72 protein-coding genes and 2 tRNA genes (1 of these 74 running past the window's edge) are annotated in these 115,343 nt (G+C 56.5%); 39 read left to right on the top strand and 35 right to left on the bottom strand.

Annotated elements, in window-relative coordinates:
- A protein-coding gene (locus NB063_RS23195; protein WP_250931284.1) for an O-antigen ligase family protein crosses the window boundary here: on the top strand, positions 1 to 813 show its end. The gene continues 2,007 nt to the left of window position 1, outside the view; 813 of the gene's 2,820 nt are visible here — the last part of the coding sequence; its start codon lies beyond the left edge, outside the window; the stop codon is at positions 811 to 813.
- Positions 814 to 832: 19 nt separating this feature from the next.
- Complete coding sequence (locus tag NB063_RS23190) at positions 833 to 2,179, top strand: nucleotide sugar dehydrogenase (protein ID WP_250931283.1); 1,347 nt, start codon at positions 833 to 835, stop codon at positions 2,177 to 2,179.
- A 117-nt stretch (positions 2,180 to 2,296) separates the two neighbouring features.
- Here NB063_RS23190 and NB063_RS23185 read toward each other — a convergent pair whose 3' ends face one another.
- The 3 genes from NB063_RS23185 to NB063_RS23175 all read right to left on the bottom strand — a co-directional run bounded on the left by NB063_RS23185 (position 2,297) and on the right by NB063_RS23175 (position 6,997).
- Positions 2,297 to 3,577, bottom strand: a complete 1,281-nt coding sequence (locus tag NB063_RS23185; RefSeq protein ID WP_250931282.1) for a TlpA family protein disulfide reductase — start codon at positions 3,575 to 3,577, stop codon at positions 2,297 to 2,299.
- A 282-nt stretch (positions 3,578 to 3,859) separates the two neighbouring features.
- A complete protein-coding gene (locus NB063_RS23180) occupies positions 3,860 to 6,052 on the bottom strand; it encodes a protein kinase domain-containing protein (RefSeq protein ID WP_250931281.1) in 2,193 nt (730 codons plus the stop codon).
- A 228-nt stretch (positions 6,053 to 6,280) separates the two neighbouring features.
- Complete coding sequence (locus NB063_RS23175; RefSeq protein WP_250931280.1) at positions 6,281 to 6,997, bottom strand: pathogenesis-related transcriptional factor and ERF protein; 717 nt, start codon at positions 6,995 to 6,997, stop codon at positions 6,281 to 6,283.
- 282 nt (positions 6,998 to 7,279) lie between these two features.
- Between NB063_RS23175 and NB063_RS23170 the strand changes: the two genes are divergently transcribed.
- The 4 genes from NB063_RS23170 (at position 7,280) to NB063_RS23155 (ending at position 13,730) form a co-directional block, all read left to right on the top strand.
- Positions 7,280 to 9,481: a dockerin type I domain-containing protein gene (locus NB063_RS23170; protein WP_250931279.1), complete on the top strand. Its 2,202-nt coding sequence runs from the start codon at positions 7,280 to 7,282 to the stop codon at positions 9,479 to 9,481.
- Between the two features lie 238 nt (positions 9,482 to 9,719).
- Positions 9,720 to 10,481, top strand: coding sequence for a hypothetical protein (locus tag NB063_RS23165; RefSeq protein WP_250931278.1), 762 nt, complete (start codon positions 9,720 to 9,722; stop codon positions 10,479 to 10,481).
- A gap of 224 nt (positions 10,482 to 10,705) precedes the next feature.
- Entirely contained in the window at positions 10,706 to 11,761 is a 1,056-nt protein-coding gene (locus tag NB063_RS23160) for an alpha/beta hydrolase family protein (RefSeq protein ID WP_250931277.1), read from the top strand.
- A gap of 172 nt (positions 11,762 to 11,933) precedes the next feature.
- The gene (locus NB063_RS23155) at positions 11,934 to 13,730 is read left to right on the top strand and encodes an apolipoprotein N-acyltransferase (protein WP_250931276.1); all 1,797 of its coding nucleotides are present in this window, start codon (positions 11,934 to 11,936) and stop codon (positions 13,728 to 13,730) included.
- On the opposite strand, the gene proS is transcribed toward NB063_RS23155, so the two are convergent.
- Together proS and carA are read right to left on the bottom strand one after the other, a co-directional pair.
- Positions 13,681 to 15,180 carry a proline--tRNA ligase gene (gene proS / locus NB063_RS23150; RefSeq protein WP_250931275.1) on the bottom strand — a complete coding sequence of 500 codons (1,500 nt, stop codon included), beginning with the start codon at positions 15,178 to 15,180 and terminating at the stop codon, positions 13,681 to 13,683. The two genes, NB063_RS23155 and proS, sit on opposite strands and share 50 nt — an antisense overlap.
- A gap of 168 nt (positions 15,181 to 15,348) precedes the next feature.
- Positions 15,349 to 16,530: a glutamine-hydrolyzing carbamoyl-phosphate synthase small subunit gene (gene carA, locus NB063_RS23145; RefSeq protein ID WP_250931274.1), complete on the bottom strand. Its 1,182-nt coding sequence runs from the start codon at positions 16,528 to 16,530 to the stop codon at positions 15,349 to 15,351.
- 508 nt (positions 16,531 to 17,038) lie between these two features.
- Between carA and NB063_RS23140 the strand changes: the two genes are divergently transcribed.
- From NB063_RS23140 to uvrA, 4 genes are all read left to right on the top strand, one after another.
- Positions 17,039 to 18,244 (top strand): prenyltransferase/squalene oxidase repeat-containing protein, encoded by a 1,206-nt coding sequence (locus NB063_RS23140; protein WP_250931273.1) that lies wholly within the window; start codon positions 17,039 to 17,041, stop codon positions 18,242 to 18,244.
- 178 nt (positions 18,245 to 18,422) lie between these two features.
- On the top strand, positions 18,423 to 19,103 hold the full coding sequence (pgsA, locus tag NB063_RS23135; RefSeq protein ID WP_250931272.1) for a CDP-diacylglycerol--glycerol-3-phosphate 3-phosphatidyltransferase: 681 nt from the start codon (positions 18,423 to 18,425) through the stop codon (positions 19,101 to 19,103).
- A 5-nt stretch (positions 19,104 to 19,108) separates the two neighbouring features.
- Positions 19,109 to 20,332: a CPBP family intramembrane glutamic endopeptidase gene (locus NB063_RS23130; protein ID WP_250931271.1), complete on the top strand. Its 1,224-nt coding sequence runs from the start codon at positions 19,109 to 19,111 to the stop codon at positions 20,330 to 20,332.
- A 29-nt stretch (positions 20,333 to 20,361) separates the two neighbouring features.
- Entirely contained in the window at positions 20,362 to 22,953 is a 2,592-nt protein-coding gene (gene uvrA, locus NB063_RS23125) for an excinuclease ABC subunit UvrA (RefSeq protein WP_250931270.1), read from the top strand.
- A gap of 10 nt (positions 22,954 to 22,963) precedes the next feature.
- Here uvrA and NB063_RS23120 read toward each other — a convergent pair whose 3' ends face one another.
- The gene (locus NB063_RS23120; protein WP_250931269.1) at positions 22,964 to 23,962 is read right to left on the bottom strand and encodes an esterase/lipase family protein; all 999 of its coding nucleotides are present in this window, start codon (positions 23,960 to 23,962) and stop codon (positions 22,964 to 22,966) included.
- Positions 23,963 to 24,149: 187 nt separating this feature from the next.
- Between NB063_RS23120 and NB063_RS23115 the strand changes: the two genes are divergently transcribed.
- Positions 24,150 to 25,517: a DEAD/DEAH box helicase gene (locus NB063_RS23115; RefSeq protein WP_250931268.1), complete on the top strand. Its 1,368-nt coding sequence runs from the start codon at positions 24,150 to 24,152 to the stop codon at positions 25,515 to 25,517.
- A gap of 155 nt (positions 25,518 to 25,672) precedes the next feature.
- On the opposite strand, the gene NB063_RS23110 is transcribed toward NB063_RS23115, so the two are convergent.
- Positions 25,673 to 27,040 (bottom strand): PP2C family protein-serine/threonine phosphatase, encoded by a 1,368-nt coding sequence (locus tag NB063_RS23110; RefSeq protein ID WP_250931267.1) that lies wholly within the window; start codon positions 27,038 to 27,040, stop codon positions 25,673 to 25,675.
- A gap of 115 nt (positions 27,041 to 27,155) precedes the next feature.
- Positions 27,156 to 28,379, bottom strand: coding sequence for a M20/M25/M40 family metallo-hydrolase (locus NB063_RS23105; RefSeq protein WP_250931266.1), 1,224 nt, complete (start codon positions 28,377 to 28,379; stop codon positions 27,156 to 27,158).
- A gap of 247 nt (positions 28,380 to 28,626) precedes the next feature.
- On the opposite strand from NB063_RS23105, the gene NB063_RS23100 reads away from it, so the two are divergent.
- The 3 genes from NB063_RS23100 (at position 28,627) to NB063_RS23090 (ending at position 32,386) form a co-directional block, all read left to right on the top strand.
- Positions 28,627 to 30,831, top strand: coding sequence for a heavy metal translocating P-type ATPase (locus tag NB063_RS23100; protein ID WP_250931265.1), 2,205 nt, complete (start codon positions 28,627 to 28,629; stop codon positions 30,829 to 30,831).
- A 39-nt stretch (positions 30,832 to 30,870) separates the two neighbouring features.
- Positions 30,871 to 31,164 carry a DUF167 domain-containing protein gene (locus NB063_RS23095; RefSeq protein WP_250931264.1) on the top strand — a complete coding sequence of 98 codons (294 nt, stop codon included), beginning with the start codon at positions 30,871 to 30,873 and terminating at the stop codon, positions 31,162 to 31,164.
- A 178-nt stretch (positions 31,165 to 31,342) separates the two neighbouring features.
- Entirely contained in the window at positions 31,343 to 32,386 is a 1,044-nt protein-coding gene (locus tag NB063_RS23090) for a ThuA domain-containing protein (protein WP_250931263.1), read from the top strand.
- A 126-nt stretch (positions 32,387 to 32,512) separates the two neighbouring features.
- On the opposite strand, the gene galE is transcribed toward NB063_RS23090, so the two are convergent.
- A complete protein-coding gene (gene galE, locus NB063_RS23085) occupies positions 32,513 to 33,496 on the bottom strand; it encodes a UDP-glucose 4-epimerase GalE (RefSeq protein ID WP_250931262.1) in 984 nt (327 codons plus the stop codon).
- A 118-nt stretch (positions 33,497 to 33,614) separates the two neighbouring features.
- Between galE and xerD the strand changes: the two genes are divergently transcribed.
- Positions 33,615 to 34,568, top strand: a complete 954-nt coding sequence (gene xerD / locus NB063_RS23080) for a site-specific tyrosine recombinase XerD (RefSeq protein WP_250931261.1) — start codon at positions 33,615 to 33,617, stop codon at positions 34,566 to 34,568.
- On the opposite strand, the gene mnmD is transcribed toward xerD, so the two are convergent.
- The 4 genes from mnmD to NB063_RS23060 all read right to left on the bottom strand — a co-directional run bounded on the left by mnmD (position 34,553) and on the right by NB063_RS23060 (position 37,829).
- A complete protein-coding gene (gene mnmD, locus NB063_RS23075) occupies positions 34,553 to 35,353 on the bottom strand; it encodes a tRNA (5-methylaminomethyl-2-thiouridine)(34)-methyltransferase MnmD (RefSeq protein ID WP_250931260.1) in 801 nt (266 codons plus the stop codon). The genes xerD and mnmD overlap by 16 nt on opposite strands.
- Before the next feature lie 50 nt (positions 35,354 to 35,403).
- Positions 35,404 to 36,408, bottom strand: a complete 1,005-nt coding sequence (locus NB063_RS23070; RefSeq protein ID WP_250931259.1) for a GGDEF domain-containing response regulator — start codon at positions 36,406 to 36,408, stop codon at positions 35,404 to 35,406.
- Positions 36,409 to 36,620: 212 nt separating this feature from the next.
- Positions 36,621 to 37,544 carry an RluA family pseudouridine synthase gene (locus tag NB063_RS23065; RefSeq protein ID WP_250931258.1) on the bottom strand — a complete coding sequence of 308 codons (924 nt, stop codon included), beginning with the start codon at positions 37,542 to 37,544 and terminating at the stop codon, positions 36,621 to 36,623.
- Positions 37,545 to 37,634: 90 nt separating this feature from the next.
- Positions 37,635 to 37,829, bottom strand: coding sequence for a hypothetical protein (locus NB063_RS23060; protein WP_250931257.1), 195 nt, complete (start codon positions 37,827 to 37,829; stop codon positions 37,635 to 37,637).
- 60 nt (positions 37,830 to 37,889) lie between these two features.
- Between NB063_RS23060 and NB063_RS23055 the strand changes: the two genes are divergently transcribed.
- The 5 genes from NB063_RS23055 (at position 37,890) to NB063_RS23035 (ending at position 41,487) form a co-directional block, all read left to right on the top strand.
- On the top strand, positions 37,890 to 38,330 hold the full coding sequence (locus tag NB063_RS23055) for a hypothetical protein (protein ID WP_250931256.1): 441 nt from the start codon (positions 37,890 to 37,892) through the stop codon (positions 38,328 to 38,330).
- A gap of 25 nt (positions 38,331 to 38,355) precedes the next feature.
- On the top strand, positions 38,356 to 38,850 hold the full coding sequence (locus tag NB063_RS23050; protein WP_250931255.1) for a TadE family protein: 495 nt from the start codon (positions 38,356 to 38,358) through the stop codon (positions 38,848 to 38,850).
- Between the two features lie 49 nt (positions 38,851 to 38,899).
- Positions 38,900 to 39,961 (top strand): vWA domain-containing protein, encoded by a 1,062-nt coding sequence (locus tag NB063_RS23045; RefSeq protein ID WP_250931254.1) that lies wholly within the window; start codon positions 38,900 to 38,902, stop codon positions 39,959 to 39,961.
- Positions 39,962 to 40,052: 91 nt separating this feature from the next.
- Entirely contained in the window at positions 40,053 to 40,502 is a 450-nt protein-coding gene (locus NB063_RS23040) for a TadE/TadG family type IV pilus assembly protein (RefSeq protein ID WP_250931253.1), read from the top strand.
- Positions 40,503 to 40,617: 115 nt separating this feature from the next.
- Complete coding sequence (locus NB063_RS23035) at positions 40,618 to 41,487, top strand: PIN domain-containing protein (RefSeq protein WP_250931252.1); 870 nt, start codon at positions 40,618 to 40,620, stop codon at positions 41,485 to 41,487.
- A 60-nt stretch (positions 41,488 to 41,547) separates the two neighbouring features.
- Here NB063_RS23035 and fliG read toward each other — a convergent pair whose 3' ends face one another.
- The 3 genes from fliG to NB063_RS23020 all read right to left on the bottom strand — a co-directional run bounded on the left by fliG (position 41,548) and on the right by NB063_RS23020 (position 45,646).
- Positions 41,548 to 42,573 carry a flagellar motor switch protein FliG gene (fliG, locus tag NB063_RS23030; protein WP_250931251.1) on the bottom strand — a complete coding sequence of 342 codons (1,026 nt, stop codon included), beginning with the start codon at positions 42,571 to 42,573 and terminating at the stop codon, positions 41,548 to 41,550.
- A 146-nt stretch (positions 42,574 to 42,719) separates the two neighbouring features.
- Positions 42,720 to 43,901 carry a tRNA lysidine(34) synthetase TilS gene (tilS, locus tag NB063_RS23025; protein ID WP_250931250.1) on the bottom strand — a complete coding sequence of 394 codons (1,182 nt, stop codon included), beginning with the start codon at positions 43,899 to 43,901 and terminating at the stop codon, positions 42,720 to 42,722.
- A gap of 86 nt (positions 43,902 to 43,987) precedes the next feature.
- Positions 43,988 to 45,646 carry a hypothetical protein gene (locus NB063_RS23020; protein WP_250931249.1) on the bottom strand — a complete coding sequence of 553 codons (1,659 nt, stop codon included), beginning with the start codon at positions 45,644 to 45,646 and terminating at the stop codon, positions 43,988 to 43,990.
- A gap of 942 nt (positions 45,647 to 46,588) precedes the next feature.
- Here NB063_RS23020 and NB063_RS23015 point away from each other — a divergent pair.
- Positions 46,589 to 47,686, top strand: a complete 1,098-nt coding sequence (locus NB063_RS23015; RefSeq protein WP_250931248.1) for a hypothetical protein — start codon at positions 46,589 to 46,591, stop codon at positions 47,684 to 47,686.
- A 1-nt stretch (position 47,687) separates the two neighbouring features.
- Here NB063_RS23015 and NB063_RS23010 read toward each other — a convergent pair whose 3' ends face one another.
- Positions 47,688 to 49,475, bottom strand: a complete 1,788-nt coding sequence (locus NB063_RS23010) for an aspartate kinase (protein WP_250931247.1) — start codon at positions 49,473 to 49,475, stop codon at positions 47,688 to 47,690.
- A gap of 194 nt (positions 49,476 to 49,669) precedes the next feature.
- Here NB063_RS23010 and NB063_RS23005 point away from each other — a divergent pair, with 194 nt between their 5' ends.
- Positions 49,670 to 50,920 carry a hypothetical protein gene (locus tag NB063_RS23005; protein ID WP_250931246.1) on the top strand — a complete coding sequence of 417 codons (1,251 nt, stop codon included), beginning with the start codon at positions 49,670 to 49,672 and terminating at the stop codon, positions 50,918 to 50,920.
- 1 nt (position 50,921) lies between these two features.
- Here NB063_RS23005 and coaE read toward each other — a convergent pair whose 3' ends face one another.
- The 6 genes from coaE to NB063_RS22975 form a co-directional block, all read right to left on the bottom strand.
- A complete protein-coding gene (gene coaE / locus NB063_RS23000; protein ID WP_250931245.1) occupies positions 50,922 to 51,548 on the bottom strand; it encodes a dephospho-CoA kinase in 627 nt (208 codons plus the stop codon).
- On the bottom strand, positions 51,527 to 55,771 hold the full coding sequence (gene hrpA / locus NB063_RS22995) for an ATP-dependent RNA helicase HrpA (protein WP_261367541.1): 4,245 nt from the start codon (positions 55,769 to 55,771) through the stop codon (positions 51,527 to 51,529). The genes coaE and hrpA overlap by 22 nt, the downstream gene beginning before the upstream one ends.
- A 42-nt stretch (positions 55,772 to 55,813) precedes the next feature.
- Positions 55,814 to 56,290 (bottom strand): PH domain-containing protein, encoded by a 477-nt coding sequence (locus NB063_RS22990; protein ID WP_250931244.1) that lies wholly within the window; start codon positions 56,288 to 56,290, stop codon positions 55,814 to 55,816.
- Between the two features lie 119 nt (positions 56,291 to 56,409).
- Positions 56,410 to 59,061 carry an ABC transporter permease gene (locus NB063_RS22985; protein WP_250931243.1) on the bottom strand — a complete coding sequence of 884 codons (2,652 nt, stop codon included), beginning with the start codon at positions 59,059 to 59,061 and terminating at the stop codon, positions 56,410 to 56,412.
- Entirely contained in the window at positions 59,058 to 60,107 is a 1,050-nt protein-coding gene (locus NB063_RS22980) for an ABC transporter ATP-binding protein (protein WP_250931242.1), read from the bottom strand. Before NB063_RS22980 ends, NB063_RS22985 begins: the two co-directional genes overlap by 4 nt.
- A complete protein-coding gene (locus NB063_RS22975; RefSeq protein ID WP_250931241.1) occupies positions 60,104 to 60,550 on the bottom strand; it encodes a hypothetical protein in 447 nt (148 codons plus the stop codon). Before NB063_RS22975 ends, NB063_RS22980 begins: the two co-directional genes overlap by 4 nt.
- 206 nt (positions 60,551 to 60,756) lie before the next feature.
- Between NB063_RS22975 and NB063_RS22970 the strand changes: the two genes are divergently transcribed.
- The 3 genes from NB063_RS22970 to NB063_RS22960 all read left to right on the top strand — a co-directional run bounded on the left by NB063_RS22970 (position 60,757) and on the right by NB063_RS22960 (position 62,845).
- A complete protein-coding gene (locus NB063_RS22970) occupies positions 60,757 to 61,881 on the top strand; it encodes a sensor histidine kinase (RefSeq protein ID WP_250931240.1) in 1,125 nt (374 codons plus the stop codon).
- A 246-nt stretch (positions 61,882 to 62,127) separates the two neighbouring features.
- The gene (locus NB063_RS22965) at positions 62,128 to 62,592 is read left to right on the top strand and encodes a hypothetical protein (protein WP_250931239.1); all 465 of its coding nucleotides are present in this window, start codon (positions 62,128 to 62,130) and stop codon (positions 62,590 to 62,592) included.
- Positions 62,593 to 62,771: 179 nt separating this feature from the next.
- Positions 62,772 to 62,845, top strand: a tRNA-Pro gene (locus tag NB063_RS22960).
- A gap of 492 nt (positions 62,846 to 63,337) precedes the next feature.
- On the opposite strand, the gene NB063_RS22955 is transcribed toward NB063_RS22960, so the two are convergent.
- The 3 genes from NB063_RS22955 to NB063_RS22945 all read right to left on the bottom strand — a co-directional run bounded on the left by NB063_RS22955 (position 63,338) and on the right by NB063_RS22945 (position 69,573).
- A complete protein-coding gene (locus NB063_RS22955) occupies positions 63,338 to 64,255 on the bottom strand; it encodes a metallophosphoesterase (RefSeq protein ID WP_250931238.1) in 918 nt (305 codons plus the stop codon).
- 373 nt (positions 64,256 to 64,628) lie between these two features.
- Complete coding sequence (locus tag NB063_RS22950) at positions 64,629 to 69,137, bottom strand: CheR family methyltransferase (protein WP_250931237.1); 4,509 nt, start codon at positions 69,135 to 69,137, stop codon at positions 64,629 to 64,631.
- A gap of 256 nt (positions 69,138 to 69,393) precedes the next feature.
- Positions 69,394 to 69,573, bottom strand: a complete 180-nt coding sequence (locus tag NB063_RS22945) for a hypothetical protein (protein ID WP_250931236.1) — start codon at positions 69,571 to 69,573, stop codon at positions 69,394 to 69,396.
- Positions 69,574 to 69,775: 202 nt separating this feature from the next.
- Between NB063_RS22945 and NB063_RS22940 the strand changes: the two genes are divergently transcribed.
- The 5 genes from NB063_RS22940 (at position 69,776) to NB063_RS22920 (ending at position 82,460) form a co-directional block, all read left to right on the top strand.
- The gene (locus NB063_RS22940) at positions 69,776 to 73,939 is read left to right on the top strand and encodes a chemotaxis protein CheB (RefSeq protein WP_250931235.1); all 4,164 of its coding nucleotides are present in this window, start codon (positions 69,776 to 69,778) and stop codon (positions 73,937 to 73,939) included.
- Between the two features lie 542 nt (positions 73,940 to 74,481).
- Entirely contained in the window at positions 74,482 to 75,915 is a 1,434-nt protein-coding gene (locus NB063_RS22935; RefSeq protein WP_250931234.1) for an alpha-L-fucosidase, read from the top strand.
- A 135-nt stretch (positions 75,916 to 76,050) separates the two neighbouring features.
- Positions 76,051 to 78,681, top strand: a complete 2,631-nt coding sequence (locus tag NB063_RS22930) for a CHAT domain-containing protein (protein WP_250931233.1) — start codon at positions 76,051 to 76,053, stop codon at positions 78,679 to 78,681.
- A gap of 218 nt (positions 78,682 to 78,899) precedes the next feature.
- Entirely contained in the window at positions 78,900 to 81,089 is a 2,190-nt protein-coding gene (locus NB063_RS22925) for an FdhF/YdeP family oxidoreductase (RefSeq protein WP_250931348.1), read from the top strand.
- A gap of 102 nt (positions 81,090 to 81,191) precedes the next feature.
- On the top strand, positions 81,192 to 82,460 hold the full coding sequence (locus tag NB063_RS22920; RefSeq protein WP_250931232.1) for an adenosylmethionine--8-amino-7-oxononanoate transaminase: 1,269 nt from the start codon (positions 81,192 to 81,194) through the stop codon (positions 82,458 to 82,460).
- 27 nt (positions 82,461 to 82,487) lie between these two features.
- Here the strand turns inward: NB063_RS22920 and NB063_RS22915 are convergent, their stop codons facing one another.
- The 5 genes from NB063_RS22915 to NB063_RS22895 all read right to left on the bottom strand — a co-directional run bounded on the left by NB063_RS22915 (position 82,488) and on the right by NB063_RS22895 (position 91,269).
- A complete protein-coding gene (locus tag NB063_RS22915; RefSeq protein ID WP_250931231.1) occupies positions 82,488 to 84,389 on the bottom strand; it encodes a sporulation stage II, protein E in 1,902 nt (633 codons plus the stop codon).
- Between the two features lie 78 nt (positions 84,390 to 84,467).
- Entirely contained in the window at positions 84,468 to 87,545 is a 3,078-nt protein-coding gene (locus tag NB063_RS22910; protein WP_250931347.1) for an efflux RND transporter permease subunit, read from the bottom strand.
- 56 nt (positions 87,546 to 87,601) lie between these two features.
- Positions 87,602 to 89,188: an efflux RND transporter periplasmic adaptor subunit gene (locus tag NB063_RS22905; protein ID WP_250931230.1), complete on the bottom strand. Its 1,587-nt coding sequence runs from the start codon at positions 89,186 to 89,188 to the stop codon at positions 87,602 to 87,604.
- An 8-nt stretch (positions 89,189 to 89,196) separates the two neighbouring features.
- The gene (locus NB063_RS22900; protein WP_250931229.1) at positions 89,197 to 90,006 is read right to left on the bottom strand and encodes a TetR/AcrR family transcriptional regulator; all 810 of its coding nucleotides are present in this window, start codon (positions 90,004 to 90,006) and stop codon (positions 89,197 to 89,199) included.
- 393 nt (positions 90,007 to 90,399) lie between these two features.
- A complete protein-coding gene (locus NB063_RS22895; RefSeq protein ID WP_250931228.1) occupies positions 90,400 to 91,269 on the bottom strand; it encodes a hypothetical protein in 870 nt (289 codons plus the stop codon).
- 118 nt (positions 91,270 to 91,387) lie between these two features.
- Here NB063_RS22895 and NB063_RS22890 point away from each other — a divergent pair, with 118 nt between their 5' ends.
- The 4 genes from NB063_RS22890 (at position 91,388) to NB063_RS22880 (ending at position 94,144) form a co-directional block, all read left to right on the top strand.
- Complete coding sequence (locus NB063_RS22890; RefSeq protein ID WP_250931227.1) at positions 91,388 to 92,083, top strand: phosphoribosylanthranilate isomerase; 696 nt, start codon at positions 91,388 to 91,390, stop codon at positions 92,081 to 92,083.
- A 49-nt stretch (positions 92,084 to 92,132) separates the two neighbouring features.
- Positions 92,133 to 92,217 (top strand) — tRNA-Leu (locus NB063_RS22885).
- Positions 92,218 to 92,546: 329 nt separating this feature from the next.
- A complete protein-coding gene (locus NB063_RS32675; RefSeq protein WP_407652693.1) occupies positions 92,547 to 92,891 on the top strand; it encodes an integrase core domain-containing protein in 345 nt (114 codons plus the stop codon).
- A 92-nt stretch (positions 92,892 to 92,983) separates the two neighbouring features.
- Positions 92,984 to 94,144, top strand: a complete 1,161-nt coding sequence (locus NB063_RS22880; protein WP_250931226.1) for a transposase — start codon at positions 92,984 to 92,986, stop codon at positions 94,142 to 94,144.
- A gap of 312 nt (positions 94,145 to 94,456) precedes the next feature.
- Here the strand turns inward: NB063_RS22880 and NB063_RS22875 are convergent, their stop codons facing one another.
- On the bottom strand, positions 94,457 to 96,598 hold the full coding sequence (locus NB063_RS22875; protein WP_250931225.1) for a calcium-binding protein: 2,142 nt from the start codon (positions 96,596 to 96,598) through the stop codon (positions 94,457 to 94,459).
- Between the two features lie 403 nt (positions 96,599 to 97,001).
- The gene (locus NB063_RS22870) at positions 97,002 to 98,492 is read right to left on the bottom strand and encodes a hypothetical protein (RefSeq protein ID WP_250931224.1); all 1,491 of its coding nucleotides are present in this window, start codon (positions 98,490 to 98,492) and stop codon (positions 97,002 to 97,004) included.
- Between the two features lie 293 nt (positions 98,493 to 98,785).
- Here NB063_RS22870 and NB063_RS22865 point away from each other — a divergent pair, with 293 nt between their 5' ends.
- Entirely contained in the window at positions 98,786 to 101,206 is a 2,421-nt protein-coding gene (locus NB063_RS22865; RefSeq protein ID WP_250931223.1) for an alpha-amylase family protein, read from the top strand.
- Positions 101,207 to 101,494: 288 nt separating this feature from the next.
- On the opposite strand, the gene NB063_RS22860 is transcribed toward NB063_RS22865, so the two are convergent.
- Together NB063_RS22860 and NB063_RS22855 are read right to left on the bottom strand one after the other, a co-directional pair.
- Positions 101,495 to 103,798, bottom strand: a complete 2,304-nt coding sequence (locus NB063_RS22860) for a caspase family protein (RefSeq protein ID WP_250931222.1) — start codon at positions 103,796 to 103,798, stop codon at positions 101,495 to 101,497.
- Entirely contained in the window at positions 103,795 to 107,826 is a 4,032-nt protein-coding gene (locus tag NB063_RS22855; protein WP_250931221.1) for a CHAT domain-containing protein, read from the bottom strand. Before NB063_RS22855 ends, NB063_RS22860 begins: the two co-directional genes overlap by 4 nt.
- Positions 107,827 to 108,365: 539 nt before the next feature.
- Here NB063_RS22855 and NB063_RS22850 point away from each other — a divergent pair.
- The 4 genes from NB063_RS22850 (at position 108,366) to NB063_RS22835 (ending at position 113,812) form a co-directional block, all read left to right on the top strand.
- The gene (locus NB063_RS22850; protein WP_250931220.1) at positions 108,366 to 108,554 is read left to right on the top strand and encodes a hypothetical protein; all 189 of its coding nucleotides are present in this window, start codon (positions 108,366 to 108,368) and stop codon (positions 108,552 to 108,554) included.
- A gap of 194 nt (positions 108,555 to 108,748) precedes the next feature.
- Entirely contained in the window at positions 108,749 to 111,184 is a 2,436-nt protein-coding gene (locus NB063_RS22845) for a DUF1592 domain-containing protein (protein WP_250931219.1), read from the top strand.
- Between the two features lie 31 nt (positions 111,185 to 111,215).
- Positions 111,216 to 112,580, top strand: a complete 1,365-nt coding sequence (locus tag NB063_RS22840; RefSeq protein ID WP_250931218.1) for a DUF1552 domain-containing protein — start codon at positions 111,216 to 111,218, stop codon at positions 112,578 to 112,580.
- Complete coding sequence (locus NB063_RS22835) at positions 112,577 to 113,812, top strand: hypothetical protein (protein WP_250931217.1); 1,236 nt, start codon at positions 112,577 to 112,579, stop codon at positions 113,810 to 113,812. Before NB063_RS22840 ends, NB063_RS22835 begins: the two co-directional genes overlap by 4 nt.
- Positions 113,813 to 115,343 lie beyond the last annotated feature (1,531 nt).

The raw sequence follows: 115,343 nt of genomic DNA, 5'->3' as shown, positions 1-115,343 counted from the left end.
TATTCCGAGGCGTGGCAAACATGTCTCGAAACGCTGGTGGTTTGCCCCCTCGCCCAGGAACCTCGCGGCAGTTTGCTGCGGCTGAAACCGGTTGTAATGGACACGGCAAAACAAACGGGCGCGCCGATCACTTCACCGGAGAAAGTGGCCGACGTGGCGGCGAAACACTTGCTCACTTTCTACGCTGGCGACGCGGTCCGTTTGCTCGCACTGGGGAAAGACGCACTCTCGCGCGGTGACCTGGATCAGGCGACCGAAGCGTTGCACGTTTCGCTGCAAAGCAATCCGGGGTACACCTCCCAAGTCATGAGATTGCTTCGTGAGAATCCCGAGTTGTCGATCAGTGATGTGATCCCGAGTGAATCGCAGGCGATGCGATTAGCTGCCGCAGATTATTTAAAATGGGAGGATCCCGAGCGTGATTTCCTTGTCCGTGCCACCGAAATCATCCGGTGCGGCGAAGGCGACACCATGGTGCAACGGGCCACCTGCCACGCTCTCGTTGGCAAGCTCCACTTCTATCTCGGCGACACCGAAAAGGGACAGGACTATTTCCAACGTGCAATTCGACTGGCGCCCGATCAAGCCAACTTCCGGGTGGAATTGATCGAGAACCTGCTAGCGAACGACATGACTTCCGAGGCGCTTTCGCAGGCGCGTTTGGGTCGTCAAAGCATTTCGGCGGACGCCCGTTTCCAACGTTTTATCGATCGGATCGCCGAAGAGAATCGAAAACAACTGACACAACCCGATGACGCCCCCCAAGTCGATCGCAAAAAAATTGACGCGATCTTGAATCTTCCCGGTCGGTGATGAAATAGACTGTTCGATTATGAAAACATCTTCTGCCGTCACCGACACGTTGACCAAACGAATTCGCAGCAAGGAAGCCTCGATCGGAATCGTGGGCTTGGGATACGTCGGCCTACCACTCGCGATCTCGTACGCTGACGGAGGTTTCAACACCATCGGTTTTGACATCGACGCGGAAAAGACCAAACAGATCAATGCGGGTCAAAGTTACATCAAACACATTCCCGCCGACACGATAGGGCGAGGCGTGCGGGCAGGAAAATTGGCCGCGACAACCGACTTCAGCCAGATCCGCGAAGTCGACGCGATTATCCTGTGCGTCCCGACACCGTTGGACGAACACTTCGAACCAGACTTGTCCTATGTCGTGAAAACGATCGAAGCGATCGTGCCCTATATGAGGGCAAACCAGGCGATCAGTCTTGAGAGCACGACGTACCCGGGCACCACCGAGGAAGAACTCGTCTCACGTGTCGAAGCGGCTGGCCTGCGAGTGGGTATCGATGCGTTTGTGATCTATTCGCCCGAACGCGAAGATCCCGGTAACCCAGAATTTGCGGCGACCAATATCCCCAAAGTTGTCGGTGGTCACACGCCCGCTTGCCTCGCGGCGGGAACTGAACTCTACGGCAGCGTCTTCCAAAAGATCGTGCCGGTCAGCAGCACGGCCGTTGCCGAACTGACCAAATTGCTCGAGAACATCTACCGCAGCGTGAACATCGGCTTGGTCAATGAACTCAAGCTCGTTGCGGACTCGATGGGCATCGATATTTGGGAAGTGATTGCCGCCGCCAGCACCAAACCGTTTGGATTCAAACCGTTTTACCCCGGGCCTGGCCTCGGTGGTCACTGCATCCCGATCGATCCATTCTATTTGACGTGGAAGGCACGAGAATTTGGGATCCACACGCGTTTCATCGAACTCGCCGGTGAAATCAATCGCTCAATGCCCGCACATGTCGTCCGGCGATGTGCCGACGCGCTGAACACGCAAAAGAAACCACTCAACGGCAGCCGGGTGTTGTTGATCGGATTAGCGTACAAACCGAATGTCGACGACGACCGCGAATCACCCTCCTACGAACTGCTCGATCGTTTCCAAGCGGCGGGATCCGAAATCGATTACCACGACCCGTACGTCCCTATTATTCGGCCCTCCCGCGAACACGCACACTGGGCCGGAAAAGAAAGCGTTTACTGGGACCAAAACACGATCGCCGGTTACGACCTCGTGGTGATCTCAACTTGGCACGAGTGCCTGAACATCGATGAGCTGGCACAATGGTCACAGTTCATCGTCGACACGCGTAACGCAACCGCCACGCTGTCGGCGGACATCCGGTTGGCCAAAACACTCAAGGCGTAATCGTCTTTCGACGCCGCCTCCCAAGCCAACGACTTCTCGCCGATGGATCAGAAACAGGGCGACGACGAAGCACAGCCTCGTCATCGCCCGATATCTTTCGACACCCTCCGTCGTTGACTACTCGTCTTCTTCCTCGGCTGGCTCGGAATCGGCTTCCGCTTCGGGTTCCACTTCCTTGGGCGGACCGAGCAGTTCGGCAAGTGAAGCATCGAGTCGTTTACCACGCGCCGAAAGCGAAACCACCTTGCCTTCTTGGTCGACAAGGATAGCGGTCGGGATGCCTGATACGCCGTAGTATCTCGCAATCGGATGGTCCCAACCCATGCCATTGTCTTCATCGCCGACGATGTTTACCCATGCGATTTCTTCTTCTTCGATGCACTTCTGCATCGCTTCCACGGTTCGGTCCATGTTGATACCGACGACCGCAAAGTCATCGCCGTAGGCTTCCAGGTTGCGTTTCATGTTCGGGATTTCACCGCGACATGGTCCACACCATGAAGCCCAGAAATCGACCAGAACCACCCTGCCGCGATAGGCCGACCAGTCAAACGGTTCGCCATCTCCGGTGGTACCTTCGAGTTCTATTTCGTTGCCCATCAATCCCAGCCGGCGAGCCGACCCGCGTGCTCGGGATGCCAAATCCTGAATTTGTTTGTCGTCGGATTGCTCCATCCGATCGGCGATATTGTTGTACAGCGAAACCGCCATGTCCGTCTTATCAACAGCCGCCAGACCGCTGGCGAGCCGAGAGGCGAGCGAATACAGCTGCGAACTGATACCGCTCTCTTCAGCGATTTGAAGAACTTGTGCGACGAGAGCTTGTTGACCTTCTTCGTCCATACTGCGAACCGACAGGATTTTGCCCGTGAGTTGTTCCATCACGGCGAAGTTTCGAATCTCGGCCCGCTCATCATCCGCAAATGATTCCATCAGCGTTTCCAATTCGGTAGCGGCGTCCTTGTCAAAACGGGCCAGGAACTTGAGTGCGGGAACTTGCAAGCCGATGGCCTTCAGTTCCGTTTCCAGCGTCACGTCGTCGAGGGTGCGAATTTTTGCCGCCGTATCGATGACCGTTCGCGCCGAACGAACCACCTCCTCACGGGTACGCCCACGGTTGCGCATCGCGTCACTCGCAAACTTAAAGAGTTCTTCTGGAGTCCCGTCCGGGATCACGATGGGAGCATCCTCTTCGGCTTCTTCAGCCTCTTCGGACTTTTCAGCCACCTCATCGGCAGGCGTTTCTTCCGCAGCCGCTTTGGTCTCGGTGTCCGCCGGTGCGTCCGCCCAAGCGAGATGACTGACTGCGGTTCCACCCGTCAGGAGCACACCGCAGACGGCGGGCAATATCAGACGACGCAACGAAATGACATTCGCGGGATTGAAGCGACGGTTCATCTAGATCTCTCGGTAAGTTTTGAGTCGAAGTGGAAAAGGAGTCAACCTTCACCGCTCATCATATCGAACCTAATCTTTCACGTGTGGTCCTCAAATTCGATTCCCACCGGAGTTTCCGCTAGCACCCGAGATTGAACCCATTGGGCGCAGGCAATGTAGGGGTCGGTGCCCATTTAACGCAGCAATCCACACGCGTGCACCTGCGGCGGCGTGATGACATGCCCCCCTGGATCGAATGGGTGCAGACATCAACGCCCCCATACCTGCGTCCCACCTCGACGCTCAGTTGCCCGGCATCACAATCCCATAAACTTCGATCGTTTTGCCATCATCGTCGATCACCGGCCGACCCCGCGTGAGGAGCGAGCGGTAGTTTCCTTCGTCATCACGTTGACGAATATGGAGCTGATAGGAGGTGCCGGTTTTGAGTGCCTGGTCCAAAACGAGGTTCAAACGCTCGCGATCGTCTGGATGAATTTGATCAAAGAATTCATCGAAGCTTGGCACGCCTTTCTCAGGATCGCGACCGGATAAACGAAACGTCTCTTCGGACCACTGAATCACTTCGGTGCGTGGATCGAACGACCAGGTGCCCAACCCGGCGAGCCGCTGGAGATCTCGCAATCGCCGACGACTCTGTTCGAGATTGCGTTCCGCGTCGCGCCGTTGGGTGATGTCGCGGATCGTCGACAGCAACATCTCGTTCCCGTTGACGCTTACCGTTCGCGAGCTAATCAAAACGTCGATCAATCGATCCTGAGTGTCCGATTTGCGTAGAAACTGCGTTTCGAAATTCTCCACATGTCCTTCGCGGGTGAGCGTCTCGACAAAGTTTTTGCGGTGTTTGGGACAGGCCCAAATTTCAAGCTCTGCGATTTTGCCGCCTACCAACTCTCCTTCTTCATACCCCAGCATTGTCAGACACGCGTTGTTGGCCTCGAGCACGACACCATCGTCCCAACGGATCAGCAACCCGGCTTCGGGTGACTGAGTGAACAGCGCGGAGTATTTCGCATGGCTTTCGCGCACCTTGTCTCGCCGATCGCGATCCCGCCGCACGCGAACCGCCGCCTCGCAGTCTGCTTCGCCCGCCGCCGCATAGAGACGCAGTGATAGGTCCAGGTCACCCCGCCCCGCGGTGAATCTCGCGAATTCAAGTTGCACCTGTTTGAGCGTGTCGGTCGCGCGAATGTTCTCCGGCCACAATTCGATCGCTTCATGCAGCAGCGCCTGCCCGACGCGGAACCGTTCGTAGGTTTCCTCCGTCGTCGGATCGGCATCCTGCGTGCCCGATGCATCACTTTGTTGCGGCCAGACACGTCGTCGGGCACGGCGCACCAAACGCTCGCTCTCTTGATGCGTCCGGTGATCGGTAATCGCCGAGATGAATTCTTCGACACTTTGATAACGCTGTTTCGGATCCGTCGCCATCGCTTTCATCGCCGCATCCATCAACTCACCGACCACCTCCGTGGGCTGGATCACGTTGTTGGCGGCTGAGTGGATGCAATCCAACAAACTTGTGCCGCGATGCGGCGGCCGTCCGGTCAGTATTTGAAACAGAATCGCACCGAGCAGGTAGACATCAGTCAGCATGCTGATTTCTTCGAGCATGCCGGACGCTTGCTCCGGTGCCATGTAGGCGGGCGTTCCACCGATGGCACTGCCACCAGAGGACCATTCAGATGTCGCTGCGGTGCCTTTCGGGCGGTGCAATTGTATCGCGAGTCCCCAGTCGGCTACCAACGCCTCACCGAAACGCCCGAGCATGACGTTTTCGGGTTTGATATCACGATGGATTAGACCGCGTGAATGGGCGTAACGAATCGCGTCGGCAACTCGCAAGAGAATCGTCAGGTTCTCTTCTACGCTGAACTGATCGATCTGTTGGTCCCAACTCGTCCCATCGATACGTTTCATCGCATAGAACAAGTGCCCTTCGGAATCGATGCAGAGGTCATGCAATGCGATCACGTTGGGATGATCGAGGGAACCGATTACGCGAGCTTCGGTCAAGAAGCGATGTCGGGATTGACGATCTCCGGCGAGTTCATGACGCAACACTTTGACGGCGACCTCGCGGTCGATGGCCCGTTGGTGTGCCTGATAAACGATGCCCGTGCCCCCACTGCCGAGTTTGCCGATCAAACGATACTCGATATCGTCGATGCCTCCTCCAGCCCCCTGTCCGGCAGCTGCTCCGCCTTCCGCCGTTGACGTCAGTTGGCCCAGCGAGATGACTTTGCGAGGCGGCACAAACCCTTCATCGGCCCGCAGCGCGGCCAAGTCCGTCTGCTCATCAACGGTTTGCTGAAGCAGCGGAGGTATGGGACCAGAGTCTGTCCACTCCGGATGTTCCAAAGTGAGGCGGGCTTCCGTCAAAGATAACGTGATCGTTTTGGCGTCCGATGGCATTTCAGCCAAACGCTGCGACAAGTTCTTGTCGCCGAAGATCGTATCGAGCAGTGTCGCCATCACAGATTCCTTGATTCGCCCGGCCAACACCACCTATTAAAAGGAAATTCGTTGCCTTACCCGATTCGAGATTTACAATCTGCGATCGCGCGGGACGTTGATTGTTTTAGTGCTTTTTTAGCGGAACGGCGCGAGCCGTCCGGTCCCGAGTCACCGGACGGCTCGCGCCGTTCCGCTACATTGGAAGTCCCGCAGTAATTAAATCAATGTCCCCCGCGAGTTTGCTCACTAACGCCGTTTCGTCGTTCGCTTCTTTGAGACTTTCTTCGCAGCCTTCTTCGCCGTTTTCTTGCTTGCGGCCTTCTTAACTGATTTCTTCGCCGTCTTTCTAGCGGACTTCTTCACCGATTTCTTAGCGACCTTGCGAGCCGACTTTTTGACCGATTTCTTAACGCTCTTTTTTGCCGACGCTTTCTTGCTGGCTCGTTTCGTCACCGGCTTCGCAGCCTTCTTAGAGACTTTGCGTTTCGCCTTTTTACCAGCAGCCGAGCGTTCATAGATCGCGACGACTTGATCCCGGTCGGTAATCTGTCGTTCTCGAGCCAAGACCGCAAGTTCGAACGCCCGATCTTCGCCGTACTTGTTCCAGGCAAAACTCGCCTTTTCGCGTCGTCCATCTTCGGTGACCCAGGAGGCGCAGTATGCCGAGTACGCACACCCTGGATAACGATTGTCTTGCGAGTAGGCGACGTGAACGCCCACGACACCCGTAGTATTCCGCGACGTCAAACGGTTCCGCGTGGAGTTTTCCGGAGGGCCCATCTCGGCGAGCAAGTCATCATACGCCTTCTTGGCGGCGGCAAACGCTTTTCGTTTACCCCCATTCTTGCTGTCGGAGAAATACTTGTTAACTCGCGTCCCACCTCGGGAGATCCGCACCATATACCCGCTGCGATTTTCCATTTCGAATCGGGTGATGCCTTTGGCGACAGTCGTGGTGGACATGCGAGAATGGTCTGGGTGTGAAGAAAGAGAAACGGGCCAAAATCATAAACGAAAAACCAGGGGACATTAAAATCACCGCCCCGTCGGATTACAAGCCGTTGAACCTGAGCGAACGCTCCATTGCGACCGCCACTCACGCGAAGTGCACAAAAGACCACCACCCGTTTATGGGGATTTAGAATTTTAGCCCTAACGTCTGGATCCAACCGTCGAATATGATGACCTCCGAATCAAAAGTGTTCACCGCTGAACATTCCACATACGGGTAATCGGCACGTTTCCATGAAACCTCTTTTGCGCTACCGTCCCCATCACGACACGTTGACGGGAAAAAGTCGCCACCGATTCCTGCGATCGGAAGCTCTCGAACGGCGAGCAATGCTGGCCGGCGATGTTTTGGTGGCGGTCCCTTCAAGTGATGTCGCCGCTGAAATTTCCGTGCCGACGGACACGCTGGAGCAGCCGATCTCGACGGAGCGAGCCGCCGAGGGGGAAACCACCAGCACCGTGCATTTCCGGTTCGATTACACCCACGACACCGGTTTCTTCAAAAACAACCCGCAACGTCAAGCGTTGCTGGAACAGGCCGGCCGGTTCCTCACCGACCGTCTCACCGACACGCTCGAGGCAATTCCGGCATCCAACTCCAGTTACAGTTGGCAGGCGCACTACACCAACCCGTCAACGGGCGTGAACACGAAATTGCCGAGCAATTTTTCAGCCGCCGCCAATGAGATCGTTGTGTACGTGGGAACGCGCAACCTTCAAAGCCTCGATGCTTCGGCGACCGACAAGACCCGCGCCCACGCCGACGGCATCAACCAACCATTTAGTTATTCCTGCACCACCGGCACCCAGGCCGCGTGCGACGCCTTCGGCAGGACGCTGCTGACCCGCGGGGAAGGCACGACGTCGGGTGCGGGTGCGACCGACTTTGCGCCATTCGTGGCATCGATCAGCTTTGATAGCCGTAGCGAAACCGTCAACGCATGGAACTTCGAGGATGGGCCGATCGAAGAGAATCAATTGCGTTTTCTGACGTTTGCCCAGCACGAACTCGCTCACGTTCTCGGCCACGGAATCTCGGACTCGTTCATCATCCGCGCCGGGGGCGGTCAGTTCAACGGTCCCAAAACCGATGCTGTTTACGTCGGATCTGGGCACGTGCCGCTCAATGGACAACACATCGCTCAATCGGTCGTCGCCCTGCAACCAACGATCATGACGGCGAGCATCGACACGAGCGAACTGTTCTCGGAACTCGATTTTGCCGTGCTCGACGACATCGGCTGGCAATTGACCGGCGACACGCGGCCGACCATCACGATGACGACTCAATCTGCCGTTGTCACCGAAGGCGTGGGCTCCGTAGAAGTCACCGCGACGTTATCGGCTAACTCGGCAACCGCGATCACGTTGCCGGTCACCGTCACGGGAGCCGCGTCGACGACTTCGGATGTGCAATTGTCGTCCACGAGTTTCGTGTTCGCTCCCAACCAACGGACGGCCACCATCACCATCAATGTTGTCGACGATGCCGTCGACGAAACGACCGAGGCGGTCACGGTTTCACTCAACGACGTGATCACCGTGAAGCAAGGTTCGACCACCGATTTCCGTCTCACGATTTTTGACGACGATGGCGTGGACTGGAAAAAAGTCCCGCAGCTTGATCTCGCGACCCTCACCAACCCCTTGGCAATTCCCGGTGACAACCAAGCTCGTGCGATCGTATTCCGCGCCGGCTCGACGCAAACGCTCAGTGTGACGGCGTCCAATGTCGACCAAATCAGTGAAGCGGTGCTGTTGCTTGACAAAAACCAAAACGTCATCGGCCAATACGGTTCCACGGGCATTGCCGCCGCGTCGCTGGTCAAAGGCGAAGCCTATGCGATCGTTTTCTTCCCTCGTCTGACCGCGAGAAACTTTGTCATCAATCTTCCCGGGGGGGTCGCCGCCGTCCCACCGCGAACGAACGTCTTGTTCCCGCAAGATGTGAATGGATCAGGTGGGGTCACCGAAGTCGACGCGCTCCAAATCATCAACCAGCTCAATCTCTCCACCGGCGACTCGTCCATCGACGCCGCCACCGTCACTGGCAAAGGCTACTACGACGTATCCGGCGACAAATTCATCACCGCCGTCGATGCGCTGCAGGTCATCAATTTTCTCAATAGAAACTCGCCCGGCGGCAGCGAACCCGGCGGCGAGACCCTCGTGAGATCGACACAGGTCAACGCTACTGTCGCGGCGGCGCCCACCACGACAGTATTCGAATCGACTACGGCTGCCGACGATGCCCCGATCGACGAGCTTTTGCCGTCCACACAACCTGACGGCAAATGGGTCGATCAATCAGCGGCTGACACCGGTGCGGCGGCGAAACCGTCGACAGACGAGATAGATCGTTTCTTCGAGGAAGCATTCCTCGACAACGAGCCTTCCACGATGTCTCTCGAGTTACCCGCGTTCACGGTTCTCTGAGCGTAAGACCAGGAGAGGCCCCTTGCCCCCCCACAGATATTCGAAATCACTCGAGAGAGCGTCCGGTCGGCGATGAAAACCCGCGACCTCCCAAAATAGGCAAACCGGGCAAAAGGTACGACGATTGCTTGCTCGCTGCTCGGCAGATGCCTCAGATTCAGTTCAGACGCTTCCACGACCGAACCGATCCGACGAAGAACACCTATTCTTCGACCGCGAATTCCTCGGCCGTTTACTTATGTCTGCAAACTCATCCCCACTCCGGTCCGTCCCTGTCCGCCGCCGTTTGGCATCGGCCGCATTCGCTGCGGTTACCTGCCTCGGTTTCATCGTCGGATCGGGAACTTTCGAACACGTGCCCGCGTCCGCCATTGAAGGTTCACCCATCGACGGCAGCATCGGAATCTGGGCCCCGCTGCTGCCGGAGCTCTCCGACGCCGGTGGCGCCTCGGACTCGGGCGACTCGATCGGAACGACCCTCGAACTGTCGGGGCATCATCGTTTTGAAGGGTTTCTCACAAGCGTCGAGGGTGGCGTCGAATACGGGGTCACCGACTCGGTCGAGATGTTTGCCTACGAGTTCCTGCTGCGGGACACGTGGTCGTTCGCAATCGGAGAACTGTCAGCGGGAACCGGCTTCAGCCAAATGCAGTGGGACCGAGATTGGGGCAACCGCGAGATCAGCAGCGACTACATCGGGGCCAAAATCATCGGCGGGTGGGAAACGACCTTCGGCCGACAGCCGATTTGGATCGACTTGAAGATCGGACTTTATGACTTCGACGGTCGCTACGATGATGCGGTCAATCACGAGACGATTTCCAAATTCACAACCACGTGGGGAGTCGATGTGAAAGCGGACTGTGACCGATTCGGCATTCCGATGCGATTCGTCGCTGGCGTTGATTACTTGCGAGACATGACCACATGGGAGGCCGGGCAAATCGGCACCGAGGATGCCGTTGCCCTCACCGGCGCGGTTGAGTTTCGGTTGAAGTAACCCGGCATATCGCGGGAACATCGGCCTGCCTGGATCTCGTACTTCAGGCTGTGGGTGCCAGATAATCGCTTCAAAATTGGCGCGTTCGGCCCCAGTTCTTGACCTAAGATTAGACTGCGTAGTTCCCCCACACCGCGAGTCTTTTCATGCCGTTTCGCTGCCCGCTTCTTCTCCGTCTCGCAATTTGCTGCGTCATATCGGGAACGACCGTTGCAAATGGGCAGGTGATTTTCGCCGAACCGAGCGAATATTCGGAAACCGCACGCAACGGCGAATCGATCCTTCAGCAAGACGGCATCCCCGCCACTGAAGACGACCTGGAAGTACAACCTGCCGTCTCGCCACACCTACCCGAAGAGGTCATCGAGCAACGCCTCGAGGCGACTCCAACGGCAGCGTTCGATTCGCGAGCGAGCGATGAGATTTGGTTAATCAGCAGCCGAAACCTGGGATCGCGAAACGCCCCCACCGAATCGCTCGACGTTCGACTTCGGATCCAGGGTAACCACTGGCAATCAGGATCTACCGCGAATTTCTTCGGTCCTGATCCGAGCGGCATGAATCGTCCCGTGGTGATCTTTATTCACGGAAATCGCTGGTCCATTGACAAAACGATTCGACGTGGATTGCAGACCTATGACCGGACCATCTTGCCCTGGAAAGACGCTCCCCCGGTCCGTTTTGTCATCTGGACGTGGCCCTCGGACGCCATTCCCGGCCCTATCCGCGACGTGCGAATCAAAGCCGGGAAAGCCGACCAGCACGCGTTTCATTTGGCCCGCTTCTTACAGCGAATCGACCCAAATTGCCAAGTATCGCTGATCGGCTTCAGCTTCGGCGGACGCCTCACTCTCGGTGCATTGCACTTGGTCGGAGGCGGAAGTGTGGACGGATGCGGCCTCGGTCATTCAGTGGCGGGATACCAACCGGAAATGTCGAGGAATCGCTTCAATGTGGCGTTGGTGGTGCCGGCCATTCGCAACGACTGCATGATCAGTGTCCGTTCGCAGGCCTATCACCAAATCAACGATCTGTTTCTGCTCTACAACAGCCGGGACACCTATCTGGGGCTGTATAAGTTCACGCGTTTCGACGGCAAAAACCCAGCTCTGGGATACACCGGGATTTGTGGCTTGAATCATTTTCCCGATCACTCGTATCGTGTGCAGCAATTCAACTCGTCCCGTGCGGTGGGTTCCGAACACGACTTTTTGGAATACATTTCCGATCGTCGGATCGAGGCCAATCTTCGAAAACACATTCTCACGCCGCCGCAATAGTTCGAGTGCGGGGTGAATTCGGCGTTTCTAGGATAAAGCAAGCTCGATCGTATTGGTGATCGCATGACGGGCGCGGCCGCTGCGGGTCGCTCCACCAAACGGCGAGCACGTCCGAATGGCCCGCGTGGGATCCGCCCAGTCCACAATGACAGAAACACATGGAAGTGCAGCGATGAAATCACAGTCAAAGAGCATTTGGGCCGGAGCATTGATTTCGGTAACGCTGCTCTATCTGACGGGGCCAACGACCAACCTTTGGCTTCTCGCACTCATCGCGTTGGCACCGTTGTTTTGGATCGCAAAACAAGAGCGGGCGAGATGGAAGGCAGCCATTTACTTTGCGTTTTTTGGCTATTACTTCGTCTCGCTCCAAGGACTTCGCTACGCCCACCCGTTGATGGTCCTACCGCTGATCGCGTTGGCGGGATATCTCGCAGTTTATCCGTTGTTGTTCCTGGCGATGATCCGGCAATGGTTGCGCATTGACCGTGACACCAACTCCATCGCTCGGATCACCCGTGGCATCCCTTTCGCATTGGTTGCCGCCGTCATCTGGGTCGGCGGTGAATGTTTGCGGAACTATTTTGCGACCGGGATTTCGGTCTTGATGCTGGGCCATTCACTCGCGGGAATGTCCCACCCCACTTTGATCCAAATCGCAGATTGCTTTGGGAGCTACGGCGTTAGCTTTCTGATCGTTGTGGTCAACGTTGCGGTTGCCGATCTGGCGTTTGCCCGATGGTCCAAACGGCATACGCCTGAACCAGCGGATGAACTGACAACAAGTCCATTGCCAACAAGTGAACCGTCCTCGCGATGGAAGGTTGCCTGCGTGGGCTGGCAATCGTCCTTGCCGATTGCGATCGTTGCTCTCGTATCGGCCCATGTTTATGGGTCGGGGGCACTGCAACACGAAACCACGGACTCAGACGTGACGTTCCTATTGGTGGGGCGGGACGAGCAGACCGAATACCAGCAGGATCAGCAGCGGGAGCTGGATATTTTTTCCGCCTACGCGCGACAATCAATCACCGCGGTCCGCCGCAGCGAACGTCCGATCGATGCGGTCGTGTGGCCTGAGTCGATGTTGTCCGGCGGTCAGCCCTGGTACATCGCTGAAGATGACCTGGTCGTGCCCGCCGAGATGCGAGGTGGTGGATATGGCGAAGAGATGAGCGCAGAACAAATGCGTCAAATCATCTCGCAAACCCGCGACGATTTCACACGCCGCTCGGTAGACCTCGTTTCGGCAATGGCCAGCGGCGATCCGCCTCGATCACCATCCATCATCGGTGGATGCGGTGTTGTCAGATACGGCAAAACGGCAAAGCAATTCAGCGGCGTGATCCACATTGGTCCCGACGGGCAAGTTCGAAACACCTATGCAAAGAATCACTTGGTGATGTTCGGTGAATACATTCCACTGATCAAATCGATCCCCGTACTCAAAGCATACGTCCCACCGGGGCTCGGCCTCGACGCAGGGACGGGACCGGCGGTGTTCCGAGTCGCGTCGCTCAACGTGCTCCCTAATTTGTGCATCGAAACCGCGGTCGAACGCGTATCGGTCAATCACATGCGAGCGATTTTGCAAGACGATCCTGATTCACTGCCGGACGTGATCGTGACATTGACCAACGACGCTTGGTTCGACCACTCCGCCGTCGTCGCGCACCATCTCCGGTGCGCTCAAATGGTATCCGTGGGATGCCGCCGACCGATTCTATCCGCGGCCAACGGCGGTCCGACGGCGTGGATCGACAGCAGCGGCCGGGTTGTTGAAAAACTGAGTTTCGACACCGCCGGAGAGATCCTGGCAGAGCCAAAACTCGACGATCGCGTTAGCACTTACGTGCGATACGGCGCCACGCCGGTATTGCCAATGGCAGCGGCGTGGCTCGTCGGATTGGCCGTCGTGCTTAATAAGCTTTGGCGAAGACGCCCATTTTTTCGGCGGGACGACCGCTAAAGAAACAGGTTCCCGGTTCGGCGTTACCGTCGCGTGGCACACAGCGAATCGTGACCTTGAGTTCCTTCAACAACTGCTCGATCGCATCTTCGTCGGCGAAGTGGCAGTGTGCGAACCCGCCGTGAATCTTGTTCTCGTCTGTGGTCGTGAAGAAGTCCCGGAACTCGGCTTCGTTCGTGATGGTGACGGTGTTCGATTCACGTAACTCGAGTGCCGCTGCAAATAGTTCACTTTGCAGCGTCTCCAGCATTGTCGAAATCGTGCTGACGAGTTCCTTTCGTGACACACCAAAGCTCTTCGGTTGGTTGCGGACACCACAGAAGACGCTGTCTTTCGCGATGTCTTTGGGGCCAATTTCCAAACGGATCGGCACACCACGTTTGACGTGATACCACTTTTTCTCACCGCCGCGGATATCGCGATCGTCAATGACGACTCGGATCGGGGCACCGGCATAAGTTTGGGCCGCGATTTCGTCACGCAGCGATTTGACGTATTCCATCACCTCGGTACGCGAGTCGTCTTTGTAGATCGGCTGAATAACGACTTGCGAAGGTGCCAAACGCGGCGGCAAAACGAGGCCATCGTCATCGCTGTGCGTCATGATCAGCGCTCCGATCAACCGGGTGCTAACACCCCACGAAGTCGTCCACGCGTATTCAATGCCACCCGTTTCACTCTGGAATTTGATCTCTTGCGCCTTGGCGAAGTTCTGCCCGAGGAAGTGGCTCGTTCCGGCCTGAAGTGCCTTACGGTCTTGCATCATCGCTTCGATCGATAACGTTTCCACGGCACCGGGGAATCGCTCTTTCGGCGTCTTGCTTCCGACGATCACCGGCATCGCCATCCAATCCTGGGCGAAATCGCGATAGACGTCGACCATCTGCTCAGTCTCCGCGATCGCTTCTTCAGCCGTTGCATGAACGGTATGGCCTTCTTGCCAAAGAAACTCGGCGGTTCGCAAGAACATGCGTGTCCGCATTTCCCAACGGACCACGTTGGCCCACTGGTTGATAAGGATCGGCAGATCACGGTAGCTCTGCACCCATTTTGCATAGGTGGCACCGATGATCGTTTCGCTGGTCGGACGGACGATCAGGGGCTCTTCGAGTTTACCGGCAGGCCGCAACCCGCCGTCCGGATCGGGCTCAAGTCGATGGTGAGTGACGACGGCACATTCCTTGGCAAAACCTTCGACGTGCTCGGCCTCTTTTTCGAGAAAGCTCATCGGGATGAACAGCGGGAAGTACGCGTTTTGGTGCCCGGTCGCTTTGAACTTGTCGTCAAGTGCGCGTTGAATGTTTTCCCAAAGCTGATACCCCCATGGCTTGATCACCATGCATCCACGCACTGGTGAGTTCTCGGCCAAATCAGCGGCACGGATCACCTGTTGATACCACTCGGGATAATCCGCCTCACGGGTCGGGCTGATCGCGGTCTTGGGGGCCATAGGAAGAGGACTGAGGAGTAAGAACGAACGGAAAATGGGAAACGGCGGCTACCAAGCAGCGCCTCAATGAAGTTCTCAAGCGAACACCAGACGCAGGCTCAATCACCAAATGCAAGTCTTCGCTGATGCGTCTTTTGGCAGGGCAGCGGAAGGATCACTCACCAAGACCTAGCCGGTGGGCTGCGCCGCGGTGAGGCTTTCTTGGAACTGCTGGAACAGATAGTGACTGTCGTGAGGACCGGCAGCGGCTTCAGGGTGGTACTGCACGGCGAACGCATCTGCTTCGCGGTGACGAACTCCCGCAACGGTGTCGTCGTTGAGGTGGCGGTGTGTTACCTCCAAACAATCCGGAAGATCTTTGTCATCAACAGCGAAACCGTGGTTTTGTGTCGTGATCTCGACCTTCTCCGTCTTGAGGTTCAACACGGGCTGGTTGGCTCCCCGGTGTCCAAACTTCAGCTTGAAGGTCTTCGCGCCGCAAGCGAGCGAGAGCAGTTGATGCCCTAAGCAAATTCCGAATACGGGCACTTTGCCGATCAGTTTCGAAATCGATTCATGGGCATACGTCAACGGTTCCGGGTCGCCGGGGCCGTTCGACAAAAACACACCCGTCGGTTCCAGGCGGAGGATTTCATCGGCGGACAGATTGCCCGGAACGATCGTGACGCGGTTTCCACGTGATCGCAGGTGGCGAGGGATGTTCCATTTCATTCCGAAGTCCATGCAGACGACGTGCGGCCGGTCGGAATCTCCGACGGCATCGTTTGTGACGATGGTCGCGCCCCGAGCGACTTCGATCGCGGTCCACTCATCGAGTTCGTGGGTCCACTTTTCCGTTTGGCTGGGCATGACTTCCTTAACCAAATCGCGTCCGACAAGGCTCGGCGCGGCTTTGGCTTTCGCAACCAGCGACGCGTCATCGAGATCTTCGGTCGACAACACGCCTTGCATGGCACCGACGCTGCGGATCCGTCGGACGAGGGCGCGGGTATCGATCCCCATCAATCCCAACACGTTGTTCTTACTCAAGTAATCTGCCAGCGTTCCTTCCGCACGGTAGTTGCTGTGAATTCGACTTTCGTTGCGAATCACGAATCCCGAAAGCGACGTGCCTTGACGTTCGACGTCGATCGAGTTGACGCCGTAGTTGCCGATTTCCGGATAGGTCATCGTGACGATTTGGCCGCAGTAACTCGGGTCGGTCAGGATTTCCTGATAGCCCGTCATCGACGTGTTGAAAACGACTTCGCCAGTGACCTCGCCGGTCGCGCCGAGTGAGCGGCCTAAATAAACCGTGCCATCTTGAAGTGCGAGTTTTGCCGGCTTGGATATGTTTTGTGAATCAGTCATTGACGAAAGTTTTCAGTGCGGGAGGCACACTCGCGATTACTCGAGAGTAAACGGAAATCGCGGGTGGCGAATTTGTTTTACGGAGTATCGCTTCGGTAAACGATCTCTTCCAGGGGTAGCCGGCGTATTCTTAAGATGAAAGGCACGTTCTTTGCATCTCGTTCTGAGCATCTAAGGTATGCGAATTGCGGTTTGCTGCGACACCTAAGGCCAGGAGAGTCGACAATCCATGCGGACATCTGCCATGGGTTGCCACTCATCAAACCTGATTTGCCGCGTGTCACGAATACGATGTCAGCAAGAAAACGTGGGGTGGGATCGGTCGGATCTCGCCGTTCCGCTAGGCTTTTTAGCGGCAGGGCGAGTCCCCTCCGGTTCGAGCCACCCTCAAGTCGAAGACAACGGGCAGGTTTTAAATCACGAATCTGCCCCGCAATTCCCCGACATTCCCTCACCCATTACAAACGCCCCCCTATAACGCCCCCCCCCTGTGGAGAAATTGCACGAGATGACTAATCACCTGCGACTGACCGGCCTGCCAATGATGATCGCCCTCGCGGTCAGCCTCGTTTCGTTCGCGGATATCGGTGAAATTCGAGCAGAATCGCCCAGCGAAGCCACCGAAGCCCCCCCGGCGAACTCGAACCTAAACAGCCGGATCGACCGACTCGCTGACCGTGGGATCGAATTCCTGAGGACCCGCGGGCAAAGCGATGACGGGGCGTTCAGCGGCGAAACCGGCGCCGCCGTCACCGGATTGTGCGTGCGTGCGATCCTCGAACATCGCCCCACCGCGATCAACACCGACCCCGTGGTCAAGAAATCGCTGGAATTTTTAGAAAGCAAAATTCAGCCCGACGGGGGGATCTACCAAACCGGATCGCTGTACCGAAACTACGAGACGTCGACCGCCGTCCTGGCCCTGATCGCCGCCAACCAGGCCCAATCAGGCGACGACTCCCACCGGAAATATGACAGCATTCTGCGCCGCGCAGAGATGTTTCTGAAGGAAATCCAGTGGGACGAGGGGGAAGGCATCACGCCGAAAGACACCGAGTACGGAGGCGCCGGATACGGCAGCCACTCCCGCCCCGACCTCTCCAACACCTCGTTCCTGATCGAAGCCTTACATGAACTCGGTAACGATGCCGATGACGAGGCGATTCAAAAGGCTTTGAAGTTTGTCGCCCGGACCCAAAACCTCGCTCCCCCGGAAGGCACGAGCGACGGAAATGACACCGTCCATGGCGAAAAAATCGGCGACGGCGGCTTCTACTACACGCCCGCCGCCGGCGGACAAAGTAAAGCGGGCGAAGAAGCCAACGGTGGACTCCGCAGCTACGGTTCGATGACCTACGCGGGCCTCAAAAGCATGATCTACGCAGGTTTGAGCCAGGACGATCCGCGTGTCGAAGCGGCACTCGGCTTCATTCGCGAAAACTACTCGCTCGAAAAAAATCCCGGCATGGGTGCCCAGGGCCTGTTCTACTACTACCACACTTTTGCCAAAGCTCTCGACGTGGCTGGCCTCGAAGTCGTCGACGCGGAGGGGGGTTCGGTTCACGATTGGCGTGAAGAACTCGTCGCAACCCTCGAGGCCAACCAGCAGGCAGACGGCTCGTGGGTGAACCGAGAGAGCGACCGTTGGATGGAAGGCGACCGTCAACTGGTCACGGCGTACTGCCTCCTCGCGTTGTCACACGCCAAAAAGTAGAACCGGCTCCGTCGCCTGCCTTTGCTCGGTTGGTTGGCGAGAGCGTGGTGGTGAGATAAGTTAACGGGGAACAGCTTCCAAGCCATCTCCGATTTGTTGAGCTCGCACACCCCACCAGGATGGAGCGTCAACAACGAGGTCCCCGGCTGACCGCTCACCTCCCCACCCGGACACTTCTATGGCGAGTACATCGATCTACAACGTGCCGAACGCGCTGACGACAGTGCGGTTCGCGTTGGCGATCGCCGTGGTCGTTTTGATCCCAATGGGTGAATCCTGGCCGGCCCTGATTGTTTTCTTGATCGCCGTCTCAACCGATTGGATGGACGGCTACTGGGCGAGGAAGTATGGCCAAGTCACCAAGCTGGGCCGGATCTTCGACCCTTTCGTCGACAAGATCATCATCTGCGGTTCGTTCATCGCATTGGTTGAAGTCGACGATAGCCCGGTGAAATCTTGGATGGCCACGATCGTCGTTGCGCGGGAGCTTTTAGTAACGAGTTTACGTGGCATTATCGAAGGCGCCGGCGGTGACTTCTCAGCCAGCTGGCTCGGCAAGTGGAAAATGGTGGTGCAATGTGCGGCCGTGGTCGCTGCGTTGTTGACGTTCGTGATCCTGCCGGTTCCAGGATGGCTGGAGATCACGACGCTCATTCTGCTATGGGGAGCCATCTTCATCACAGTCTATTCGGGCGTGGACTACACGCTGATCGCCGCCCGAGTGATGCAGTCCGATCCTCAAACGCTGACCCAAGTCGACGTTCCCACGACCGCATCCATCCCCGCGGAACCAAATGACGAAACGCTTGGCGAATCCGCTCGCGATGAAAAAGCCGGTTCGGTTGCCGAACGAGACTGATTTTCATGCAAACCCAAACGCCGCCCTCTGACGCCCCCGCTCCCGCGTCAGACCTCGATTCCACTGCCGTGATGGAAGTCGCCGAGCTCTCCAACTACGAATGGATTCTGACCGCGGTAACGCTCCTGATCCTGTTCGCGTTCGTGTCGTCGATCACGAAATGGATCTCGCTGCTCCGACGAGGCGTGCGTTTTTTTGGCGAACATGCGATCCTCCCCGAACGCCCTCGAGCGAGACCTTATTGGAACCCGCTGTACTTCCTGTTTTTTTTCGCGGTCCTGATTGTCGCTAACCTGCAGTTCAATCAGTTGGCGGCAGACTACCTGCCGACCGCCCCCGACGTTGAAGTCGACGTCGAAGCGGAGGTGCAACCGGAAAGCGCGCCGCCCATTTCGGTGATCCAGCTCCTGCTTAGTTCCGCGTCGATGGTGACGGCGACCATCGTCACGATGTGGCTCGCCCGAACGTTCCGACCGCGACTCCGACCGGGTCTATTGGAGGGCCACGAGCGTCCCAAGATTGGATGGCTACCTGCCCGCGGGGATTTTGCCTTGGGCTTCAAAGCCGCGTGGTTAATCTTGCCGCCGACGATGCTGCTGATGGGGCTCGTATCGGTCTTGCAAAAGTACTCCCACCCCGTGCTTGACGCCTTAAAACCTGACGGGCCCGACTCTTCGCCGGACTTTGCCGTCTTCGCCGCACTTTTTTTCACGACCGCGATCGTCACGCCGATGGTGGAGGAATTCTGGTTCCGCGGCATCCTGCAAGGCGGGCTGCAACGACTCGCGGACGCGATGAGCGACGTGCGCAGGTGGACGACCAACGCGGCACCGGCCTACGCAGGCAATGTTGGACTGGAGCCGCAACCTTCCGCTCAAGATCCGTACGCGCCGCCATGGCCCGCCAACGCCCTGCCTGCCAACACCCAGCCGAACCCGGCGGACGGCCCCGGGGATGCGTCGATCAGTCAACCGGCGACGACCGCCGAAGCGGATTTTGCGACGCGGTCGGATTGGACGCCGACAGCAATTTGGCCGATCGTTGTAGCCAGTCTGCTGTTCGCGATCATGCACTGGGGGCAAGGACTCGCACCGATCCCGCTGTTCTTCCTTTCCATGGGTCTAGGATATCTGTACCGACAGACCGGCTCACTCGTGCCGTCAATCGTCGTGCATTTCGTACTCAACGGCTTCACGATGAGTGCGACGTTACTCGAGCTGCTGCGTTAGCCGCCGTCACCCTTGCCGAGCCCATTCGTTTGAGCCCACCGATTCGCATCCGCGGCGCACGCGTTCACAACCTCAAGAACCTCAACGTTGACATCCCCCGCGATGCGCTCACCGTGATCACGGGAGTGTCGGGCAGCGGCAAGAGTTCACTGGCGTTCGACACCCTGTTCGCCGAAGGGCAGCGGCAATACATCGACACGCTTTCAACGTACGCGCGGCAATATCTCGATGCGATCCCACGCCCCGACGTTGACCTAATCGATGGCCTCGCGCCGACGTTGTCGATCGATCAAAAGAGCGGCACGCAATCGGCGCGCAGCACCGTGGCGACGGTCACGGAAATCTACGATTACCTGCGACTGCTCTACGCCCGCATCGGGACTCCACATTGCACGCACTGTGGGAGCACCATTAGCACCCAAACGCCCGACGCGATCATTCAAACTCTCGCGTCGTATCCGCCCCGCACCAAACTGACTTTGATGAGCCCGATGGTGCGCGGCAGAAAGGGGGCACACAGCGATGTTTTTGAAAAAATCGCTTCGCAGGGACTGGTTCGTGCACGCGTCGACGGTGAAGTCTACCTGCTCGAAGAAGTCCCCCCGCTGGCCGTCCGAAAAAACCACACCATCGAAGCCGTTGTCGATCGCATTGTCTTGAAAGAGGGAATCGAACCTCGACTCGATGAATCCACACGATTAGCGATCCGACTCTCCGACGGCATGTGTTCCGCATTGATCGAACCGCCTGGCGGCGATGCCGAACAAAAACTCTTCAGCACCGCGATGGCCTGTATCGAGTGCGGAACGAGCTTCGAGGAACTCGAACCGAGAACTTTCAGCTTCAACAGCCCCTACGGCGCATGCCAAACATGCGACGGGCTAGGCGTGATTTCTGACTCGACGCGTTCCAGGTCAAAAGGGGCCAAGAAATCAGGAAGGCCAACGGCGAAATCCAGGAAGCTCCCAAAAGCGACCGCGAATGACGACGCCCAAACGGTTCGCATTTGCTCGGACTGCGAAGGCGGACGACTGCGGCCGGAAGCACTCGCGGTGACCATCGCCGGAGAATCGATCGCCGCTGTCGTGGCCATTCCGATGGTCGAAACCAAGAACTGGATTGCCGGAATCACTGACTCGCTTTCTGAGATCAATCGCCGGGTGGCGGCTCCTATCCAAGACGAAGTCATTCGGAGGATCGACTTCCTTCGCCGCGTCGGGGTCGACTACCTCACGCTCGATCGATCCGCCGACACGCTGAGCGGCGGCGAGCTGCAACGCATTCGCTTAGCAACTTGTATCGGTAGCGGACTCGTCAGCGTCTGCTACGTACTCGACGAACCGTCGATCGGTTTGCACCCCGCTGACCACGACCGCTTGCTCGGTGCCATCGGCGAACTAAAAAGCCAAGGCAATACCATCGTGATCGTCGAACACGATGAAGACACGATGCGAGCCGCTGATCACCTGATCGACATCGGGCCCGGCGCCGGAGTCCATGGCGGCCACATGGTCAGCCAGGGCACTCCCGATGAGGTCGCCGCAGACCAATCCAGCCCAACGGGGAGGTTCCTGTCAGGCGAGCATCTCATCGGCCTCGAACGCCAGCGTCGCGTTCCCCGGCGAAACGATTGGTTAACACTTCACGGCGCACAACTGCATAACCTGCAAAACGTCACGCTCAAGCTGCCACTCGGGTTGCTTGTCGGTATCAGCGGCGTCTCGGGAAGCGGCAAGAGTTCACTCATTGTCGACACGCTCTACCCCGCCGTGGCCGCGCAGCTTGGATTGGTCGCCAAAGAACCCGGCCCCTACAAGCGGCTCACCGGAGCGGACAAGCTCGACAAACTGATCGCCATCGATCAGTCACCGATTGGCCGAACGACCCGCTCCTGCCCCGCCACCTACGCGGGCGTGCTCGATCCGATTCGAAACGTCTTTGCGACCACGCGTGCGGCGAAGACACTCGGTTTCTCAGCCTCGCGTTTTAGTTTCAACTCCCCCGCCGGCCGATGCGACGTCTGTAAGGGAAACGGGTTCGAGAGAATCGAGATGAATTTTCTCAGCGACCTGTTGATCGAATGCTCACGCTGCGGCGGCAAACGGTTCAATCGCCAAACATTGCAGGTTCGCTTCAAGGGTGCAACGATCGCCGACGTGCTCGACATGACGATCGAAGCGGCGATGGAATTTTTCGAAAACGTGCCCAAGGTCCACACGCTACTGTCATCACTATTCGACGTCGGATTGGGCTACGTCACGCTGGGGCAATCCAGCACCACGCTGAGTGGCGGCGAAGCCCAGCGGATCAAACTTGCAACCGAATTGGCTCGACCCGGCACCGGCCAAACGCTCTACCTGCTCGATGAACCGACGACAGGGCTACACTTTTCCGACGTCCAACGGTTACTCGTCGTACTTGATCGACTCGTCGAACAAGGCAACACCGTGCTCGTGATCGAACACCATACGGACCTGCTCGCCGCCTGCGATTGGCTGATCGACCTCGGCCCCAAAGGCGGCACCGAAGGCGGCCGTATCATCACCCAGGGCAGCCCCGAAACCGTCGCCGAATGCGATGCGTCGTTGACGGGGCAATTCCTCCGTCGGCAACTGGGGTAAATCTATCCGGCTACTCAGCCGCGACCTGACCACCGAGATGTTCGTCCAAAAACGTCGTGGTCCACTTTTGGCACGCCTCGTCATTCATCAGGAAAGAGTGCAACACGGGCACTTCATGAATGGACTCCGCGCCCGCTAATTTGGCCTCCTCGAGACTGACCACGAAATCACTATCACCTTCGACCAGAGGATTCCGAAGCCGACCTGGCTCCACTTTGCCGGCGACAATGGCGAACGGGAACGGCGGGGTAGCCAGTTTGGCTTCCACGTCCTCCCATCCCGTCCCAAGTTCCATCGCACCTGGACCGGCCACCAATCCGAAGAGTCCCGTCGCCGCCAACCGGCGGGCGATCGTTGCTCCGTGATTCGGCGGCCCCAACATGACCATCGACCGGCAGCGGGGCAAAATCTGTTTGGGGTCGCCATCACGCTGCAAATCACCGATGAGATGACGTGTCACGATGTTTCCCATGCTGTGACCAACAAAACAAAATTCCATCTCACTGTGTTGCCCTTCTAGAACGCGTCGAAGTGCCGCGGCGGAATCCGCGAGCCCCGATCGCGTGCTGGCATATCCGAACCGAATCACCTGATCGTAACCATCGTCTCGAAGTGCCTTTTCGAGCGATTTCATCGATGAATCGGTCCGCATCAACCCGTGCAGCAGGATCACCATGGGTTTCGCCGCAGGCGCAGATGGCTCGGGGCACAATTCGTCAAGCAACAACAGGGCGTCCGTTTCGCTCCCCCAACCGCGCCGGATGTTTCGCGGATCGAGCACGCGACAATGACCTGAAACCGCATTTCGCTGGACGCGATACCCCGATCGGTTCTCTAAATCCGTCCACAATTGGGCTCCGCCGATGGTCGGCATCGGTACGTTCAGATTTTTCGCCACGGTATCACTTTCAGTTTGTCCGATTGCCTCGCAACCGCCCAAGAAACATCCTGTCGTCAACACGGCGATCGACAGGGGAACGCAAATTCGACGCAGTGCCTTTGGAATCATGGCTATCGCAATGGAGCTAAGAGAACGGTTCGCTGGAAAGATGGGGGGCTTCGATTAAACCAGAGCCCGTAGGTCACGCGGCATTACGCGAAAACGTCTCCAAAAAAACAACAAAATTCGCCACGCTTACTCCGCTATCTTGGCGGGACTAGTGTTGCAAAACGATGCGACACGATAAACTTTCGCCATGAGCTACTCAAGAAGTCCCCGAAATGCCCGGAAGAGTGGTGGCGGTCGTCCGCCCCGCTTCGAAGATAACGAAGATACAATCGCGTTATTAGAATCTGTTGGGCCGGTTGTTTTACCACCGGAAATAGAGTCGTTTGACGAGTTGGATTTATCGCCCGTGATGCGACTCGCGATCGCAAAAGCCGGCTTCACCAAACCGTCGCCGATCCAAGCCGCACTGATTCCCTACGCCCTCGCTGGCACCGACGTGATCGGACAAGCCAGAACAGGGACTGGAAAAACGGCCGCGTTTTCGATTCCGATCTTGGAACAACTCGATTCGCTGGAAGAGTGCCGAGACCCCCAAGCGATTATCGTCGTGCCGACCCGTGAGTTGGCAGATCAAGTCGCCGGCGAAGCGGCCCGATTGGCTTACGGGGTCCCTACGGAGATCGCGATCCTGTCGGGTGGCAAGAACATGAATCGCCAACTCCGACAACTCGAAAACGGCGTTCAAGTCGTCGTCGGTACGCCCGGTCGAATTCACGACCACCTGCAACGCGGCACGCTGCGGTTGGACAAAACCTGGTGCGTGGTTCTCGACGAAGCGGACCGGATGCTCGACATCGGGTTCCGACCGCAAATCGAACGGATCATGCGGAAGTGCCCCCGCAACCGACAAACCCTTTTGCTGTCGGCAACATTGCCGCCCGTCGTTCGCCGCCTAGCAGAAAGCTACATGAGCGAGCCGGTCGTGATTGATTGCTGCCGCAACGAAATGGCCGTCGACACAATCGAACAACGTTACTTCACGGTCGCCAACGATCGGAAAGTTGAATTGCTCGAACAACTGCTCGAACGAGAAGACCCCGAGCAAGCGATCATCTTCTGCCGAACCAAACGAGGCACGGATCGATTGCACCGCCAGCTATCGCGCACCTACCACGGTGCTTGCGGTTGCATCCATGGCGATTTGCAACAACGTGAACGAGATCGCGTGCTGCAAAGCCTTCGCGACCGCAAACTCAAATTGCTGATCGCGACCGACGTCGTCGGACGAGGCATCGACATCACGACCATTTCGCACATCGTCAACTTCGACGTCCCGCAAGATTGCGACGACTACGTCCACCGCGTGGGTCGAACCGGGCGAATGGGACGCGATGGTGTCGCCTACACGTTTGTCGTTCCTGGCGAAGGCGAAGTCCTGACCAGCATCGAGCAACGGATCAACAAAGAACTCGTTCGAGATTCCATCGAAGGATTCGATCCGGTCCCGGAAGTGACGGCAGCAGCCGAGGCGGCTTCCGCCGCAGAGGAAGAGGCGCCCACGGAAGCTCGACGTAGCCTCAATCCGATGACACGGAAAAAGAAACGCCGCCGGTAGCCCAACCAGGGCTGGCTCGAAAGCGTTTTGCCAAAGGGTGTCCGCGTGTCGTCACGCCGGACACGCTCGACCACGGCTCACACAAAGTCATGATTCAATGACGGGCATGGCTCACTGACGAGCCCGAACCCATCCGGCTCGTGACTTCCGCGACACTAAAGATCAACCGCCGTATCGCTCGCCGAATCATCTTGCTGCTTTCTCAGCAACGCCATCGCAGCAAGCACCGCGTCGCATTGACAGCCGATCGCGAGCTTCCAATCGCCTGCCGCCTGGGCCTGGTTGCACTGATCTTGCAGCGTCTGGACGCCTTGCCAATCCAACATCCAGTGATTCTGCTCGGACGAGCGACGAATCTCTGAAACCACCCCCGCCAACCTGGCGCAAACAGTTTGATGCTGATCCACCGTGTATCGGCGATACGGGCCGGTGCCGACCGCGATCACCGACTCCTCCAAACCGGAATCATAGCTTCCTTGAACGGGGCTCGGCGACGCTCCTTTCCCACGGCGTCGGGCATTCAGCGGACGGCGACGATCATCGGTCGCCAAGATTCCACTCGCCCAAACCGCGAGAGCGATCGCGCCAAGAATGAACGCAGCGATAGCCGAACCCAACCACTTCGATCCGCCCCAATAGGCGGCCGCGGAAAACCCAGCGGCACCGAGCCAGCAAATGGTTGTCACCGCCAACAGCGCCCGCGACGAATGAACACTGCTCCACTTGAACCCACTCTCACCCGCTCCGGCCGGACTGCTCTTGCTGCGATCCACCAAGTGCTCGCCGGTCACATCGACAATAACCACTGTGATGTTATCCGGGCCGCCACGAAGGTTTGCCAAATCAACCAGCACGGGAGCAAGCTTTTCGAGAGGCAACGAATCCATCAAGACGCCAAGGTCGTCATCTTCGACTAGCCCCGTCAAACCGTCGCTGCACAACAAGAAGCGATCACCGATTTCGACATGGAACGGCCCCTCCAAATCCACCATCACGTGGGCGCCGGGACCGAGCGAACGAGTGATCACGTTTTTGGGAATTGATTTTCCGAGCGGGCTGTCGCTCGGAATCTGGCCACTGGCATGCATCTCCCAAACGAGTGAGTGATCGAAAGTTAGCTGCTCGAGGACGCCTTTGCGGAGACGATAGATCCGCGAGTCTCCGACCTGAGCGACATAGCCCCGGCCTTGCGCCAGCACCAGTGCGCTCGCCGTCGTGCCCATGTTGTGGAATTCGGGGTTGCTCTGGCCCCGATCGTAGATCGCCGTATTGGCCTGATGGACGGCTTGACCGAGTGCCTGGCCCTTGTCGGGCTTTTGAGAACTCACGTATCGCATCGCGATCTGCTCACAGGCGATCTTCGAGGCGAGTTCCCCCGCAGCGTGTGCCCCCATCCCATCAGCGACAACAAACAGATGACCGCGCCGTTCAAAACGCTCGGCCGACTCCGCTATCATCACGGCATGCGAATCTTGGTTGTTGGCCCGACGCATGCCCACATGGGTCAGCTCGGAGACGTTCACTCCAGGATGCCAAGATTCAGACAAACGACAATGGCCCAAAAAGTGAGTGGTGGGGGTGGGTACAAGGAGCCATATTATAAGGCTCAACACGCAGCGCACCTAGTACCGTTGAGAGTTAATTCGGTTGCAGGATTGCCGCAGCCAAACGGCACGCGTTCAGGTAATGATCAACCAATAAGTACTCGTCAGTGGTGTGAATGGCGGCCTGCCCACAACCGAGCGTAACAGCTTCGATGCCGTGAAGAAACAGCCAGTTCGCATCAAGTCCGCCGTTGGCAACTTCACAAATCGGTTCGACCCCGAGCTTCGTGATCCATTCTCGTGCCCCCAATACGGACGGGTGATCAAGATCGAGTGCGAATGCCTCATAGTCGACATGGCTACTGAACTCGATCCGCCCACAACGCCCGTTGACGTCGGTTACCTCGCGAGCTGCCTGCTCAAGCGCCTCGCGGATTTGACCGACGATCCAAGTTCGAAACTCAGCATCATGACTGCGTGCTTCGATTTTCAAACTGACCTCCGGCGTGACCACGTTGGTTGCCTCACCGCCATGGAACACACCCACGTTTGATGTCCCGCGTTTGCCATCGCGTTCAATCAGACCGTGCAGCCCCGCGTCGTGCAGCGCCGCGATCGCCTTGGACGCGATCGCAATCGCACTGACACCTCTTTCGGGCGCCACCCCCGCATGGGACGCGTAGCCATAAACGGTCGCCTGCATCCGTTCGCCACCGATCGCTCCGTGTCGGATCTTCTCCAGCGTACCGCCGTCAAAGTTGAACGCTTGATCCACACGCCCAATCTTGCTGGCGTCGAGATGCCGCGCCCCCTCGAGTCCGACTTCTTCTTGAATCAAGAACGAGATCACGGCGGGTGCGAGTTTGGCGTCCGGATGCGATTTCGCGTATCGAAGTCGTTCAAGAATTGCGGTCAAAATAATCGCACAACCCGCCCGATCGTCGCCGCCAAGTCCCGTTTCTCCTTCGGCAATGACGATTCGCCCCAACTCAGGATCATCTTTCAAAACAGGTTTTGCATTCACGCAAATCGGAACCGTGTCCATGTGCGCCGACAAGAGCGTGCGAGGCAACGAGGGGTCGCCCGGCAAACTCACGATCAAGTTCCCACAATTCCCTTTGATTCGCGTTCGCTGGTGAGCGTCATCCCGAACGATCCATTCTGGATCCACACCCGCATCCATAAGTATCTGCGTGATCGCCGCGGCCACGGCGGCCTCATCGCCACTTCGCCCCGGGATCGCCGTCAACTGCATGAATCGTTCGACCGCCGCGTCGGAATCGATCGCTACGAGGGAATCATCTGCTGCCGTGCTCATCAGTTGCTCTCAAAACTCGATGTCGAAAGTGGGGGTAGAAACAATCTAGACGCAAACTCGCGTCATGGGCGTCCCGATGGGTCCGCACACAGCAATTGCCGATTCGCATTCCCATTTGCCGCGTGATCTCCCCATGACTCATGCATTCAAAACGCTGGGGATCGTCCTCCACCAATCGTATCGAGTATCCTGACTACTCGGCAATCCACCCCATGAACGCTCCAGCTCGCTTGCCCCCCGACCGCGCATGCCCCCCCGTGCCCCGCTGCAACGCAAAATTCACGGTCTTGACTGTGTCGAAGAAGTTTCGCTGCTCAAGCGTGAGCTAGTCCCTCTCGTCGGCGACGAATCCCGTCTCGCGTTCGATCTGCTGCGTGCCAAACTCACCATCGATCTTGATGGCACATCGCTGGCGAGCGAAGAAATCGATTCCGCGATCGACCGCACCGGATTGCGTCACGAACCTTGGGTCGAGGACTCTGCGGAAGACGAAACGCAATCGAGTTGGATCCAATACCGACGAGGGGCGTTAACAACGATCAGCGGCGTGTGTGGACTGGCGGGTTGGTGGTTGCACTACGCTCACAGTCGATCGCTCGCCGGCACCGATAATCTCCTCGACTCGCCTAATGAAGGCGTCACTCCGGTGATCGCCACCGTCTATTTGATCGGCATTTTCGCGGGTTTGATCCTGGTGCTGCCCAAAGCTTGGCGGTCTCTCACGTCGTTTCGCCCCGACATGAATCTCTTGATGAGCGTCGCGGTGGTCGGCGCGATCGCGATCGGCGAATGGTTCGAAGCCGCGACGGTCGCATTCCTGTTTTCGCTGTCGCTGCTGCTCGAATCATGGAGCATCGGGCGTGCCCGTCGAGCGATTAGTTCGTTGATGGAGTGGACACCTCCGGTCGCTCGTCTGGTCTGTTCGTCGGGTGGCGTCCATGAGGTGTCACCCAAAGAGGTCGCCGTCGACTCAACGCTACAGGTACGTCCCGGCGACAAGATCCCACTCGATGGTGTTGTCCTCACCGGCGCCAGTGACGTCGATCAATCTCCGATCACGGGCGAAAGTGTTCCTGTCGAAAAAGAGGAGGGTGATCCCGTTTACGCCGGCACGATCAACGGCGACGGCGTGCTGACGATGCGAACGACCAAGACCTCGGACGACTCGACGCTCGCTCGCATCATCCGCATGGTTAGCGAAGCGGGGTCCAAACGTGCGACGGCGGAACAATGGGTCGAAAAATTTGCCGCGATCTACACGCCGATCGTGTTCACGCTCGCGATCTTGATCGTGCTCATTCCACCGCTGCTCTTTCAAGCATCGTGGGAAGAGTGGATCTATCGTTCACTGGTGCTGCTGGTGATCGCGTGTCCCTGTGCGTTGGTGATCTCGACTCCGGTCAGCGTGATCTCGGCACTGACGTCTGCGGCACGCCATGGCGTCTTAATTAAAGGGGGTGTGTTCATCGAGTTACCCGCCAGCCTTGATGCGATCGCGTTCGACAAAACCGGCACACTCACCTACGGCGAGCCGGCGGTGTCTCAAATTATAGTTAGCAGCAACGGCATCGCTGCGTCGAGCGTCGACGAAGACGAATTGCTGTCGATCGCCGCCGCAATCGGATCTCAGAGCAGCCACCCGCTGTCACTCGCGATCGTCAACTACGCCCGCGATCGCCCGCTGCCGCCCAACACCGCGACGGAGGTTACGTCGATTTCGGGCAAGGGGTCCATCGCGATGGTGAACGGGCGTGAGATTTGGATGGGGTCCAAGCGATTGATGAAGGACCAAAACCTCGATTGCCGCCAAACAGAAGAATTACTCGACTCCCCTCAGGCACGCGACAAAAGCGTGGTACTCATCGGTAACTCCGAGCGGGTACTCGGAATCATATTGCTCACCGATCCGGTTCGTGAAAACGCTCGCGATGTCGTCGCTTTGCTTCGGCAATCGGGTATCAAGACGATCTCCATGTTGACCGGTGATCATGACGCGGCCGCTTGCAACATCGCCGAACAAACTGGCATCGACGACGTCCACTCTCAGTTGCTCCCCGAAGACAAAGTCGAGGTGATCGGATTAATGGTCGAGGAATATGGCAACGTGGCCATGGTCGGAGATGGCGTCAACGACGCACCGGCACTCGCGATTGCAACGCTCGGGATCGCCATGGGCGGTAGTGGCAGCGACGCGGCGATCGAAACGGCCGACATCACCCTCATGTCCAGCGATCTGCGACTGCTCCCCTGGCTACGTCAACACTCGATCAACACGCTCTCGATCATTCGCCAAAACATCGTGTTTGCACTGAGCATCAAATTTATATTCGTGTTGCTGACGTTTGTCGGATACGCGTCGTTGTGGGCCGCGATCGCAGCCGACACCGGCGCATCGCTGCTGGTCATTTTCAACGCCCTTCGATTGCTCCGCACCGCCCCCGTCCAACAGTGAAAGCGATCATCGCGTCTCCTTCCCCCTTGCCCGCCAACCATGATTGAAATCCGCGAAGTTGACGACGGCTGCACGTTCACGATCCGAGCAACCCCGAAAGCGAAAAAACCTTCCATCGGCGGCGAACACGACGGATCGCTCAAGGTCGTCGTCACGGCTCCCCCCGAAGATGGCAAGGCCAACGCAGCGGTTATCGCAGCGATCGCAAAGTGGCTCGGAACGAGCAAATCACGAATCGACATCACCGCCGGCCAGACATCGAGAATCAAGACCATTCACGCACGCGGTATCACCAAAGACGCCGTGAATCTCGCGATCGAAAATTTGAATTAGTTCCGCACACTTAAAAAACCTGTTTCGGGATCCACCGGCTTCTCCGCCGCAGTTAGACTAGGGAACACTCGCGTTGCCGGCTAAATGCCGATGACGACGACCGGTGAATCCTCCCCACTTCCCCTCAAGACGACTTCGTCAACCTGCAATGCCAACCATGAAATACCTTCTACTCGCAATGTCCCTGTTCACTAGTATCGTCGCGGAGGCTGGCCCATTGGTGTTCGAAGGCGAGTCGGGCCCAGGAGCGGGCAAACACATCGTTTTCTTAGCCGGTGATCACGAGTATCGCTCAGAAGAATCGCTACCGGCTCTGGCGCGGATCCTGGCCAAACATCACGGTTTCAAGTGCACGGTGTTGTTCAACATCGACCCAAAGAGTGGTGAGATTGTCGCCGGCACCCCCTCCAACATGCCGGGCATGGAAGCGCTCGACACAGCGGATCTCGCGGTCGTGTTCTTGCGGTTTCAAAATTTGCCACCAGAACAAATGAAACACCTCCACGACTACCTTAATCGTGGTGGCCCGGTCGTCGGAATGCGAACCGCAACGCATGCGTTTCAAATTCCGAACGATCAGAAATACTCCAAGTATTCGTTTAAGAGCGATGTCAACGGATACGAACTCGGGTTCGGACACCAGGTCCTCGGCCAAACTTGGGTAGGCCACTACGGCCGCAACCATCAACAAAGCACACGCATCACCGTTCTCGACGCGATGAAGGATCATCCGATTTTGCGTGGAGTCAAAGACGTCTGGGTTCAAGCGGGGGCTTATGTCGGCAAACCGGTCGATGGTGAGATCTTGACGATGGCACAACCGCTTCAAGGCATGACTCCGGATTCACCCATCGTCGAATCGCTGCCTCCGCAACCTTCGGAATGGACGCGCACCTATCGCACCGCAGACGGAAAAGAAGCTCGTGTTTTCACTTCGCTGTACGGAACCCCGGAAGACATCACCAACGAAGGCTATCGCCGCATGATGATCAACGGGATTTTCTGGGCGGTCGGCTTGGAGGACAAGATCACTTCCGATCTCGATGTTTCGCTGGTTGGACCGTTTAACCCCAACACATTCGGCAACCAAACACATGCACCGGGGATCAAGCCTGAAATGTACACGGGTTACGAGAGCCCGATCCCGGCTCATAACAACGTCAACAAACCGAAAGCGAAAGCCAAGAAAAAACCGGCTAAGAAAGCGGCTACCGAAAACTAACGCGGCGTTCATCAATTAGCTACCCTCACGCGACGGCAAACACGGATGCTTGCCGCACCATCGCAGCCCTTTCGCTTTGAACTCCCCCAACTGCTGAGCCATACCGCTGCAGGAACTCAAAAACGGCTACGACACGTAGCCGCGGGGGTGGGATTGATGCCACCGCCACGCCGTCTCGACCACCTCTTGGACGTCGGTGTAACGGGGCTTCCACCCCAACACCTCGCCGGCCAAGGTGGCGTCGGCAACGAGTTCGGCGGGGTCGCCCGGCCGCCGATCGCCCATCACAACCGGGATCGGATGACCGGTCACTTCGCGGCATGCGTCCACGATCTCGCGAACGCTGACTCCCTTGCCCGTACCCAAGTTGACGCAGATCCCTTTGCCGGGCTGCAAGCGTTCGAGCGCTCGCAGGTGGGCATCCGCGAGATCTTCGACGTGAATGTAGTCGCGGATACACGTTCCGTCGGGAGTGGGATAGTCATCGCCAAAAATCGTGATGCTCTCTCGTTGCCCCAATGCGACTTGCAGAACGATTGGGATCAAGTGTGATTCCGGATCGTGGTGCTCACCAATATGCCCTTCCGGATGAGCCCCTGCGGCGTTGAAATATCGTAGCGCTGCGTAACCGAAACCGTATGCGTGGGCATAATCGGCCAACGCCCGCTCGATCACCAATTTCGTGAAACCGTAGGGATTGATCGGATTCTGCGGCGTGGTTTCCGCGATCGGCATCTTTTCAGGCTGACCGTACGTCGCCGTCGTGCTGCTAAAGACGAATTTCTTGACATCGGCCCGACGCATCGCCTCCAGCAACGACAGCGTCGCGACGACGTTGTTTTGATAATACGCCGCAGGCTCCCGAACCGACTCACCGACTTCCGCGAAGGCGGCAAAGTGCATGACGACGTCGATTTTTTTGGCCCGCAGCGTCTTTTCGACTAGAGCGGAATCCATCAGATCCCCCTCGATAAAAGTCTCCACGGGAACCGAGGCGGCGTGACCACGGGATAAATTATCAAAAACACAAACGTGGTGACCTTCGGCAATCAACCGTGCAACGGCATGTGACCCGATGTATCCGGCACCACCTACTACCAAAACATTCATCTGTATCAATCAAACGAGGGCAAGGGTCGATAAGAGAAACATGGTAACGAATCGCCAGATTTGCTAACACAGGACTCGTCGGACCGCGAGCGGACAACCCCAAGGACGGGAGAATCAGGTGGCAAAACGACTGACAAAGCTGCAACAGCTACAAAACGGCGGGACCGCCCCCAAAAAGGTCGACGCTGGCGATTCGATCTGCGCCGATTTTCTGGTCTACCTCAAGCGAGAATGCCACCTCGCCAAGAATACCGTTGATGCCTACAGCCGCGACATGAAGCAGTTCGTCGCTTGGCTCAACGGACGCAAACCGGCCGACCTGAGCGTGACGGACCTCTCCGATTTCATCGGCTTTTTACACGACCGGGATCTCGCCCCGGCGTCGATCTCCCGCAACATTGTCGCCGTTCGGACGTTCTACAAATACCTTCAACTCGAAGGAATCGCGACCGAAAATCCCGCCGAGTTACTGGCCACGCAAAAATCGTGGCAGCGGATGCCGGGGGTCATGTCACCGGGCGAAGTGGACGCGTTCCTCAAGGCAGTCAAAAAGAGCGACTCGTTTTGGGAACGTGACCGCGCGATCCTCGAGGTCCTTTATGCGACCGGTTGCCGTGCGTCGGAAGTCTGCTCGTTGAGAGTTCGCGATCTCTCGCTATCCGAAAAACACCTGCGTTGCCACGGAAAAGGTGACAAGCAACGGATGGTTCCGATCGGCGGCCGCGCGATCGCCGCGATCGAACTGTACCTCGCCCAAGCCCGGGGCATTCTCGCCGCGCGAGCCCCAACCCTGTGCGATGAACTTTTTCTTTCTCGTGGGGGCAGACCGCTGGACCGCGTGCAGCTTTGGCGATTGGTCAAACGCTATGCCGAACGGGCTGGCATTTTGTCCGAAATCAGCCCCCACTCGCTGCGTCACAGCTTCGCGACACACCTGCTCGCCGGCGGCGCCGACCTGCGTCAAGTTCAGGAAATGCTTGGCCACGCCAGCATCCAAACGACGCAGATCTACACGCACGTCGAACACAGCCGCCTGCAACGCGTGCATCGCGATTTTCATCCGCGGGCGTGATCGGGGAACTCCGGTCGGACCGCGATCATCACTTCCCGTTTGCCACCACGAGGGCCGGGAACTCGCCGAACCTCCAATCCCGCCGCTTCCATCCGGCGTCGAATTTCGGATGCGACACAATACGTCACCAGTCGCCCGCCCGGCTTGATTCTCTTCACGAGCTCTCGCAAAAACGAAATCTCCCAAACCTCGGGATTCGTTTTCGGATCGAAAACGTCGAAGTAAACGGTGTCGACGGTCACCTCCGCGCCGGTGATCCAATCGAGTACGTCACCAACGAGATAGTCGACCACGTGCCGCTCGGTCGGACTCCATCGCAATGGTAAAACCGAACCCGTCTCCACCGCGGGAATTATTGAAATCGCAGCGCGTGATTCGGAATACCACCGCAGAAATTTCGTCGCCAACTCAGGCTTTTGCAGACCACGTGCAAGGTCGAGCTGCTCGAGCGTTTCGCTCATCAAGGGATGACGGTCAATACCGATGTATCTCAGCGGCCTGTCGTTTGCCACCATCCGGTCGAGCGTACGAAGCATCGACATCCCGGTACCAAGGCCGACTTCGAGAATCGTGGTCGGCCACCGTGACGTTTCGTCAGACGTCTCTCCGATCGAACAACCACCGTTGGAGAGATAGACGTGGTCACATTCCGCCGCGGCGCCACAGCGGCTGTGATACGAGACGTCGCTATCGCGCCGGATTAAGGTCCGGCTCTCGTCATCAGTAATTTCGATCAACCAGCCAGGTTCAGGACAAGGCAGTTGCACGCGTACCGGTGGAGACATGTTCGAATTTCCAGGGCAGGCAATTCGTCACCTCCCAACCCGACATGGGTTCAGATGACGAACTGCAACTCGGGAGATTTTGCCATAGCTTCGACGCGATTGCGACCAGATGACTTCGCTTGAGAGAGCATTTGATCACACCGGTTGAAAACATCCTCCCACGTCTGGTCCGAGCCCGCTTCCACCAATCCCGCACTGGCGGTGACGTTGATTTCGATATCGCCGATTTGCATCGTCATTCCAGCCAACCGATCGAGGACCCGCTGAACTTGTGCTTGCGCTTCGGAGATCGATGTCGCCGCCATCATGACCGAGAATTCTTTCCCGCCGAAACGGACGATCGACGAATCCGCCTCGACCAATTCCACCATCGCCACAGCGGCGTTTTTCAAAACGACATCACCGACGCAGCGGCCGTGCATGCTGTTGATCTGCTTGAATCGATCCAGACCGATCAACGCCACATAGAGCGAACGATGCTGTGTCTGCGCGTCGATTAACAAACTCATGTATTTCCATTGCAGGTTCCGGCGGTTGGCCAAGCCCGTCAACGGATCGATATCCGCAACGGCGAGATAACCGAGAACCATCCGCTGTCGCTCGATCGCGAAACGGATCACCCGGACGAGAGACGCAGTCGTGAAGTGCCCCTTGGCGACGTAGTCCTGGGCGCCACATCGGATTGCGTGAACTGCCAGTTCGTCGTCATCATGCCCGGTCAGAACGATGATCGGTAGACGGGAATCGAACGCACGAAGCCGCTCAAACGATTCGGCCCCACGTGCGTCAGGCAAATTGATATCGACGAGCGCCACATCGTAATCGGTGTTTTGCAACCGCTCGATCGCCTCGCACATGCTGCTCACATGATCGACCGCAACGCTGAGTTTTTGCTGCTTCCCGAACAACCGCATCAGGATCGTGGCATCCATCGGATCATCTTCGATCAACAGCACTCGATACTGGTTGCCGTTCTCTTGAACACCCGGTGCCCGGAGAGTCTCTTTCGGATTCTGATTCTCTAGTTCACGAATGATATTTTCGTACTCACCCATACTTCGCTTCCGCCTGCAACTTGTTTGAATTCACTGGCGGCTTTCGAGCAAAGTACGCTCACCCTGCATAACCACCACGCCCAATCATGGGATACGTGGAGATTGCCGGACGTTCGTATTCTCATGCGACTTTCGCATTGAGCTCAATTGAACAAAGTGTTTTCCGGTTTTTCGGGAAGTCCCGGTTAAGCTGGACGGTCGTTCACGTAGGGCTAGATCTTCTTACTGCCCCGGAGGAATTTGCTCATCGCCGCAGGGAGGGGTGACTCAACAGTCATCTCCTCTCCCGTAATCGGGTGAGTGAATGACAACGACGTGGCGTGTAACGCGATGCGTTTGCGAATCCAACGGGGGTGCTTGGCACGTTCGGGTTCGTAGTGCGTATCACCGAGCACAGGGTGCAGCGCGTAAGCGAACTGCACACGGATCTGGTTGCGTTTGCCCGTCTGCAAAACCACTTCAACGAACGTGGCGTCTTCAAGGCGTTGCAACACTCGATAGTGGGTGATCGCCTCCTCGCTGTCTTTGGACGGCGCGGTCACGTAGCGGTCGAGGTTGTTTCCGGTCGCCAAATGCGAGCGGAAAGTGCCTTCGTCGTCACGAAGGGTTCCGGCGACCAAGGCCAAATAAACACGCCTCGGTTTCTGGTTTTTGAACTGCTCGATGAGTTGCTCGGCGATGGCGGCATGCTTGCCAAAAATAAGCAATCCGCTGACTTCCCTGTCGAGACGATGGACGAGACAAGCCTCTCGCTCGCTCCGCGAGTGACTCAGGTAGATTGAAACCCGCTCGACTAACGTGTTCGGGTCGCCGCGATCGGTCGGGACCGTCAACGTGCCCGCGGCTTTGTCGACCACGATCAAATGCTCGTCTTCATAGGCAATCGTGAACGTGCGGTCATCCCACTTTTTGACTTTCTTTTCGCGGTACCGCTGCGTCGGGTCGTAACGCACCGCGACGCTGTCACCGGCCTCCAACGGGGTCCCAGGATCCTCACACGGCCCACCATTCACCGATACACAACCGCGATCGATGATGCCACGAGATTGGCTGTGGGACGTCTCACAAATACGGCGTACGAACGCGTCGGCGCGACCGGCGGTTTCTTCCGTTACGGTTTCTGTGAGTGTTTTCATCGCCATCTTGGGGTACTTCCTGCATGTTGTGCACGGAGCTTTTTGGTTTTGGGAGTCACGAAGGCGTAACGTACCACCACCGCTCGCGTGTCAATATCCCAGGGGATTGGCAGGTAGCGTGTCGGCGTCGCGACGATCGGCAGGATCGTCAAAATCATTCATCGTGTCGCTCGATCGGCCGCCGATTTTATTCTTTTGCGGCCTCATTCTGTCGGGGGGCGACCTAGCGTTCATGGCATCGACCGATTCCATGTCGTTGTTGATCGCCAAAAAGATTGCGTTCATCCCCATCCCTCTTTCGTCGAATTTTTGCTTGCCATGTCCACCGAGCCAAAAAAGAACCTGATGCAAAAGAAACGCACTCGAACAGTGATCGATCGCGAAGTGCAGTACGGGGTGATCTGGAAGATCGCAGTCCACTGGATGGCGTTGTTCGCGTGCAACTCAATCGCCTTGGTCATCTGGGTCGGCTTGTTCGAACAACCTGATTTGAGTTGGAAACAAACGCTCTCGGATAGTTTCCGTCGGTTCCTACCGTTCTTCGTAATCACCGCCGCACTCATTCCCGCGTTCGTCGTCGATACGCTGAAGCTCACGAACCGATTTGCCGGTCCGATTTCGCGACTACGTAGCGAGCTTTCCAATGCCGCCGAAGGCCGTCCCGTTCGCCACCTCAAGTTCCGCGACAACGATTTCTGGCGTGAAATCGCGGACGGGTTCAACGCGTTGATCGATCGCGCGGGGCTGTCCATCGATCAACAGGACGCTTCCAAAGCGGCCAAGTAGTTTTGACCGTTCTATTACGCAACCAATGTTGTCCCTGCCCCGATTTGATTGCCCGTCGATTTCCGAGACCACGATGACCGAACTGTACCGACGCCAACAACCGCTAACACAACGGTGTCAGAGGATCGCGGGACGACGCCGAAGTCGCCGAGGCGCCGCGGCGGTTGAGTTTGCAGTCTGCTTACCCATTCTCGTGCTGTTGGTATTCGGCTCGATCGAAGCCTCTTGCATGATCTTCCTGAAACAAACGCTGCACGTCGCCGCCTACGAAGCGACTCGCGTTGCGATCCGAGATGGTCGCAGTAACGCCGATGGTGAACAATCCGCGCGGCAAATTCTCGAAGCACGATCCGTCAACGGGTTCGACATTCGGTTTCCAAACGGAGAAGCGTTCGATGCGGACCGCGGTGCCGAAATCGTTGCTGAAATCAGCGCACCGAGTGCCCCCAACAGCCCACTCATCGGCCAATTCATCTCCGACCGGGTGCTCACCGCACGGGTCGTGATGATCAAACAATGAACAACCGACGGTAACGTCCTCCACCGACTTCTCTGCCAAGCCATCCGACATGATCCGCACCACCGCCGCCTCCCATTCACACCGCTGCCTCAGATTCGGACGACGCGCCAACTCGCGCCGCGGGGCCATGTTGATTCTGATCGCGATCATGCTGTTCATGTTCTTGATCACGATGGCGTTCTCGATCGATATCGCGCAAATGCACCTTTCGCGTGCCGAGCTTCGCGCCGCATCGGACGCCGCTGCCAACGCGGCCGCGACCACACTCGCGGACACTCTCGATCAGAACGCGGCGATCGCCCGCGGTCAAGAAATCGCCGCCGCTAACTTCGTCAACAACGATCCATTGCTACTCGCTGCCGGCGACTTCGATTTCGGCCGCAGCGAACGGCAAGCAAACGGCAAGTACGAATTCAGCAACGGCGGCTCACCGCTCAACAGTGTGCGTGTCAACGGTCGCAGGACAGTTGGTTCGCGATCGGGCGCCGTGCCGTTGTTATTCGGCAACGTCACAGGTACTGAACTTTTCGAACCTTCGATGACCTCGACGGCGACCTACATCGAACGTGATATCACGTTGGTGATCGACCGCAGCGGATCGATGTCGGGACAAAAGTTTGCGGACCTGACGTCGGCACTCATCATATTCACCAACCTGCTCAATTCCACTCCCGTCGAAGAGCAGGTCGGCCTCGCGTCTTACAATGATCGAGCCACCGAGGATGTCCAACTGACCGAAAACTTTGGCGAGATCACCGATGCGTTGGCGCGACTGAGAACAGCCGGCTACACGAGCATCTCGCGCGGAATGCAGGCCGGACAAAACATCGCCAGCCGCGGACGTCCCCCTGAATTCGTCGAGCGGACAATGATCGTGATGACTGACGGCCAACACAACCGTGGGATAGAGCCGCGGATCGTCGCCGCCGATCTCGCCGACGACGACGTCACGATTCATACGATTACCTTCGGCAACGGTGCCGACATCCGTCGCATGCGAGAAGTCGCGGAGATCGGTGGCGGGCGGCATTACCACGCCTTAACCGGAGCGGAATTACAAGCAGTTTATCGCGACATCGCGTTGACACTCGGCACCGTTCTGACGGACTGAGGCGAGCGACACCGCGTTCGCATTGAAATCATCGCTTCGCCAACCTCTCCACTCGACGCACAACATTCGCATTTATCAATCGGAATCATTCATGATCACGCATCGAACCCGTGTTCCCTCGCTAGGTTTTCGGCGACCATCAACTTCGGCGTCACGTCGTGCCAAACGAACCGGTGCCGTCGCCGTCGAATTTGCTGTCGTCGCTCCGCTCCTATTCATGTTCTTCTTTGCGGGATTCGAGTTCTGCCGGGTGGCGATGATCCGCCACACCGTTGACAACGCGGTTTACGAAGGCGCTCGCCGTGGCATCGTTCCGGGCGGCACAAACGGCGAAGTACGTACCGAAGCTGAACGGGTCCTGTCAACGATCGGGCTTCGCAATTTTTCTCTCTCGGTCACCCCAGCCGTTTTCGACGACGAAACCGACGAGATTACCGTCCGTCTGACGGTACCCTTGGACGTCAATACGTTCGTTCCGGCGCAGTATTTCGTGGGCAAAGAGATTCAACGAGAATTGACAATGCGTCGCGAAGGACGTTGAGTCGATTGCTCGATCCGCTAGACTGGTCACGTTCGACCGCTGTGGTCGGATGGTTGAGAGGTTGTGCATCGCGTAATCTTCAACAAACACCTTCATTCGAATCGTTGGTTTGCCAGTGAAGCATCGCGAGAATGACCGCCTCTCATCCAACCCAACGCGGGTGCTGCTGATCGACTTGGACAACTGCCCTCACGAAGTCCTCGATCTGGCAGCGACGGCCAAGCGATACGACCTAATCATCGCCGCGCACGGCCGGCAAGAACCACGCGTGCCACTCGGCATGGCCTCGGTACTGGGCAGTTTGATCTCGCAGCGGAAGATTGAAATCTGGGCGATGCCCGCCGGCAAGAACTCCGCCGACTTCGGTTTAACGTTCATCGCAGGACGCCTCTCCGCCGAACTCCCCAAAGACGCCATCTTCGAAGTCGCCTCCAAAGACAAAGACCTCGAACACGCGGTCGGACTGCTGAATCGGTCCGGATTCGAGGCATCCCGAATCGATTCATCGATTAACTCAACCTACCAAGCGTCGCCCCAGGCCGTTGTCTCTCCGCTGGCGAGCCGAATCGCCAGTTCACTCAGCGGTCGCGGCGCGAAGTCGCGTCCCAAACGTCGACGCAGCCTGCACGCCACCGTCAAGGCGCGGGGCCCGTCCCCCGAACAAGGCATGGCAGCGTTGAAGGAACTCGAACAGGTCGCGGCGATCATCTACGATTCGAGTGGAAGCCCGCAGTATGACGATGCTCTTTTGAAAAGCCTCGCCGCCCTAGCACCCAAAAAAAAATGCAAAACCGAAGCACTGCCGCTTAAAAAACTCGTGCCGCCAAAACGACTCCCTCGACACGTCGATCCCTCTCAACTCACGCTGTTTGATCGAGAGGAAACTCTCGCTGACGACGGGCTCAACGAAGCAGTACCGTTAAAGGTATTGCACCCGGAAATTGTGCCGGGTTACTCCGCTGCGGATGATGAAGTGCCGTTCTGAAATCCGAATGCACAGCCTTGCATGCAATCCGCGACCGGAACTTGGCGTTCCGGTCGATCACTAAGTGACATACTCTTCTTCCGCTTCGCCGGTCGGACGCGAGATCTCGCCGGTGTCTTCGAGATGCCGCACGATATCGACGATCTTTTGCTGCACCCCTTCGACTTCGCTGATACGAACGCTGCCGAGATAGCCCATCTCTTCGCGCAGGTTCTCCGCCGCACGCGAACTCATATTGCGTAGCACCTTTTCCTGCAGCGGAGCACTGGCCCCCTTGAGTGCCATCGCCCATTGAGCCGTTTCGACATTCTTGAGTAGCGACTGAATGTCCCGATCGCCCAGCTTGACGATGTCTTCGAAGACAAACATGAGTCGCCGAATCTCTTCTGATAATTCGGGATCTTCGCGACCGAGCGATTCCATGATAGTGCGTTCGACCGCACGTTCGACAACGTTGAGAATCTCGGCAACACTCTCGACGCCGCCCATGTTGCTTTGCTGCTGGTTGACCATACTGCTCAAACGCATCTCCAACCCGCGTTCGAGTTCCGCGACCGCTGCCGGACTGGTCCGGCCAATGTTTGCGACCCGGCGAATCACCTCCAGCTGTTTTTCAGGATCAAGTCCCGCCATGACTTCCGCTGCGTAGGTCGATGGCACGTGACTGAGCAACAACGCGATGGTTTGTGGGTGTTCATCGCCGATGAACTGGAGCAGAGTCTGCGTATCGACCTTCTTGACGAAACCGAATGGCATCGCCTCAATCGTCTGTTGCAAATTGCCGATCAACTCCCCGGCGTCTCGTCCGAGAGCCTCTTTGATCAGCTCTTTCGCCCGCTCAAGACCGCCCGGACTGGCGTAAATCGAACTCGCCTTGCTGGTCAAAAACTCCGCGATGACGACCTCTTGCTCGTCGCCACCCACCGAATCGATCTGAGCGATTTTGATGCTGATCAGCTCAATCAATCGCGGCGGTAATTGCCCGAGAACTTTGGCTGCCGTTTTTGTCGGCAAACTCATCAATAGAATCGCGGCCTTGTTGAGGCCACGATCTTGGTCTGCGGAAAGGGTGAGTGTATCGGTCATCGACTTTGAGGCTGGATGATTCGAAAATGGAACACCCGAGGAGATGGATGCGTTTCATCCCCTTATTTCGGCCATGAAAGGTCGAGTTCTCTATTCCTTCACCCCGCAACGCTCCACGCCCGCACAACCGTTAGAATCGTTCGATTTCAGTTGTCGATTTCACCTCGCCTCTCCCAACGAAGCCTCACGAAATGCGCCGACTGAAATCCTTCGAGATGCCCGGGCCAATGTCCAATCGACACGGCGGAAAGGGGCGGCGTCGTGGTGTCAGAATCGCTTGACGATCCGCCGCCCGCGTCCGTCGCAATCGCCTCGGCCAATCGCATCCAGTGATTTCGATTCATGTCGCGACGCGGCCAACCCAACTCGGCAAACACGATCTGGCAGGCCGCCGTGATGATCGGCACCTCGTTGGCGAGTTCGGAGGAATGTGGCCATGTCGAATGAGGCATCTGTTCGACGCCCGGCCGCGACGCCACCGGACGGCGAATCCACACCTCGCTCCGAAAGTTTTCCTCCCGCCCATCTTCCATCGCATCCGGCGGGTCGATCACAAACGCATCAATCCATTGACGCGCTAAACGGGAAACCATGCCGTCGAGCTGCGTTTGATTCTCCGCGGCGCGGACGATCGCTTCATCCGCTTTGGGAAATCGTTGTCTCAGCAGCGGCATCGCTTCATGCCGAATCCAATTGCGGGTGTACCGGGTTTGGCTGTTGCTCGCATCTTCACGCCAAGCTTGGCCGATCTGCCGGAGTGCGGTTCGAATGTCCTCGCGGCGGACTTTGAGGAGTGGCCTGCGGATGACAAAATCGCTACCGAGAGGGCGGGCCGACTGCATCCCTTTCATGCCCGCTGATCCGGTACCACGCAGTAGGTGATGTAAGATCGTTTCCGCTTGGTCGTCCGCCGTGTGAGCCAACGCGACGTATCGGCATCCGGTTGCCGCAGCCGTCTTTAAAAAGAAGTCACGTCGATCCTGCCGCAAACCGGCTTCGGCGTCAGGTGATGACGGATCCGACGACCGGCCGACATCGACAGGCACACCTAACGTATCTGCGAGTTCAACCACAAACTGTTCGTCCGCATCCGACTGGTCGGCTCGCAAGCGGTGATTGAAGTGTCCGATTCGCAGCGGTGGCGAATGCGCCCGGTTATCACCAAAACGTTCGCGATATCGCTCGACGATTAAGCGAACCAACGCGACGCTGTCGGCACCGCCACTGCATCCGACGATCACTCCGACGTCACTGGCTTCATCCGACCAATCGGAACGAAACGTATCGCGGAGCGATCTCCATGCAAAGCATTCAGGTGGTCCGTCCATGAATCAATGGGCTGCGAGGACGAACACGACATGGGCTGGCAGGCGATGTCCCAGCACCCACAATCTGGCCATCCTATGCAACACGCTCAATTCATTCCGGGCAATCCGCCAGCCGGCATTTCGGCGCCGGGTAATCCCCCTCCGTTGTTCCCCATCGGCATTCCCATACCCGGGAACATTGGCGGAAGGCCGATGCTATCGTCGATTTCGTCATTCACCTTGATCTGTTCGACTTCGATTCCTGCCAACTCGCCCAAGGCAGGACGCTGGCCTTCGAGCGCTTCGATCCAAAGTTCAAGGTTAATGAGCGTGTCATCATTGATGACGTCGAAGATTACCTTGATGCTATCGACCCAAGCTTGAATTTTAGCTCGGTCCGCTTCTGGAACCGCCGCCATCAAACCACCCGGTTGATCACCAGGTGTCCCCTTTGGTGAACCTGTCGCTCCTCGGAGCAACTGCTGAAGAACGAAGCTTAGTTTTCGACGAGATAGGTTGACTTCCGGTGGTTGAGGCTGGACGGGCACCTGCATGCCGTACCCCATATCCATGTCGTAGCCCATGTCCATGCCCATTCCCATATCCATGCCCATCTCCATCCCCATGTCCATATCCATGCCCATGTCCATTTCGCCACGACCGTATTGACCGCCGTCCATGCCCATGTCCATCCCCATACCTCCGACCGGTGGACGTCGTCCGGGCACATTGGCCTTGGGTTTCTTAGTCGTGGATTTCCTCAAGAAATCGATCGGTTTGGGAGGTTGCGACGCCGCGATTCGTGGACGAGTCCGCGAGGCAAAACGCTTCAACTCGGACTCCAGCGCATTGAACGCTCGGACGGACCATTGTTTGGTCACTTCGTCGGGATCTTCGACTTTGCCTTGCAGTCCCGTATTGAAGCTGCCGAGTTTCGATGCCGAATACAGTGCGATCAAATCAGGCTTCTTTTCCGAAGTGCTGATACTGATCAACTGAGTGCCAAGCGTCGCATCGGTAGGTGTCCGCATGATATTCAAGATGTCGACTGCGAAACGTTGGAGGTATGCGTGCGCCTGTGGGTCACGAGATTCTGGTGGTTCGTCAGTGAGCAGTTTGTTCATCGCCGCGACAAGCTCGGTCTTGTCCTTTGCGGGCATGACCGGAAAAGCGAGTTGCACGTAGTTCTGGATGCCGTGCAACGCGGCTGCTCGAATGCCATCACTCTCTTTTTCATTGGTGTAGAGTTTGAACAGGATCGGGTAGCTGTAGCTCAACGGCAACGGTGGGCGACCGGTCGCAATATCCATCGGTTTGGCCTGCAACCGCGAGAGTGCATTGATCGCATTGATCCGAGCGGCAGGGATGTAGTTGCCTTCAGCGATCAACTTCATGCCGATAAAGGTCCCTGCTAACAGGGTTCGCGTTCCGGCGCTGCCGACGCGCTGTGCGCCTTCGACGTCTTTGAGGATCCCTTCGACGGTTTTACTCAGCTCAGGCAAATTTTCCTTTTGCGTGAGTTTCCAGGGGATGTATTTCTCCAGATAGAATTTGCTCATTCCGGGAACGGACGGACTCAGCTTGCTGAGATCCCGCGCCGTTTTCAATTGGCTGAGCGCCCGCTCGAGCTCACCAGCTTTTTTGGGATCTTTGAACTGTGCGTACGCTTCATCCAGTTCGTAGGTGTCGTACTGCTGGGCTGAGGCGAGGCTCGCCAACATCCACCACGCCGCGACTGCGATCGCCATCGTCCACCACAATTTCATCGCCCAAATCCGTTGCCCAGTCGTTCTGGTGCCCGTTTGGGTCGCGACCTTGCGAGCGGAAGGATCCAGCTCGGGGGATCGGTGAGCTGTGTTGTCGACCCGAAAGACGCCTGAAGCGGTACGATCGTGGGAGCCCGGTCGATGAGATTCGTTGGAAAGTTGGTTGTGAAAACGCAACGCCACACCTGCGGTGAGAGAAGAGAGCGGAGGCAACACTGTTGCCCTGCATTGGAGCCCCCATTATTCACCGAAAGTGAGCCCGCCGTCAACGAAAATCGGGCCTCAGAAGCGAAGAACGTCCGTTTCACCCGGAACCAAACTTCGCGAAAAAACGAAAAAAAGGCGAGGCCGACTCCGAGGAGCCGACCCCGCCTCGCACGGGGGGACGCTTAATATCTTGGTGTGGTTTTCATGCTGTCGTCGGCGTTCCCTTGACACAACGAATCATAGTCCCGCGATGACACTGACTCGGCCAAACCTTTGACTTTTTCCGGCAAAGCGACGGAGGACGCTGCTCAGAACGAGCGTTGGTGCCGGATATGCGGATTACGCGGATTTTTGATCGCGCAAAGTCCCCCTTTTCCCGCGACACGGCGAACGGCGATCAGATCGCTCCGCTTCTCCCGGCAGTGCCACATATCCCGACAAAACGACTTGGCACACCGATGGGATGCCTATCAGGGACGGCCATGGTGCGCCTGGACCGACAACGACTCTCCTGTGTCGGCACAGGGCGACTTTGCCAAATCCCTGCTTGTCGCCCGCTTTGGATTGAGTTTTAGCGGGATTGTACCGATTAACACGGTTGGAGGGGGGCCTCCGTCACGGAAGGAGTTTTGTGGTAGCAATTGACTGCAGCCACCAAACATTGAGCGTAGCGACAGTGGTCGCACCATCCTGCCGTGTCCATTTCATCGTTCTTGAAACGGAAGTGACGGAAATATGACTCGGATCAACTGGTTGCGTTCACTCTTTGCCACCTCAACCACTTGGCAGACCATTCGTGCGTTTAAATCTGACTCGCTCGGACAACGCTCAGCACTCTTTGGCTTGAGCCTCGCTTGCTTGTCTTGCTTGGTATCGACGAGCATCGCCGACCAAGCCAATGCTCAGCGGCCAATCGTACCGGGCACGGGGATGGAAATCATCGGCGTTGCCGACGACTTCGAAGACCCAACCTGGCAGTACATTCCCAATAATCCGAAGAGCACCGAGGACATCGACGATAACCAACGCGGGCCGATGGGCAAAAGCACCAACGGCCGCTGGTACGAAGGTGTCAAACGCGGCCATCCCGATATCGTTCAACGCGTCCCAACTCCGCCCGGTGGAATCCCCGGCAGTAAAGGCGCGTTACTGCTTCGTAGTAAATTCACCGGCATTCCCGGCCGCGCCAGCGGCACGATGCATCAAGACGACTTCATTTGCAACGTGCAATATCGCCTCAAACGTCGGATCGATATCTCGGAAGTCCCGAGCGTCACCACGCGAGTCTTTTTGCCACCCGTCGCCGAATGGGAAAATCGATCGGGACCGCATTTCGGTTTCCGCTTGGCACTCGAAACCACCGCGATGATCGAACAGGAAGTCGGCATCTTCAGACGTAAAGTCGAAGAACTCGGCAACGAGATTTACTGGCCGGGCATGTTCATCGAATTCGAAAGTAAAGACCAAACCAAGCGAGCCGACGATTACGCATACCTGCGAATCCGCAGCAACAAGAATGGCGGCGACTTCCGAGGACCTCAAATCACGACAACCGGATGGTGGACACTCGGTCTGAGCTGCACGCCCGACGGCATGGTCCACTACTACGCATCTCCGGGCGTTGACGACCTCACCGAAGACGACTACATCACCAGCCAATTCCCGTACAGCTATCAAGCCGAACGGATGCGGACGTTCTTCTATAACGTGTGCAGTGCCGACGACGGACAACGCTGGAGCACGTCGTTCATCGTGGACGATCCCAAAGTCTACGTACTGCGTCCGAAAGGCGGCTTGAAAACCGCCGGTCGAACCACTCGCACCAACCGGTAGTTCACCCGAGGGCTTCGGCAAACGCCGCTTGCAGGCACGCCTTGGCGTCATCACCTCGCGAGGAGTTGATGACCACGTTCACCTGCAACTCGCTCGTGGCGATCATCTCAACGTTGATCTTCGCACCGGCGAGTTGCTCGAACAGCACCGTACCGACTTGCGTGTGACTACGCAGCCCGATACCGCTGACGCTGAGTTTGGTAATCCCCGACGCACCTCGCACGTCGCGCATCGAGTGGTGATCGCAGATCGATTGGGCAACCTTCAAACCGGCGTCCAAATCACCTTCGTCGATCGTAAAACTGACGCTCGTGCTGCCATCGACACCGTCGTAACCTTGCACGATCATGTCGACAAAGATTCCGGCACGTCCGATTTCTTCGAACATATCCGCTGCGACCCCGACACGATCGGGAACACCATCGAGGGTCACGCGTGCTTGACCTTCGAGGATCGAAATGTCGGTCAGCGTGAGAGCTTCCAAGGCGTCGTTCTGCAACCGCGAAACGACATCTTCGACGTCAGCTTCGCGGCCCGTTGCCGCTTGGATCTCGGCCCACGTTTTGGCATCTGCCGGACGTTCGTGTAATCCAAACGCTTGGTGGACCGCTCGCAACGCTTCACTGGCTTCGTCACGCGGCACGAGTGCGGAGATTTTGATTTCGCTGGTCGTGATCATGTGAATGTTGACGCCGGCATCGGCCAACGCACGGAACATTCTCGCGGCCACCGATTTCTGTCGCGCCATCCCGAGTCCCACGACGCTCACCTTGGACACGTTCGCGTCGTGAGTCAAACCGCTCGCACCGATGCGTTCTTTAATTCCCTCGATCGCTTCGAGTGTCAGCTTTAATTCGTCGCCAGGAACAGTGAACGAAACGTCAGCCCTGCCCTCGGCACCCACGTTCTGCACGACCATGTCGACGGCCACCTTGCGTTTGGCAATCGCCGAAAAGATCGTTTGACTGATGCCCGGCACGTCGGGAACACCGAGAACCGTGATCCGAGCTTCGTCCTTGGTCAACGCCGCACCGCTCACCGGTGCGTTCTCCGATTCCGCTTGGGCAACGATCATGGTCCCGTCACGGTCTGAGAAACTGCTGCGGACGTGAATCGGAACATCAAACTTTTTCGCGAATTCGATTGATCGCGAGTGCATGACTCCCGCACCGAGCGACGCAAGTTCCAGCATTTCGTCGTAACTGATCACGTCGACCCGTCGGGCCTCGGGCAACAGTCGCGGGTCAGTCGTGTACACCCCGTCGACGTCAGTGTTGATCTCACAGGCGTCCGCTCCGAGTACCGCCGCCAACGCAACCGCCGTCGTGTCGCTGCCACCACGACCGAGCGTGGTGATGTTCAGATCGTCATCGATCCCTTGGAAACCAGCCGCCACAACAATGTTGCCTTCATCGAGCAATCTCTCGATACGGCCGGTGTCGATCGATCGGATGCGGGCCTTGCTGTAGCTGTTGTCCGTTTTCATCCCGAATTGGCCGCCCGTCAAACTGACGGCTTTCGACCCCAAATCATCGATCGCCATCGCAACCAACGCGACGCTGGTTTGCTCGCCCGTGCTCAATAGCATGTCCATTTCGCGGGCGGGCGGCTTTTCACTCACCGCGGAAGCCAATCGCAACAGCTCGTCGGTCTGTTTCCCCATCGCACTGACGACCATCACGACGCGATGCCCCTGTTTTTGGGCTCGTATCGCTCGGCGAGCTGCCGCACGAATTTTCTCAGGATCGGCTACCGACGTGCCGCCAAATTTCTGGACAATCAATGACATGGTCAAACGAGTTCTGTGTCTCGGATTCTAGGTTTGTGAGGGGAATGCATGGAAATCCTGCAAACCGCGAGCTTACCAGGGAGTCAATTTTCCTAAAAGCGGATCAGTTTTGACGCGCCCCGCCTCCGCCGCCTTCCAGCCGGGTAAAAAGGCGGCGGACGCCAAAATTCTTGGTCGCAATTGTGAAAGACGACATGAAACGTTTGATACTGCTGATGATCGCGATGTTTGTCGGCCTCGTTGCCATGATCGTCGTCCCGGTCGGGATTCGCCAAATGAACATTGCCCGAGCCGTCAGCGAGGTTGCCGCGTCGGGTGATCCCGCCGGTCTCGCCGACCTCCAAGCGAACCACGTTTGGGACCATCGCAACGCCGCCTGGCACCTCGACGCCGTCGACCAAGACGCTCAAAAGCTCTTCTCGGCGATCAGCCCGGCACTCTATTTGGATGAATCGTTTGATTGGCGAAATGAGCTTCCCGACGCAGCTCACAGGCAACTTGCAACCGATTTCGCTACCTATCCAAACGTTTTTGACGCCGTTGATTCCGCGATCCGATGCAAGCACTATTCCAACTTTGCCAAACTCGAGACATCGATAACGGCCTTTCAACAACAAATGTACGATCGCATCGGAATGATTCGCACGGTTCAGCGGATCCTCGTTGCCCGCTGTCAATTTCTCGCAGCCATCGGCGAGTATGAACAGGCGGCTCGCCTGGCCATCGATTCGCTCAATCTCGTCCGCTTGCAAGAACAGGATCCGACAATCATCCAGTTCATGACCGCAGCGGCCTGCCGTACACCGATCCTCGAATTTCTCGCCGAACTGGTCGCCTTCGATTCGCTCGATCCAAACCTGCTCGGGCTCATCGACGCGGAACTGCGTCGACACGATGCGATGGACAGCTGCGTCCACGCTCTCAAAACCGAACGGGCTCTCGGTATCGAACTGAATTTACGCGGCCCACTCGGCATGCCACTCTCGGGACAAATGCTACAGCCGTATCTCGATTACATGCGAGATGAGATCGCGAGGGGAGCGATTTCCCGTTTTGAAGAAACCGCTCCGCTGGTTACCGCAAAAGCGGCCGAGGTTGCCGTGGTCGCACCTGCGATGGACGCAGGTCGGGCATTGATGAATCGCCAGCGTGCCAAGATTCATTGCCTGCGATTGCTGATTGCCTTGCATCGCCAAGCACTTACCAACGAATCTGCACTGTCCCCCTTGTCGCAATCCGACGCGACCCAAGTCGCTGACTTCATTTCCGAGTGGGGACTCCCCGCCAACGAGTTCAACGATCCGTACACCGGCAAACCGCCAATCGCACGACAGTCCGGCGACTCCTGGCTTGTTTACTGCGTCGGTGAAAACAAAGTCGACAACAATGGTCAATTCGAAGACGACCACGATGTGGGCTTCGGCCCGCTCCCGCGAGCGCCCTAATTTAGCGGTTCAATCGCTCACGAACCTTCATCTGCAGGTCTTCAACGCTACCGTCGTTTGCGATCACCCAATCGCTGCGGCGACGTTTTTCTTGCCATGAAAGCTGCCGTTTTTCCCGGCGTTGCAACTCCGCGGCATCCCAACCGCGTGCCGCCAACAACGCCTCGTGTCGCTCCGGCGATACCTGCAAACACCACACTTCGTCGCATTCATCTTGCCAACCGCTTTCGAGCAACAACGGCACGTCGAGGATCACATAAGCGGTATCTCGGTCCTTGGCTTCGCAAAGTGCCTCACGGATGATCGCCCGGGTGCGAGGATGAATGATCGACTCGAGTTTTTTCAAACGTGCTTGGGAAGCCGCATCCTCGCCAAAAACCAAATCCGCAATGCGTTCACGTGAAAGCGTGCCATCGACAGCAAGGATCCCGTTGCCAAACGATTCAACGAGTTGACCGATCACATCGGGATTCCCGAGTTGCTCCTTCGCGATCTTATCCGCATTGAGCCAGACCCCGCCGAGCGATTGAACAAACTCGGCCACCGTTGATTTCCCGCTGCACGGGGGCCCGATAATGCCGATCACGCGTGTGTTGGTGCCTGATGTCATATCAACAATTTCTCGCATCGTTTGGGCGATACTTTCACCGCCGTCCCAAGCGGTTGTGCGAATTGGCTAACACGGAGTTCTTCGATCAACCACCGAAACTCGGAATCCGCATTCGCCCGTGGGTTCTGTTCATCTGGATGCCTTGACGCCAGCCAACGATCCCACAACGAACCAACGACCTGCCGTGACTCCGCATCGCGTTGCTCACCGCCCGACCTGACTTTATCAAGCCGGTAGGCAATCGCGTTGAGATAGCGAGGCACGTGCTGCAAGTGTTGCCAGGGGGTCCACGAAAGAAACCCATCGGCAAACAACCACTGCATCTGCAAATCCACGTCCGCAACCACATCAGCAAACTTGTTCGACGTCATCTCTTCCCGAGCGACACGCGCCGCGTGGTAGGCATCCGTCAATTTCGTAAGCCACGTGGCCACGTCCTGAGTTGCTTCGCCGATTCTCGCGGGGGCTTCCGCTAGTCTCGCGGCAAACTCGTCCGGCGAACGCACGATCGGACGTTTCTCGACGACCGCAAGCCGGGCGAGCAAATCAGCCAATGACGACTCGATGACTCCTGCCGACACGATCGGGCCGAGCTTCAGTTTCGCATCCGCCAACTTCGGCAAATGCCGCACCTGGGCACGAAGATCTTTGCGACACGCAATCGAAAACAACCGAGCCAATCCCAGTCGGCTGTTCGACTCAGCGATCGTCGCGTCTGCAAACAACCGTGTCGAGACGAAATCGCCACGATCAACCAAACCGGGGAATTGTGCCACCTGCACTCCACCGCGTTTGCGGATCACTTCCTTTGGCAAACGCTCGATATCCCAAGCGGTCATTTTCTCTCGTGACCAATCGTCCTCGCTGCTCGATTCTTCCGAACTCACGTCCGTCGCTTCCGAAACCGATCCGAGCTTCTGCTTGATCGAATCAACACTGCGATCCAGCGCGAGGACTTTACCCTCGTCGTCGACCACGCGGACCAAAAAACGCAGATGTTGTTCGAGTTTGTCTTCTTGGAAGTCGTCGGGGCTGATCCTCGTTTCGGCATGCCGGGTCAACGCCTCACACAGCGTCGGCATGAAAGCGGACTGACCGCGTTTGCTAGCGATCTCCTCGGTCACCTTCTTCGCCACATCGGCCGCCGGAATCAACAACCGTCGCAATCGCTTCGGCAACGACTTGATCATCGCGATCACTTTCGTCTCGAGTTGCCCCGGCACCAACCAATCGAGAGCCTCATCGCTCACCTGGGGCAACGCCGCCGGATGAATCGTCAAATGGATCCCGTCATCCTCCGTACCGGGACGAAAGTGATACTCGAGCGGCAAACGCGTCGCTCCCGAGGCGAGTTCATCAGGAAAATCTTCATTGTCAATTTTCGACGCGGTTGTCTCTAGTAAATCTTCAGGACGTAGATACGGCGTCCCCTCGCTGTCCCCCGGCGCAGCGTCTGGCACCTCATCTTCAACCGACGGGCTCGGCGGATCGGCCAACCAAGTGGCGAGATCGACGTCGTCTTTCAAACGGCCCGCCCAATCAGGAACCTGACACGCACGATCAAACTTTTCGAGTCTCGCGCGGTCGCACGCCCAATCTGGTAAACGCGATTGATAGAACGCTTGCAACACATAATCGTCCACGACCAGATCACGACGGCGTGTCTTCGCAGCGAGCTTTTCGATCGACTCGAGTAATGCACGGTTGTGCCGTACGAACTTCGCGGTCGTCGGCAGTTCTCCTCCAACCAATCCGTTTCGGATCAAAAGATTACGGGCTTCGATCGCATCAATCGGGGCCAACGGAACGCGGCGTCGGAGCACGACGGGAAGGCCGAACAACGATCGACGCTGATAACAAAACGCACCACTCGCCTTACGACTCCAGTGCGGATCGCTAAAAGATGACTTCAACATGTGATCGCCGACCGCTTCGATCCACGATGGCTGAATTTTGGCAACCGTCCGCGCGTATTGTTTGGCGGTTTCGACCAACTCTGCGGCGACGATCCACTTCGGCTTCGCCTCAAACACACCACTGCCCGGCCACAAGAACAACTTCAGCCCACCGGCTCCAGTGTATTCATTCTTTTCGCCAGCCATCGCCACGCCCGACAACAAACCGGTCAACAACGCTTGATGAATCTGCGCATAGCGATCCTCGTCGACAATCGGAGCAATGTCATCCCCATGTGCCGGTTCGGTATCGCTGTACCGAATCGGCCCAATATGCAAGCGTCCTCGCTGCCTGCCTTTTCGTGAATCACGCTGGCGATTCTTCTCGCGTTTGTCTTTTTGCACGGCTCGATCGTTCACCGGATCTAGCGCTCCGAGATTGGTCGCGGCCATCTCCTTGAGCTGACGATAAACGTCGGACCACTCACGCATCCGATTGGGTGACAGAAAATTCTGTCGCAAGACGCGAGTCATCTTCCCACGTCCGTACTTCGAACTCATCTCGTCATAGAATCGCCAAATCCGAAGCAAATTCAAAAAGTCGCTCTCGGGGTCCGCAAATTGGGCGTGGGCCTGATCCGCCGCCGCACGCTTGTCCGGCGGACGATCTCGAGGATCCGGGATCTCCATCGCAGCGGCGATCGGCAACACTTCAGGCAGCACGCCGTGCTGCTCGGCCGCAATCAGAATCCGGCCCACGCGAGGATCAACGGGCATGCGCCCGAGCTGCCAACCGATCTCGGTCAACTCACCATCGGCATCGACGGCCCCGAGTTCCGCCAACGTTCGAAATCCCTCGCGAATCGCGTCGACGCGGGGCGGATCGATTAGCGGGAAATCCTCGAGCCGTCCGAGCCGCAGGACCTTGCTCTGCAACACCACGCTCGCCAGATTGGTTCGCCGGATCTCGGGCGTTGTGAACGCATCGCGACTCTCAAAATCCTCGACGTCGTACAATCGCACGGCAATGCCCGGACCGATCCGACCACATCGACCGCTGCGTTGATTCGCACTCGCGCGGCTGACCGGTTCGACCGGCAACCGCTGAACCTTGCTGCGAACACTGTATCGGCTGATCCGCGCCGTTCCCGAATCAATCACGTACCGAATCCCGGGAACCGTCAACGACGACTCCGCGACGTTGGTCGCAAAAATGATCCGCTGCTTGCCACCGGTGGGATGGAAGATCGCCTGCTGAGCGGACTGGGGCAATCTTGCATAAAGCGGTAACAACTCAACACGATTCTCAAGCCCGGCGCGCTTAAAGTGGCCGGCGACAACATGCGACACCTCGCGGATGTCACGTTCCGTCGGCAGAAACACGAGCGTATCGCCTGATCCGTCGCGCCGCAGCAAATCGATCGCCGCGGTGACATGCATCGACAAATCGTAGCCACGCGATGCACCCGAGTTCACATCCTCCCACGGAAAATAACGCAGCTCGACGGGATAACCACGCCCTTCGACTTGCAAAATGGGGGCGGGGATAATCTCCCCAGTTTCCGAGTCGGGTTTGCCGAAGTGTTCCGCAAACCGCTCGGCATCGATCGTGGCCGATGTGATGATGATCCGCAGTTCGGGACGCCGATCCATGATCCGACGCAGCAGTCCCAACAGAAAATCAATGTTCAGCGATCGTTCGTGCGCCTCGTCAATGATGATCACGTCGTATGCGAGCAAGTCAGGATCCGAACCGGTTTCGGCCAGCAAGATCCCGTCAGTCATCAGCTTGATCAGCGTCCGATCACTCGTCTTGTCACCAAACCGAACTTGGTAGCCGATCTCGTTGCCGAGGATCGTCCCGGTCTCTTCAGCGAGTCGCGCCGCGATACTTCGCGCCGCCAGACGTCGAGGCTGCGTGTGCCCGATCATCCCATCTCGGCCAAACCCGGCTTCGACGCACATTTTAGGAAGCTGCGTACTCTTACCACTCCCCGTCTCACCGCAAACGACGATGACCTGATTCTCGCGGAGCAGAGAAACAATGTTCACGCGGTGCTCCGAGATTGGCAGCTCCGCGGGGAATTCGAGTTTGACTTCCGCAGTTTGCCGAGCCTCGGCGCGGGCAGCCGCCGCCGATACCCGGGCGGCAAATTGCTCTTCGGCTTGACCGGCAGAAGATTCTGGGCCGCGGCGGAGGCGAGACTTTTGCCGCTTCAATCGCGCCCGATCAGCACGTGTTAAAGTCACGTCATCGAGGTCGAGGTGCTCGTCGGATGAGGGCGGCGATGCCTGAACGCTCGGCGGCGGTGAGGTCAGGTTGGGGCTCGCGGGTTTCTGGTTCAAAACGTTTTAGTCGGCGTTGGTAGAAATGATTCTGTTCAGCGGTCAGGCCGAGATTCTCTGGTTGAGCTGTTTGATAAACCGTTCGCGATCCACGGGCGATAGGATGTGCTCACGGCGGTCCGTCTGGATGACGACGCGCCGCAGCGACAACGCCGGACCGCTCCGCAGTGTCGACGACATCCGCACCTCGCGAATGGTGTTGTAGGGAACCTGGTAACAGATCACACCACATCGGATCGACAGGGTATCAGTAAGCAACGTGTAGCGGCATGGCACCGTAAAAATGGCCGTGATGCCCAAGATCCCCGCCCCCGTCAGAAACATGACCGACGCGTCGCCCGGCCGACCGATGGCGATCAAGTACCCCGCCAAGACGACAGCCGCAACCACCGGGAACCCTAACAGGACCGCCAACCACCAATCGACCGCCGAAGGATGCACCTTGCGATCCAACCGCCGACGCTCGGACGACGATGCAGACTCAACTTCTTTCGAATTCGTAGTGGTAGGTTCAGACACGTCAAAATAACAAAGCAAGGAACATCAAATGGGAACAGCCGATCGAAGACAAACGCGGCTTGCAACGAGCCACGAGGAACTCGGCACCGGGCCGCGGCGACACCGATTTTGATTTCTACCTAATAATCACTGCGAGAAAAGTACATACAACTGATCAACAAGATCACCGCGATAAAAATGCCGCAACTCACCAACGGCCACAAAATCTGATACCGAATGACTTCCGCCGCCCCCGACTCGCCGGCCCCGATTACCAACGAATCATTGCCGGACACCATCGCGGCGGTCGTATCGCCCAATTGCAACACCTGCGGCGTGAACAACTCAAGCCCACCTACCACATATCGATCAACCCAACGCCACACCGATCCCACCGGTGAAACCGATCTCAGCTTCGAAATTTCGATGTCACTGAAATTTGCACCAACGGAAATCGACTGTTCATCCCGCGGCGTGACGGACATCGAGAACACCGTCAACCGATCGACGTCATGAGCGACATACAACCGACCTCCGCTCGACACCGAGACGTCCGGTCGCCAATGCACCGATTCGATCTCGTCCACGGGCAATCGTTCGAGCGTTCGAATTGTCATCGCCTGATCAGACAGATTGGAATCAGCTCCCGCGTTTTGGACGTCATCATCCGCCGTCGCGTCAGATAATTCTTGCGAGGTTGTCGAAACGAGAGTACTCAGTTGTTCATCGCCCCTCACAACCTCTATGACGTCACAATGACCTGACGACGTTCGCAGTAAAAAGCAATTTTCTGAAATCGCGATCAGCTCTAACGGCGTTCCCGAAACAAACGATCGCTTCGCATCGCGATCCCATTGCCCGGCGAACTGCAACGTCACCGCATCATAAATTTTCAACGGCAGATCGCCGCGAGCCACCACCACCCATCGCGATGACGAGGCGATCACATGAGACGCGCGATCCGACTCCCGTTGCAAGTTCGCACGCGTCGAGGTTTCCCAAGTACTCATCATGTCGTTCCCAACCGGTTCGATGCGTTGCATCCGATCTCCGGTCAAGAGGATCAAGGCACGTTCTCCGCGGATTCTGGAAACCCGCGTCGGCGGGCTCATGACGACGTCACGCGGAAGGATTGAGACAAATGATTCCGTAGCGCCACCCTGCATCGTAACCAAGGCTTTCAACCACGCACCAACGGAATTGTCGATCCGCGGAACACTTTTCGCCGTCGAATCCGCTGTCCCGTCATCGGAACCGGACTCTTCGCCTGTCGCATCCTCGGACGCTTCTTCGCCAATCGCATCGAGGATCGAATCCCGACTCGTGATCAGCAGGTCAGCCGTGTTGATCGCAACCACCGCATCGCGATCGATTGAGACCAACCGTTCCGTCGCGGTGGGCAAGCGCAAACTCGGTTGCGGGCTCCAATCGTCACCGCGAGAAAGCACGATCAGGTCGAGTGATCCCGACCCGAACGGGTTGAAACGCCCGTTGCGAATCCGTGCCGTCATCACATGATCCGCATCAAGAGTTGTCGGTTGCAATACGCGATCATTCGATCCCGCTTCACCTTCGATCAGCGGACTCCAAACTTCTTCGGACGTATCCATCTGCACCAACCCGCTGCCGCCGGTCACCGCAAACAAATCGTCTCCCGCCGTCGTCATGCCGACGATCCGGTCGGGCGCCACGACGCGAGCATCAACGACACCACCAATCACCCCGACCACCACGCACACCGCCGCCAACGCTCCGGCCGCAGCGATCGAAATGATTGCCGATCGCCACTTCAACCCGGCCAATACCGAGACGCTGTAGAAGACCGCAAAGATCACCACCGCGACGGGAATGCACCACAAAATCCGCGTGTTCCAAACGCCCAATCGAAACGCCGCGATCAGATACAACCCGAACACCAACTGCGTCACGCATAACAGCACAAAGGCACATCCGCCAATGAACTTCGCCACCAACAACGCACTCCGCGAAATCGGTTTACTCAATAACAAGTGCAACGAACCGGTTTGCAACATGTCCGGCACGATCGACGCGGTAACCAACACTCCCAAGAAAACCAGCACCAAACCGAGTAACCAATTCACGAGAATCGGGATCACGAATTGATTGAACAGCGTTTCGAATTGCACCCGATCGATCTGAAAATCCGTCGGAAACTCGAGCCCCGCGTAAGTCAGCAAGACGGATCGCGAACTCCGCGATTCGAACACACCCGGCAGTGCCGCTTCGAGACGCAATCGACTGCGTCGTCGCAGCAGCGAATCCGAAAGCTCGTCATCAGGTGTTTCATCCAACTCACGCAATTCACGCAACCGAACCGTATCCTTCCACGCTTCCGAGTCATACCAATCCGATTGCGTCGCTTCGTCGGAATCGGCGTCTGCCGTGTCCGCAACCGATTGGTTGCCGCGGTTTGCATCCGACTCGATGAGATCGTTGAGAGCGTGGGTCAATAACGTCAAACGAATCCGAACTTCGTCGCCTTCCCCGACACGCCGCAACTGCCGCTGCATCTCTTCGGGCATCGCCTTCGCGATTCGTCCGATCGCCTTATCTTGTGACTTTGGATCGACAATGCCCTGAGCGAGCAATGCCTTCATCCGCGTGCCGTTGTAGACATCGAACCATCGAAATGACGTCGTGTAGTCTTCTTTGATTCCGATCGGGGCGAGCGAGGCCAACAACACCCAAATCGCCAAGAACGCAGCCCACAAAACTCGCGACGCGAGTGCGGAATGAAATGAATCGGAAATGATCGCCAGATAGGGCCTCATGGCGCCGCCACGTAAACTTGTGATTCCATCAATCTCATGAACGTCTCTTCGAGCGATTGGCGATGGGGAAGCAAACGGATCAACGAGCCACCTGTGCCTCGCACCCGATCGACAATCTCATCGAGTGCAGCCTGTTCATGACACAACAACCGACACGCGTATCGTGAACGCGAGCACTCCAGATCGATCGGTTCGCTGAGCCATTGGACCGAACCCGAAATGGCTGGAGCGAGCAACTGCGACAGCACGTCTTCGTTCGAAATCGCGTCACCATCGGCATGCGGAAGTTCAAACTCAATTTCAATCGCGATGGATTCGTTCTCCGCTGCTGACCGGCCACCCATCTCGGCAATCGGTCCAGTCGCCAAAACGTTTCCACCGGCCATGATCGCGAGGTGCGAACAAACCAACTCGACCTCGTGCAAGATATGACTGTTGAGGAAAATCGTTTTCCCCGCGTCGCGTAATCGCTCGATCACCCGCCGGACCTCCGTCCTTCCGACCGGGTCGAGTCCGTCGGTGGGTTCGTCGAGGATCAACAAATCGGGGTCGTGCATCAACGCTTGGGCGAGACCGAGTCGCTGCAACATCCCTTTGCTGAATCGCTTCACGCTTTCGCGGTCTCGACCTTCCAAACCCACCACGGCCAGCAGTTCGTCGCTGCGACGCGTGATCGTCTGCGAATCCAATCGACTGAGTTTGCCGTAAAAACGCAGCGCCGATCGAGCCGTGTGATGCCGGTCGACGCGCAACGACTCAGGCAGATAGCCCACCCGACTGCGTGCTTCCGTCGATCCCGCAGGCAACCCAAACAGAGACGCACGTCCACCGGTACTACGGATCACACCGAGCAGAATTTTGATGAGCGTTGTCTTGCCCGCGCCATTTGGCCCGAGCAACCCGAAGACTTGGCCCCGCTCGGCATGCAACGAGACGCCGCGAAGTGCATGAACGTCTCCCCGCCGAAAAAAACTGCCACCCCGATAGGTTTTCTCGAGCGCGTCAACGGAAATGATACTGCTGCTGGAAGCCTCTGATCGGCTCACGCCAGCAAGTTCCGCAGCATCAGATACAACAACATTGCCGCGGTCATGGCAATCACACCGGCGAGCAATAAGCGGTGGGCAGGCTGCCGCCATGACGGCTCGTTGACTTCGCGGTTGTAGAGACTGCGAAAACGCTCGCGCTCCGCCGCGGTATCAAACACACCATCTTCGACCAACTCTTGCAGGCCGTACTGAACCGAGTATTCGACGACGCCATGGATGTTTTGGCGGTTGCGTGTTTCGTCAACACCGATACCTTCAAAGTACCAAAGCTGGTTTCCGAATTGACGATCGGTTTCGCATCGGTCATCAACACATCGCAGGTTGATGATCTCGCTGCTCTCGAGACAGAAGTTCGCGCGAACGAGGGCCCGGCCACTATCCGAACGGACCTGGCGTAATACCCTTTCGGAAAATTGTCGTTGGGGGGCTTGAGCGCGCATTTTGAACCTCCGTTAACACGAACCGGCTCTTTCGCCGGGTAGAGTTATTATTGCTGAACAGGAAGCCCACGTCATCGGCGAGAACGGAAATTTTCTCGTATTATCCTTGCTTTCTGACCTTGCCCCGAGTTCATCGGGCGGGACAGATCGGCCCGGCCGCCGATCGACGCTTCAGCGGCAACAAGGTTCGCAGGCCTGATTTTTAAATGTCCACGCCAAATCCGTCCGACCGCACACCTGTAGGCAGCGATTCCCAGGTGCAAAAGACACGCCCAAACGACGAGAAACCTCCCAAGTTGACAAAAACACGCCCCAAACCGCTCGTCCGCCCCATCACGCTCCGCGCCCCCATCACGTTGGGTGTCGTGCTCATTGTCCTGGTCGTCATCCTCAGTGCGGTGTGGGTGACCGGCACGTTGTGGGGGCTGTTGCGTGGGCAAGCCTCGCCTGAACTGTTCTGGGTGATGCTGCTCGCCGGATCGGTGTTGCTGATCGCCGTGCTCGCCGGTGTGATCGCGTACCTGACCCTGAGCGTCAAAGCATTCAACCTGAACCGTCGCCAATCCAACTTCATCGATGCAGTGACCCACGAACTCAAGAGCCCGATCGCGTCGCTGAAGCTCTACCTGCAAACGATGTCGCGGCACACGGTCAACGCCGAACAACAACAGGAATTCCACAAAATCATGCTCGACGATGTCGAACGGCTCGACTCGCTGATTAACCACCTGCTCGATGCCGCCCGGGTCGAACGGGGCACCGAACCTGAGGAGGCGACAGACTTCCAACTGTCCAAGCTGCTTTCCAACGTCAGTTCCGCCGCGTGCGTGCGTCACAAGATGCCGGCCGAAACCGTCTGCATCGACTGCCCAGACATCGTGCTGCATGCTCCAGCTGTCCAGGTTGAAATCTTGTTTCGAAATCTCATCGACAACGCAATCAAGTACGGTGGTACCCCGCCCCACGTCCGGGTGACCGCTCGGATGCAAACCGACAAAGCCGGCGAGGTCACCGTTTCGGTCTGTGATAACGGCGCCGGCATCCCCGCGAACCTGAGACGAAAGGTGTTCGGACGATTCGTTCGACTCGGCAACGAACTCGAACGCAGCAAACCCGGCACCGGCCTGGGCCTGTACCTCGTCCGGAACGTCACCCACGCTTTAGGTGGACGAATCAACATCGGTGACGCCGACGTCTCCGCAGATCCGGAAACAACCGACGCCGCCTCGCAACCGACCCGAGGAACTCGATTCGACATCACGCTCACCGAAGCCCGGCTGATGTCCGAGCCGCCGGTGCCAGCGCCCGAGCCTCCAATCAACGCCGAATAGGGTGGCAAAGAAAGGCCGCTTCGCGGGCCACCTGTCGCAACTGCGATCCACCGCCGGAGACACCGAGACGAAGCGTCAAACGGGACCGTTAAGGTCCCGCGCACCCTCACGAAAGGCGTGTGAAATGCCCGCAAAAGCTCCAAAAACATGATTTAGTCGACAATAGCGAGTGCTCCTGGTTATACTCTCACTCGACGCTTTTACGACACAATTTCTTATCCCCGAACGAGCGCAGGAAGTTTTCACATGTCACTCGAAGACAACCCACTGTCGCCCATGTTTCGCATCGACGTTTCAGCCAAAACCGAGTCCAGTTCATCGATGACCAATGAAGAACTGACGGTGCAATTGCTCCGCCAAATGCTCCTCGGCCAGCAAAAGCAGACAAAGCTCCTCTCAGAACTGGTCCAACAAAATGCCGCCATGCATAAACAACGGGCGGGCGAGTTGCAGCAGTGGAAGGACGCCCACCCGCAACTCTCACGAGCCTGTCGCCGGGCCGCGGAAACCCTCAGTGAAGTCCAAACGGAATTCCTGCAGTCGATCACCGATGAGATCGACGATTGCGGTGATCACTTGGTCGAAGGTGAATACATGCTCAATGAATTCATCGACCGCTTCGGCCCCCGCATGGCCCATCTCAACGGCATCCTCCAAGTCCTTGCCCAACTCGGTACCGGCGAACCGGTCGCCGAACAGCAAGAGCTGTAAGGCGGCGAAACGGAGCCGTCGGGTAAGGAAAACGCTTAGCAAACAACTATCCCAAAAAAATTTGCAAGCGAACCTTTCCACAAACGGCTCCTTCCGCTACTCTCTGGCGACTTCGCGGGAGCGAGCGATTTTTCGCCCCCCACGAACGAGTCCATCGGTCGACTCATAGCAAAAAACACCGGGGCGTAGCTCAGCCTGGCAGAGCGTCTGGTTTGGGACCAGAAGGTCGCACGTTCGAATCGTGTCGCCCCGATTTTTTTGCCCGTCTTTCACGTGGTCAATGCTTGACCTCCGATCCCTTCTTGGGGAGATCTTTTCGGCAAGTCTGTGTCAGAAAAGGGATCAAAACTTAACGCCGAAGCACCAACTCGCGTGCCGGAATTCCGATCGCCGGCGGTGTAAACATTCTCCAGGCAAAGCCCACATCTTTCACGCCCCAAGCGAAAGATTGCCGGCCATCAGAATGGCCGACGCAAATCGCGGAACCGAATGCGTCATGCGACGAGCTCAAGCACCTGCTCCCACGCTCTCAGTCAGCAACTTCTGAAAGCCGTCGCCGCCAAGCTGACCGCTACCTAACCTCCGTGCCTTAGTGCCTCCGCGAGCTATCTCCCCCGTGAGTCAATCTCTCACAAAGGCAAGGAGTCACGGAAAAGAACGTGCTTGCATCCGCAGAAACGGATCACACCGAAAGCAGACGAACCAATCGCTCCCAACTCCCAACTCCCAACTCCCTTCCGGCAGGCTACATGTAATTGAAATGGCTCAGTCGGTCCTTGCAGACCGGGTCCAACCTTGGGACTCGCAGGAAGCGAAACTCGGACGGACTGCCGCTTTCGGGTATCTCGACCGCCGTCAGATGCCCCGATTCCAGAAAAACGCCGCTATCCAAATTGAGCGCGCCGTTGTGGACAACGGACTTAAAGACGAGGTCATCGTCTCGCCATGGGGTTGTATCTGGAATGAACGAATACAAATAGCACAGCGGCGTATGCCCATGCACGACAAGTTCCGGGAAACCGGGCGTTTGCCCCAACCACTCTCGGCTCCAGCACAGATCCCTCGCGTCCTCTTGGATCTGCAAGTCGATGGCGCGTTCAGCGCTGTCAACCTGAATGTGTTCTGGCCGGATTCCCGAGTGCACGAAGAGACAATTACGGGCGATGTAATGAGTCTTGCATCGACTCAACAGATCAAGATGCTCTTGCGGAAGCTCCCAGTCCACCTGCCCGAGTCTCTGCGATACGTTTTCAAAATGCCGGACAGGATCATCGTATCGAAACGCCCAGAATTCGCGGGCCTCGGCACCCTCCAAATCGTAGGACTTCAAGGTCGCCCATGTCTCGTTGCTTCGCATCAGACTACTGATATCGGCTCCGCGAAAAATGGACTCGGGGAACGCACTCAGGTCCACGTTGGCACCGACCATGCGTTGCATCGCGAGCAACATGACCTCATGGTTTCCCAGCAGAACAACCAGATTGATGCCACGGTCTTCCAGACGTATTAACTGGTCATGAACGCCCCGAGAATCCTCTCCCTTGGACGACAGATCACCTAATGACAGAAACGTGTCGCCCGGGGCCAGGTCCAAGATCTCCAGCATTTTCGCCAGCGTCTGACTGCAACCATGAATGTCCCCTACTGCTACAAATCGACTCATTTTGCCGCCACGTCGTCGTGTTCAAGTACTCCTTCGCGAGACGTAACATAATCGGTCGTCAGCGGACTGTTGGGCATTAGTGACTGATTCATCCCGGCATTATACAGGTTTGTTGCTACGAGCGAAAAGAAGCCGGCGTTTGCATAGGGACGTCGATTTAGCTACTGCGGGATTTCAAATCCGCCGTTCCGCTAAAAACAGCACTAAAACAATCAATCCCCCACCGCAAATCAACGAATTCAAATCATGGAGAGGCCCGCAACACTCATGCCAGGACGTCGATTCGACGCGGTGGTACCGCGGTGAAGGTCGGACCGAAGGCGGCAGCCTCCTAGGCAAAGTCGGTGCACAAGCCACCCGATCCCCCGGTGAGCTAGCCCCTCAACAGCTCTCCTGATTTCCTCAGCAAGATCGCCGAATCAATCGGCTTGCTAAGGTAGTCGTTGCAGCCGGCTTCCAAGCATCGCTTCATGTCGCCCTGCATGGCATCGGCGGTCAGTGCGATGATGGGGCCGACATAGCCGAGCTCTCGCAGAATCTTCGCCGTGGCATAGCCGTCGAGTCGCGGCATTTGCATGTCGAGAACGATCAAGCCGAAGGGGCGTGATCGTTCGAGGCGTTCCTTAACAACCGCGATCGCCACTTCACCATCTTCGGCTTCCTCGACCGTCGCGCCCGCTCGTTGCAGGATACTGCGACTCAAGAATCGTATGTCACGCCGATCATCAACGACCAAGACGTCACACTCCAGCCGCACAGATTTGGCATCGAGCGTCTTATCGGACGACGCTTGAGATTCCTCAGTTGACGCGTCCGCACGGCCGACAATCGGCCTAGCCCGGACGTCGACGGTAAATGTGCTGCCTCGGCCCAATTCGCTAGTCACGGTGATTTGACCACCCAGAATTTCCGCCAGTCGCCGACTGATTGCCAATCCCAAGCCGGTGCCGCCGAATTCTCGGTTGACGTTACCGTCACCTTGCGAGAACGGCTGAAACAAATTTTCAAGATGCTGCTCACTCATCCCGATGCCCGTGTCGGTAATTTCGACGCGAAGCATTTCGCCGGAATGCGAGACCGCAACGTCCACGCTCCCCTCGGGCGTGAACTTGATCGCGTTGCCAACCAAGTTGATCAGGATTTGTTTGAGGCGTTTGGTGTCAGACATAATCAGCGAAGGCACTTGGCTGTGGAATTCCACACTGAGCTCGATCCCACCTTCCTTGGCACGCACGCCCATGATGCTTTGAACGTCCTCGATCAACTGACGCGGCGAAAAGATTTCTTCGCTGACATCCAACTTACCGGCTTCGATCTTGGAAAGATCCAAGATGTCGTTGATGATCTCCAACAGAAAGCCACCGTTTCGGCGAATCGTGTCGACGTAGGAAGCCGTTTCTTGATCGCCGACTTTCTCCGCGATCAGGTCGGCATATCCCAAGATCGCCGTCATCGGCGTGCGAATTTCGTGCGACATGTTAGCCAGGAACGCGCTCTTGGATTCACTTGCAGCCTCCGCCGCCGCTCGGGCTTGTTCCAGCCTCGCCTCGATTTCGTAACGATCTGTGATATCAAAACCTGAGGGAATCATAAAAGCGACTGTGCCGTCATGGTCAAAAACCGGATTCAAACTGAAATCGACCCAGCGTTCTATTTTGCCCGCGACCTGATACCGAAGATCTTCTCGAAACGAACCACCCGACGCGACCAGCGCGATCGCGTCATTGACCTGTTGCTTGACGCGGTCATCAAAATTCCACCAAACCGTTTCGGCAAACGGCAAGCCGATGACCTCCTCGCGAGTCACCCCGGCCGACCTCAACGCCGGATCGTTGGCTTCGACCAAACGCCCTTCCAGATCCAAAACCCCGACGAAACAAAGTGTTCCGTCGAGAATGCGGCGCAAATGAGCTTCGCGGCTGCGCAGTTCTTCCTCGTCGTTCTTCTGTTTGGTGATGTCACGAACTTCGATAACCGTTGACACCGGTTTTCCGTTCTTAAAAATCGGACTGGCTGCACAGAGCACCGGCACGGTGCTACCGTCCTTGCGGAAGAACAAATCTTCGTGCGCGCGAACACTGAAATCTTCCGGCAACGCCCGATCAATCGGACATTGTGACATTGGATATGGACGGCCATCGGGGTAGTGATGGTGGATGATGTCGTGCAGCGGTTTTTGACGAAGCTCCTCGGCGCTGAAACCAAACATGTCCAGCATCGCTTGATTGCAATAAGTTAAATACCCGTGATCGTTCATCATGATCAACGCGTTAGTCGAGTTTTCGGCAATCGTGCGAATCAGGCTTTCACTTTCGCTAATCTCGGTGACGTCGCTAAACGTCACAACGATGCCGTCATTTTCTCCTTCGGTAGACCGGTAGGGGATAACGCGTCGAAGGTAGGTCCGTCCATTGACCGACCCGACCAACTGCTCCTTCACCTGGTCGTCGCCGAGGTTTGCGACGTCCGGCAACGGCGGCATGTCCTCGATCTCGGATGCGAACTTCGTTAACTGGCGCCCCACATCACTCTCGACCAAGCTGTAGATTTTGGTCGCGGCGGGGGTGAACCCGCGAATTCGCAGATCCTTGTCCAGAAAAATCGTTGCGATTTGAGTGCTGCGCAAGAGGTTCGCGGTGTCGTTGTTGGCGCGAATCAACGTCTCGTTGGCCGCCTGCAATTCTTCCTTCGACGCTTCCAATTCCTCATTAGCCGACTGCAATTCCTCATTCATCGAGAGCAGTTCTTCGTTTGACGATTTCAGCTCTTCGTTCGAGGTCTCAAGTTCCTGGACCGTCCGCTCGAGGGCATTGCGGGTACGTGAAAGCTCCAACTCTAGCTGTTCAATCACCTTCCCAACCGTTCGGTCGTCCGCCCGGGCCACATTACCATTGGACTCGATCTGCTGATCGCCATTGACTTCCAGCGGTGTTCCGATGCGGTGAAAGGCAACAAGATGCAAGCTCGCCTCTTCACCCATCTGCGGCATCGGCTGAACGGTGATGTGCACCCGTTGGATTCCGCCATCGACCGGGATCGACATGTCTTCGGCTAAGGCGCGGCGGCGATGGCGTTTGGCATCTGCAAACGCCGCACGCAGCCCAATCCGCACGTTGTCATGCGCCATTGCGATGATGTTGTTTTGGAACTTTCCGGATGTCATCTGCAAAAACGGTGATGGATCTGACGATAACGTCTGGATCTCACCGTCGTCATCCACAACCGCCCATTGTGGAGAGAACTCTCCCAAGACGATCTGCTGAGCGTATCGAAACAAATCGAACTCACCAGCGTCGTCTTCCACCGAACGAGAAAAGCGACTGAGGTTCACCCGCGGCAGATCCACGGTGGCGGCGGGATCGATTGCCGTGACACGGCGTTGAAACAAGCGATGTTTTTGATCCAACGTCCGGAACAACTCTCGGTTAACCGACAGCGATTCGGCCGGCCCCAGAAACAGGAATCCACCCGGCTTGGTCGCGTAGTGGAACAGCGGAATTAATTTCTTCTGAAGATGGCTACCTAAATAAATCAACAGGTTTCGGCAAGAGACCAGATCAAGCTTCGTAAACGGCGGGTCGCTGATCAGATTGTGAGCCGAGAATACGATCGTATCGCGGAGCTTTTTATTGACAAAGTAGCGGTTACCGCGTTTGGTAAAGAACTTCGACAACCGTTCCGGCGACACTTCATCTTGGATACCGATCGGATAGCCCCCGGCACGGGCGATCGAGAGCGCCCGCTCGTCCAAATCGGTCGCAAAGATCTGAAAAGTAACGTCGCGACCGGATTTCTCAATGACTTCGGCCATCAGGATCGCAATCGAATAAGCTTCCTGTCCCGTTGCACATCCGGGCACCCAAACGCGAATCGGAGAATCGCTCTGGTGCTGATCCACCAACGGCTCCAACACCATACTGGCCAGCGAATCGAACGCTCTCGGATCTCGAAAGAAAGCCGTGACGCTGATCAACAGATCTCGGAATAGCTGCAGCGTCTCATCCCGTGACGCTTGCAACAATTCGACATAAGCGTCAACGCTGGGCAATTTCAAGACGTGAATCCGCCGCCGAATCCGCCTTGCCAGCGTCGTCGTCTTGTAGTGTTTGAAATCGTTCTGAGTGTGCTTTTCGACCGCCGAGGCGATCTGGGGGATGGCCACAATGATCTTCCGATTGAGATCACTGACATCGTCGCGTTCATCGGTCTCATGCATGTGTTGGGTATGTATTCGAATCTCGTCAGCGATCTGATCCGGCGAAAGAACATGATCGACAACGCCCAACGCGGAAGCGGCTTGCGGCATCGAACGGTTACTGGCACTGTCGACCCGCTGAGCAATCGTCATGCCACCCGCGTCGCTGATACTACGCAGCCCCTGGGTGCCGTCCGTACCTCCACCCGAAAGGATCACGCCGACGGCTAATTCTCCAACCTGATCAGCCAAGCTGCCGAATAAGTGATCGATCGGAGCGTTTTGCTTGTCGGCGGGAAGCTCCACTGCAACAAGGCTTCCGTCTCGAACTTGTAACGCTCGTCCAGCTTCTGCGATGTAGACGCCGCCTGGCTGAAGGTCGACTGACTCATTTCGATGAACGACCGTCAAGTTTTCAATTTTGGACTCTCGGCTCCACGCTTGCTCGTTATCATCGCAGCCTTCCGATCCGTTTGGCGTTACCGCGAGCGAGAGGACGGTCGCAACCGCCGCATGGGGATCGCACTCGCCATACTCCGTTTCGCCAGCGGCGGTGTCATCACTCCGGTTTGCGGAGTACTCATTGACAACTCGCGCCACCAGGTCCCAACTTTCAATTCCGAAACCAACCCCGACAACCAGCAGCGTTTTCCGATGTTCAGGTTCCTTAGCGGTGGCATGCTTCATGGCATTAGTTGAAACGCTGGTTCACTTAAGGTTGACATCGAGCCGATGCCGCCGAAAACGGGATTGTAGCGATCCGCACGTGGTCTTTATAGCGGCATTCCTCCGGCATTTTCGCGATCGCTCGACGTGGAAGCTAAAACGAATCGCGGGAGCGATGACCTACAAGGCTCCCCACTCCAATTCAAACTCTAGATCGATGCAAACCTCAAACTTGGTTTCGGTTTCGCCCCGTCGGCCAACCCGACCGAAACCTTGATTACCTCGTCAAGCCAAGGTGGGCCTTCATCACGCCTGGCGGGGCATCGACCCGCTCCAAGAAACGGTATCGCCACCCGCCCAGTCCATGGCAAGGCAGTAACCGTATCAATCCGACTTCACCGATCGCATCACTACGATGCCCCATCCGATCACCAATTACCCCGTCAAACCTGCTCATCCGGTTGGACTCAACGGGAAGTCACCACAATGGGCACGCAAAGTGCTTTCGCGTGGTGGGGATAGTTGACGTTACTTCCATTGCGGAGAACAAAATGATCACCGGTGGTGAAATCATTCAGGTTTTTGCGGTTTGCTAACTTCGCGAGGTAAACGATCAGACGCCGAACACCCCACACGAAACTGCTTGATTATCCGACACTATGGACGATTTCGATACAGCGCAGACGGACACGGAAGTTTGCGATGAGTTCCACATCGTCGGCGTCGGTGCCTCCGCGGGAGGTCTCGAAGCACTTGAGGCATTTTTTCGAGCCATTCCGGCGGACAGCGGGATGGCATTTGTCGTTATTCAGCACTTGTCGCCAGATTTCAAAAGCCACATGGAAGAATTGCTGGCACGACAGACCAGTATTCCGGTCCATCGCGTTGAAAATGGGCAGCGTGTCCGGCCAAACCATATCTATCTCATTCCTGCCAAGATGGAGATGGTGATCAACGAGGGCAAGCTGCTGTTGACTGAGCGCAGTTCGGACCGGACGATGGTCCATCCGGTAGACCAGTTTTTCCGCTCCCTGGCCACCGACGTCGGACGCTATGCCGTCGGTGTGGTCCTGTCGGGCACCGGCAACGATGGCGCACGCGGCGTTCGCGACATTCACGAGGCCGGCGGCTTGGTTATCGCCCAAGACGACGTATCGGCCAAATTCTATGGGATGCCTGGCAGCGCCCGCGAAACAGGAATGGTGCACGTTGTTTTGCCGCCGATCGCCATCGCCGAAGCGCTCGTTCGCTACACCCAAGAAGGCATCAGCCGCGAGAAACTGGCCGAAGAAGACCTCGCATTTGGAAACATGGAGGTCGAAGCAAAAATTCTACATCTCCTGCATCGCCGCACCACGCTGGATTTTTCCCAGTACAAGTCGAGCACCGTCGGACGCCGCATCAACCGTCGAATGCAGCTGTTGGGGCTGAGAGAATTGGAAGACTATTTGTCGCGTTTGACAAACGACGAACACGAACAGGATGAACTCTACAAAGATCTTCTGATCGGCGTCACCAAATTCTTCCGCGATCGAGATGCATTCGAATCACTGCGCACCCAAGCGATCGAAAAACTGATCGGCGCAAGAAATAACGGCGAGCCGCTGCGAGTTTGGGTTGCAGCCTGCGCGACCGGCGAGGAAGCCTACTCGCTCGCCATCTTGATTGATGAAGAGATTCAAAAACTCGCTTCCGATTTAGATTTCAAAATCTTTGCAACCGACGAACACAAAGGCTCACTTCAAATTGCGGGCAAGGGCGTCTACAGCGAAGAAGCGTTAAGCGAAGTGACGCCATCGCGACGCGATCGGTATTTCACTCGCACACGTGATGGCTACCAAGTTCAGCGTTACCTCCGCAACAAGATCGTTTTCGCACCGCAGAATCTGATCAACGACGCGCCGTTCACCCAGATGGACCTCGTGAGTTGCCGCAACATGCTGATCTATCTGCAACCGACGGCTCAGAGAAAAGTCCTGTCTCTGTTTCATTTTGCGTTGAACGGCAATGGGGTTCTGTTTCTTGGTCCCAGTGAATCCCCAGGCGAGCTGAGTGACGAATTTCAACCGATCAACAAACGTTGGCGCATTTTCAAGAAACGACGCGACGTACGCTTGCCACTTGGGTCACGAGTACCGATAGGACGACGCTTAGAAACGATGCCGTATTCGCCGACCACCATCGCTCCGGCTAAAAGTAACCGAGTGACTGCCGACCTGATCAAAACGTACGACCGGTTACTGGCGAAAAAGATGGGGTGCAGCATCCTCGTCAGCGAAAGCGGCGACATGTTGCACATCTTCGGCGGTGCCGAAAAGTATCTCCGCCAACGCGGCGGCAGGCCATCCAATCATCTACTCGAAATGATTGACGAATCGCTAAAAAATTCGATCTCGACCGCTTGGCATCATGCGTTGGCCAAACGTGAGACGGTTCAATACGCGGCAACGCAGTGCCGAAGCCAACAACAAGAGGAAATGCTGCGGATATCAGTACAGCCTCTTGCCTCCACCAGCAATGAACCATGTGAAGTGCTAGTGGAATTCGAGCAGTTGCCAATTCTGATCGAGTCGTCAAAGAGCCAGTCGGATGATCGAGCCGAACACGCACGTATGCATTTGCTTGAATCCGAACTGCGGTTTTCGCAAGAAAACCTGCAGGCGACGATCGAGGAAATGGAAACCTCCAATGAAGAATTGCAGGCCACTAATGAAGAATTGGTCGCAAGCAATGAGGAATTGCAAAGCACCAACGAAGAATTACACAGCGTCAACGAGGAACTTTACACGGTCAACGCGGAACACCAACGTCGCGTTGAAGAACTGGCCCTGGCCAACGACGACATGGACAACCTATTGGCAACGACCCGCGTCGGCGTGATCTTCTTGGACGACGGACTCTACATTCGCCGGTTCACACCAGAAATCGCTCGTGTCTTCGATCTGGACGAACACGACATGGGTCGTTCGATGGAAAAGATCGCCCACATGCTAAATCACCCGGAGTTGTTGGATGAACTGCGCCAGGTGATGCAATCACAGTCCGAAAGGGAGGTAACAGTTCGTGACAGTAATGACACACCGTACTTGGTGCGGATGCTGCCTTATCAGAGCAGCGATGAGACGCGAGGGGTTGTTCTCACCTTAGTTGATATTGCAACACTTGCTGCCGCGGAAAAAGAGATCCGGCTTCAACAGCTTGCCATCGAGTCGGCGGTCAACGGTATCATCATCACCGATCCACGCGTCGAAGGAAATCCGATCACGTACGCAAACCGGGGTTTCTTAACCCTGACCGGCTATGAACTGGATGAAGTCATCGGACGCAACTGCAAGTTCCTGCAAGGCCCCGAGACCGACACCGAAACGATTCGGAGGATTCGAGATGGCCTCGACCGTGGTCAACCCGTTCGAGTTGCGATTTTAAACTATCGAAAAGATGGTAAATCGTTTTGGAACGATCTACAGATCGCCCCCGTTTACGGATCGGACGGGAAAGTGTGCAACTTCGTCGGCGTTCAACACGACATCACAAACCAGATCCTCGCGCAAGAAGCGTTGAAGGAAGCAAACGAAGCCAGCCAACGAGCGAACGAAGCGAAGAACGCATTCTTGGCAACAATGTCGCATGAACTGCGGACCCCCATGACCGCCGTACTGGGATTCGCGGACATGCTCCGAAGTGAATCGGATCATCCCGATTTCCTGGAGAAGGTCGACATCATCAAGCGAAACGGCTCGTACCTACTCTCTCTGCTAAACGACATTTTGGATTTATCACGGATCGAAGCCGGAAAATTAAAATTCGAAAAGCAACCGCTGGACATTCTCCGCGTTGTTCGTGAAGTCGAACGACTGATGCAGCCTCGAACCGAACAAGATAACGTAACCTTGCGATTTCGATACGCCGCCCGGTTGCCCTCGCAAATCATGGGTGATGAAGTTCGGATTCGCCAGATTTTGGTGAACCTCATTCGTAATGCGATTAAGTTCACACCGGAAGGTGAAGTCGTCGTACAAACCGATTTGGTTAACGATGACGAACATTCTCGGCTCGAGATATCCATCAGTGACACCGGAATCGGAATCACGCCGAATCAGATGAAACGCCTGTTCGTTCCGTTTAGTCAGGCCAGCAAACAAACAACCCGGCAATTCGGTGGCACCGGCCTTGGCTTAAGCATCTCCAAGCGTCTCGCCGAAGGCATGGGTGGAACAATCCATGCCGAAAGCGAGATCGGTCGTGGCAGCCGATTCACTTTGTCATTGCCGCTATCGGATGCGGAAGCCGGCTCAACGATCGACGTGACAAATCTTCGAAGTGGCAAGACAAAAGACGCGGACAACAGTGCGGCAAACTACCCACGGATCGAGTCACGTGTCTTGCTGGCCGACGACCGCCGCGACATCTGGCGAATCGGCAAATTTTTTCTCGAACGATGCGGTGCGGAAGTCACGATCGCTGAAAACGGGCAACAGGCCGTGGAAGCGGTTCGCGACGCAGAAAAAAACGGCCGCCCGTTTTCGCTAGTCCTGATGGACATGCAAATGCCAATCATGGATGGCAGAGAGGCCGTCGCGACATTGCGACAAGAAGGCTTCACTCTTCCGATCATCGCGATTACTGCCGACGCAATGGAAGGCGAACGAGAATCCTGCATCGAGATGGGGTGCGACGAATATTTCCCCAAACCCATCAACGGTCCCAAGCTGACCGAAATGGTGGCTTCATTGATCGATCGACATCGCAGCGATTTCGCCTCAGAAGCAGCGTCGAACGGATCACCCGCAAACGATCGGGAGTCGATCGGTCGCCGCGAGTGAAGACGCATATCTCGCCGCGGAGATCGCTATGACCGGCGAACCGAGAAGCTCGACGAAATGCGCTACCGCAGCAGCACAACCTCGCTTTTCACATCGCTCTGGTCTCTTTGAAACCAAAATCGCGGGCGTTACCCGCTTCGATAGCCTCAGCGAGGCTCAGCTGCGTGAGAAGGGAAAACTCCAAATTAAACTCGGTGTGGGACCGGACGGCTTGAGCCCGATGCCATCTACATTCTTGGCGGAGCGGCGCACGCCTCCCGGTTGCAGTGAGTAAGATGCTCGAATTCTACCGGGCGGCTCGCGCCGCTCCGCTATAACTTCTATCGGCTAGACGCGAGCTATCCGGTTCAAGCACTCCAAAGTTCAAGCCCTCCAAAGTTCAAGCTCGACGACGCACAAGTCGCCCCACACATCGGCAAACCGGACCTTCGAGCCATTGCCTGTAATATTTGTAGACGCCCCGTTAACTCGCTCCGGCTCATTTGCGTAAGATGAATCAAGCCTTTTATGAAGTAAACCGTCACTCTTTTGCGACTTGAGCCATGACTCGACGATGTTTGAACTTGTTGTTCGCCCTGGCAATTTTCACCGGCAATGCACTCGTTGCTCCGGCAGCGGAGAAGGACAATGCCGAGGATGCCGCAGCGGCGGCAGACGCGTGGGCGAGGTCTCAAGACGGGGAGCTTCCCGAACGCATGAATTGGTGGAAGGAAGCCAAGTTCGGCATGTTCATTCACTGGGGCGCCTATTCGAAAGCTGGCGGCGAGTGGAAGGGTGAAACCGATCACCACGAGTGGCTCCAATTCACTGCCAAAATCCCGCTCAAGGAATACACCGAGTTTGCCAAAACCTTCGATCCGAAAGACTTTGATCCGGATCAATGGGTCACGATCGCGAAAAACGCAGGTATGAAATACATGATCATCACTTCGAAGCATCACGATGGGATCGCGATGTTTGATTCGAAAGTAAGTGATCACAACATCATGAAACTCGCCCGTTTGAAACGGGATCCGATCCGACAGCTTGCCCAAGCCTGCCGAAAACAAGGCATTCGTTTCGGAGTCTACTATTCCCTCGGACGCGACTGGGAAGATCCAGACGTGCCGACGGGTAAAGGCAAAGGCATGTCCGGGTGGCGCAGTAATCTGATCGACTTTCCCGATGAAAAGAACAAGGTCTTCAATCGGTACTTCAAACGCAAAGCCATGCCGCAAGTCCGCGAACTGTTGACAAACTATGGGCCCATCGACGTGATGTGGTTTGATACCCCGGAACTGATCTCTCCGGAGGAAAGCAAAGAGATGTTGGAAATGATCCGCGAGCTACAGCCTAACTGCATCGTCAATCAACGCGTCGGCAACGACTTGGGTGACTACGGCACACCTGAACAAACCATTCCTCCGGAAGTCTCGACGAGTCCTTGGGAAACTTGCATGACGCTTAACGGACACTGGGCGTACAACAAAGCCGATGAGGAATGGAAGAGCGCCGGCTCGCTGATCCGTAACCTCGTCGACATCTCTAGCAAAGGCGGTAACTACCTCCTCAACGTCGGACCTACCGGTGACGGCGTGATTCCTAAACCCAGCGTCGAACGTCTCAATGAGATCGGTCAATGGCTGGAGATCAACGGCAAAGCCATCTACAACTGCGGTCCAACACCTTTTGGCGACGAACTGGGCGCTTACAGCAAGACGGAAAAAGACAGCAAGGGACGTCCAAAGTTCATCGCCCAAAAGCAGTGGCGAGCGACAACGCAACCCGGCAAGCTCTATATCCACGTCCTCACTTGGCCAGCCGAAAAACTCACGATGCCCTCGCTCGAGAAAAAAATCTCCACCGCTTATTTGCTCGCGGACCCCACCCACGCACCACTCGATGTTGATCAAGGTGCAAGCAGCATTTCCATCACCCTCCCCGAGCAAGCTCCCGACCCTAACGCGTCAGTCATTTGCCTGGAAATCGCAAACTAATTCCACAGCGACTGTTCGCCGCCGCTACGCTCGCCAGAGCGTGGAACACTCCGAAGCCGAGTTGATGGCGGGAGTATCAATATCAAGCGGTCATTCGGCCCACATTTCCATTGTTCCACCACGGAAGCCACCCTCATGAGCACCGTTCGATCAATCATCATCCTTGTGGGAATCTTCTTGTCGATCAATGTGTCGGCTCAGGTGTATGTTGTGACGAACGATGACGCTGGTTTCATGGACGGGCCCACGCGCGTCGCCGACATCAAGCGAGACACCGAGTTCTACGCGTTGGAAGTTCGAGACGAATGGCTGCTTGCGGTTGAACCAAAATCACTTTCGCGATTTTGGATCGCTAAGTCCAAAGCAGAACAGAAAACCCTCACCAAAGCTCAACTCGCCGAGGAGGCCGGCCTTTGGCAGCAGATGTCGCAAATCGAAGAGTTCGTCAATGCACGGTCTGCAACGACAGATCAACTTCAATTGACTTTGGATTGCACTCGCAAGCTACGCAGCTTTTGGGATGACAAACACCCCCATGCGGCCACCGCGGTTCAATACGCGGGCATCGTCGCCGCCAACGCGGGAGCGTATGCCCAAGCGGAAACACTGCTCAACGATGCACTCGATGTTCACAGCAGGCTATATGGCAAGGCGGCGACTCAAACGGCGGAGATCTGCATCGACCTGGCCAACCTTTCAAACCATCGACACGAGCTCAAGAAGGCGATCCAATTCGCTCGCCAAGCTTGGAATATCAATCGGGATGCGTTAGGCGCAGAACACCCCGACGCGATCAGCGCGACATTGCCCCTTGCCCACGCAATGGAACAAATCCAAGAATACGAAGATGCACTCAAGATTTATCAAACGGCACACCGGGTGTTCCGTAAGAGCTACGGCGATACCCATCTCATGACGCTCAAGACGAACGCAAAGATCGCACAACAGCTCGTATCGCTTGACCGCAAAAAAGAAGCGGTCTCGATCTACGAAGCGGTCGTCACGAATCTGGAAAAACATCATCCGGATCAATCCGAAACGATCGCTCTACAGCGTCTGCGACTCACGTCCGCGAAATTGAATTCCAATGACTCCGAGTCCATGGAAGCATTCGGTCGGTCGATCGCTGAGTTGGAAAAGAAATTCCCTAACCTGGTGCCATACATCCGATCCCAACAACGCTTGCTCTTAGCAAGTCATCTGCAAGCCGGCCAAACCCAGCAAGCGTTTGCCATGGTCGACAGTCGGCTGCGGCAATTGAGGACCACGATCCGCAAAGAATTGTGGGGCATGAACGCTCTCGAACAACGCGAGCACCTCGCCCAAGCGGACAGTTACACATTTTTCTCGTCGATTTCGCTCGCCGTTGACTTTGCCCACGTCCCGCAGGTTTCCGATATGTCGGCGGAATGGCTGATCAATGGAAAAGGGTTGGTCGAAGAAGCTCAATCGGTTCAAGGTGGCGCGACACTAGACCTGAAGAAACGAGAAGCTTGGGCCAGCCAACCCTGGGTAACGTGCGACGATATTCGCGGCACGCTCTCCGACAACGAGGTTTTTGTCGATGTCCTGTCGTACCTTGATTTTGAGTTTGACGCGGACGCGACTCCGTCATCGACCGGCCAGCGTTACGCTGCGTGGATTTTGACGAACACCGGCAATGCTCGGTTCATTGACCTTGGTCCCGCCGAGCCCATCGACAATGCGGTCAAGGATCTCACGCACGGCATCGGCGAGTCGGTCGCACAAATCCGACAACACGGCGAGCAAACCGCCTACCAGCAACTGATACCGCAACTGACTGCAGCCAGTCGCTTGATATGGCATCCGATTTTGAAAGCCTGCGATAGAAAGCCAGACGTCCTGATCTCGCCAGACCAAAGCCTATGGCTATTGCCCTGGTCCGCTTTATTGAATCCGGACGGCGAGACATTCGTCGCCGAAACCCATTCGATTCAATTGCAGCTCAGCGGTCGTGATTTGATTCAATCCGATGTCACCGCGTCGAACAAGCCTGGCGTGATTTTTGCCGATCCCAATTTCGACGTCGAACTTGAATCGACATCGCCCGATCAACTACGGTCGGCGGACAAGCTAAAGTCTGCCGACGGCGAACCAATCAAATTACGATCCGTCGGTCGACTAGCGTTCTCCGCCGTTGAAGCTGAAATGATCTCTCCCGCGATTTCGCGGATCACAGGTAACGAACCGAAGACGATGATGCAGGACGCTGCCTTGGAGTCCAAGTTCAAGGAACTAACCAGCCCATCAGTGATCGTCGTCAGCACCCACGGATTCACATTCGGTTCCACTGACGACGGAACCAATCCGCTTCTCAAGTGCGGGCTGTTAATGGCGGGTGCGAACGGGAACGAGTCCATCGCGAGTCTGCAGAATGATGGCGTGTTGACCGGGTTGGAAATCGCTGGGACCGACCTATCGGGCACGCGATTGGCGGTTCTAAGTGCTTGCCAAACGGGCCTGGGAGAACTGGAGGCAACCGGGGGCGTGGTGGGCCTACGTCGCGCGTTCCACATCGCCGGGGCGAGATCCGTTTTGTCGTCGTTGTGGGAAATCCCTGATCGCGACACCATGTTGCTGATGCAAGGCTTCTTCGATTCACTCGCCGAGTCCAAAGACGTTGCCTCGTCCTTACAGACGACACAGCAACGGCTAATTGCTGCGCGTCGCGAACGTTACGGTGCCGCGCACCCGTTCTTCTGGGCCGCATTCGTCATGACGGGCAATTCCCGGCTGGATTTGTAGCGTCCCTGGGAACACGGCTTCCTCTCAAAGGTTTGAACCAAACGGTGGCAAACTCGAATGAGACGCGGCCATTCTTTGGAATCAGATGCGGGCACAGAACATCATCTTGTCTCTCGCCCCACCCGCATGACTTGAGCGTGAGCAACTCGAATCGTTCTGGCCTCTCTGCTAGACTCTGAGTGCTCTTTTCATCGTTCATTCCTTTGAGTGTCCCCACTATGACGGTACGCAGCGGCGGCGGTTTTCGAGCCATCTTTTACTCCCTAAAAAAGGGGCGTGAAGCGGGAGGCTACTGGAAATTTTTCAAAGCGATGCGATCACGTAACACGTGCAAGACCTGCGCCCTCGGCATGGGCGGCCAAAAAGGCGGCATGGTGAACGAGAAGGGTTCGTTCCCGGAAGTTTGCAAGAAAAGCATGCAGGCGATGGTGTCGGACATGCAACCGGGAATCGAGCCGACGTTTTGGAAAAACACGTCCATCGAACAACTGCAAAAGCTCTCGCCCCGCGAACTCGAGTACCTCGGACGTTTGCTGCATCCGATTCGATATCGGGCCGGTGCCACGCATTTCGAAACAATCACTTGGGAAGAAGCGTTCGATAGCATCGTCGCAAAACTCAACTCGCTCTCGCCCGACGAGACGTTTTGGTACTTCAGCGGTCGAAGCAGCAACGAGGCCGGCTTCGTCCTGCAATTGCTTGCTCGAGTCTATGGAACCAACAACGTCAACAATTGCAGTTTCTACTGCCACCAAGCCAGCGGCGTGGGGTTGCAGACGAGCGTCGGCAGCGGCACGGCAACGATCGATCTCAACGATCTTGAGAAAGCGGACTTGGTCTTCTTGATCGGTGGCAACCCGGCGAGCAACCACCCCCGATTGATGAGCAGCCTCGTTCACGTCCGACGTCATGGCGGCAAAATCATCGTTATCAATCCGGCCAAAGAAACCGGACTGGTCAATTTCCGCATCCCATCCGATCCGATCTCATTGCTCAAGGGAAGCAAGATCGCATCGCACTACACGATGCCTCACATCGGCGGCGACCTCGCTCTCCTGTGGGGCATCGCCAAAGTACTGCGGGATCGTGATCAGATCAAAATCGATTTTCTTAAGAAGCACTGTCGTGGTGAGGAAGATTTTCTCTCGCGAATTGACGAGCTGTCATGGGAGGAAATCGAGAGCAAATCGGGCGTCGCCCGAGATGAAATCGAAACCCTCGCCGAAATGTACGCTGCCAGTGAGCGGACCGTGTTCGCTTGGACGATGGGCATCACGCACCATGCACACGGCGTCGAAAACGTGCAAGCGATCGCAAACCTCGCGATGTGTCGTGGCATGGTGGGTCGGCCCGGCGCGGGATTGATGCCGATCCGTGGCCACTCCAACGTGCAGGGTATCGGCAGCGTTGGGGTAACACCGAAACTCAAGCAACAGATCTTTGATTCGTTGCAAACCAAATTCAATGTCATCCTGCCGACCACTCCCGGACTTGACACTCTGTCCTGCATGGAAGCCGCCGCTGAAGGATCCGTCAAAGCCGCGTTTTGCCTCGGCGGCAATCTGTACGGCTCCAACCCCGACGCGAACTTTGCCAACCGGGCGCTGTCGAACTTGGACATGAATGTGATGATGAGCACGACAATGAACACCGGCCACGTGCACGGACTCGCGGACGAAACCATCATCCTGCCCGTGCTTGCTCGCGATGAAGAACCTGAATCGACGACGCAAGAATCGATGTTCAACTACGTGCGATTGAGCGACGGAGGCCCGCGACGTTTACCCGGTCCCAGGAGCGAAGTCCAAGTGATCGCGACCCTCGGACAGCGATTACTGCCTAACGCCGAGGGTATCGACTGGGACCAAATGCAGCACACCGAAACGATCCGCCAATGGATCGGTGGCGTCGTCCCGGGCTATGAAAAGATCCAAGCGATCGGCACGACCAAAGAAGAATTCCACATCGGCGGCCGCATCTACCACGAGCCCAGCTTTGGAACCGAAGACGGACGGGCGGTAATGCACGCTCACACGTTACCTCCGCTTAAAGGAACTTCTGACGACGAACTGCGGTTGATGACCGTTCGCAGCGAAGGCCAATTCAACACCGTCGTCTACGAAGAAGAAGACGTGTATCGCAATCAAGAACGACGTGACATCATCTTGATGCACCCGGATGACCTCACTCGGCTGTGTCTCACGCATGACCAACGCGTCCGCGTTGAGAACGAAACCGGTCACATGGACTCCATCCTCGCGCGAGGTTACGAAAACATTCGCCCCGGCAACGCTTTGATGTATTATCCCGAATGCAATGTCCTCGTCGCTCGTTACGCCGACCCACAAAGCAAAACGCCAGCGTTCAAGGGCGTTGTTGTGAAAGTCAAAGCGATGCCGACAAACTAATCGATACGACATCGACGCTGCCGTGTCTGCTCCTTACGGCTTGCGACCTCATCAATCCATTACTAGCCCGCCGTTTCGGCGATCTCATCAAACACCGGCTCCATGCCACATCCATCATCACCTGACCGCAATGCCATCTGGCGTCCCTATTGCCAGATGAAAACGGCTCCCGCACCTCTCGAAATCGTGTCGGCGAATGATTTCGAGTTGACGACCGCAGACGGCCGCAAGCTCATCGATGGCATGGCCTCGTGGTGGTCCGTTTGCCATGGGTACGCACACCCACATATCGTCGAGAGCGTTAACAAACAGCTCGAACGACTTCCGCACGTGATGTTCGGTGGCATCACGCATGAACCGGCCGAACGATTGGCCGCGCGGCTCGCCGCGATGTTACCCGCGGATCTCAAACACGTCTTTTTCGCTGACAGCGGCAGCGTCGCAGTCGAGGTCGCGATGAAGATGGCGATCGGATACTGGCGTCGTCGAGGTCGCCCCAACCGGCAACGCTTCCTATCGTTCGATCATGCGTATCACGGAGACACCACCGGCGCGATGTCGCTCTGCGATCCGCAGCGCAGCATGCATGCCGACTATGGAAACGCGATCCTCAAACAATGGCACTGCCCGCTGCCCAAGGATGACGCGAGCGAAAACGCTCTGAGCGAAATACTCGCTCGCCATCGTGACGAGATTGCCGGCGTTTTCCTCGAACCGCTCGTCCAGGGAGCGGGCGGAATGCGGTTTCACGATGCGGCCACGGTACAACGCATTCGCAAATTGTGCGATGCAAATGAAGTCCTCATGATCGCCGATGAGATCGCCACGGGTTTCGGTCGCACCGGAGCCATGTTTGCAATCGACACTTGCGAAATCGTCCCCGATATCATTTGTTTGGGCAAAGCGTTAACCGCCGGGACGATGTCGATGGCGGTGACGGTGGCTCGCTCGGAGGTCTTTGACGCGTTCTGGTCCGACGATCCCGGTGACGCGTTGATGCACGGCCCCACCTTCATGGCAAATCCGCTCGCCTGCGCCGCGGCGAACGCGTCGATGGACCTATTTGAACGAGAGCCACAGGTGCGACGGGCGGCGGACATGGAAGCCAAATTGTTCGCCGGACTGGCGCCCTGCCGTGATATTTCGGGCGTGGTCGAGGTTCGCTGCCGCGGCGCAATCGGAGTGATCCAAGTCGAAGCCTTGCCTCGTCTCGACGAACTTCGACAAGCCTTTGTTGACACGGGAGTCTGGCTGCGTCCGTTCGGCGACTGCGTCTACATCACCCCGCCACTCAACCTGCCTGACACACTCCTCGAACGCCTGTGCGATGCGATTGTGAATGTGATGTCATCAAGACGATTTACTGCCTAAGACTCCATACCGCACGCGAATTCACGGTCACACACCTTCGTGCATCAACGCGATGGCAGTTCGCTCACGACGCAGCGGCAACGACGCCGTAAACCGGCGTAGTGCCGAGAGTGGACTCCGTTCGCCTTCTCGCAACGCTTCCTTGATCGCCGAACCGATACGATTTTGAGCCGATTCGTTCGGTGGCAGACTGGTTTCGGCCACGTCTTCGGCGACGCCCATCCAATCAGCTCCACCGATCAGTAGTACTTCGCCGTTAAGTAACGTTGTTTCATGGTTCATCGCAGTCTGCTCACCCATGAACTCGTCGGCGCGGACTTTCGCGGGACGTCCGATATTGACCGGGCGGTAACCGTATTTCGATACGATCAAGCTCGACCACTGGCCGACCGAGGACATCCGTGCGTGTCCCGTTTCAGGATCAATGTGTGCGTAAAGCAACGACAGGTTCGGACAGCCGGTTTCATCGATCGCCGCGTCGCGAACTTGCAACAACGTATGCAACGTTCGCATGATCGCGTCGTGCGGGGTGTGTCGATAGCTCGCGTGGGCTTGCAGTGCCGCCCGGGCAACGGCGCCGTCGAGTGTGTTGACCAAGTTGCATGATGGATCCCATCCGGCACCAAACTGGCACATGGACAATGCGATCACGCCATCGGGTAAAACGTCCCAGTGATGCCAACTTTGTGCGACATCCAACGGCGATTCCACCAACCCATCCACCGACCAACTGGGAGCCAGACGAACCCCGATGGGTAAAGTGTCGTGCTGCCAATCCGAAACTTGGTTGGTCCAAGAACGAATCGTTGGCGGCACTGCCGTTTCGACAAGCTGTGGCTGAGACGGCAACGGATCCATCGCCGCAACGAATCGGTCGGCATCAAATTCGGCATCGAGGTCCGAATCAACATCCAAGTCGGCGTCATTGAAATCGATGGCGAGCATTCGCTCGAGTTCCTCGTCAACAAAATTCGTTTCAACCGGTTCGGCGACGTTCAGTTGAACTCGATTCGGTGACGCGGTTACATGACTCATCGAAGACAGGATATTGCAGACATTGGATGACGCCAAACGTGCCGACGCGGTCGCACAGTCGTTGTACTTCTGCACAGTGCGACTAAACAGCCACATCGTGCCAATCGGCAGTTCAACGCCGCCTAGTGAAACGCAAATCCCCGATGCAAAAGGCTCCGGGGGAGTGTATTGATTGATTGGTCCACCCTGCAGATCCTCGATGGCCACCACGCCTTGGATCATCGCTTCGAGATCGCCTCGAGCCCCTCGCAGAGGGCGGGAGGTGCCGATCCGCTGCGCCGCTGACAAACCGAAGACAAAACGCGTCGACAACCGCTCGGTTTCTTCGTCGAGAAGATAAACCACGGCGGCATCAGTCCCGGTTGCGAGCGCAGCGTCCGCGAGAATGCGATCGATCTGGTCGCAACCGTTCTCGGCTTTCGCAACGTCCAGGATGACTGCCGCACGAGCAGCGAGTTCGGCTTGCTGCGATCGCAAGATGGCCTTTTGCTGTTGCATTTCTTCCGCCATCGCACGTGCCGCGTCGGCGAGACGCTGCGCGTCACCAGCGGTCAACACTGGTGGCCGATCTTCCGAAACGGTCGCCTGGGCGTCGCGTGTGTTTGGGGCAGCGTCGATCCGCCAACCGGTTGTTTCGGTGTACGTCCGCCAGAACCCTTCGACTGTTCGCCCACTATCCCGGTCCTCGATCTCAATTCGCACCGGTGCCGTTGCACTTCCTGCGGTGCCCGCATCGGAGTCGCGATCACTGAGATGAAGCTTCAAATAACTTGGTGGCGGTGTGGACACGTTGTCTTCTACCTGGATGGAGGAGGAGAGCAGAGAACCGAGTGTGGAATCGAGACACTCAACACGACCATGACGAATGCACGTCGGTCGCGTAAGACAACTCATCGACCCCTCGGCCCATCTTTACTCAGCCGATCAACCGGTAAAGTTTCCATCTATTGCCACGGCGCCCGTATAATTCATTCAAACCGAACGAGCCGCGGCGCGGCCCATGCAGAGCAAGCGATACAGCGACGGAACCAACACCAACGCGAGCAAAGTTGCCCCGGCAACTCCACCAGCAATCGAAACCGCCATAGGCGGCCAGAACCCGCCGCCATCGAGAATCAAAGGAGTGAACCCGGCCATCGTCGTCAGGGTCGTCGCGACCACGTGCCGTGATGAATGCATCACTTCACCCACGATCGCATCCACATCACCACGCGCGGCGATCGGATTGGCCCGGATCCCCGCCAACACGACAATGGAATCGTTGATGGCAACACCGATCAACCCCATCGTCCCGATAATCGCCATGAAGCCGAACGGATAACCGCTCAACGCCAACGCGCCCATTCCCAATCCCACCGACAATGCCGCGATCGCCGAAATGATCCCCGCCATCCGAAACGAACCGAACGAAAGCACCAACGTCGCCAACATCAACACCGCCAACACTCCCACCGTCGAAAACAGATTGCCCACCGCATCATCCCGCTTGGACGCCTCGCCTCCGAACGAGACCGTATAGCCGCTCGGTAGCCGGTCGATTAAGTCAGCCAACCCGACTTCCAGTGCCCGCTGCACTTCGCTCGGCAACACGCCGGCTTCGACGTAGGCGGCAACTTCGTTCATCCGCATCCGATTCAGCCGCGGTAACGCAGCGGGCTCGGGTTCGAGCGACACGGTCGCAAACGCGGAGAGCGGCGTCACTCTCAATCCTGACTCGCCGGCGTTGATCGCGGGCAGCACGAGATCAAAGCTCGCGATTCGAGCCAGTTCACTGCGATCGGCATCACCGACTCGCACCACAATCGGCACGACTTCGTTGTCTTGTAAAACGCTGCCGCCGCTTTGCCCTTCCAGTGATGTTGAGAGCTGGCGAGCAATTTCCTTTGGCGAGATCCCCGCCTGCGCGGCACTCGCTTCGTCGATATCGAAACTGATTTGTGGCAACACGTCCGCGAGATCCGTCCGCACCGAGATTACCTGTGGCATCCGACTCAGGATCGCTCGCGTCTCATCACCGAACCGACGCAGCACTTCCAAATCCGGACCAAAAAACCGCACCTCGATCGGCGCACCAAAAGGCGGCCCCTGTTCGAGCTGCTTCACCAACACGCGAGATGATGTGATCTCACGACTCAGCTCACGCTGGAGTGATTTAACCAATCCTTCGGGCTCCATTCCCGGCGGCAGCTTCACAAGCCCCTGCGCATAATTCGGCGTCCCTTGGCGACTCGAGATCACGTTGTAATAGAACTGCGGTGCACTCTCACCGAAGAACCAATCGATCCGCACCGCTCCCGCCTTCCGAGCGATCGTATCCACTTTCTCAGACGTCGCGCGTGTCCGAGCCAAGGAATCAGTGGCGGGACCATCCAATGTGATGTGAATTTGATCGCGCCCGCTCGCCGGAAAAAACTGTTCTTCCAATGTTGTAAAAGCCACAAATCCGGCAATCGGTAACACCAGCGAAAACGCAATCCCTTGCACCGGCCGACGGACGAATTGCCGCAACGTCGCCTCGACGAACTTCGTCAACTTCGGCAAATGCAATCCAGGTGATTCCCTCGACAGGTTTGCTCCGCCAGCCAGTTGCCGGGCCGCAACCGTCGGGATCACCGTCATCGACAGAAACAACGACGAAAAGATTGCCAGGATCACGCTGATTGCAATCGCCCCGACAAACTCACCCGCCGGCCCCGGCATCAACGCGATCGGTGCAAAGGCAAACGCGGTTGTTAACGTCGAACCCAACAGAGGAACCGCCAAATGCGCCACACCCCAAGACATCGCGTCGACCGGCGAGTCTCCTCGCCGCATTCGTGACTGAATTTCATCGACCATCACAATCGCATTGTCGATCAACAGCCCCAGCGCGATGATCAACCCCGTCACCGACATCTGATGGATCGGGATGCCGAAAACATTCAACCCGAACAACACCATCAGGCTAGCCAGCGGCAGGGTCAACGTCACGATCAATGCCGCCCGCCACCCCATCAGGATCCAAATCACGCACGCGACCGCGATCGTTCCCAACATCAGATTGAATGTCAGCGATTGGAGCCGGTTGTTTACGTAATCGCTTTGTCGCAAAATTCGCTCGATCGAGATACCGGCCGGTAACGTTTGCCGATACTCGTCGATCAACGCTTCAGCCGCCTCCGTCCAAGAATCGATCCGTTGTTGCGGACGCACCATCGCGCCGAGCACCACGGCGTCTTTTCCGTCCAGCCAAGCGGCCGTGTCCGGCGGATTGGGAATCCCAACTCGCACCTGAGCGATCTGATCGAGCCGAACATCACGACCATCATTGGTACTGATTGGGGTCGCGCCAATCTGATCAACGGTGTCGAACTGATTATCGATCTCAATCAGCATCTGCATCGATTGATCGCGCAGCTGCCCCGCCGAACCCTTCACATCGTAAGACGACAACCGCTCCGCCAGATCGGCCGGCGTGATCCCCATCGCGGCCGCTCTCGCTGGATCGACGCGAACCTCGATCTCTTCACCGGGATCGCCAAAACGTCGCACCAAATCGGTCCCTGGCAACGCCTGGAGACGATCTTGCAATTCAATAGCGAGCCGCCGCAGCACCCGCACGTCAACCGGTTCAGGACGATCCCAAGTCAACCCGACGATCAAAGCGTAGGCTCGCACTTCGAGCTTGCGAAACTCCGGTCGGCTCGCCTCCACCGGCAGTTCACCGATGCTGTCTTCGAGCCGGCTACGAACCCGCGACCAGATGTTCTCGGTTTCCTGTGTATCATCTCTCAACTCGATCGATACCGCACTGATCCCCACCCGGCTGACCGAATGGATCTCCTTGATCTCTTCGATATCCCGCACACGATCTTCGATCACTTCGGTCACGAGAGTCTCAACCCTCTTGGCATCCGCCCCCGGCAATCGGGTGTGGATGATCGCGACGCGTTGAGCCAAAACTGGATCCTCCATCCGTGGCAACGCCACCATCGAACTCAGACCAGCGACCAAGATCAGCAACACGATCAGCACGAGTAATCGCTGATCATTAAAAAACGCGGCCACGATCCGAACGAGCAGACCCGGCTTCTCATCACCCGTGGCATTGGTGGCACCGGTATTTCTCACCGTCGTTCGGCCTCACCCGGTGAAATCTCCGTCAACGACAAATTCGACGTTTTTGGCCGCACTCGCACGCTAACCCCCGGGCCGATCTGCCCCACGCCTTCGGACACAATCCATTCGCCCGGCGTCAACATTCCATGAACGAGCGTGAGGGGGCCGGCGCTGCGTAGCACTTGAATCTCACGTCGCTGGATCGTTGCCAACGCACCACTCGCCAAAGTTTCCGAGGTTAACGCAGCTTCGGAGGATTGCACACTGGGAACTAATTCCTGATACGCCGTGCCTTCGTGATCTGGCATCGCGACATACACCGACCACAAGCCACGCACACCGCGCACCAATGACTCCGTCGGCACCCAAAAAGGATCACTCAACGATGAGGGCAACGTGCCCGCGTTTTCGCTTCCCAATGGGACCCACAATGTTGCCGTTTGGCCGATGTGGACGTTCGCCAGCAAAGGTTCACTCACGTCATCTTGTTTTGCCGGCGATGTCAATTCAACATCCACGCCCCGCGTTCGCGTCACCTCGTCAACCTGCGGCTGCATGCGAACGATTATCCCACACCAATAACCCGCTTGCGAGCGTTTCGGCCGGGGAGTTTCAGGCGGCTCGGCCGGCGTGCGAACGCTCACCCACAAACGATCGCCCACTTGCCACGCACGACAGACTTGCGGCGGCACACCGAAGCGGGCTTCCAACGGATCAGATTCAAGGATTTTCAAGACACCCTGGCTCGGACCGATCATCTCGCCTTCGTCGAAATATCGGATCGCGATCACGCCCGAGTACGGAGCCACGATTTGGCTGTCGGCGCGCTCGACATCAATCTGCTCGCGGGCCGCCTGCGCCGCAGCAACATTTGCCTTGGCCGCCGCGATCTGTTCTTGACGAGTACCTTCTTGGAGTTCTTCGAGCTGCGCCGTCATCGCCGCCAACGTCGCCCGCAACTCGTCGGCCGCATATCGGGCATCGTCAAGTTCCTGTTCGGTCCCCGCACTGCGTCGCGAAAGCAGCTCTTGTCGCTCCAGCCTTCGCTCCGCCGACGCCAACTGAGACGCCAATTGTCGGACTCGCGCCGAGGCCGCACGCACCGTCTGTTCCCGAGGACCTGCGATGGCTTCATCCACCGCCGCCACGGCTGCCGCCAGTTCCGCATCCGCCATCATTTCACGAACATCAAGATCCGCAACATCGAGTCTCGCTAAAACCTCACCCTCTTCGACCGTGTCTCCCTCGTGAACCAACACTTCCGCCAACCGACCGCTGCGCCGCATCGACAACGAACTCGATCGTCTCGCACGAATCTCCCCGCGATAGGGCTCGAACAACAATGGCGCCGTCAACTCTCCCGCCACAATCACGGCCACATCCACGCGACCAACCTCGGAACCCGAGTCGTCGGACGCCAAACCGCTCGACTCACCCGATACGCCGAGTGTTCCCATCCGAGACGCAGCAAAATCGCGCAGAAACCAACCAGCCACAACGGCCACGACAACCACAGCGGCAAGCATCAAAACGCGGGCGGTCCCATTTCGGTTGCACGCTTCGCCCGCCCCGTGGAACCCGTTCGATTTGTTCATGCAAGCTGTCACGCTGACACCTCTTGCGACGTTCGCTTCTGGATACTCTTCGCCTGCCGTCGTAGTTTCGGCGTGATACTCGAAACGTATTTTTGGTAGGCCGACGGGTCGAAGAGCGGTCGCCATCCGATGTCGTCTAACAACGCGTTGCAGTTCCGCCGGATTGCGACGCGTGGTTGCGAAATGCCCGCCATACCAAGCGAAGGGCTCGTCGATTCGAGCACCAAGCCGCCGTAGACCAACGACCACAGTCCAAAGACGATTCGCTGAACGAGGGTTTCCTGCGTGACGCTCTTCGCCACCACCAAATCACCATTCCGGATCGCTGACGAGATCACGCCGCTGATGCAGTCGATGCACTGTTGTTCGCATTCCGCCAACACCTTGCGACGAGCCTGCGATGTTTTTTGCCACACCGGATCGTGCCGCGTAATCTGCTCGATCGAGAAATCGTCGGGCAGACAGTCGACGTAGACTTCCGCAGCAATCCCTATCGCCGCGCAGCATTGTCGCGAATCCTGTCCCAGCGTCACGGCATACCGAAACAACTCCATCCGCCGCCGCACTGAGCGGGCGGCAAGGGCCAACAGGATGTCTTCCTTGTTCGAAAAGTGGTTGTAGATCGTTCCCCGCGTGCAGTCCATTGCGCGGGCGATCGACTCCATGCTGACCGCCGACAACCCATGCTCTCGGACCAGCGGGAACGCGGCATCAAGAATGCGAGTGCCGCGATTGCGGATCTCCAGTTGTTTCGGCGTCAAAACGCGGCCGCCGCCTGAGTTTTCCCGGGTCAAGTGATGAGTCGTCGATTCAGCCATCCCCCCACTATGATCCGATTCTCAAAAATGACAACGCGCCAATTTTGACGAATTGTCAAATTACTCTATCCGGAACGCATCCCGGATGTGACGAAGCAGCAAGACATTTTTCCCGGATTGGCCGCTGTCTTTTCCGCCGGTTCGCCGTCCATCGGAGCTCAGACCAAGTCGACCCGCTCGAGTACGACAAACTGGGCCGCCGCGATCAACTGTGATGGAAGTTTCGGTTGCACGAACGGACCGTCATTCCAGACCGAATCGTTCGGCATACCATCACCGGATCGCCATTTTCGAGCGGCTCATCGGCCCGCAAACACTTGCAGTGCAGTCCTCGCCCCGATCGCTGGGCCTGCACACGATGCGGCCGATTTGACAGACCTGTCGGCACTCGCTTTAGAACAGCGAGAACATCAACAACATTGCGACGGCGACCATCGCGGCCAACACGATCGACCACCCCATCAATCCTCGCAGGGTGACACCCATCGGTTGCTGGATCCGAACCCACGACTGACGAAAACACATCGCCGCTGTCCTCGCTTCCGATGGCCCCGCGTGCTCGGTACCGAGCGTCACGCCGTCAGTGGCAAACGAGACCGGAGGGTTCACAAGTCGCCAGACGTACCCGACAGCGGCCACGACGAGGCTGAGCAAGATCGCAAGTTGCAGCACCGCCACCGGCGGCATCCATTCGCTCGGCTGAGTGATTCGAATCGCGTGCCCCAAGGCCGCCATTCGCGCATCGACACGGGCCCTGTACGACGCCAACCACGCCTCCGCTTTGCCTTCTCGTGTCGCCCAATAGTCCCGCCATGCCGATGCCGTATCGAACCCGGCAGCTTCCGGCGGCGAACCGCTCGTCCCTTGACGGGCCGCTACCGTTCGAAACGTCCCCGGCGTGCTAGACATCCCCGGCGAATTGGCCGAGGCGGCTACTGCCTGTTGCGTCGCATTTTCCACCGAGGCGGCATAAAACTCGGATGTTTCCTGATACCAACGCACGAGTGCCACCTGCGGCGTCGGCGCACCGACCAACCGCTGAACCAAATCGGCTCGCAATTGGTCTTCGGTTTGGCAGGAATTGGCCACGCGAAATTTCATCGCTGGCTTTTCCGCCCTCTCGACCTCTACCGTGTAGTTGTACCGCCCCTCCGTTCGCCCCGACTTCGTTTCACGCCATAGACCGATCACGCATACCAGCGTGAAACAGCCCAGCGAAACGAGCACGATGTCGGCTAGAAAGGAGCGTGTTAGGATCTTCAACTGAAAACACACCCAAAGAGAGTCGGGATTCGTAGATATCCGTATCATCGGCTCGCGACGATTCGAACGTCCAGTAAACTTGTATCGATTAGAACACTTGGCACGATAGCACGAAGAAATGGTTGACTTTGAGATCAAAATTTGTGGCGTCCGCAACGAAGACGACGTGCACGCCTGTGAGGCAGCCGGCGCCGACTGCGTGGGGCTGAATTTCTATCCCAAGAGCGTTCGGTATCTCGATCCCCGCTCGCCCAACGCGGCATCCGTCAGCGAGCGTGCCCGACGCTGCGGTTTGGTTCGCGTCGGTTTGTTTGTCAACGAACCGGCCGACACGATACTTGACGTCAACGATGCACTGCATCTCGACGCCGTCCAGCTCCACGGGGACGAAGCGCCGTCGGACGCTAAAACGCTGATCGACTGCGGCGTGCCCGTCATCCGGGCGATCCGTTTGCCGACCACGCCGCTGACACCAACCGAAATCCAAACGTTCATCGGTCCCTGGGAGGACCTCCCCGTCAGCCTCCTGCTCGACGCCGACGCGGGTGCCCAATTCGGCGGCGGGGGCAAGCAACTCGACTGGCCCTCGATCGCCGCCTGGAGCCACGCGTATCCGCGTCCGCACGGCACCCCAGATTGGATCCTGGCAGGCGGATTGAACTGCGAAAACGTTGCCGAAGCGTTCCGGGTCAGCGGAGCGAGCCGCGTCGACGTTGCCAGTGGAGTGGAATCTCCCAAAGGAACCAAATCCCCTGAATTGATTCAAAAATTCGTGTCTCAGTGTCGCCAAAGGGGCGTTGACGCGGAGCGATAACTTTCGCACACTCTCCCCACTGCAAAAGAAAGCACCACACGAAGCAAACGCGGCCGTGGCGGAACTGGCAGACGCGCTAGGTTGAGGGCCTAGTGGGAGTTAATCCCGTGGAGGTTCGAGTCCTCTCGGCCGCATCAGAAAAACCCCGTGCTTCACGGGTTTTTTTCGTGCGCGGATGGAACCGATCAACAACCTCCTATTCATCACACTGGCCTGTAAGTGCCCCCTCCGGCCCAAGACGCTCCGTCCATCCGTTTCACGTTAGGTCGGAGCGGGTGTATCGCAGAAAATCTGCACCAAGTGACGGCATGCGATCACTACGGAAGCCAGTCTGTGTTTTGGAAAATGTTGCGAGCAAGTCGCGACGCCACGATAGGAATCGCAGGTTTCCGCCCGAGTACACCACCGGGAACGACACCGGGCATATTGCTTCCCAAGTTTGCTCAGCGGCCCGGCGGGCGATATGTCGTCACCGCACTGGAGCATCTGGCCGCGATTGCAAGCTGCCCAACTCGATCTGCGTCGACACTGGCCCCGAGTTCACCTCAAAAGTTTTTATCAGTGTGCGTATGACGATAATGTGACGCTTGACTTCAATAGGCCCGAAAAACCGACGGATAACGCGTTGATTGAATCCTCCGACGGAGGCGTCCGAGCTGAATGCCAGAATGAAAAATGGTCCTTGTCGCTCGACGAACCAATGGAGAAGATCGAAGCTTGGCAAGTTGACTACAACGAACATCGACCCCACAGCGTTTTGGCGCAACCCCAAATGGAACCCCAAATAACCCCAAATAACCCCAAATGAACCCCAAATGGTGCCACCCACCTAATGGTTGACTCGAAATGGGTGATGGGTACACTTAATCAGCATCACTTCTCTTTCAACGAGCCGGAAAAATGCCGAGACCTAATCGAGAAGAACAGTTTGAGACGGGAGAGATATGTATCGTCCATGCCGTCCAGAGATGCGTGCGGCGTGCGTTTCTCGCGGGTGTAGATGCTGCGACCGGGAAGGACTACTCGTTTCGAAAAGAGTGGATTCGCCGAAGAATGGAGGCACTTGCTTCTGTTTTCGGAATTGACGTGCTCTCGTATGCCATCATGAGCAATCACCTGCACGTGATCTTGCGCAATCGTCCTGACGTGGTCGCCAGTTGGAGTGACGCTGAGGTTGCGATTCGATGGCTACGAGTTTTTCCTGGACGGCGGATGGAAGAGCATCTCGCGGAACCGACCGAGCATGAGGTCAAAGTCCTAGCGGCAAACTCGGAACGGATCGCTGAAATTCGCCAGAGAATGTCTGATATCTCCTGGTTCATGCGGTCGCTCGCCGAACCGATTTCTCGCTTGGCCAACAAGCAGGACGAATGCACCGGTCGGTTTTGGGAGGGACGATTCAAGGCACAGCGGATTGTCGACGAGGCCGGGTTGCTGGCATGCAGCATGTACGTTGATCTCAATCCGGTTCGTGCTGCAATGACCTCAGATCCCGAGAAGGCTCCGCACACATCAGCGTTTGACCGCATTCAGGCGAGCCAGGGCAAACGAATCGATTCTGCAGCGTTCGACTTAAAACCGGTCCCTACCGAGGAAGCGGCTAAACAGATCCGTGAAACGCGTGTTGATGAACTACGAGCGCAACGGAAGGCGAAGAAACGCAACCCGACAGGAAAGCGGATCAAACGCGACGCTTGGTTGGCGCCGCTGACGTTGTCGCCCAACAAGCTATCCAGCGATGCGGAAGTAAATCGGGAAGGAGTGCGAGCGAGCGACAAAGGGTTCCTCCAGGTGTCGGTGCGCGAATACCTGAGGCTGCTGCGTTGGACAGCGAAACAGAGCATCGACGGAATGGCGGCAGCGATACCTAGTTCGCTTGCAAGCACGTTAACGCAACTCGGAATCGACGCAGCAATGTGGCGAGACCTTGTTTGGAATTGGCAGAAGTATTTTGGCAAATCGAGCTGTGTCGGTTCGCCCGATTCGATGCGCCTCGACGCGAAACGTTGCGGCAAGCATCATCACCAAGGCCAAGCTTCCGCATCTGCCTGTTTTATCTAGCTCCAATGGCTGCTCGACTCTGAAACGCCGGTAGCAATGGGCTCATCTTCTGCGCCGATCAATGCGATCCCGCTCAGTTGATGGAAAAACTGCGACATCACGTTAAAAGACGACGATTACGGAAGCGATAGGTACGCTTTCAGAGAGCACACTACGCGCCCACAACGTCAAATCACCAAATGAAAGATGCGTGGCACCCAATGGCTCAATGGCTAAAGATGCGTGGCTGCAAATGGCTAATGGCTACTCCGATTTACCTCGGGGCAACGTTGTCGGCCATAGCGAGCCGAGAGAACCTTTGCGGTGGCTAGGTCATTGCCAAATCAGTGACTCGTAGCGCTGGCGGTCCTTGTTGCTTTCAGCGATCGCGTTAGTCCAGGCGATGAAGCTGTCGCTGCCTGCGCCGCCCCACAGTTCGTCAGCGAATTCGTCGTTGCCGCCATCTAACCAATCGTTGCCGGATTGTCCGTACAGGATGTCTAATCCATCCTCACCGAACAAATGGTCGTCGCCCTCGCCGCCGAACAGCGTGTCGTCATTGCCGCCGCCGAACAAGTAGTCCACATCTCCGCCACCATAGAGACGATCGTTTCCCAGTCGTCCGTACAATTGGTCGGCGGCGTCGCCGCCATGAAACTCGTTGGCTCTCGAGTTGCCTCGAATGACGTCCGAGTACTGCGTGCCGAACACGTTCTCGATCGCGTTCCCATTTCCGAGAGTCAACGAAAGCATTCCCTGAGCCACCACCTGTATTGCAGACTCAGCGAGATCCAGGTCAATGGGGCTCGCCAAGTTGGTGAACGTCAATGTGTCCACGCCGTTTGTCTTTAACATGGCAGTCTCGGCCAGAGTGTCTGCACCCAAATTCTGCGAACCGTGAAACAGGTAGATGTCGTCACCTAGTCCTCCATCGAGAAAGTCGTCACCGGCTCCGCTAATGAGTTGATCGTTGCCCCCATTGCCCACCAGTCGGCTGCCACGGTCGCTGGCAATCAGGTTATCGCTGAAGGCCGTGCCGATCACGTTGTCGACACCGTTATTCGATTTACCGACGGCTCTCAATTGGATCTGTAAGCTGGGGTTGTCCACTTCCGGACCGTATTCCTCCTGTGTTCCCGCCTCAGACATCAAGTAGGCTCGCCTTTCGACGGTTTGCACGTCATCGCTGTCCAGCTCAACCCGAACTCCGCGGTGGAACGCTGAAAAGTCCAGCGTATCGTTGCCCGATGTCTCTTCGACCGTGTCCAATCCGAGATTCATGTGGTGCTGGACTGGCAGTCCTCCGCCGTAGATGTAGATGTCGCGGAAGATATAAATGTCATCGCCGCCGTTTCCGCGGAGCACGTCGTTGCCCCGACCGCCCTCAAAAACGTCGTTGCCGCTCAGGCCAATCAACGTGTCGTTCCCGGACCCACCGCGCATCTCAACGTTGGGAACGATGTCGCCGCGGACGTAGCGATTTCTGAGCACGTGGACGTTGTCTTCGCCGGCTAACGCCTCGACAATGATTCCAAAAGTGGTATCAACTTGATACGACGTAGAAGCGATCAACGTCGTGCGACTCGGGTCGTCGTAAGCGTCAATCGTAACGGTCGCAGAATTGGTCGACGTGGCAACAATCCGGATATCGTCGTGCTTTCCCGTTCCGCTGACGTAGGCGGGCGAATTGGGGCGAGTGCCGAGGGTGTCGGCCAGCAGTTGGTACGTGTTTTGTTGCGTGCCCGAACAGTCTGTAGCGGACTCCAGTTCGAACCTCGTAACCCGCGCCTCACTATCGTGCGGCCCGTCGCTATGCATTAAATCGCTTTTGCCAATCTCCCCCTTCGTATGTTGTGCGCCAAAGGTGTGTGCAGCTTCGTGGGCGATGGTTCGCGCGAGGCCGAGGATACTGACCAGCAGGCGGCCGTCGCTCGAAGAGTAAATGCTGGACGCGCCGAAGACCAACGCGGTGTTGTCCAATTCATTGCCTAAGTCGCATCCTGGCGCCACGCCTCTTGCCTCAGGGTTGTGCTCACTCCCAACGAGGATGTAGGCATCCTTGCTGCTTCGTTCAGCCAGCCGGTCGCCAACGTCGTCCAATGTGGCTGCGGACACCTGCTCGATGGCGATGTCGAAGGGCGCAAAGATCCGGCCTACCTCCGCAAGAGTCTCAGAAATCACCAGACGGGTGTCCGTATCGTTTGACTGGCCGTCTCCGTTGAAGTCGACTCCCGCCTCGATTCCCGAACCGAAGGGTGTCATCATCTCGATACCGCCGGCGAAGCTGCTGGGGCCGTTCAAAGCATCGTCGGTCAGCAATTCCGCGGACTGCCCTAAGTTCAGTTGGCCGTCGGCCCACGCGTCGCCGAAATCCACGTAGATGTACGAGGTCATCAAGTGCCGTGGTTCGAGCTGCTCGAAGATTCGCTTTCGCAGTTTCAAGGGGCGTTTCGAAGCCAGGGTTGAAAAAGTCATTGCGGAACCTTTGTGTTGGTTGAATAAAGCATGCCCGCTCTGACGTCGTCAGAGCGCTCACACTATCAAGCGTATTCCCGCCCGGGTTGTTACAGAAATGATCAACGGATAGTGGAGCAGACGATGTTCTTGTCGGCCTCGTCGAGACCCGTCAGTTGAATGTGCAAAGTGGTGGAGACTACGATTACATCGATCTGCTCAAAGTTCTTTCCACTGCTCTTCCGATGGTTGAGCAAGATCCGAGCGGGCAGCTCTCGCCGGGTTCAGGCTAGGTTTTCGGTTTGCAGGCCGAGTGTTTGTTTGATCGCCTCGATAGCATCTCGGGTAGCCTTGAATTTCCCTTGGCGTTTTTTTGCTCTGCGAACCAAGTTCGACGCGCTGTCCGGATGCGACAAGCCAAATCCTAACGAGAGCGTCGAAAGTGGTTCGCCAGTCCACAGACGACAAAGCAATACAGCGATATCGCGTCCGGCTGCGGAACTGCGAAAGCCAAGTTGGTGTCATCGCCAAACGTTAACTCGTTGTCGACGAAATACCCAATGCACATCGGGTCATTCACAGTCCCAGCCAGCACCTTGCCTTCAAGCTGCTTGCGGATGCTTGCTTCAAAACTCGGGTCAAACACGTCTTTGAATTTCCCCCAGTGCCCGGATGATCCCTCAACCGATTTCGAGTCAGGCCGCACATAGGCGACATAGGGAAGTTTGCCCAACGAACAAATCTCTGGAGAGGACCAGTTTCCCAGTGTATTGACGCCCCATGCGGGCAGTCGCTTTGTAGAAACCTCAGCGAAGCGATTTTCCCAGTCCGGTCCGTACTTGCGCATCGCGTTGTACTTGTGAAAGCTGAACGCTCGGACCGATTTGTTATAGAAGTGGGATCTCTCCAGGTTCGGTTTCCAAGCATGGTAGAACTCACTATTCGCGGCAATGTCTGGAGGCACGTTCTCGAACCAGTGGTGACGTTCATCGAGAATAGTGCCCAGCTTCAGGGCGACTCCATCGATGCCCAACGAGAAAAATAGCCTGCCATCCGGATCGACCAGAGTCCATCGACCTTCGTGCTTCGCCGTGCGAAACCAACCGGTAGCTTCAAGCTTTGGACCGTTCTTCCAGCCACCATAGCGATTCCATGAGTCCGGTGGCGATGTCGCAGCAAGAGTCCGTGTTTCGGTCTCGACCGACTGCAACAATTCGTCGAGCGAATGAGTCTTCCCCGGCCAGTCCTTGTGTTTGAACTGTCCGAACTCATCGATGAATGGAAAGACTTTCTCGGGTATCGATGTCGATGAAGCCGGCGAAGGCGTGCCGACAAGGCGGATCGTTCCGACCTCAAATGTATGTGGCACTTGATCCTGAACGACAAAGAACAAAACCTGGGTGATATTTTCCAGGTGCATCGATTCCTTACTGAAAAAGGGTATCCCACGCATCCCAAAGAAATCCTTCGGCGAAATTCCTTCGTACTCGACATGAGGTATCAAAGCGATGCGAACCTCTTTTGTTTGACCCGGCGCAAGCGCGACATCGTGCATGCGAGTTAGATTGGCTGAGTCATCCGAGCCTTTCGGGCGACTGTCGATCCGACAGCGGATTCGTAGGGGCGAGTCCCCCGAGTTCTTCATCTGAAACGTCAATCGCCCGTAAGCCGACGCATCAATTCCTCCATTGAATGGAAAGGATACACCAGGCCACTTGTGAGTCTGGCCCAGCACGGCTCGAAGAGCGGGGCCAGACTCGTTTGAGACCAGCGAGAGTTTGGATCCTGCCGCTACGCTCGCTTCCAACGCCGCATCGCCGGACATATCGACCAGCACACGCTCGGATGCAACGAGTGGTAACGCCATCCCGATGAAAGCAAAAACACATCCAGCCACACGAACGACAGTCATCATTTTTTCAGATCCTTGGAGCAATTGGTTGAAATCAGGTGGTGCAGAAATCATTCATCGCAAGCATCACAGTGGCAGACCGAAAATCGGAACAGATGAAGAGATATTGATGCAACGAGTAATCACGACATTCACCTGCCGAGCAGTCGTATTGTACTATAATACCTCATTTGATGCTGATAAGATGGCGGAGTCAATCGAGCCCAACACGATTCGCCCGCCTCCTTTTTGTGTCACGTCCCGCGCTCTCCACTCGGTCTTACCCTACAGCTTCCTCCGTTCCTAACGAGAAACCCATGAACCGGACACTGTCGCACCTTACGATTGCCGCACTCGCACTGCTCAGCCTGCTGTCCGCACCTAATCCTTGTTTCTCGGATGACACCGTCACGGCATCAGCAACCAACCCATTGACCAAAGAAGCGTTGGCAAAGATCACAACGCTGGAATCCAAAATGGAGGAGGCACAGACCAACGGCATCGATGTCACCCGGGAGGAAACGGTCGTTTGGTTTGCCAAGGAGTTTTTGAAATATGCGGATTGGGATGAAAGGAATCAGGATGCGGTTGCCTATTTATTCGGGGAGTATGCGCCTTACAAGGAAGACAAGGACAAACTCGCCGCCGAGATCCCGGATTTCCAACGTAAGAAAGTCGTTGGAATTCTGGACGGCGGGATTGCCGAACTATCTCGTGTCATCAGCGGTGAAATCAAGCGACGCCCGGTCAACAAGGTGGACTGGCAAAACATCGAAGTCGGTGACAACATGCTGATCAACAGCAATGGCCGCCCCGTCTTTCTCTATGACTACTTCTCCAAATCGGTCGGTCGGCCTCTGACCGATACCAGCGTCTACAACGATCATCTCGGTGCTATCTTCCACGGTGGCGAAAATCTTTATCCACCTGAGCATGACCGGGCGATCAATTCCTTTTTGTTGAAGGAAGATCGCACCTTCGATCAGGAACTTCTGCGCGAGGTCACCGGGATTTCAGAGTCCAACGTTGGCTTTCTGATCTACTGGAACCAGGGGATTCCCGAGTGGGTAGAGAAGCTCGAACCGGAAGTGCGTTTTGGCCGTTCGACGTTCACGGGATTCGACATCGACAACCCTCTGGTGAGAGAGGTTTGGGGAACGATTGCCAGAGAAACCGGTGCCCTGACCAAAGGAAAAAAGGTGACTCAGCTTGGCTACATTCTCGCCAACGAACCCCACTGGCATTCGATCGCGAGCGGTTGGACCAAACGCACCGGCGAAATGCAGCAAATTTCGTCTTACACTCTCAACGGATTTCGTAATTGGTTGCGAAAAAAATACGACGGCGATCTCGATCAGCTCAACAAAAACTGGGGAGCCGATTTCACCAGTTTTGAAACGGTGGAAATAGAAATTCCAATTCCTTCCCAAACACGTGGCACACCGATGTTCTACGATTGGGCACGCTACAGCATGGACCGTGCCATCGATTGGTACGCGTTCATTCAAGGCGAACTTCGCACCGGCAATCCCGATGCGGACACTCACATCAAGAACAGCACACACCTTTATTCCGACAATGATCGTGCGCACGGAATTGACCTCGAAGCCCTGACCGAACTCACTTCGATGATTGGGGATGATGCCAAAACTCGGCCAACGCGAATGAGTTATCCAAACACACCAGAAGCTTGGGAGGAACATTACGCCTATTGCTGGGAGGAGTTGAGCATGTCTTACGACTTTATGGAGTCGGTTTCTCCGGAGAAGATCCACGTCAACTCAGAGTCTCATTTCTTATCCGCCTCTCGTTGGAGAAAACTCGATACGTCGGTCGAGTATGTGGAGAGTGTTTATTGGCTGGCAACGCTACAGGGCATGGACGCTAACATGGCATGGTTCTGGGCGAGAGATCCCGATGGATCGCCCGAAGATCGACTGGAAGGCGAGTTGGAGTTCGCTGACCTTGCGCTTGCAGGATCTTTTGCAGGCTCTGTTAACCAACAACCGCACATCGCCAACGCCTACACACAGGTGATGTATGACCTGAACAGCTTTTCCGAAGAAATCATCGCCTTGCGGCAACAGCGCCGCCCGTTGCGGCTCTTCCACTCGGAAACATCGGCGATCAATAAACAGAACCACATGACACAGCAGTTCGCGGTTTATGAAAAACTCTTCTTTGAAGGGTTTCCCGTGGGATTTGCAACGGAGAACATCATCAAGAAGCAGGACAATCAGTCGTGGGATGCGATTCTGGTTTATCGGACGGAATTCGTCACCGATAGCGAACTCGACTCGCTCCAGTCCTACCTGGATCAGGGAGGCACCTTGATCATCGATAGCGAGAGGAGCTTGAGCAAAAACGAATACGGGGAGCCACATAGCAAGAGCCTGAATCAAGGAAACGGCGAGCTCATCATTCTCAGCGGTGAGGAGAGCACCGCACAAATCCGAGACTTCTCGTTTGGAAAAATAGTCAGCGGCCTGCCCGACGTAACGCTTGACGAAGATAACGGAAGCGACCACAAAGGCTGCCGTTGGCTGGCGGTGAAACGAGACGATGGAAGCTATCTGGTGAGCATCCTTAACATTGGAAAGAACAATGCCAAATTGAAGATCGGTATCAAGGACCACACCAGCATTTCCGTGACCGACTTGTTTACTGGAAAATCGGTTGCGTCCGAATTCGATCTCGACTCAAAAAGCGTGTCGCTACTAGAGGTTCGGCCCCTCTAACGATTCTTCCAATGGCGTTTGCTCAGGAACTCCTGCTCGCGTCATGCGGAGTAGGTGATCGGACCAGCTCTTGGGCAAGTACACGTCACGATCGAGAAGGCAATGTCCTGGATTGCTCCGGTCACCTAGAAACACTCCAGGCGGTGAGTTTTCAAATTGATTCGGACGCATGACATATCAACGAATCCAAGGTAACCCGCAGCGTCAGCGTCGGATTATTCGCAACTGCCTTCCAAGCTTGCGCTTCGCGTTGCGATTGGCTCGGAAGTGGCCCTGTCGAAATAGGCCCTACGACTCGGGAACGGATTCGTCCTTGGTTGAGTTGACGGTGGTTGTCCAAGAGAGCAGTTGCATTGTCCAGTCGCGCGAGCTTTCTCCTGCAAGCGGTCGATCGCGTTGGGTTTGCGAATTGTCGAGTTTCTGTAGCAGCGACTCGAAGAAGGGTCGTTGCTCACGTGGCTCTGATTGGGAAGTGCGATGGACAGGATCGCCGACTTCGACGCTGGGCTGTGATAAGAACGGGAAGGTGGTCGGCTGTTGAGCGGGTCGGCCTCGCACGGCAATCGCCACCGCATGCTCCAAACCGGTTGTTTGAGTATTGACCCGATAGCGACGAGTGCGAAAGCGGCCTGCGGGCAAGATCCGATTGTCGGCCATGCCCTCGACGGGAAAGACGGACTCGATGCCAAAATGCGAATCAACAAAAAACAGGCTAGCGTCCAGCGTCACGCGACTTTGGTTTTGAATTTCGAATCCGACGATCGTTCCCGCCGCCACGCGTGGTCGCCCTGCTGTCATGTCGACGACCCGACCGTGCGAATCCTCCAGACCACTGTAGACCACCAAACTCACTGACAGCGGTGGTGCCTGGGACTGATTCCTCATCGCGAATACAGCCAGTTGAATGAGGTGCTGTGCACGAGCCACGCGTTTCAGTCGCGTTGCCAACCAATCGATAGGTTCATGATCGGGAATCGGGCCGATGCGCATTGTCGTCGCCTGATCCCTCGGGGCTGTCGCGAATCGGTCAAGTGAAGCCAAGGGCGTCAAGTAGAGCCCGTCGTCTGCGTCGCGAATCATCCAGTCAGCCTGATCGTGCGTTTGGACCAACTGAATTGACGATGATTGGAGACTGTTCAAACGGGCCGAAACCGCTTTCCATTTTTCCTGCAAATCGCTCGCCATTGGTTTCGAAGCCATGCTCACGCGAATCGGTCGTCCGGCAAGCTGAGTATGAACGAGTCGGGCGGCTACGGGTGTCGAGAGCGTCGCCATTGCCGGTACGCCGTCATACGCACAAGGCTGGACCGTCGAGGAAAGCGGTCCCAATCCGACGACACGCACGTGCGCGATCCGCTGGAGGACGCGGGGGTCCGGTTTCAAGTCAATCGCAAAGACGCTGCCGATGGTGAGGCCATGCAATTCGCCCGCGTTGACGAGCAGTCCTTCGGGGCGCTGCTGCAAGGTGTACCGCCCCCGCGATGCTTCCGAAAGAATTGGACGCCCGAAAATCGATTGCTCGGTCTGCTCTCCTTCCACGAAAGGGGTCGGCGACAGAATCCCTAAGGCGATGTACTCCGCGTGAATCCGTCGCACCAGTTCGCGGCAGCTCAGCGAGGGTTCACCCATCAAATGCTTGGCGAGCGTGTACGTCAACATTCCGTAACATTTCGCTTGGGGTGAGCCAAGCGGAAGCTGAGTCTCAAAGGTGACCTCGCCAGGCTGGGCCGCGTAGATCGCCAACAAACGTCCTCGCGGAAATCCATTCGGTTTCGCTACCCTGTCAGGCCGTTCGATGTTCGGTTCCGCGATGCCGGGATCCGTCGCCATTCGAGCGTTTTGTGTTCGGGCGTGACCTGTCCGGATTCCCAAGGATTCCGGACGCAGACTGCGAATGACTCGTTCGTCGCTGGCCCGAGTAATCGTCCCCGAATGGCACGTATCGGCGATCAGAAACACGCTTGCGCCGGCGTCACGAATCGCATCGAGCCAAACACGAAAATCGTCGTCGGTGATGCCGCTGGGAATCCTTGCGGGATTGCCGGGTGAGGCGGTTGATACGTCAGCAGGACAGAACACTTCATCGAGGGCATCCGGTTCAATGTCGGCAAGTTGGTCTCCGAGATCATTGGGCTGCTGGCTGCCGTGTCCTGATAAGTGAATGAATACCTGATCATGCGGTCCGACACGTTTTGCCAGTCGCTTGAATTGCGAAACGATGTTGTCGCGTGTCGGACGCAGTGATGGCTCCTCCAGAGCATCGCACAGTACGGTGATTTGATCGGTAGGAACGCCTGCCGTTTCAAGTACCGAGCGCATCAGCAGAACGTCGTTGTCAGGACCGACTAAATGGAGATGTTCGGGGAGATGATCGTATCGAGTACAACCGATCAGCAATGCGTGCCGACGAGGTGAGTGTTCATCTCTGTCATCAGCATGCGCGTCCGATGCAAAAATCACCAACCAGCCCAGCGACAAACACCACCAAGTCACCGGTACCAACAGAATCTTTAAAACAGAACCGGCCAGGAAACAACTCTGCCCGCCCAATTCGACATGCGTTGATCGACCATGAGGATCGGAGTTGATCATCGCCAATCTCCGCTGAGAGTGAAGGCGGCCCAGTGATAGGGGGGCAATCGTTTTGGAACGGAGCGTTCGGTCTGCTCGTCGATCGCGGTCAACCCTCGGGATGAGTCCACATCTTCCACCGAACGATGATCATTCAAAATCCACAATTGCGCTTCGCGAAGTGCAGCGGCTTTTCCCATTTTCCTTTCCCATAGATTCGCGTAGAAGCGTTCCATGAGTTCGCGGGTGCCCTGATCAGGCACCGTCCAAAGACTCGCGATGGCGGATCTGGCCCCGGCCACGTGGAAGGCGCGTTGGAGGCCAAAGAGCCCTTCACTGCTGGCGTGCAAATCGAACCCGAGTCCTGTTTCGCACGCTGACAGCACGACCAATTGGACCCGTGACAAGTCCAGCGACACAACCTCCTCCGCGGTCAACACACCATCGAATTCGGCATAGGGCCGGTTCGCCCCTGCCAGTGCCATTCCGGAAAGGATTCCCGGACTTTGAGCCAAATTCTGCATCCGATCGATGAACAGCGAAATCAACTCGTCGACGAATTCGTTCTTGACCGTTACGGAAGCGGCCTGAGCGGGAAAGTAAAAACCATGCGTTGCCAGATGAACATATTGATAATGTGGCAATCGATCGCGAATTACCGATTCAATGGGTTCATCCTGAGTCAGCGACTCGCGTTTCTCTTGGGGCCAAAGCTCCTGATGTAAGTCGTGAATTTGCCGGATCTCCTGTTCCGCTCCCGGCAGGGGACGAAATTTCATGGCCGGCTCCCTCGACGGCGTCGGGCTGTCACCGGTTCCCGCGGACTCTCCCAAAACGTCCGAGTCATAGTTGACCCCGCCCACCAGCAGGATCGAGCGTTCTTCGTCACGCCATCCGTCCTCGGTGAGCAGGTCGGGTAGAACACGGGCCGCGGGCCACACGCTGAGCGATGTTTCTTCGATCAAATAAGTCCCCGGTTTCGCACCCGGCAGAGCCCCCAGTGGAATTTGGGTGACGGGGCCATCAGGACAAATCAAAACGTGTTGTGCTTGACGTACAAAAGGCAGCAGCGGCTCCCAAAGCAGACGCCGCAGATCCACGCCAGCCTGATGGCTGTCGCGCGAGTTCCCAAAATCGTTTCGCCAAAGATTGATTTGTTCGTCAATCTTGGCTGATGGCCCAAGATGAACTGCCTGAATCGGAAAACCGGAACCGAGAAGAAACGCGACCAAGTTTCGATCGTCCTGCTGGCTGTCCTGACCACCAGCACGGCGTGAAGGTTGACGCCACGGATCGGACTGAAACTCGACAATATCAACCAAGACGACGTCATGAGGAAGCGACTCGATGACGGCTTGGACATCGACGGTTGAAGCCTGATTCGCCATGCGATTTGCCTGCTGAGAAAGCAACGAAGCGACTCGTTCTTTCTCTTGCATAAGCTGCTCACCTTTTCGTTGCCACGAGAGTGGATCGATGGGGTCGGTGTCTTGGAGCAAATGTGCCGACAACAGCGTATCAAGTCGTTGCAATTCGGCTAATTGTGCCTTCACCTCAGGATCTCCCTGCGATCGGGCCTGCAGATTAGAGGATAGCTGTTGGCCTTTCCAAGCCAGCACAAACCGATAGTTCTCGGACGCTTGGGTGGGACGCTCGCGACTGAGAGTCAAAATGGCGTTGAGCAAATGACGGCGTAGCCCGCTGCTGCGAACGTGCTGGACGATCGACCAACGCACCGCCTCGGTCTGGCTTGACTTCAATTCGCGTTGGAGCATCTCTCGATAAAGCTTCTCAGCCTCCGATTGATTTTTCAAACGCATGTGATTATCGGCCAAGGCCACCCAATACCTGATTGTTTCGAAGGCGTGTTTTCCGTAGAGCTGCTCGCTGACGCGTGCATTCTCGGCATAGTGTTTGGTGACCTTTGAAAACTCACCAGCTTGCACCAAGGCTTCCGCCAGTTCCGCCCGAGCCTGAATCGTCACCAGATTTTCCTCGCCGCATCGACGCTGCTGATGAGCGAGGATCTGTTCGAAAAGCAACGTCGATTGTTCCCAATCCTGTTGTCTGAGATACATCCTCGCTAAGCTGGAAAGCGTTTGCAGGTGACTCCGACTTTGCTCGCCGACAAATTCCTTTTCGATTCTGGCGAGTCGACGAAACACCTCGATGGCTTCTTCAATCTCCCCCTGACTGGCATGGTACTTTCCTAATTCATCGAGACCTTCGCGAAACACAAAGCTTTGCTCCCCGGCAACCGACTTTGCCGTCGCAATCGCTTTCTTAAGCTCCTGCAGTTTCCTTGGATCGTCATCTCGATAGGTCCGCGCTGTTCCGAGCAAGCAATACACGTAGGCTTCACTGGAAGTCCCTTGTGATTCTTCGACCAGCCTGCTGAGCTGCGTCCATTTTTCGCGAGCGCTGGTCACATAACCGCGATCGGCTGTTAATTTCGCGATTTGCGCCATCGCGCTGAGATACTCGAAGCTATCCTTTCCCGAAATTTTTTCTCGGACCTCGAGCGCCAGGGTGTAAGCGTGTTCCGCCCGCACGTACTGCCCCTGTTGTTCTTCCAGGTGCGCCATGTTCTCCAGACAAACGGCGTATTCATCGGTCAGGGTTTGTTGGGAGTCGACAAATACGGCGACCGCAACCTCATAGGTCTTCCTCGCCGCTTCGATTTGTCCCAAGGCTTGATACGCGATTGCCAAATGAACTTGCGTCTGAGCGTATTGCAGAGACGAAGTATCACCGATTTCTTCGTGGATCCGAAGTGATTGGTTGATGGCATCGAGGGCTCGCACGCATTTGTCTAAACCGAGTTGTACCGCCCCCAGGCTTTTGTAGTCCTGCGCCAGTTGGATCGGTGGCGTATCGCCAGCTAAGGCAAGCTGCTCAATTTTGCGTAACATGAGCTTTTCCGCCGTCAGCATGTCCTGTCGCTGCATCGCAATATAGAACTGGTAGTTCAGCGCATTGGCATAGCCCGAAGGATCGTTGTGCCGAGCAGATTCATAATACGCGAGTGATTCCTGAAGCAGCGGCTCGGCGTTTTGCAATTCACCTCGCAATACGAACACGGCGGCGAGGTTCGTTAAGGTCTTGATGTAAGTGGGCGACCCTTTACCGCTCAAATTCTCGCGAAGTCCCAATGCGAACTTTAATAAGTCGAGCGCTGAATCGTAATCAAGCTGTTGCGTGAGCATCATCGCCAGATGTTCGACTCTCAAGATAAAACGCCGATCTTGCTCGCCGACGGTTTGCTGCAGTGATTCCGCAGACCATCTCATCCACTGCCGTGTCAAAAAGGTTTCAGACCGGGAATGAAAGACCCAAGCCAACTCGGCCATGCACTCTGCGGTTAACGGATGATAATCGCCAACCATGCTGGCAATCACTTCCATCCCCTGTCGCAATCGTGTCTCCGATTGGTCCAGCTCGTCTTGTTCACGAAAACAAATCCCCAACTCCATCAACGTTAATCCATAGCGATGCGAGTTCGTGAACCCGGTTTGCTCATATGATTCGAGCACTTGCCGCAGCAACCTCACCGCTTCATCGGACTTGCCTTGTTCGCGGAGTGACTTCGCCTTGAAGAGCCGTTCGCCAGCATCTTGAATCTTGTTTTGGTGCGATTCCTCTCGATTGAGCACTCCCTGAACAAAGCCAATCTCTGCACCGATCCCCAGCGACCGCCAGTGCTCGCGGCCCGCAAGAGCAACCTGCGCGTTGTAAGCTCGTTGCCAATTCTTGAGTGCACCGGTCCAATCGCCCTGTTCCTCATAGCGAGCAGCCAACCAGGTCAATGGTGTCACCCAATGAGGTTCATCGGGGGCTTCGCCGATGCGTGGAAGGACCGCTTCGGCTGCAGCAATCGCCGCTTGCCCCTGCTGCTTCGCGAACAGCGATTTGGCTTCTAGCAGCGGATCGGAAGTTGATACCGATGTTGGTGACAGCGGTTCGTTCGTTCCCTCCGGTCCGTCGGCTGCGAAAGCCGTCGCGACCATCCCGATCAACACAAACCAGAGTCCGAACCGGGAACGCCTCATCGCGCGCATACCTGACTCGCGACCGATTCGGACCTTGCCAACGCCAATCGGTCTTGACCTACCCAAACTGCTTTGAAACATCGCCGACGCCCTCTCTCGCTTGACCATCCTCTGAGCAGGCAAATGTTATTCCGAAATCCTCAGGTCTCCTGTATGTGGCCATTCTTCCGAACAGCGTGCGTGGAAAAGACCGCAATCGTAGATGACGTGGGCGGCGAACGCTTTGAAACTGTGCAGATGGTCTCACTCGTCACAGAGCGCGACAAGAAGTGCGAGTGCTTCGCCAGCATTCCAAATTGGGGTAACACCGGGCGGCCTGCGCCGCACCGCTAAGCTTTCTAGCGGTAAGACGCGAGCCCTCCGGTTCGAGCAACTCACCATTTCAGGTCAGACGACGCAATAGCAGGTTTGTGACGATCGTGATCATCACAGGTACGCAAGACAGCTCAAAGGAATCGAGAGTCGACACCGGGTGCTTGCCGTTTAGACAACGTCTCGGTGGCAGGTTGGGGAGAACGACGAGTGCCCTCAGTATTCCCATGCATCTTCATCAGGAGGCGGCTAAATGGAACCGGTCGCGTTGCCTGTCAACCAAACTCAACCCCAAAACCATTGGATCGAATAACGCTTGGTGCGGGCAGTGCGTTTGTGATGCAATCGCCGCGGTGGCTCAGCAGGGGATCATCGTGCAGGCGACGGGGCATTTAACCGCCAGCATACTGATGTGAGAGGGGACGTCTCCGAACCAGACAGATTCCCCTCAGTAAAAAAAAAGAAACTCGGTGATATTTCTCGGGTCTGCGCCATTAGCCTCTGAGCCGATCGCCGAAAAGTGCGTCGATCGCTGCAAAGAGCCTCGCTTCTAGAAATGCCCGCGAGTTTGGCTCTCCCGCCTGCATCTCCCCACCGTTTAGTTTTCGATATGAAAGACTCCGTCATACGCACGCTTGCGTTGGCTGCATTGGTTGTCCTTCCCACTCTCACGGTGGTCGCTGTCGCTGACGACGTAAGATCTTTTGAACAAACCGTCCTTCCGTTCTTCGAAACGCACTGCTTCGATTGTCACGACCAAAACACTCAGGAGGGTGACTTTCGGCTCGACAACTTGCAACTGGATTTTCATGCAATCCATACCGCAGAACGATGGGATGAAGTCATCGGCCGAATCAATTCGGGTGAAATGCCCCCGCCTGACCAATCTCGCCCCAGTGCGGCAGAAATCGAACAGGTGGTCGATTGGATTGGGAGAAAAATCAAAGAAGGTGAGCACAGCCGTATGTCGCAGCGTTCATCGGTTGCGTTCTATCGGCTCAGCCGCGAAGAGTATTCCCATTCCATTTTTGATTTGCTTGGCGTTCATTATGACACGGCAGCGCCCGGCCGCATGACGGCAGATCCTGAGTGGAAAGGATTTGAACGCATCGGCTCGCTGCTTTCTCTCTCGCCATCCCACGTTGAAAAGTATCTCGTGGCAGCTCGCGAGATTCTCGATATCGCGTATCCGCAAACGTTGGCAAATTCACGGACCTGGAAAAAGGATGCCATCGATATCGATTGGCCCAATCGCGGGCGCCGAGTTGTGTTTCAGGAACAAGGGATCGAAGACCAAGTCCGCACTTTGATTTGGCCGGGACATCGTATGTCGTACGTCGAACCGGCGCACGGAGGGTATGTGATGCCGCCCGGCATCTATCGAGCCAAATTAAGGCTCAGTGGTCTGCCATCGAAAGAGGGGCGACCGCCTCACGTTGCGATTTATTGCCAACAACTCGATCGAATGATTTTTGAACAAGATGTGATTGCGCCCGAACTGCAGCCGGTGACGCTTGAGTTCGAAACCTATTTGGAAGGCAAGATCACGATGTCGGTCACCAATGAAGTGCCCGGTCCGTCCAACTCGGGGCGCGCGGGGCGACCAAGTGGTCAGCATGTCTTTACGACGTTAGATCACCCACTTTCGCGTGCCCCATGGCAGCGCAAGATGACGGACGAGGACGGCAATGCGTTGTATCCGTTTTTGATCTTTGACTCGATTGAGTGGGAAGGTCCGATTGTTGACGAAACGAGTCTAGCAAAGCAAACGCGATTTCTTCCGCCCGATGAACGTGCGATTGACGATGTTCGAGAATCACTATCGCGTTTTGCAAGTCTCGCTTGGCGGCGTCCGGCGAAACCTGATGAGATCGATCGGTATTTAAGTGTCGTCAACAGCGAACTCCAGGCCGGAACATCGCCACGTGATGCATTCAAGATGGGAATGTTGGGAATCCTGGCGTCACAGAATTTCTATTACCTTCGCGAGGGTGTCCCGGGCCAGCATCGTGAAACGCTCACTTCTTGGGAACTTGCGTCACGCTTATCGCACTTTCTGTGGAGTTCGATGCCGGACGCAGAATTGATCGCCGCCGCAGAACAAGGTTCATTGCATGAACCGGCGACATTAAAGTCTCAGCTGCGGCGAATGCTCGCGGATCCGAAGATCGACCGTTTCTGCGATTCCTTCCCACGACAGTGGTTGCAGCTTGCCAAAGTTGGCATGTTTCCACCCGACGAAAAGTTGTACCCCGACTACGATCCTTGGTTGGAAAAAAGCATGGTGTTGGAGTCAACCCTGTTCTTCGCAGAGGTGTTTCGACGCAACCTGTCGATTCGAGAATTCTTGCATTCCGATTGGACGATGGTGAATCCTCGATTGGCGACGCACTATGAACTGCCCCCGCCGGGTGACGCAGGATTTCAACGAGTCATGTTGAACAAACAAAGTCATCGGGGTGGGCTGCTAACTCAGGCATCCGTGTTGTCTCTGACATCCGACGGAACGCGTCATCGCCCCGTCCATCGTGGCATTTGGGTTTCGGAAGTCATTTTCGGAAGGACGCCCAATCCGCCCCCCGCCAACATCGACGCGATTGAACCTAATCCGGTGGACCAGCCCCGAGCAACGATACGCATGAAATTGGCGGCGCACACAGTCCATGCGCAGTGTGCAGCTTGTCATCGTAAGATCGATCCCCTGGGATTCGCTTTCGATAATTACGACGCAGTGGGAAGATGGCGTACCGAAGAATTTGTGCAACACGGCCAGGGCAAACACCCCACGGTGGATGCGAGTGGTGAATTGCCCAACGGTCAAACATTTGATGGACCAGATCAATTTAAGCAATTGTTGCTCAACCATTCGAATCAATTTGCGTTGGCATTCGTTGAAAAGCTTGCCACCTATGCGCTACGGCGTCCGATGACGATTGACGATCGCGAGGCGATTCATGCGATTGTCATTGCCAGTCAAAAAGAAGGGTTTCGACTGCAAAACATTTTGGAACATTTTGTCTTGTCGGACCTTTTTTTGAAACGATAAGCCACCTCCCCGATTTCTAAAGAAAAATTTGATGGCATACTTTCATTCTCAACAGCGGCGGATTTCGCGTCGTCGCTTGCTTCGTGGAGCTGGCGCGTCGGTTGCGTTACCTCTTCTCGATTGCATGCGACCTGTTCGCGCTGCTTCGATCAACGATTCGAAACCCGGCCGAAGCGTTTTCATCTATCTTCCCAATGGGGTGAATACACTCGACTACCAAATTCTCGAATCCGGTAAGGGCTACACGTTTAGCAAATCGCTAAAGCCACTCGAAAGACATCGTGATCATTTGACGCCGATCAGCGGGCTGCATCATCCGCACGCTCTCGGGCATCACCACGGGTGTCAAAGCATCTGGTTGACTGGCGGCAAGATCGGTCCAACGGAACGAAATTCGATTTCAATCGATCAACTGATGGCCGAGAAAACGGCACCCATGACCCGCTTCCCTTCGCTCGTTTTGAGCAACACGGGTCGATCGTTGTCTTACAACAGCGATGGGATCGCATTGCCAGCGGAGATAAAGCCAATGGAGGTGTTTAAACGTCTCTTTTACGCGCCCGATGGTGGGGTGGAAAAAGAACGCCGCGGACTGCAACAGACGAAAAGTGTGTTGGACGCGATTCTCGATGAGTCACGAGCCCTTCAACGTGAGATTGGAGTTCAAGACCGCACGCGTTTAGACCAATATCTTTCCTCGGTTCGGGAAGTCGAAATCCGGACACAACGAGCCGATCAATGGCTTGACGTTCCTCGACCCGAGGTCGCGGCAGACGACGAGCGCCGTATTAATCGTGACGTCTCTCAGCAGAAGGTGGGTGAGTATTTTCGCATGATGTACGACCTGATCGTGCTTGCATTTCAAACCGATATGACCCGAGTTGTTACGTTTAGTAGCGGCGACGAAGGCAAAGGGTTACCGATCCCCGAGATCTCAATCAATCAAACTCGTCATTCACTCTCCCATCACAACGGGGATCCCGAGCAACTTCGTCGTTTGACCGAAAGTGATACTTTCAATTTTGAACAATTTGCTTATTTGCTAGATCGACTTTCAGCAGTGGAAGACGCCGACGGAAAATTGCTCGACACCACGATGGTGCTGTACGGCAGTGGCATGGCGTACGGGCACAGTCACGGCAATGCAAACGTGCCGACCATTTTGGCGGGCGGCAGCAACTTAGGTCTGCGTCACGGACAGCATATTGATTACAACCTCGGACACTTCGATGGCTACGATTTAAGTGATCCCAAAAAGCATTACGGCATCTGTTCTCGACCCACTAACGATAAAGGACGACTTAGCAACGTGCTGCTTACGATGGCACAGAAGATGGGAGTCGATACAGAAGCGTTTGCGGACAGTGTCAGCACGGTATCGGAGATTGAATCATGAGGCGTCTTCGTTTCCTGGCGATGTGCGGTTGGACACTGATGGCAACCGCGGCAATGGCTCAGCAGACCGCGACGGTAGCAACCCCAGATGCCTTTCCGACCCCGGGAACCTCTCACGTGATCGCCGGAGAATTGACGATGGTGGATCATGTCAATCGGATGGGGATCCTAAGATGCGATCGTCTGGATTCACGAATCAAATACCACCAAGATCTACCGCTGGCGTTTAGCATGCTGCCGTACGGTGCGATCTTTTATAACGGAGCGACGGCCTCGCTTGCTGACATTCCCCTCGGGACGCATTTGCATGGCTGGTTCCACTTGGGGCCTGCGGGTAATTTTCCCGTCGAGCTGATGGAAACCGACTACGCAGCCACTGTCAAAAACCAACCCATTGATCGGTCGCCGGATTCACCGCTTAGCCAAGCGCTGCGATTGGAAGACGATTTCACTTTTTATCAACGGCAGAACCAAGGTTGGAAGATTCTCGCTATTGATTCTGCTCAGCAAAAACTGACGGTTGAAAAGGTACCGCTCGAAAAGGAATCCAGATTGCCCGAACTTTCCGGGTTCCCCACCGTGGAAGGCCTACGAGGAAAACAGATCTTGGATTACACCCTTGCAACCCGCGTCTGGAAGGCAAATAAAATGGGGGATTGGGCCGATTTGGCCGTCGGGCAAACGGTGTTGTTTAATCTCACTTGGGCGACCATGTATGGGCCGGGGCGGGTGACCGATCTCTGGATTGACCCCGCCAGCCGGGCCGCCGCTTCGGAACGACAACAGCGGGTGTTTGATCAGCAGATCAGAGATCGTGGTTTTCCAGCAATGGTGTCCGCGATTGAATACCTGGAAAAGGGCGCAGGCATCGTCACGGTCGAGTTCTATACCGGTTTTGAGACAAAGCATGCCGATTTCTTTCCTTCAAATCAGTCGGCACGGGTCATTGTTGCGGAATCCTCACTGCGAACTCATGACGCCCATAATGATGGTCAATCTGTTCGGGTCACTGAGTTAATTAACGTTAGCGAATCACTTTCTAATCCAATAATCGCTCCGGGTAGCAGCGGATTCCGTCTCCGTTTTCGCATGAACGAATTGCTAGAAGGAATTCGTCCCGGTCGGACGGTTCGGTTACAGGCAGGCAGCTGGGACCGCCACGATTTACCTCGAGAAGAGAAAATTCATCCGTTCGACATTCGTCCCCCATTGTTATTGCCACCCACTGAGTAACCGGCGAGGAATCATCGCGCTGTGGCGATGTTTGTTACCGGGTGAGTCCCAGACTGCACGGCGCCACTCTTCACGTAGCTCGGTCTCTCGGGACGTCGATTTAATCACTGCGGGATTTCAAAAGTAGCGGAACGGCGCGAGCCGTCCGGTAAAAAGTGCACTAAAACAATCGACGTCCCCGAGACCGAGGATCGCGGGCGTTTCTGCTTTCGTAGCCTCGGAGAGGCTTCGCTACGTGAGGGTCGAGAACTCTAACACGCCGCCAGAAATTGGCGTTTTCCAGCTCGTCCGCGGTCCAATGACAAGGCATGACGCGATTGTTGCCAATCAGCCGCTTTTTAAGCCAAATCAAAAGTTGGCGCACAACCATTCCAGGTCGCCGAAACGCTGGATCGACGGAGCGATCCACGACTAAGAATTGACTCAAACTTGCGTGGTCTTGCATTTCCACGTTTTTGCAATGAGTTAGCAATCCAGGGCAACGCCTAATTGACTCATGAAATTCAAACTACCGGCACTCTCGAAACGATTGGCTGGACATCGTTCAGCAACTCGGCAGACACAGCGACAGGCGATCGTTAGATGAGGAATTGGGTCGAGCGATGAATATGCCAGGCTGCTAAGCACGTAGGCTAGAGACTTTCGGTATATCTTTCATTTGATGCTAACCGTGGTTCCTACTCCCAACCAAAGCTATCGCTGAAATGCCAAAACTTCGTTATGGACAAGATGTGTCGCTGTCCTATTTTTGTTTAGCTGAATCCAGATTTTCGCGAATGGTTAGTCACGATAGTGACGACATCCAGAAGCCACGGACGTGAGTCCGTGGTTTGGGCAAACGAAGAGAAGCAAGTCGCAACGCGACGACACAAACCCCGTGCGCACGAATGAATCACCGGGTACGGCATCTGTCATCGCTTCGCGACTTGGGATGTGTGGAGGCGGCGTCGACCCCGGACTCGCGTCCCGGGCTTTCGCCTGCCGTCGCTATCGCGACCTAAAACGGAAGCAATACTGGCGTGGCCTTGTATTCCCACGTCTTCGCAACGATTTAGCGGTCCAGAGACTTAGCAGTCCAGGCTAACGCCCGAATGGCTCATAGGATTTTTCCCAATTATTCCTGCCCACCTGCTTAGCAGTCATTCTGCCGCTCGCCAACAAGCAGTCTTCCATGCTGGTGATGTGAAAGCCAACCCCAGCGTTAACGGTCATGAAGGAACTTTCGAGAACCTCTCGCTACTTTCGTGTCGTTCGACCATTTTGTGGTCAACATCCTCCACCGATATCGCCAGCACACCGCTTCACAGCGTGAACGACCTACACGTCCGCGGGACCAGCGGCTTTGCAACGGGGTTTTCGAGGCATGCCAGTGTCCTAAACAGGGCCAATCACTCTTTCGAAGCCACCAGCCATGCCTTACGTAACGACTTCTGGGTGGCCGAGATCTCACCATCCCGAAATCATTGAAAAACGTCGCTCGCATGCGCATGACATTGAAAAAGAACTGGCCTTTAGCTCGACTTTTTCCACT

This window comes from Aporhodopirellula aestuarii, assembly GCF_023701485.1.
Lineage (GTDB): Bacteria > Planctomycetota > Planctomycetia > Pirellulales > Pirellulaceae > Rhodopirellula > Rhodopirellula aestuarii.
This window is presented reverse-complemented; position numbering and strand designations above follow the sequence as displayed.

What these genes read in the sequence shown, in the direction of transcription:
- NB063_RS23120 (WP_250931269.1), bottom strand. Translation starts at nt 23,962, where the DNA reads ATGATTCCAAAGGCACTGCGTCGAATTTGCGTTCCCCTGTCGATCGCC.
- NB063_RS22905 (WP_250931230.1), bottom strand. Translation starts at nt 89,188, where the DNA reads ATGAACAAATCGAACGGGTTCCACGGGGCGGGCGAAGCGTGCAACCGA.
- proS (WP_250931275.1), bottom strand. Translation starts at nt 15,180, where the DNA reads ATGGCCCCCAAGACCGCGATCAGCCCGACCCGTGAGGCGGATTATCCC.
- NB063_RS22970 (WP_250931240.1), top strand. Translation starts at nt 60,757, where the DNA reads ATGTCCACGCCAAATCCGTCCGACCGCACACCTGTAGGCAGCGATTCC.
- NB063_RS22900 (WP_250931229.1), bottom strand. Translation starts at nt 90,006, where the DNA reads ATGGCTGAATCGACGACTCATCACTTGACCCGGGAAAACTCAGGCGGC.
- NB063_RS23190 (WP_250931283.1), top strand. Translation starts at nt 833, where the DNA reads ATGAAAACATCTTCTGCCGTCACCGACACGTTGACCAAACGAATTCGC.
- NB063_RS23005 (WP_250931246.1), top strand. Translation starts at nt 49,670, where the DNA reads ATGAAACGTTTGATACTGCTGATGATCGCGATGTTTGTCGGCCTCGTT.
- NB063_RS22835 (WP_250931217.1), top strand. Translation starts at nt 112,577, where the DNA reads ATGAGGCGTCTTCGTTTCCTGGCGATGTGCGGTTGGACACTGATGGCA.
- NB063_RS23175 (WP_250931280.1), bottom strand. Translation starts at nt 6,997, where the DNA reads ATGTCCACCACGACTGTCGCCAAAGGCATCACCCGATTCGAAATGGAA.
- NB063_RS22925 (WP_250931348.1), top strand. Translation starts at nt 78,900, where the DNA reads ATGACGGTACGCAGCGGCGGCGGTTTTCGAGCCATCTTTTACTCCCTA.
- NB063_RS22985 (WP_250931243.1), bottom strand. Translation starts at nt 59,061, where the DNA reads ATGAGGCCCTATCTGGCGATCATTTCCGATTCATTTCATTCCGCACTC.
- NB063_RS22875 (WP_250931225.1), bottom strand. Translation starts at nt 96,598, where the DNA reads ATGACTTTTTCAACCCTGGCTTCGAAACGCCCCTTGAAACTGCGAAAG.
- NB063_RS22965 (WP_250931239.1), top strand. Translation starts at nt 62,128, where the DNA reads ATGTCACTCGAAGACAACCCACTGTCGCCCATGTTTCGCATCGACGTT.
- NB063_RS22890 (WP_250931227.1), top strand. Translation starts at nt 91,388, where the DNA reads ATGGTTGACTTTGAGATCAAAATTTGTGGCGTCCGCAACGAAGACGAC.
- NB063_RS23180 (WP_250931281.1), bottom strand. Translation starts at nt 6,052, where the DNA reads ATGGCGACACTGCTCGATACGATCTTCGGCGACAAGAACTTGTCGCAG.
- carA (WP_250931274.1), bottom strand. Translation starts at nt 16,530, where the DNA reads ATGACTGATTCACAAAACATATCCAAGCCGGCAAAACTCGCACTTCAA.
- NB063_RS22870 (WP_250931224.1), bottom strand. Translation starts at nt 98,492, where the DNA reads ATGATGACTGTCGTTCGTGTGGCTGGATGTGTTTTTGCTTTCATCGGG.
- NB063_RS23065 (WP_250931258.1), bottom strand. Translation starts at nt 37,544, where the DNA reads ATGAAAACACTCACAGAAACCGTAACGGAAGAAACCGCCGGTCGCGCC.
- NB063_RS22880 (WP_250931226.1), top strand. Translation starts at nt 92,984, where the DNA reads ATGCCGAGACCTAATCGAGAAGAACAGTTTGAGACGGGAGAGATATGT.
- NB063_RS22840 (WP_250931218.1), top strand. Translation starts at nt 111,216, where the DNA reads ATGGCATACTTTCATTCTCAACAGCGGCGGATTTCGCGTCGTCGCTTG.
- pgsA (WP_250931272.1), top strand. Translation starts at nt 18,423, where the DNA reads ATGGCGAGTACATCGATCTACAACGTGCCGAACGCGCTGACGACAGTG.
- NB063_RS23045 (WP_250931254.1), top strand. Translation starts at nt 38,900, where the DNA reads ATGATCCGCACCACCGCCGCCTCCCATTCACACCGCTGCCTCAGATTC.
- NB063_RS23140 (WP_250931273.1), top strand. Translation starts at nt 17,039, where the DNA reads ATGACTAATCACCTGCGACTGACCGGCCTGCCAATGATGATCGCCCTC.
- NB063_RS23090 (WP_250931263.1), top strand. Translation starts at nt 31,343, where the DNA reads ATGTCCCTGTTCACTAGTATCGTCGCGGAGGCTGGCCCATTGGTGTTC.
- galE (WP_250931262.1), bottom strand. Translation starts at nt 33,496, where the DNA reads ATGAATGTTTTGGTAGTAGGTGGTGCCGGATACATCGGGTCACATGCC.
- NB063_RS22845 (WP_250931219.1), top strand. Translation starts at nt 108,749, where the DNA reads ATGAAAGACTCCGTCATACGCACGCTTGCGTTGGCTGCATTGGTTGTC.
- NB063_RS22920 (WP_250931232.1), top strand. Translation starts at nt 81,192, where the DNA reads ATGCCACATCCATCATCACCTGACCGCAATGCCATCTGGCGTCCCTAT.
- NB063_RS23130 (WP_250931271.1), top strand. Translation starts at nt 19,109, where the DNA reads ATGCAAACCCAAACGCCGCCCTCTGACGCCCCCGCTCCCGCGTCAGAC.
- NB063_RS22930 (WP_250931233.1), top strand. Translation starts at nt 76,051, where the DNA reads ATGAGCACCGTTCGATCAATCATCATCCTTGTGGGAATCTTCTTGTCG.
- NB063_RS23055 (WP_250931256.1), top strand. Translation starts at nt 37,890, where the DNA reads ATGCAAAAGAAACGCACTCGAACAGTGATCGATCGCGAAGTGCAGTAC.
- NB063_RS23155 (WP_250931276.1), top strand. Translation starts at nt 11,934, where the DNA reads ATGAAATCACAGTCAAAGAGCATTTGGGCCGGAGCATTGATTTCGGTA.
- NB063_RS22955 (WP_250931238.1), bottom strand. Translation starts at nt 64,255, where the DNA reads ATGAGTCGATTTGTAGCAGTAGGGGACATTCATGGTTGCAGTCAGACG.
- NB063_RS23100 (WP_250931265.1), top strand. Translation starts at nt 28,627, where the DNA reads ATGCCCCCCCGTGCCCCGCTGCAACGCAAAATTCACGGTCTTGACTGT.
- NB063_RS23010 (WP_250931247.1), bottom strand. Translation starts at nt 49,475, where the DNA reads ATGTCATTGATTGTCCAGAAATTTGGCGGCACGTCGGTAGCCGATCCT.
- NB063_RS23185 (WP_250931282.1), bottom strand. Translation starts at nt 3,577, where the DNA reads ATGAACCGTCGCTTCAATCCCGCGAATGTCATTTCGTTGCGTCGTCTG.
- NB063_RS23105 (WP_250931266.1), bottom strand. Translation starts at nt 28,379, where the DNA reads ATGAGCACGGCAGCAGATGATTCCCTCGTAGCGATCGATTCCGACGCG.
- NB063_RS23060 (WP_250931257.1), bottom strand. Translation starts at nt 37,829, where the DNA reads ATGAACGCAATCTTTTTGGCGATCAACAACGACATGGAATCGGTCGAT.
- NB063_RS22850 (WP_250931220.1), top strand. Translation starts at nt 108,366, where the DNA reads ATGCATCTTCATCAGGAGGCGGCTAAATGGAACCGGTCGCGTTGCCTG.
- NB063_RS22935 (WP_250931234.1), top strand. Translation starts at nt 74,482, where the DNA reads ATGACTCGACGATGTTTGAACTTGTTGTTCGCCCTGGCAATTTTCACC.
- NB063_RS23170 (WP_250931279.1), top strand. Translation starts at nt 7,280, where the DNA reads ATGAAACCTCTTTTGCGCTACCGTCCCCATCACGACACGTTGACGGGA.
- tilS (WP_250931250.1), bottom strand. Translation starts at nt 43,901, where the DNA reads ATGGACGGACCACCTGAATGCTTTGCATGGAGATCGCTCCGCGATACG.
- mnmD (WP_250931260.1), bottom strand. Translation starts at nt 35,353, where the DNA reads ATGTCTCCACCGGTACGCGTGCAACTGCCTTGTCCTGAACCTGGCTGG.
- NB063_RS23070 (WP_250931259.1), bottom strand. Translation starts at nt 36,408, where the DNA reads ATGGGTGAGTACGAAAATATCATTCGTGAACTAGAGAATCAGAATCCG.
- NB063_RS22855 (WP_250931221.1), bottom strand. Translation starts at nt 107,826, where the DNA reads ATGAGGCGTTCCCGGTTCGGACTCTGGTTTGTGTTGATCGGGATGGTC.
- NB063_RS22860 (WP_250931222.1), bottom strand. Translation starts at nt 103,798, where the DNA reads ATGATCAACTCCGATCCTCATGGTCGATCAACGCATGTCGAATTGGGC.
- NB063_RS23040 (WP_250931253.1), top strand. Translation starts at nt 40,053, where the DNA reads ATGATCACGCATCGAACCCGTGTTCCCTCGCTAGGTTTTCGGCGACCA.
- NB063_RS22940 (WP_250931235.1), top strand. Translation starts at nt 69,776, where the DNA reads ATGGACGATTTCGATACAGCGCAGACGGACACGGAAGTTTGCGATGAG.
- NB063_RS22945 (WP_250931236.1), bottom strand. Translation starts at nt 69,573, where the DNA reads ATGAGCAGGTTTGACGGGGTAATTGGTGATCGGATGGGGCATCGTAGT.
- NB063_RS22915 (WP_250931231.1), bottom strand. Translation starts at nt 84,389, where the DNA reads ATGAGTTGTCTTACGCGACCGACGTGCATTCGTCATGGTCGTGTTGAG.
- NB063_RS32675 (WP_407652693.1), top strand. Translation starts at nt 92,547, where the DNA reads ATGTCGTCACCGCACTGGAGCATCTGGCCGCGATTGCAAGCTGCCCAA.
- coaE (WP_250931245.1), bottom strand. Translation starts at nt 51,548, where the DNA reads ATGCGAGAAATTGTTGATATGACATCAGGCACCAACACACGCGTGATC.
- NB063_RS23095 (WP_250931264.1), top strand. Translation starts at nt 30,871, where the DNA reads ATGATTGAAATCCGCGAAGTTGACGACGGCTGCACGTTCACGATCCGA.
- fliG (WP_250931251.1), bottom strand. Translation starts at nt 42,573, where the DNA reads ATGACCGATACACTCACCCTTTCCGCAGACCAAGATCGTGGCCTCAAC.
- NB063_RS22950 (WP_250931237.1), bottom strand. Translation starts at nt 69,137, where the DNA reads ATGAAGCATGCCACCGCTAAGGAACCTGAACATCGGAAAACGCTGCTG.
- NB063_RS23165 (WP_250931278.1), top strand. Translation starts at nt 9,720, where the DNA reads ATGTCTGCAAACTCATCCCCACTCCGGTCCGTCCCTGTCCGCCGCCGT.
- NB063_RS23015 (WP_250931248.1), top strand. Translation starts at nt 46,589, where the DNA reads ATGACTCGGATCAACTGGTTGCGTTCACTCTTTGCCACCTCAACCACT.
- NB063_RS22865 (WP_250931223.1), top strand. Translation starts at nt 98,786, where the DNA reads ATGAACCGGACACTGTCGCACCTTACGATTGCCGCACTCGCACTGCTC.
- NB063_RS23050 (WP_250931255.1), top strand. Translation starts at nt 38,356, where the DNA reads ATGTTGTCCCTGCCCCGATTTGATTGCCCGTCGATTTCCGAGACCACG.
- NB063_RS23115 (WP_250931268.1), top strand. Translation starts at nt 24,150, where the DNA reads ATGAGCTACTCAAGAAGTCCCCGAAATGCCCGGAAGAGTGGTGGCGGT.
- NB063_RS23020 (WP_250931249.1), bottom strand. Translation starts at nt 45,646, where the DNA reads ATGAAATTGTGGTGGACGATGGCGATCGCAGTCGCGGCGTGGTGGATG.
- NB063_RS22975 (WP_250931241.1), bottom strand. Translation starts at nt 60,550, where the DNA reads ATGCGCGCTCAAGCCCCCCAACGACAATTTTCCGAAAGGGTATTACGC.